Source organism: Streptomyces sp. NPDC014676 (assembly GCF_043084105.1).
Taxonomy (GTDB): Bacteria; Actinomycetota; Actinomycetes; order Streptomycetales; family Streptomycetaceae; genus Streptomyces.
On sequence record NZ_JBIBZI010000001.1, the window covers coordinates 657,794 to 756,280 of the forward strand.

Sequence of the window (98,487 nt, forward strand, 5' to 3'; positions counted from 1 at the left end):
CCCGACATCATCACGGCGCTCACCGACTTCACCACCACCAGCGGCACCCTCGCCGAGCAGGAGGCCGAACTCGCCGCCACCCTCGGCGCCACCACCCGGACGGCCGAGGATGTGACGGCCTTCCTGCGCGAGAACAAGGACAACATCATCCGGCTCGGTGCCACGGGCCGGCCCACCCTGGAACTGCTCGCCGAGTACTCCTCGGCCTTCCCCTGCACCCTGCGCACCCTCGCCGAGTTCGTCCCCGCCATGGACAAGGCGCTCGGCAGGGGCACCGACCGGCCCGGCATCCACGTCGACGTCACCACCGTCGCCTCCCGCGGCGCCTACCGCCCCGGCCGCGACACCCCGGTCTACGACTCCGGCGGCGGCCCCCGCTGCCCCTCCGTGCCCTACCTCGGCTCGCTGCCCCGGCCCACCGCGCGGACCGCCACCCCCGCGGCCGAGCAGGACCTCGGACCCGCCAACTCCCCGGCGGAGAACGACCTCGTCAACGAACTCCTCGCCCCCGCCGCCGGCGAGAGCCCCGGCGACCTGCCCGACTGGAGCAGCCTGCTCGTCGGCCCCGTCTACCGCGGTACGGAGGTGACCCTCGGATGACCACCGCCGACGACGCGCACACCCGGCGCCGCCCGCTGACCGGGCCGCTGCTCAAGTCCCTCGCCTTCGTGGTGGTCACCGCCCTCGCCACGACCGTGCTCGGCATCGGCGTCGCCGACACCGGCGTCGGCTCCGGCACCACCACCTACAAGGCCCTGTTCACCGACGTCACCGGACTCGTCGACGGCGACAGCGTACGGATCTCCGGGGTGGAGGTCGGCGAGGTCACCGACATACGCGTGGTGGAACGGCGCACCGCGCAGGTCACCTTCACCGTCCGCGAGGACCGCAGGCTGCCCCGGTCGACCACCGCCGCCGTGAAGTACCTCGACATGGTCGGCCAGCGCTACGTCTCCCTCGGCCGCGGCAGCGGCGACCTCACCGGCACCCTGGAGGAGGGCGGCACCGTCCCGCTGGAGCGCACCACGCCCGCCCTCGACCTGACCCTGCTCTTCAACGGCTTCAAACCGCTGTTCGAAGGGCTCTCCCCGAAGGACGTCAACGAACTCGCCGGATCGATCGTGCAGGTGCTCCAGGGCGAGGGCGCCACCGTCGACAGCCTGATCCGTCACATCGGCTCGCTCAGTACGACCGTCGCCGCCAAGGACGAGGTGATCGGCCAGGTCGTCGGGAACCTCACCACCGTCCTGGACACCCTCAACGACCGCGAGGACGACTTCGACGACCTCGTCGTCACCCTCCAGGAACTCGTCACCGGCTTCGACGAGGACCGTGAACCCCTCGGCAGGGCCGTCGCGGCCATGGGCGACCTGACCACCGTCACCGCCGACCTCTTCGAGGACGGACGGGAGCCCCTCAAGCAGGACATCCGCGAACTGGGCCGGCTCTCGACGAACCTCGGCGAACACACCCCGCAGATCGAGGACTTCCTCGAGAAGACCCCCGCCAAGATGACCGCCCTGGCCCGTCTGTCCTCCTACGGATCGTGGTTCAACCTCTACCTCTGCGAGGCACGCGTGAGCGGAGTGACCACCTCCGACGGCTCCGAACCGCCGACCGGCATCGCGATCACCGAATCGAGGTGCCGCGGATGAGACGCCCGCACATCAAGCCCGTGAAAGAGCGCGATCCCGTCGCCGTCGGCGTCGTAGGGCTGCTCGTCCTCACCCTGATCGCCCTCCTCGCCTACCACGTCGACCGGCTTCCGTTCGGCGGCGGCACCACCTACAGCGCCGACTTCTCCGAGGCCGCGGGCCTGGACGAGGGCGACGAGGTGCGCATCGCGGGCGTCAAGGCCGGCCGGGTCACCGGCGTCGCGCTCGACGGGGCCAAGGTGAAGGTCACCTTCGAGGTCGAGGACGCCTGGATCGGCGACCGCACGACCGCCGCCATCGCCATCAAGACCGTCCTCGGCGACAAGTACCTGGCGCTCGACCCGCTCGGCTCCGGCCGGCAGGCCCCCGGCAGCCGCATCCCGCTGACCCGCACCACCTCCCCCTACGACGTGACCCAGGCGTTCCAGGACCTCAGCGGCACCGTCGACGACATCGACACCCGGCGCCTCGCGGAGAGCTTCGAGACCCTCTCCGACACCTTCGAGGACTCCCCGCCCCACGTGCGCAAGGCCGCCACCGGCCTGTCCGACCTGTCGCGGTCCGTCTCCGAGCGCGACGCGGAACTCTCCGAACTCCTCAAGGGAAGCGCCAAGTTCACCAAGACGCTGGAGAACAGGAAGTCCAGCTTCGAGACCCTCATCGAGGACGGCGGCTCCCTGCTCGGCGAACTCCGCGACCGCCGCGCCGCCATCAGCGCCCTGCTCAAGGGCAGCAAGGACCTCGGCACCGAACTCGGCGGCCTCGTCGAGGACAACGAGAAGCAGCTCGGCCCCACCCTCAAAGCCCTCGGCCGCGTCACCACCGTCCTGGAGGAGAACAACACCCAGCTCGGCAAGACCCTCGCGCTGGTCGGCCCGTACTACCGCCTGGTCGGCAACACCCTCGGCAACGGCCGCTGGTTCGACAGCTACCTGTGCGGTGTCGTGCCCCGCGACTACCTGCCCGAGACCTCCCAGCCCGAGACCGGATGCCTGCCGCCGAAACAGCCGGCGGCGGCCCAGGGGAACGGTGAGTGATGAACCGACGCGGAAAGATCCTCACCGGCGTGCTCGCCTTCCTGGTACTCGCCGCCGGCGGCGTGGCCACCGTCCGGGCCCTCGCATCCGACGGCACCCGCATCACCGCCTACTTCGACCGCGCCACCGGCGTCTACGCCGGGTCCGACCTGCGCGTCCTCGGCGTACGGGTCGGCGAGGTGGAGTCGGTGCGGCCCGAGGGCACCACGGTCCGCGTCGACCTCCACCTGGACGAGGGGATCAAGGTCCCCGAGGGCGCGCGGGCCGTCGTCGTCGCGCCGAGCGTCGTCGCCGACCGGTATGTGCAGCTCACCCCCGCCCACAGCACGGGCCCCACCCTCGCCGACGGCGCCGTACTGCCCGTCTCGCGCAACCGCCTCCCCGTCGAGATCGACCAGATCTACGAGTCGATCACCGAACTCGGCGAGGCCCTCGGCCCGGACGGCGCCAACGCCGACGGCGCCCTGTCCGAACTGCTGCGGACCGGCGCCGCCAACCTCGACGGCAACGGCGAGGCCATCGGCGAGGGCGTCGAGGAGTTCGGCAAGGCGGCCAGGACCCTCGACGGCAGCAGCGGCGACCTGTTCAAGACGCTCAGCAGCCTCCAGACCTTCACCACCATGCTGAAGAACAAGGACACCGACGTGCGCACCGCGCAGGAACGCCTGGACGAGGTCGTCGGCTTCTTCGCCGACAACAAGGACGACCTCACCGGCGCGCTGGAGGAACTCGGCAAGGCCCTCGGCCAGGTCAAGACCTTCATCGAGGACAACCGGGGCGAGCTGAAGAAGAACGTCGACCGCCTCGTCCCCCTCACACAGACCCTGGTCGAGCAACGGGCCTCGCTGGCCGAGGCGCTGGACGTGGCGCCGCTGGCCGCCGGCAACGTCGTGGGCGCCTACAACCCCGACACCCGCACCCTCGACGGCCGCGCCAACCTCAACGAGATCAGCATCGGCGGCCCGCTGCTGCCGCTGCCCGTGGCCGGTGCGGCCGACGGGCGGAAGGGGGACGGGCAGAAGGGTGACGGCCGATGAAGCGCGGCATGCTCACCGCGGGCCGGGCCGCGGGCCTCACCGCGGGCGGACTGATCGCCCTCGGCCTCGGCTTCGCCCTCGCCCTCGGCGCGGTCGCCGTCGAACCACCGCGCTTCGACGGCATCGGGGACCTGCCGCTGCCCGGCGGCGCCGACCTCGGCGACCACCCCTACACCGTCACCGCGGAACTCCACGACGTGCTCAGCCTGGTCCCGCACGCCGCGGTGAAGGTCGACGACGTCGCCGTCGGCCGGATCACCGACATCGAACTCGGCCGCGACGACTGGTCGGCCCGCGTCACCATGGAGATCAACGGCGATGTGCGGCTGCCCGCCGACGCCACCGCACGGCTCGAACAGTCCAGCCTGCTGGGCGAGAAGTACATCCAGCTCGTCGCACCCGCCAAGGAGACCGGAGCCGGCCGGCTGACGGACGGGAACGTCATCCCGCTGGCCCGCACCAGCCGCAACACCGAGGTCGAGGAGGTGTTCGGCGCGCTGTCCCTGCTCCTCAACGGTGGCGGCGTCAACCAGCTCAAGACCATCACCCAGGAGCTCAACGCGGCCCTCGGCGGCCGCGAACCCGAGGTCCGCTCCATGCTGAAACGGGTCGACACCCTGGTGGGCGACCTCGACGACCACCGGGGAGACATCACCGACGCCCTCGACGCCGTCAACCGGCTCTCCTCGACCCTCGCCACCCGCAAGGACGACGTCGGCACCGTCCTCACCGGCCTCTCGCCCGGACTGAAGACGCTCGAGAAGCAGCGCGGCTCACTGCTGACCATGCTGCGCTCCCTCGACACCCTCTCCGGCGTGGCCGTCTCCACCGTCAACGCGAGCAAGGACGACATGATCGCCGACCTCAAGGCCCTCGCGCCGACGCTGAAGGCGCTCGCCGACGCGGGCACGGACCTGCCCGACTCGCTCCAGGTGCTGGTGACGTACCCGTTCACCGACGAGGTGCTGCGCGGGGTGAAGGGCGACTACCTCAACGCGTACCTGACCATGGCCGCCGTGCCCGGGACCCAGGTGATTCCGCCGCTGGTGACCGGGGGCACGCCTTCGCCGTCCGCCGCGGCGGACGGCGGGCCGGGCGCGGCCGGGAAGGAGCGGTCCGCCGGGGACGACGACGGAGCACCGGGAGTCGGGCCGTCGTCCGCGTCGCCGTCCGCATCGCCGTCCGGGGCGCGCTCCCCGTCGGGGGACTCCTCCTCACCGCTGCCGCTGCCCTCCGTGTCCGGGTCCGGGGGTGAGAGCAGGTGATCACCCTCGCCGTACGGCTGAAGAACCTCGCCTTCCTCATCGTCGCCGTCCTCGCCCTCTCGTTCCTCGGCATCCGCTACGCCGACCTCGGCCGGTACGTGGGCGTCGCCGACTACTACACGGTGGACGTGCGACTCCCGCACACGGGCGGCCTGTTCACCCACTCCGACGTCACCTACCGGGGCGTCTCGGTGGGCCGCGTCGGCCCGATCGGCCTCACCGACGAGGGGGTCGTCGCCGAACTCCGCATCAAGAAGTCCGCCCCCCGCATCCCCGCCGACACCAAGGCCGTGGTCGCCGGACTCTCCGCCGTGGGCGAGCAGTACATCGACCTGCGGCCCGAGAGCGACGGCTCCCCCTACCTCACCGACGGCACCCGCATCGAACAGGCCGACACCCGGGTGCCCGCACCCGTCACCGACGTCCTCACCAGCGTCGACGACCTCGTGAGGTCCGTCCCGCTGGAAGACCTGCGCACGGTCGTCGACGAGTTCGGCAAGGCCTTCGAAGGGCACGGCGACGACCTCCAGGCGCTGCTCGACAGCGGCGGCGACTTCATCGAGGCAGCCGACCGCGCCCTGCCGTCCACCACCCTGCTCATCACCGACGGCGAGACCGTCCTGCGCACCCAGGCCCAGGAGGCGAAGGCCATCCGCGACTTCGCCGGCGGGGCGGAGGAACTGGCCCGTGCCCTCAAGGACTCCGACGCCGACCTGCGCCGCCTCCTCGCGGTCACCCCCGAGGCGGCCACCCAGGTCAGCGGCCTGCTGCGGGACCTCGACCCCAGCCTCGGCGTCGTCCTCGCCAACCTCCTCACCACCTCCGAGGTCGCCGTCACCCGGCAGCGCGGCATCGAGGAACTCCTCGTGCAGTACCCGGCGGCCGTCGCCGCCGGCGCCACCGCCGTCGACGGAGGGAAGCTGAACCTCGGCATGGCCGTCACCTTCTTCACCCCCCTGCCCTGCACCGACGGATACGGCGCCACGCGCTACCGCAACGGCCTCGACCTCGGCACCGCGCCCGCCCTCAACACCGGCGCGGCCTGCACCGCCCCGGCCGCCGGCGGATCGAACGTACGCGGTTCGGCGAACGCCCCGAAGGGCGGCGCGGTGCCCGAACCGGCCAGACCCGGCTCCCTGCCCTCGGGCAGCGGCGGGACACCCGCCGGGAACGACGCCTCCCCGGTACTCCCCGGCGCCCTCGCCCTGCCCGGACGGAGCGGCGAGGCACCGGACGACCTGTCCGGCCTCCTCCACACCGGCGGTGCGCGATGAGGGGGGCCCGGATCCTCACCGGAGCGGGGCTCGTGCTGGCCCTCGGCTTCTGCGGTACCGGCGCGTGGACGTACGCGCAGGCCCGCACCGACGACTCGCTCGCGTACGGCAGGGAGCGGGACGAGGCGCTCGCCGACGGACGGGCGGGCATCGCGACGCTCACCACGCTCGACGCCTCCACCCGGCAGCGGGCGGAGCGGGGCATCCGGGCCTGGCGCGCCGCCTCCACCGGGCCGCTGCGCGAGGAGTTGGGCCGCACCGGTGCCGAGGCGGGCGCCTCGGCGCGCGGCACGGTCACCGAGGCCGCCGTCACCGCGCTCGACACGCGGTCCGGCACGGCCAAGCTCATCGCCACCGTCCGCGTCGAGGTCACGCCCGCCGGAACGAAGCGGCCGGCCACCGACCGCAAGCGCCTGGAGGCGGTCCTGGCCCGCACGGGCGAGGGGGAGTGGAAGGTGAGGGCACTGAGCGCCGTACCGGTCGAGGGCGAGAAGGAGGACGGCGACCGATGACGCTGACGCGACTGCTGCGCAGGGGCGGTACGCCGGAGCCCGGCGCGGAGACGGACTCCGCGCCCGGGGCCGGCGAGAGGGAGCGCGGGGATGCGGACACGCCCGTCGGGAAGGCGGGCGGGGCTGCGGACACGCCCGTCGGGAAGGTGGGAGGGCAGGGGCCCGGATCCGCCGCGGACGTGCCGGACGGTGCCCGCGCCCGCCGCCCGCCGGGCGGGCGGCTGCGGCGGGCCGTCCTCGTCGCAGCCGTCGTGGTGCTCGTCCTCGGTGGCTGTGGCTTCCTCTACGGTGCCCACCAGTTGAGGTCGGCCGCGTCCGCCCGGAACCACGCGCTCACCGACACCGGGGCCACCACCCGCGTCGCCGGCGACGTCGGCAACGCCCTCGCCCGGATCTTCTCCTACACACCGGACGGCACCGCGGCCGCCGAACGCTCCGCGCGCACCGCCCTCGACGGCCGCGCCGCCCGCCAGTACGCGACCCTCTTCGCGCGGGTCCGCGACGACCTCACCGAACAGCGCGTCACCCTGAGCACCCGCGCCGTCCGCACCGGGGTGGCCGAACTCGACGGCGACGAGGCCCGCCTGCTGGTCTTCCTCGACCAGACCTCCCACAAGGGCGGCGACAAGGCCGAGGTCACCACCGCGGCGGCCCAGCTCACCGTCACCGCACGGCTCGAGGATGACCGGTGGCGGATCGTCGACATCAAGGCCCGCTGAACGTGCGCGGGAGACTGGAGCACCCCATGAAACGCGCGGTCCGCGCCCTCACCGGCACCCGCTCCCGGCCGCTGCCGGCCCTGCTCCTCGCCCTCACCCTCGTCGCGGGCGGCTTCGCCGCGTGGGCCGGTCAGGACTGGTACCGCGCGGCCCACGACGACCGGGCCGCCTACGCCGGGCAACGGGACGAGGCGCTCGCCGCCGGGGAGCAGGCCGTGCAGAACCTCAACACGCTCGACCACCGCGACGTGAACCGGGGTCTCGACCTCTGGGAGTCGTCGACCACCGGTGAACTGCGTGAACAACTGACCTCCGGACGCGCTGAGTTCGCCGAACAGGTGAAGGCGGCGAAAACGGTCACCACGGCCCGGGTGCTGTCGGGCGCCGTCACCGAACTCGACGACCGGGCCGGCCGCGCCCGGGTGCTGATCGCCCTGCGCGTCACCGTCAAGGCGTCCGACGGCGCGAAGACCGACAAGGACAGCCGCATGCTCGGCGAACTCACCCGGACCGACGGCCGGTGGAAGCTGAGCGCCCTGGGCCAGGCACCCGTGGGCGGCACATCGGCCGGCTGACCCGGTCCCGTACCGCGACAGCCGGCCGCACCGAGGAGGACACCGCACCATGTCGACGACCCGCCACCACATCAACCGCCAGCGCCGCCGCCAGGCCCGCGAGACCCGCCCCGCCGCCTCCGCCGGGACCTCGGAGAGCACGGGAAGCCGGACCCGTACGCGCGGCACAGCGGTCCGGACCCCCTCCGGCGCCTCGTCCTCGTCCCCGTCCTCGGCGCGGACCGGAGAACCGGCCGCGGCCGACGACGAGAAGGCCACCCGGGCCCGGCCGCGCCGACCGGTGGGCCTCGTGGCGCTCTGCGTACTGACCGTGCTCCTCGGCGGCTTCGCCGGCTGGGCGCACGCGGAGGCCGAAGCGCTCCGGGACGACCCCGCACGGCACAACACCGCCCTGACCGACCTGGCCCGTACCGGCGAGATCAAGGGACAGACCGCCAAGGCCGTCGACGCGCTCTTCTCCTACGACCACACCGACCCCGGTGCCCTCGAGAAGGCCGCGGACGGCCTCCTCACCGGCAAGGCCGTCGACCAGCACGCCGCCCTGCTCGCCGACGTCCGCGAGCGGGCCGACGCCCAGAAGGCGGTGATCACCACGACGGTCACCGACAGCGCGGTCGAACGGATCGACGGCGACCGCGCACGGGTCCTCGTCTACGCCGACCAGAGCAGCGTCAGCACCGCCGGAAGCACGAAGAAGGCCAAGGGCGAGCAGGACGAGGGCGTGTACGCCGGGGCCATGCTCGCCGTCGACGTCGTGCGCCGCGACGGACGCTGGCTCGTCGCCGGCATCGACACCTTCGGCCGCTGAGGCCCAAAGGACCGCCCCCACTCCGACGGATCCGACAGGAGCGACAGCCATGCCCGTACGCCGCGCCCGACGCCCCTTTGCCGGCCGGACCCGCAGAGGCCTGCGGGCGACCGCCGTCGCCGTGGCCGCCATGGCGGCCCTCACCGCCTCCCAGGCGCCCGGCCTCACCGGGGACGGCCACGCCGACCCGTCCGCCGACGACGTGTTCGTACCGGCGGCGGACGACCCGTACACCGCACCCGCCTCCCCGGACGACGGCTCGTACCACACCGAACTCCCGCCCCTGGACACCGCGGAGGCGGCTCGGGCCGCGTCGGTGCCCCCGGCGCTGGTGCGGGACCTCCGTTCCCAGTCGGGCATCCCGGCCACCGTGCTGCGCGCCTACCGTGCCGCCGAGGCCTCCGTGCGCGTCACGGACCCCGGCTGCCGGCTGCCCTGGGAACTGCTCGCGGCGATCGGCAGGGTCGAGTCCGGCCAGGCGCGCGGCGGCGCGGTCGACCGGAACGGCACGACGCTGGGCCGCATCACCGGACCGCCGCTCGACGGCCGGGGTTTCGCCCTGATCCGGGACACGGACGGGGGCGCCTACGACGGTGACACGGTCTACGACCGCGCGGTGGGGCCGATGCAGTTCCTGCCGTCCACCTGGGCCCGCTGGGGCGCGGACGGCAACGGTGACGGCCGCGCCGACCCGGACAACGTCTTCGACGCGGCCCTGGCGGCCGGCCACTACCTGTGCGCCGGCGACCGGGATCTGGGCCGGGCGGCGGACCTGGACCGGGCGATCCTCAGCTACAACCACTCGTTCTCCTACCTGAGGCTGGTCAGGTACTGGCTGGAGTTCTACGGCCGGGGGGTGCACACCGTCCCCGACGGCGAGGGCGTCATCCCGAGGAGCCCCGGCGCGGGCGGCAAGACCCCGGCGACCGGACCCGTCGACGGCGGGAGCGGCGGCAAGGGGGACGGGAACGGGGGCGGCGGCATCGTCATCGGACCGGACCCGAGTACGCCGGGCAGCCCCGGGCCGTCCCCCTCCGCGCCCTCACCGTCGTCCACCCCGCGTCCGTCGGCCTCCCCGTCTCCGGAGCCCTCCTCCCCGACGGCGTCTCCGACGGGCCCGGACCCCTCGCAGCCGCCCGGCGAGTCCCCCACCGGGACCCCGTCACCCTCGCCGGACCCGACCGGACCGAGCCCCTCGCCCACCGCCCCGGACGACTGCGTCCCCGAGCCCGCGACCCCGTCCCCCGACCCCAGCGCCTCCCCGGTCCCCTCGCCCTGCCCGACCGCCCCGGCCACGTCCTCCGCGTGAGCCCGCCCGGTCCGCCGGGCTCAGCCCACCTGGTCCATTCCCGCCGGGTCCGGCCAGCTCTGCGGCCCCTGCCAGCCCGTCGCCGGGGCCATGGAGAGGCCGTCGGTGCCCCTGACCTGGGCGGCCGTCAGGCCACCGCGGGCGGGGACGCCGGGCGGGGTGGGACCGGCGGGCGGCGGCATCGGCGGCGGCACCTGAGCCGCCGCCGGGAACGCCGCGGCGGGCATCGGCGCCTGTGCCACGGGCGCGAGCGGCTGGGCGGGCGCCGGCATCGGCACGGGCTGCGGGACCGGCTGCGGGACCTGCTGCGGCACGGGCTGCGGGACCTGCTGCGGCACGGGCTGCGGGACCGGCGCGGGGACCTGCTGCGGGACCGGCTGAGGCATTCCCGGTACCCCCGTCACCACCGAGGCCGCGGCCGGCACCGGCATCCCGCCGCCCGCGTCCGCCGCGGGGGCGGACACGGCGGCGGGGAGCGGCATGCCGGTGCCGGCGGACGGAGCGGCGGCGAGCCCCGGAACGCCGGCACCGGCGGTCTGAGCGGCGAGCCCCCGCAGGCCGGCCCCGTTGGTCCGGCTCACCAGCCGGTCCACGGCCGCCGTGCCCGAGCTGTAGCCGGTCCCGGTGGCCTGCTCGGGCGCGGCGGCTCCCCTCCTGGACGTCCCGTAGAGCACCTGTTCCAGGCCGGTCACCAGGCGGCGCACGTCCACCTGGGGGCGTACCACGAGACGCAGGAAGCGGCTGGACGAGCCGATCTTGTTGCCGCACTCGCGGACCAGGATCCGGTGCTCGGTGAGCATCCGGTCCCGGACCACGGTGCCTTCGGCGCCCACGGGCAGGCGCACGAAGAGGAAGTTGCCCTGGGAGGGGTAGACCGTCAGTCCGGGCAGCGAGGAGAGCTGGCCGGACATGTCCATCCGGTCGCGGCGGACCTGGTGCAGGCTCTGGGCGTACTCGGCGCCGTGCTCCTTCAGCATGAACACCACGTGCTCGGCGAAGGAGTTGAGGTTCCACTTGGGGAGCATGGACCGCACCCGCCCCGCGAGCGCCGGGTTGGCGACCAGGTAGCCGAAGCGGATGCCGTGCAGGCCGAAGTTCTTGCCGAGGCTGCGCAGCACGATGACGTTGGGGCGCAGCATCGCCTCCTGCACCACGCTCGGTTCGTTCTCCGCGTCGGCGAACTCCAGGAACGACTCGTCGATCACCACCAGGTCCAGGTCGGCCATGGCGTCCATGAACTGCACGACCGCGTGCTTGTGCAGGAAGCCGCCGTCGGGGTTGTTGGGGTTGCAGATCACCGCCACCCGGGTGCCCCTGGCCCGTATGAACTCGGCGTACTGCGCGAGGTCGAGGGCGAAGCCGCCGGCCTCCTGGAGCGGGAACATGTCGACCCGTTTGCCGGTCTCCATGGGCTGGTCGGTCCAGCGGCCGAAGGTGGGGACGGGGACGGCGAGGGACTCACGGACCAGGAGGTGGTCGATCCAGGTGATCAGTTCGGTCGATCCGTTGCCCATCGCCACGCACTGCGGCGGCAGTCGGAGCAGGCCGCACAGTTCGGCCGTGATGGTGTCGGCGCTGCTCGGATAGTACGTGATGATGTCGCGCAGCCGGGCCGCCATGTCCTCGAACATGGCGGGGGTGGGGAAGTACGGGTTGCAGGGGATGCAGAAGTCCACCGGGCCGGCCCCGTCGCTCTCCCGTGTCAGCGCCGCCATCGACGGGCTGTGTGCCGCAGTGCTGCGGAACAACGAGGTGACGCTGTCGGCCAAGGGAACCTCCGTGTACGGCGGGCCCGTTGGGGAGGGACGGGCCCGTCATGCCTGGGTGGCCCGCGCGGGGGAGCACGGGCCACCCAGGAGTACGGAGCGGGACGCGCCGCCGTTCAGCTCGTGTGAGGAAAATGTGACGGTGGCGGTCCGCCGGGGCTCACGCCCCGAACGAGTGGACCGTCGTCGTCCGGTACGTCTGTCCGGGCCGCAGCACGGTCGACGGGAACGACGGCTGGTTCGGCGAGTCCGGGAAGTGCTGGGTCTCCAGGCACAGCCCGTCGCCCTGCCGGTAGACCCGGCCGCCGGTGCCGACGAGGGTGCCGTCGAGGAAGTTGCCGGAGTAGAACTGCAGGCCCGGCTCGTTCGTCGCGATCCTCAGTGTGCGGCCGGAGGACGGGTCGCGGAGGACGGCGGCCTGCTCGGGGCGGCGGGTGATGCCCTTGTCGAGCACCCAGTTGTGGTCGAAGCCCTGCCCGTAGAGCACCTGCTGGTGTGCGGTGCGGATGTCCCGGCCGACCGGCTTGGCCCGGCGGAAGTCGAAGGGGGTGGCCGCGACCCGCGCCAGTTCGCCCGTGGGGATCAGCCCCGAGTCGACCGGTGTGTAGCGGGAGGCGGCGATGGACAGCTCGTGGTCGTGGACGGAGCCGCTGCCCTCGCCGGCGAGGTTCCAGTAGACGTGGCTGGTGAGGTTGACGACGGTGGCCTTGTCGGTGGTGGCCTCGTAGTCGACGCGCCAGTCGCCGTCCCGGGTGAGGGTGTACGTGACCTTCGTGCGCAGCGTGCCCGGGTAGCCCATCTCGCCGTCGACGCTCGTGTAGTACAGGTACAGGCCGACGTCGGAGCCCCGGGTGAACGGCTCGACGTCCCAGACCCGCTTGTCGAAGCCCTGGGCGCCACCGTGCAGGCTGTTCTCGCCGTCGTTGACGGAGAGCTGGTACGCGGTGCCGTCGAGGGTGAAGCGGCCCTGGCCGACGCGGTTGCCGTAGCGGCCGATCAGCGCGCCGAAGTACGGGCTGGAGGCGACGTACTCCTCGAGGGTGTCGAAGCCGAGGGAGACGTTGGCGTACCGGCCGCGGCGGTCGGGGATCTCCAGGGACTGGACGATGCCGCCGTAGGAGAGGACCTTCATCCGGGTGCCGCCGTTCTCCAGCGACCAGAGGTGGACCTTGGTGCCGTCCGCGAGCCTGCCGAAGAGCGACTTCACCGGCTTCCCCCTGCCCGGCGCGGCGTGTGCCGTGCCGCCGAACGCGGTGGTGGCGGCGACCCCGGCCGCCGCGGCTCCTGCGATGACCGTGCGTCTGTTCAGTTCCATCCGTGCGGCTCCCGAGAAGGAAGGGGCCCCGCCGTCCGGCGGGGCCCGAGCTGACTTACGAACCGGACTTGCGCTTGTTCCACACGTCGAAGCCGACCGCGGCCAGCAGGGCGAGACCCTTGATGACCTGCTGCCAGTCGGTGCCGACGCTGAGGAGGTTCATGCCGTTGTTCAGCACGCCGAGGACGAGACCGCCGATGATCGCGCCGAGCACGGTGCCGACACCGCCGCTCATGGACGCGCCACCGATGAACGCCGAGGCGATCGCCTCGAGTTCGTAGTTCAGGCCCGCCTTCGGAGAGGCCGCGTTCAGACGGGCGGCGATCGCCAGACCCGCCAGGGCCGCGAGCACGCCCATGTTCAGGAAGACCAGGAAGGTGACCTTCTTGTCCTTCACGCCGGACAGCTTCGCCGCCGGCAGGTTGCCGCCGATCGCGTAGATGTGCCGGCCGAAGACCGCGTTGCGCATGAGGTAGCCGTAGCCGACCACCAGCGCGCCCAGGATCAGCAGGATGATCGGGGCGCCCTTGTAGCTGGCGAGGAGCAGGGTGACCGTGAGGAGCGCGGCGGCGATGGCGACGAGCTTCAGCAGGAAGAGGTTGAACGGCACCACGTCCAGCGCGAACTCCTGCTGGCGCTTGCGGTCGCGGAGCTCCTGGAGGACCACGAAGGCGACCATCGCGAAGCCCAGCAGCAGGGTGATGTTGTGGTAGTTGGTCTCCGGGCCGACCTCGGGGAGGAAGCCGTTGCCCATCTTCTGCAGACCGCCCGGGAACGGGCCGAGGGTCTGGCCCTCCAGGAGGATCTCCGTCACCCCGCGGAAGACCAGCATGCCGGCGAGGGTGACGATGAACGACGGTATGCCGAGATAGGCGATGAAGAAGCCCTGTGCCGCGCCCGCGACGGCGCCGGCCAGCAGGCACAGCACCACGGCGACCGGCCAGGAGAGGTCGTGCTGCACCGTCAGCACGGCCGCGAACGCGCCCACGAACGCCGTGAGCGAACCGACCGACAGGTCGATGTGGCCCGCGATGATCACCAGCATCATGCCGATCGCGAGGATCAGGATGTAGCTGTTCTGCAGGACCAGGTTGGAGACGTTGCGCGGCAGCAGCAGGTCACCGTCGGTCCACACGGCGAACAGCGCCACGATCAGGCCGAGGGCGAGCAGCATGCCGTACTGGCGCATGTTGCGGCGCAGGCCGTCCAGCACCAGGTGGAGCAGGCCTTGGCCCGCGGCCGATCCGGTGCCGCCCGGCGGTGCCGGGGCCGGGCTCTTGGCGGTCACATCCGTGCTCATCGGGTTACCTCTTTGTCCTTCGTCATCTGGCGCATCAGCGATTCCTGCGAGGCCTCGGCCCGCGAGAACTCACCCGTGAGCCGCCCGGCGGCCATGGTGTAGATGCGGTCGCACATACCGAGCAGTTCCGGCAGCTCGGAGGAGATGAAGACGACCGCCTTGCCCTCGGCGGCCAGTTTGTCGATGACCGTGTAGATCTCGTACTTGGCGCCGACGTCGATGCCGCGCGTCGGCTCGTCGAGGATCAGCACGTCCGGGCCGGCGAAGATCCACTTGCTGAGGACGACCTTCTGCTGGTTGCCGCCGGACAGCTTGCCCACCGGCTCGAACACCGTCGGGGCCTTGATGTTCATGGACGTGCGGAAGCCCTCGGCGACCTGCCGCTCCTCGTGCTCGTCCACCACACCGCGCCTGGCGACCTTCTCCAGGGCGCTGAGCGAGATGTTGCGGTTGATGGTGTCGATGAGGTTCAGGCCGTAGTGCTTGCGGTCCTCGGTGACGTACGCGATGCCGTGGCCGACCGCCTCGGGGACGGTCCTCGTACGGATCTCCCGCCCGTCCTTCAGGACGGTGCCGCCCGCGTGACGCCCGTAGGTCCGGCCGAAGACGCTCATCGCCAGCTCGGTGCGGCCGGCGCCCATCAGGCCCGCGATGCCGACGATCTCACCGCGCCGGACGCTGATCGACACGTCGTCGACGACCTTGCGCTGCTGGTCGATCGGGTGGTGCACGGTCCAGTTGCGGATCTCCAGCGCGGGGGCCGCGCCTTCCTCCGGCTGGTGCGGGGTGCGTTCGGGGAAGCGGTGGTCGAGGTCGCGGCCGACCATGCCGCTGATGATCCGGTCCTCGGTGGTCTCGGGGGCCTTCACGTCGAGCGTCTCGATCGACTGGCCGTCCCGGATGATCGTCACCGAGTCGGCGACCTTGCGGATCTCGTTCAGTTTGTGGGAGATGATGATCGAGGTGATGCCCTGCTTCTTCAACTCCAGGATGAGATCGAGGAGTTTGCCGCTGTCCTCGTCGTTCAGGGCCGCGGTCGGCTCGTCGAGGATGAGCAGCTTCACCTTCTTGGAGAGGGCCTTGGCGATCTCCACGAGCTGCTGCTTGCCCACGCCGATGTCGGCGACGCGGGTCTCCGGGTGGTCGGTGAGACCGACCCGGCGCAGCAGCTCGGTGGCGTGCCGCAGGGTCTCGTTCCAGTTGATCAGCCCGCGGGTGGCGTGCTCGTTGCCGAGGAAGATGTTCTCCGCGATGGACAGGAACGGCACCAGCGCCAGCTCCTGGTGGATGATCACGATGCCGTGCTGTTCGCTCGCCCGGATGTCCTTGAACCGGCAGGGCTCTCCCTCGAAGAGGATCTCGCCCTCGTAGCTGCCGTGCGGATGGACGCCGGAGAGCACCTTCATCAGGGTGGACTTCCCGGCGCCGTTCTCGCCGCAGATGGCGTGGACCTCGCCCTGCCGGACGGTCAGGCTGACGTCCGACAGCGCCTTGACGCCGGGAAAGGTCTTGACGATCGAGCGCATTTCCAGGACGGGTCCCGCCATGGTCGTGCCTTCCAATCAGTGGGGGACGGCGGTTACTTGAGGTCGCTTTCCTTGATGTAACCGGAGTCGACGACCGTCTTCTGGTAGTTGGCCTTGTCGACGGCGACCGGCTCCAGCAGGTACGCCGGCACGACCTTCGCGCCGTTGTCGTACGTCTTGGTGTCGTTGGTCTCGGGCTTCTTGTCGTTGAGCAGCGCGTCGACCATGTTGGTGGCCACCTTGGCGAGCTCGCGGGTGTCCTTGTAGACGGTCATCGACTGATCGCCGGCGATGATCGACTTCACCGAGGCGACCTCGGCGTCCTGGCCGGTGACGACCGGCAGCGGCTTGTCCTTGGAGCCGTAGCCGTCGGACTTCAGCGCCGAGAGGATGCCGATGGAGATGCCGTCGTACGGGGAGAGCACGGCGTTGACCTTGCCGCTCTTGTACGACTTGGTGAGGATGTCGTCCATGCGGCGCTGGGCGGTGGCGCCGTCCCAGCGGAGCGTGGTGACCTGGGTCAGCTCCGTCTGGCCGGACTTGACGACGAGCTGCTTCTTGTCGATGTACGGCTGCAGGACGTTCATCGCGCCCTGGAAGAAGTAGCGCGTGTTGTTGTCGTCGTTGGAGCCGGCGAACAGCTCGAGGTTGAAGGGGCCCTTCTCGCCGCCGTCCTTCAGGCCGAGCTTCTCGACGATGTAGGTGCCCTGGAGCTCGCCGACCTTCTCGTTGTCGAAGGAGGCGTAGTAGTCGACGTTCTCGGTGCCGAGGATGAGCCGGTCGTAGGAGATCACCGGGATGTCCGCGTCGGCGGCCTGCTGGAGGACGTTGTTCAGCGACTTGTTGTCGATGGCCGCCACGATCAGCGCGTCCACGCCCTGCGTGATCATGTTCTCGATCTGCGAGACCTGCTGGTCGGGCTCGTCCTCGCCGAAGACCAGCTTGGTCTTGAAGCCCTTGGCCTCCAGGTTCTTGACGACGTTGTCGCCGTCGGCGATCCAGCGCTCGGAGGACTTGGTCGGCATCGCGATGCCGACGGTGGCCCCCTCGGAGCCGCCCTTGTCCTCCTCGCTGCCGCCCTCGCCGCTCTGGCCGCAGGCGGACAGGGTGAGGGCGAGGGTGGCGGCCGAGGCGACGGCGGCGAGTGCGGCTCTGCGGTTACGCATGATCATCATCCTTGATGTGGGTGCGGGGTCGGTCCGGACGAGCGGGCGCTTGCCGGGGTGGAACCAGGAGACCGAGAAAGGGGTGTGTGCGATTGTGCGCGTCTGTGTCTACTTCTGTGAAGTCGAGTTTCCGGAACGTTATGACGAGATGTCGAACCGGATCAGATCGCCCGGAAGCCGGGACCCGAGCGGCGCCATGTCGCCGTCCGCGCCATGGCGGGCCAGCAGGTCCAGGGCCAGCCGGCCGCGCCGCACCCGCTCCTTCGCGGTCGCCAGGGTCAGCTCCCGCAGATGGTGCCCGTACGGGTAGATACCGGGCGCCTTGGACAGGCCGAACTTCAGGTACAGCGGGGCGCCGCGCCGGATGAGTTCGGCGACCTCGTACATCCGCACATAGCCGCCGAGGTCGTCGGGGGCCTCGATGTACATGTCCATCGGCGTGGCCGAAACCCGCCGTATCTCGGTGAGATGATCGAGCGTCAGATCGCTGGGGACGTTGATCGAGTCGGCACCGAGCCGCTCGTAGACCGCGAACGAGGCCGGATTGACCGGCCCGACGAGCGCCGACAGCTTCAGCGTGGTGTCGGCGGGCAGCAGCCCGGCCGCCCGCGCCCGGTGCAGCGTCCACAGCACGCCCTCGTCGGCGACGAGCAGGCACGTGACGCCCAGCTCCGTGGCGCGCACGGCGTCCTCGACACAGCCGGCCACCGCGTCGTGGCCCCGGGCGCGCAGTCCGGCGCCGCCCGAGTCGGTACGGGTGGAGCCGCCGATGTCCCAGGTGCCGCGCGGGCCGGTGAACAGGCAGAGCTCGATGTCGCGCTCCGCGGTGGCCTCGACCATCTCGGTGATCTCGGCGTCGGTCAGCATCCAGACGCCACTGCCCTGGCTGATCCGGTGGATCGGCACATCGAGGCGCGAGGCCTCCTTCAGGACCACGGCCAGCGCCTCGGGCCCCTCGCACGAGGGGACCTCGGTGCGCCAGCGGCCCCCGCCGGGGAAGGTGTGCGGCGAGGCGTCGACGGGGTCGAGGGCGGGTGCGCTCAAGCCGAGCGCGGTGAGGGTCTGCTCACCGGGCCTGCGGGGAGCCGTGGCGGAAGCGTCGGTCACAGGGTGTCCTTTGGTTCGGTATGTCGGACGAGGTTCGCGGCTCGGGGTACGAGTCGGGCGGGTTCGGCGCGGGGCCGGGCGTACGCCGGTACGGGGACCGTCGGGTCGCCCTCGTACCGGCGTACGGACTAGGGACGCAACAGCACCTTGCCCACCTTCGGGTCGCCGGACCCCACCAGCTCGATGGCCTCCGGGAACTCGGCGAGCGGCAGCTCATGGCTCACCAGCGGCAGCGGATCGAGCAGCCCGGCGGCGAACATCCGCACGGTGTGCGCCCAGGCGTCCGGCGGAGCACCGAAGACGGTGTGCACCTCCAGCTGCCGTACGACCAGGTCCGTGGGGTCGAGCCCGTCGGCGCCCGGCGCCGGGATGCCGGTGAGGACCAGCCGTCCGCCGCGCCGCAGCAGCGAGGCCGCCGTACGGGCCGCGTCCGCGGACCCGGCGGTCTCGATCACCACGTCGAAGTCGTCCGGGAGAGCCTGGTCCTTGGTGCGGAAGCCGGTGGCCCCGTACCGCCGGGACAGCGCCTCGCGGTCGTCCCGGGTGCCCACCACCAGCAGCTCGGCGGGGGAGCCGGCCCGCAGGAACTGCACGGCGAACATCCCCAGCGTGCCGGTGCCGACCACCGCGACCCGCTCGCCGGGCACGGCGTTCGCCTTCAGCGCGGCGGCGGCGATACAGGCGGCCGGCTCCAGGAGCGCGGCGGCGCTCAGGTCGGCGTCGTCGGGCAGGACGTGCAGCAGCCGGGCCGGGAGGGTCAGCGTGGCGGCCATGGCGCCCGGCTGGGTGAATCCGGTCTCCTCGTAGCCCGCCGAGCACAGCGTCGTCTCACCGGCGTGACAGCGGTCGCAGACCTGGCAGTTGCGGAAGCCCTCGCCGACCACCTTGCGGCCGGCCAGCGCCTGAGGCACCCCCGCGCCCACCCGCTCCACCGTCCCGGACCACTCGTGGCCCGGGGTGAGCGGGTACCGCACGTACCCCTCGGGCCGGTTGCCCTGGTACACCTCGCGGTCACTGCCGCAGATGCCGGAGGCGTGCACCCGGACCAGGGCCTCGCCGGCCCCGGGCTCGCGCGGCTCGTGCGGGACCAGACGGTGCTCGCCGGGTCCCTCGATGACGACCTGGGTGCTCATCGCGCCCCTCCCGGGCGGCCGGCGCTCACTTGGTGCCCTTGGGCTTGCGCTGCTCCCAGCCCTCGGCCCACAGGTCGAACCGGGCCTGCTGCTGCGGGAACTCGGCCGCCGCGTCGACGTCCAGCTCCACGCCGAGGCCGGGGGCGTCGGAGAGGTGGAAGCAGCCGTCCTCCGGGTTCACCCGGGGCGCGCCCTTGACGACCTTCTTGATGTCCGCGTCCGCGAAGTCGTTGAAGTGCTCCAGGATCTTGAAGTTCGGCGAGGTGAAGCCGACCTGGAGGGACGCGGCGGTCAGCACGGGGCCGCCGACGTTGTGCGGGGCGACCAGCATGTAGTGGGTCTCGGCGGTCGCGGCGAGCTTGCGGGTCTCCCAGATGCCGCCGATGTGGCCGACGTCCGGCTGCAGGATGTCCACGGCCTGGCTCTCGAACAGCTCGCGGAACTCGATCCGGTCGTGGATGCGCTCACCGGTGGCGAGGGGCATGTCGACCTTCGCGGCCACCTTCTCCAGCGCCTTGAGGTTCTCCGGCGGCACCGGCTCCTCCAGCCAGGCCGGCTTGAACGGCGCGAGCTCGTGCGCGAGGCGCACGGCGGTGGCGGGGGAGAAGCGGCCGTGCATCTCCAGCATCAGCTCGGCGTCCGGACCGATGGCGTCCCGGACCGCCTCGATCAGCGAGACCGCGTACAGCGTCTGCTGGTGGTCGAGTTCGAAGTGCCCGGTGCCGAACGGGTCGATCTTCAGCGCCCGGTACCCGCGCTCCATGACGCCCCGCGCGGCCTTGTGGTACGCCTCGGGGGTGCGCTCGGTGGTGTACCAGCCGTTGGCGTACGCCTTGACCTTGTCGGTGACCTTGCCGCCCAGGAGCTGCCAGACGGGCACGCCGAGGGCCTTGCCCTTGATGTCCCAGCAGGCCATCTCGACGACGGCGATACCGGACATCACGATCTCGCCGGCGCGGCCGTAGTCGCCGTACTTCATCCGGCGGACCAGGTCCTCGACAGCGAACGGGTCGGAGCCGAGAATGTGGTTGACCTCGGCTTCCTTCAGGTAACCCAGGAGGGCGTCGGTGTGGCCCAGCATCCGGGTCTCGCCGACTCCGGTGATGCCCTCGTCGGTGTGCACCTGGACGTACGTCAGGTTGCGCCACGGCGTCCCGACCACGTGTGTGCTGATTCCGGTGATGCGCACGGCAGTTAGCCCCTCGCTGTGGTGGTGGACCTTGTCATCGGTGTCCGCAGTTCGACGCGTTCGATATTTCGGCACACGTTCGAAATGCTGGCGTGACAGTAAGGACGGGGTGGCGGGGGTGTCAATGGGTCGCGCGCATAACGGTTTCGGCAGTTTCGAAACCATTGAGCAATGGTCCGCACCAAACCTTCACAGCAAGCTCTATGAAGCGGACCGGAACGGAACCTAACCTTCCCGCGTCATGGACTTTTGCCACCCGTGCCGACGGCACCTCAACGGCGCTCTCGCCTGCCCCGGCTGCGGCACACCCGCCGAGACGCTCCACGCCCAGCAGCGGCAGGAGCCTGCCGGGTCTTCGGGTTACGGGGGTGAGACATACGGGGCCGAGGGAGCCACCGGGACCCCGCACGTCGGGGAAGACCCCGGCGAGTACGACGACGGGCCGTGGGACGACGAGGCACGGGACGACGAGCCGCGCGGGCGCCGTGCGGACCGGCGCCGGGGCCGGGAGCCGGGCCCGGACCCCGCCACCGACCCGGACGAGTCCTCCGCGGCGGGCGAGAGCCGCCGGGACCGCAAGGCCGCGGCGCACCGCCGCCGACGCAACCGCACCCTGCTGATCGCGGCCGGTTTCGTCCTCGCGGCGGGCGGACTGAGCCTCGCGGAACTCGGCCTGGACGCATCCGGCTCGGACCCGAGGCCGGCGGCCGCCGGGGAGGAGTCCGCGGACGGCGGCGCGACGGAGATGGAGCCGACGGAGTCGGCGGAGCCGGCGGGCGACGGCGGCACGGACACGGCGGCACCCGGGAAGTCGCCCAGCGCGAAGCCCTCCGACTCACCGTCGGCTTCCGGCTCCCCGACGGGCGAGGAGTCCGAGGGGGCTGAGGACGATGCCGAGCAGGACCCCTCGTCCGCGCCCGCGGCCCCGCCCACGACCGACCCGGCGGCCCCCCCGTCGCCGGAGCCCTCACAGGACCCGGAAACCCCGGCCCCGGCCCCGACCACGAAGAAACCCGACCCGGAACCCGAACCCACGGAGACGTGCGACCGTTTCCTGTGGTGGTGCACCTGACCCGACCCCCGCCCCGACACTCCCGCGCTCAGCCCCCGCCTCCCGCCGCTTCCGCGGGCAGTCGTGCCTCCCCCAGTGCCTTGAGGGCCTGGGAGGTACCCCCAGGGCGGCACGGGTGGGCGGTGGGGGTACCTCCCGCTCGAGCGAAGTCGAGAGTGGGGGAGGCACCCCGCGAGCGCCGGGCAGCGCAACCCACCCCCGGCCCACACCAACGCAGGGCACCCGCAAAGCACCGGGCCGCGCGAGACCCCCGCCCACGCCAATGCCGGGGCACCCGCAAAGCACCGGGCCGCGCGAGACCCCCGCCCACGCCAACCTCGGGCCCCAAAAAACCGGCGCGGCCGACTACCCCAGCATCCGCCGCAACGCATCCCGCAGAGCCACCCGCTCCGCCTCCGAAAGCCCCGCCAACGGCTCACGCGCGAACCGCAGGGACTCCCGCAGACTCCGGGCCACCCGCCGCCCCTCCGCCGTCGCCGCCGCCAGCTTCACCCGCCGGTCCGCCGGGTCGGGCCGGCGCTCCGCCAGACCCCGCGCCTCCAGCCGGTCCACGATCCCCGTGACGTTCGACGGCTCGCACTTCAGCCGCTGCGCCAGCTTCCGCATCGGCAGCGGCTCCAGGGACAGCAGACTCAACAGCTTCGCCTGGGCACCCGTGAGGGCATGACCGGCGGCGGCTTCCTCGTACTCCTCGTGGTAGCGGGCCACCACCGAGCCGATGAGCTCGACGACCTCCAGGGTGAGGGCGTCGGGACGGTGCGGGGTGGCATCGGGTGTGGCCATGCACACCAGGGTACCCGGTTGCTTGACATCCTGAAATATTCAGTCGCATGGTTGTTTCAGGTAATGAACTATTCGAGGAAAGGTGCCAGGCCATGACCGCTCCCGCACTCCCCACCACCGGCCGCGAGTGGCATCTGCTCAGCCGCCCCGTCGGCTGGCCGAAGCCCGAGGACTTCGCCCTCGTCGAGACGGAGGTCCCCGCCCCGGCCGGGGGACAGGTGCTGGTACGGAACACGTACCTCTCCGTCGACCCGTACATGCGCGGCCGGATGAGTGCCGCGAAGTCCTACGTCGCCCCCTTCGAACTGGGCAAGGTCATGCAGGGCGGCGCCGTCGGCGAGGTCGTCGCCTCGAACGCCGACGGGATCGCGGCCGGCGACCACGTCCTGCACTTCTTCGGCTGGCGCGAGTACGCCGTCGTGGACGCGAGGAACGCCGTCAAGGTGGACCCGGAGGCGGCGCCCCTCTCGGCGTACCTGGGCGTGCTGGGCATGACCGGCCTCACCGCCTACGCCGGCCTGCTGCGCACCGCCTCCTTCAAGGAGGGCGACTCCGTCTTCGTGTCCGGCGCGGCGGGCGCCGTCGGCAGCCAGGTCGGGCAGCTCGCCAGGCTCAAGGGCGCCTCGCGGGTGATCGGCTCGGCCGGCTCCGACGAGAAGGTCAAGCTGCTCCTCGACGAGTACGGCTTCGACGCCGCCTTCAACTACAAGACCGCCCCCGTGAGCGAGCAGCTCCGCGCCGCCGCCCCGGACGGCGTCGACGTCTACTTCGACAACGTCGGCGGCGACCACCTGGAGGCCGCCATCGGATCCCTCAACCGGGACGGCCGTATCGCCGTCTGCGGCATGATCTCGGTCTACAACAACACCGAGCCCGCCCCCGGCCCGCGCAACCTCGCCCGGCTGATCCAGACCCGCGGCCGCATCGAGGGCTTCCTCGTCGGCGACCACTACGACCTCCAGCCGCGGTTCGTCCAGGAGGTCGGCCCCTGGGTCCGCTCGGGCGAGCTGAAGTACCGCGAGACGGTCGTCGAGGGCATCGAGAACAACCTGGAGGCGTTCCTCGGCGTCCTGCGCGGCGACAACACCGGAAAGATGATCGTCAAGCTCTGACCCGGCCGTGACGCCGCGCCGCCGGCGGTCGTTGCGTACGACGGGGGCCGCACCCTTGGACGTGGGGTGCGGCCCTTGCCCGTGCCGGGCGGACGGCGCCCCGATAGGGTCTCCCCCATGCGCGATCTTGGGGCGGGTTTCCGGTATCTCCTGAAGGGCCAGCGGTGGGTGGCCCGGCACGGCAAGCAGTTCGGGTTCGGGCTGCTGCCGGGGCTGATCACCCTCGTGCTGTACGCGGCGGCGCTGGTGGCGCTGGCGCTGTGGGGCGAGGACTTCGTCACGTGGGCGACGCCGTTCGCCGACGACTGGTCCAGCCCCTGGGCCGGACTGTTCCGCGGCTTCCTCACCGCCGTGCTGTTCGCGCTCGGCCTGCTGCTGTCCGTGCTCACCTTCACCGCGGTGACCCTGCTCATCGGGCAGCCGTTCTACGAGAACCTCTCCGAGAAGGTCGACCGGGACGTCTCGCCCGACGGCACCGCGCCCGAGTCGGGGCTGCCGCTGTGGCGGGAGCTGTGGATCTCGGCCCGCGACAGCCTCCGTATCGTCGTACGGGCCCTGGTGTGGGGCGTGCTGCTGTTCGCGCTCGGGTTCATCCCGGTGGTGGGGCAGACCGTCGTCCCGGTGATCGGGTTCTTCGTCACCGGCTTCTTCCTCACCGAGGAGCTCACCGCCGTCGCGCTCCAGCGGCGCGGGGTCGAAGTGCGCGAGCGGCTCGGGCTGCTGCGGGGGCGCAAGACCCTGGTGTGGGGCTTCGGCACCCCCCTGGCGGTGGCCTTCCTGGTCCCGTTCGTCGCCGTGTTCCTGATGCCCGGCGCGGTCGCCGGCGCCACCCTCATGGCACGCGACCTGCTCGGTGAGGAGACGGCCGGGGACGGCTCCGAGGAGTCCGAGGAGGAGGGCGCCCGGTCATGACCGAGGTGCTCGCCGTCGCCGTCATCACCGTCCTGGCCGTGATCGCGCCGGGCGCCGACTTCGCCATGGTGGTCCGCAACAGCTACCTCTACGGCCGCCGCACCGGCCTGCTCGGCGCCCTCGGCGTCGCCGCCGGTGTCCTGGTCCACGTCACCTACACGATGCTCGGCGTCGGCCTGCTGATCGCCTCCTCCACCTTCCTCTTCACGGTGATCAAGCTGGTCGGCGCGGCCTACCTCGTGTACATCGGCGTCCGCACCTTCCGCACCCGCGGCGAGGTCACCGTCGACCTGGAGAACAGGACGGGGCTGACCCCGTTCGCCGCGCTGCGCACCGGTTTCCTGACCAACGTCCTCAACCCGAAGACGACCCTGTTCGTCGTCTCGACGTTCGCGCAGGTCGTCAGCCCCGGCACCCCGGTCCTCCAGCAGGTGGGCTACGGCCTGTTCATGTCGCTGGCCCACCTGCTGTGGTTCGGCGTCGTCGCCGTGTTCTTCTCCCACGACCGGATGCGCACTCTGATGCTGCGCGGCCAGAAGGTCCTCAACAAGGTGATCGGGTCCGTCCTGGCCGGTCTCGGCGTCAGCCTCGCGTTCGCTCCGTCGCACTGACCGCCACGGTCACGATCGACCGCACCTGGTCGATGATGTCCAGCCGGTTCCGCACGAACTCGGGGTCGGTGACCTCGGTGGTGTTCCCGGCGCCGAACTGCAGCACGGGCGTGTGCACATGCCCGCCCGGCAGCCTGTCGTGCAGCCCGAGCCGGTCCCGCAGCAGCGTCGCCCGGTAGGCGATCTCGTTGGACAGGTAGTCCCCGCCGCCCCCGGCCCGCGCGGTCGACCCGGGTGTCGGCCCCTGAGGCCGTACGACGGGCTCGGTGCCTCCCGCCGGGATCTCGGTGACGCCGGTGTTGTCGTACACCGGGAACCGCCCGGTGTCCGCGGCGACGATCTCCGCGTACGGCAGGGTCGTGGACGTCCACTGGGGCTGTGAGGCCGGGTCGGTGACCGGGATCGTCTCCGTGCGGCCGATGTTCTCGTTGTCCCCGAAACCGCCCCGCCAGGCCCCGTTGGTCCGCTCGACGTCGAAGCGGCCCACCCGGCCCTGGCTCACGGTGGTGAACAGGTCGACCCCCGGCAGACGCGGCCGCAGCGCCCGCTCCACCGTCCCCTCCGTGAAGTCCCGCCAGCGCACCGGGAACACGGCCGTCTCGATGCGCGCGGGACCGTCCGCGGTCTCGATCACCGTGCCGTCGAGGGCGAGCGCGACCGCGCCGGACGGATTGGAGATACGGATGTCCCGGTCCAGGGTGAACGGGTCGAAACCGGTCAGCAGGACCCGCTTCATCCCTTTGCCGTGCCGCGGGTAGTGGAGCGCGGTCTGCCCGCGCGAGGTCCGCTCCAGCTCGTCGAGCAGCCGTGCCCGTTGCTCCTCGCCCAGCCGGAACCCCGGCTCCCAGGTGCGCAGTTCGCGGGTCATCCCGAGCCGCGCCCAGTACAGGGGCCGGTCGTCGTCCCGGCTGAGGTCACCGCCCGCCGGACCGCGCCCCTGCGCCCGGTCGACGGCCCTGCGCCACAACCGGGTCCCCTCGCGCACGACGGCACGGCGGGCCTGGGCGTAGGAGTGCGCGCGGTCGAGCGCACGGGCCAACTCCGGCGCCACGTCGTCGAATCCGGAACGGCGGAGTATCTCCTGCGGGGCGGCCCCGTCCAGGCGGCGTTCCTCGACGGTGGGGGAGGGGGCCGTCTCGGCGGCGGTCGCGGTCGTAGGGGCGGCGAAGCCGGTCAACAGGGCCAGACCGAGAACACCGATGCGAACACGTACGGATCTCAAGGGAATTGGGCCTTCCGTCGTCGTGGGGTACGGCATGCCGAGCCCGCAGTATCGCGCGCCCGCCACACCCCACGCCACGGCCCGAGGGCAGTCGTGCCGCCGTTCCCGCGGGCAGTCGTGCCTCCCCCAGTGCCTCAAGGGCCTGGGAGGTATCCCCAGGGCGGCACGGGTGGGCTGGGGGTCCCCCCTCTGGGGGAGGCGCCCCGTACGGCGCCGGGCTGCGTAGACCCATCCCCGGCCCGTACCAGCGCGGGGCACCCCGCAAGCGCCGGGCTGCGCAGACCCACCCCCCCCGGCCCACCGCATCGCGGTCGTATGTGAAGGCTTCGTACGAGATTCAAGCGGGCATGCTGATCGGGGACCGCGATCCCACCACAGCGATTAACGTCTGATCCGGGAAGCACCCACATGAGCAGCCCCGGTCCGGGACCCTGACCCCGGACCGGGGCTTGTGTGCGAACGGAGGCCGGACAGGCCCTACCGCACCCCGAACCCGTACACGGTCTCCGACCGGAACACCTCACCCGGCTTCAGGACCGTGCTCGGGAACTCCGGACGGTTCGGGGAGTCCGGGAAGTGCTGGGTCTCCAGCGCGATGCCGTCACCGGGGGTGAAGGGCTCCCCGATGTGGTCCGAGGTGTAGAGCTGCATGCCGGGCTCGGTGGTCGCCACCGTCAGCACCCGGCCCGACGCCGGGTCGTACAGCTCGGCGACCTCCTCGGCGGCCGCCGTCACCCCCTTGTCGAGCACGAAGTTGTCGTCGTACCCGGTGCCCGCCTTCCGCGCCTCGCGGAAGTCGAAACGGGTCCCGGAGACGTCGGCGAGCTCACCGCTCGGGATCAGGTCCGCGTCGGACGGGGTGTAGCGGGAGGCCGCCAGCCGCAGCTCGTGCCCGGCCGTGCTGCCGGAGCCGGCGCCGGCCAGGTTCCAGTACGAGTGGTTCGTCAGGTTCACGTGCGTCGGCGCGTCCGTCACCGCCTCGTACGCGATCCCCAGCGCGCCCCGCTCGTCCAGCGTGTACGTCACGGAGACCTCCAGACGGCCCGGGAAGCCCTCCTCGCCGTCCTCGCTGACCAGGGACAGCCGCAGGCCGTGCTCGACCGGGCTCACGTCCCACACCCGCTTGTCGAAGCCCCGCTCACCGCCGTGCAGCGAGTTCGGCCCGTTGTTCGCGGCGAGCGTGTGGTCGCGCCCCGCCAGGGAGAAGCGGGCGCCCGCGATCCGGTTGGCGTACCGGCCGATCAGAGCGCCCAGGAAGGGTTCCGGGTGCCGGAGGTAGCCGTCCAGGTCGGAGAACCCCAGCACCACGTTCCCGGTCCGCCCGTCCCGGTCCGGCACCTCGACGTCCTGCACGATCCCGCCGTAGGACAGGACCCGTACCCGTACGCCCGCCCGCTCCAGGGTCCAGCGGTGCACCGGCGTGCCGTCGGAAAGTGTGCCGAAGAGTTCGTTCATGTGCGAAACAATAAGTCACGGCCGCTTCGCCGTGACCGTCCGGTACGCGATCCCGGCCAGCTCGGCCTGCCCCTCGATGCTGGGATGGAACCAGTCCCAGCGGCTCAGCTCGTCGGTGCCGAAACGGTACTCGTACACCGCGCCGCCGTCGAAGCGGCAGCGGCGGTCCTTCGCGCAGACCTCCTCCAGCACCTCGTTGTAGTCCTCCACCCGGTCCTGCACCGTCTCGCGCCGCAGCGTCGCCGCCGCGTCCATCGCGTCCGCGTCGCCCAGCATCGACGGGCAGATGCCCAGTTTCCACACCTGCTTGCCCAGCGGATTGGTCCGCCCCTGCGACCAGAGCCGCTTCAGGTTCGGCACGCTCGCCACGTACACCTGCGCCTTGGGCAGCGCCTCGCGCAGCGTGCGCATGGCCTCCTGGAAGTCGGCCCGGAAGTCGTCCACCGGCGTCATCGCCGACGTCGTCTCCCGGCAGGCGTCGTTCGCCCCGGCCATCACCGCCACCAGCTCCGGCCCCCGCCCCACCGCCCGCGCCATCTGCCCCGGCAGATCCGCCATCCGGGCCCCGGTCACCGAGTAGTTCCAGCTCCGCTCGGCCGCCCCCGCCCGCCCCAGCAGCCGTACGGCGAGACTGTCGACCTCCTCGCTGCCGCCCGTCGCCCACGACACGTCGGGGCAGTCCGTCAGCACCGCGCACGCGTCGAAGCCGCGTGTGATCGAGTCCCCCACTGCGGCGACCGACTCAGGGCTGGTGTCCCACACGGGCGTGGGCTTCGGGGACGGCCGCTCCTTCTCCGCCGCCGTGCCCGACGGGGCGGGGGAGCCGCCGCCCACGGCATCACAGCCGGCCGCGCCCAGCGCGACGGCCGCCACCACGGCGAGCACGGCCGCCCGTGAACGACGGGCCGGCCTCCGCACCGCCTGCTCCATTCGTCGCCTCCCCGTGTGTCGTGGTGTGTTCATTGCACACCCGTACAGGCGTCCTGCCGGGTGAATGCTGGAGGTTTCCCGGCACCGGGACCGACGGTACGTCACACTCCTTGCGCCGTCGCACGGTAGCCTCGCCATCAACGCGGTCCACCCGGATCGCGCCTGTTCCGTCCGGAGGTTCCGGTGACGACTCGTGGAGTTCTGTACGTGCACTCCGCGCCGCGCGCGTTGTGCCCGCACGTCGAGTGGGCCATCGCCGGGGTGCTCGGCACGCGCGTCAGCCTGGACTGGATCCGCCAGCCCGCCGCCCCCGGCACCTGGCGCTCGGAGTTCTCCTGGCAGGGCCAGGCCGGCACCGCCTCCAAACTCGCCTCCGCGCTGCGCGGCTGGCAGATGCTGCGCTTCGAGGTCACCTCGGAACCCTGCCCCACCGCCGAGGGCGAGCGCTACAGCTGCACCCCCGACCTGGGCATCTTCCACGCCGTCACCGGCATCCACGGCGACATCCTCATCCCCGAGGACCGCCTCCGGGCCGCCCTGACCCGCTCCCGGACCGAACAGACCGACCTGGAATCGGAAATCGCCAAACTCCTGGGCAAACCCTGGGACGACGAACTGGAACCCTTCCGCTACGCAGGCGAAGGCGCCCCGGTCCGCTGGCTCCACCAGGTGGTCTGACAAGCTCCCAGAAGCTGAACGCCCCGAAAGGGGCGCGAGGAACTGCGCGACAAGCCCCGACGGACCCGCACCCGACCGCGCCCCCCTGGGGTCAAAGGGGCGAAGCCCTTTGAGGACGGGACGGGTAGGGGCGGCGGGGGCGAAAAACTCCCGGTACACCCCCCACAGCGCCGCACGGCAAAGGGCCCCCACCCCGACAGGGGTGAAGGCCCTTCAGGCAGACGCCGGTCACACGGACCGGAACGCCAGCACCACGTTGTGCCCACCGAACCCGAACGAGTCGTTCAACGCGGCGATCCGCCCGTCCACGGGCAGCTTCCGCGCCTCACCACGGACGACATCCGCAGCCGCCTCGGCCTCGGGATCGAGGTTCTCGACGTTGATCGTCGGCGGAGCCACCCGGTGGTACAGCGCGAGCACGGTGGCCACGGACTCCACCCCACCCGCCCCGCCCAGCAGATGCCCCGTCATCGACTTCGTCGCGGAGACCGCGAAGTGGTCCGCGTCGTCCCCGAACACCTTCCGCAGCGCCTTCAGCTCCGCGACGTCACCGGCCGGCGTGGACGTCGCGTGCGCGTTGACGTGCACGATCTCCGCCGGATCCAGATCCGTCCGCTCCAGCAGGTTCTGCAGGGCGTGCGAGATGCCCCGCCCCTCCGGCTCCGGCTGCACGATGTCGTGCGCGTCGGCCGAGATCCCCTGCCCGACCGCCTCGGCGTAGACCCGCGCACCGCGCGCGGCCGCGTGCTCGGCGGACTCCAGGACGATCACGCCCGCGCCCTCACCCATGACGAACCCGTCCCGGGCGACGTCGTAGGGACGCGACGCGCCCTCGGGGTCGTCGTTGTTCTTGGACATCGCCATCATGTTGCCGAACGCGGCGATCGGCAGCGGGTGGATCGCCGCCTCCGTGCCGCCCGCGACGACGACGTCGGCACGGCCGGTGCGGATCATCTCGATGCCGTAGCCGATGGCCTCCGCACCCGACGCGCACGCGGAGACCGGGGTGTGCACACCGGCGCGGGCGCCCACCGCGAGACCCACGTTCGCGGCCGGGCCGTTCGGCATCAGCATGGGGACGGTGTGCGGGGAGACACGGCGTACGCCCTTCTCCTTCAGCACGTCGTGCTGGTCCAGCAGGGTCGTCACACCGCCGATGCCGGAGGCGATGACCGCGCCCAGCCGGTCCGGGTCGATGCTCGGGTCCTCACCGGCCTTGGCCACGAAACCGGCGTCGGCCCACGCCTCCTTGGCCGCGATCAGCGCGAACTGCGCCGAGCGGTCCAGACGGCGGGCCTGCGGCCTGGGGATGATCTCGGTGGGCTCCACGGCCACCCGGGCCGCGATACGGACCGCCTGCTCGGCGGCCCACTCCTCCGTGAGGGCCCTGACGCCGGAACGTCCGGCGACCAGTCCCTCCCAGGTCGATGCCGCGTCGCCACCCAGCGGTGTGGTTGCGCCGATACCGGTGACGACCACGGTGCGATTGGTCGGGCTCATCGGAATTCTCTCTCCAACGGATCTACGAGGATTCGTGCGGCGCCACCGCCGGGTGGCGGGGCCGGGGTTCCCGGCCCCCGGGCCTCCCGTACCGACGGAAGACGGACGGAAGGCCCGGCAGGGCTCAGGCCTGGTGCTCGAGGATGTACTTGACCGCGTCGCCGACCGTCTTGAGGTTCTTGACGTCGTCGTCCGGGATCTTGACGTCGAAGCGCTCTTCGGCGGCGACGACGACCTCGACCATGGACAGCGAGTCGACGTCCAGGTCGTCGGTGAAGGACTTGTCCAGCTGGACGTCCTCGACCGGGATGCCGGCGATCTCGTTCACGATCTCCGCGAGACCGGCGAGGATCTCTTCCTGAGTGGCGGCCATGGTGGCGCTCCTTCGTTGTGGTTCCAGAGGATGTGGCGGTGCTTCTTCACGTACCGGACGCATGGCCCGGCACGCAGTGCCTAGGGGAGAGTAACGACCGTAGCGGCGTAGACGAGACCCGCCCCGAAGCCGATGACGAGCGCGGTGTCGCCGCTCTTCGCCTCGCCGGTCGCCAGGAGCCGCTCCATCGCGAGCGGGATCGAGGCGGCCGAGGTGTTGCCGGTGGTGCGGATGTCACGGGCGACCGTGACGTGTTCCGGCAGTTTCAGGGTCTTCACCATCGAGTCGATGATCCGCACATTGGCCTGGTGCGGGATGAAGACGTCCAGTTCGTCCGCGGTGATCCCGGCCGCGTCCAGCGCCTGCTGGGCGACCTTCGCCATCTCGAACACGGCCCAGCGGAACACCGCCTGGCCTTCCTGCGTGATCGCGGGGAACTTCGCGACGGTCCCGTCGCGGTAGTCCGTCCACGGCACGGTCTGCTTGATGGTCTCGGACTTGTCGCCCTCCGAGCCCCACACGGTCGGGCCGATCGCGGGCTCCTGGGAGGGGCCGACGATCACCGCGCCCGCGCCGTCACCGAACAGGAAGGCCGTGGCCCGGTCCTCCAGGTCGGTCAGGTCGCTCAGCCGCTCCACGCCGATGACGAGCACGTACTCGGCGGATCCCTCGACGACCATGCCCTTGGCCAGGGTCAGCCCGTAGCCGAAGCCCGCGCAGCCGGCCGAGATGTCGAAGGCGGCGGCCTTGTCCGTGCCCAGCTTGTGGGCGATCTCGGTCGCGACGGCCGGGGTCTGGCTGAAGTGCGAGACGGTCGAGACGACGACGGCGCCGATCCGCGAGGCGTCGATCCCGGCGTCCGCGATGGCCTTGCCGGACGCCTCGATGGACATCGCGGCGACGGTCTCCTCGTCGGACGCCCAGTGCCGGGTCTCGATCCCGGAGCGGGAGCGGATCCACTCGTCGGACGAGTCGATCGTCTCCAGGATCACCTCGTTCGGCACGACCCGGGTGGGCCGGTAGCCGCCCACGCCGAGGATGCGCGCGTACGGGGCGCCCTTGCTGGGCTTGATCTTCGCCATGCGGGTCGGCTCCTTAAAGGGCGTCAGGCGTGCTCGGCGACGAGCTCGCGGGCCGCGTCGAGGTCGGCGGGGGTCTTCAGGGCCAGCGTCTTCACACCGGGCAGGGCGCGCTTGGCGAGGCCGGTCAGCGTGCCGCCGGGGCAGACCTCCAGGAGGGCGGTGACGCCGAGCTCCTTGAAGGTCTCCATGCACAGGTCCCAGCGGACCGGGTTGGCGACCTGGCCGACCAGGCGCTCGAGCACCTCGGTGCCGGTCGCGACCGCCTCGCCGTCCTTGTTCGACACGTAGGTGACCTTCGGGTCGCCCGGCGTCAGGGCCTCGGCGGCCTTCGCCAGCGTGTCGACCGCGGGGCCCATGTGGTGGGTGTGGAAGGCGCCGGCCACCTTGAGCGCGACGACCTTGCGCACACCCTCGGGCTTGTCCGCCTCCAGCGCGGCGAGCTGCTCCTTGGTGCCGGCCGCGACGATCTGGCCCGCGCCGTTGATGTTCGCCGGGGTCAGGCCCAGTTTCTCCAGGTGCGCCACGGTCGTGCCGGGGTCGCCGCCGAGCAGCGCCGCCATGCCGGTCTCGGTGATCGCGGCGGCGTCGGCCATGGCCAGACCCCGCTTGCGGACCAGGGAGAGCGCGGCGGTGTCGTCGAGGACGCCCGCGAAGGCGGCGGCGGTGATCTCCCCGACGCTGTGACCGGCGACGGCACCGGGTGCCACGTCTCCGAGCGCGGAGGCGGACAGCAGCCCGGCCGCGACCAGCAGCGGCTGGGCGACGGCCGTGTCACGGATCGCGTCCGCGTCGGCCTTCGTGCCGTAGTGGACGAGGTCGAGTCCGATGGCGTCGGACCACGCGGCGACGCGCTCCCCGGCACCGGGGAGGTCGAGCCATTCAGTCAGAAAGCCGGGAGTCTGGGCACCCTGGCCGGGAGCGACGAGTACGAGCACTCTCACACTCTCTCTTGGGGACGGTCACGGCCGCCCGTGGGGACAAGGACGAAGAACAGGAGGCGGTTTTGTGGGGCCCCGACAAAAGGCTAGGGATGAGGATCGCCGTCGGCCAGACGCCCCAGGATCAGCGCGATCCGCAGCGTGAACGCAGAGCGTACATCGGAGGGTGACCATCCGGTGACGTCAGTCACACGTCGAAGCCGGTAGCGGACGGTGTTGGGGTGAACGAACAGCATTCGCGCCGCGCCTTCGAGACTGCTCGCCTGCTCCAGATAGACACTGAGCGTCTCCAGCAGCGCGGCTCCGGCCTGCTCCAGCGGTCTGTAGATCTCCTCCACCAACTGCTCGCGCGCGGAGGGGTCCGAGGCGATCGCCCGCTCCGGCAGCAGATCGTCCGCCAGTACCGGGCGCGGGGCGTCCTGCCAGGCGGAACACGCCTTGAGTCCCGCCGCGGCGGCCTGCGCGGACCGGGTCGCGGCCAGCAGGTCGGGAACCACCGGACCGGCGACGACCGGCCCCGCCGCATACGGCCCGATCAGCGACTTCGCGACGGCCAGCGGATTGTCGCTGCCGCCCGCGATCACGACCAGCCGGTTGCCGAGCACCCCGGTCAGCACCTGGAGCTTGGCGTGCCGGGCGGCCCGCCGGATGGCCTCCACGGTCAGCTCGGAGTCCCCGTCGGGCGCGGTGCCCAGCACCACGCACACATGCTCGGGCGAGTTCCATCCCAGGGCGGCGGCCCGCGACACGGCCCCCTCGTCCGCCTCACCGCTGAGTACCGCGTTCACCACCAGCGACTCCAGCCGCGCGTCCCAGGCACCCCGTGCCTCGGCGGCCTGCGCGTACACCTGGGCGGTGGCGAAGGCGATCTCACGGGCGTACACGAGCAGCGCCTCACGCAGCACGCTCTCGTCGCCGGGCGCCGCCACCTCGTCGATGGCGGACTCCATGACCTCGATGGTGGTGCGCACCATCTCCACGGTCTGCCGCAGTGTGATCGCCCGGGTCAGCTCGCGCGGCGCGGTGCCGAACACATCGGTGGAGATGGCCTGCGGGGCGTCCGGGCGCCGGAACCACTCGGTGAACGCGGCGATGCCCGCCTGCGCGACCAGGCCGATCCAGGAACGGTTCTCCGGGGGCATGGCCCGGTACCAGGACAGCGTCTCGTCCATCCGCGCGATCGCCTGCGCGGCGAGACTGCCGGACGACCTCTCCAGCCGCTTCAGCGTCGCGGCATGCGGATGGGCGGGGCGTGCGGCGGCTTTGTTGGTGCTGGTTTCGGGTTCGGGCACGGGGACAAGACTGCCTTATCGGTACGGCCGCGCGTGTCGCCGGGTCTACGGTGGACCCTGTGATGGACGTACGGCGTGCGCGTGAGCGCTACCAGGGCGGCGATCCGGCGGCCGGGATCGAGACGTGGCACGCCTTCTCCTTCGGCCCCCACTACGACCCGGACAACCTGCGCTTCGGCGCGGTGATCGCCTGCAACGAGGAGCGCCTCGCCCCCGGCGCCGGCTTCGACGAGCATCCGCACAGCCACACCGAGATCGTGACGTGGGTGGTGGAGGGCGAGCTGACCCACCGCGACTCCACGGGCGAGGAGACGGTGATCCGTCCCGGCGACGTCCAGCGCCTGAGCGCCGCGTCGGGCGTCCGCCACGTGGAACGCAACGCGGGCGACCGCCCCCTCACCTTCCTCCAGATGTGGCTGGCGCCCCTGGAACCGGGCGGCGACCCCTCCTACGAGGTCGTCCGGGGCATAGCGGACTCCACCCCGTACGCCCTCCCGGAGGCGGGCGCGATGCTCCACGTACGCCGGCTGAGGGCGGGGGAGCGGACGGCGGTGCCGGACGCCGCGTACGTGTACGTCCACGTGGTGCGCGGTGAGGTGACGCTGGACGGCGGCGAAATCCTGACCCCGGGCGACGCGGCCCGCCTCACGGACGCCAAGGACGTCGAGGCGGTCGCCGGGAACGCACCGACGGAACTCCTGCTGTGGGAGATGCGCGCCGTGTGAGTCCGGCTCCGTTCGGAGTGCTCCGCCGACGCGCCCCTCTCACGGTGTCTTCTCGAAAAGCGTGAACAACTCGACCCTCTGTGTTCACGTGCCGCTCATTTGAGCGCGCGAGTTACATGTGTCCGCTGAGTGCTCACGCTTTTTCAGAGGACGAGTGTCACCGGCCCTAGCGCAGACCGTCGACGAACGCCTGCCAGGCCCCGGCGCCGACGGTGACGACCGGTCCGGAGGGATTCTTGCTGTCGCGCACGGGGACGGCACCGGTGGGGCAGGCGGGGGCGACCTCGACGCATTCGCCGCCGGTGTTGCCGCTGTACGAGGACGTGCGCCAGGCGGCGCCGCCAGCGACGGTGCACTCGACGCATTCGCCGCCTGTGCTTCCGCTGTAACTGGACTTACGCCACTGCGGGTTCCTCGGACTGGGACCGGTCTCCATAGCGCTCCTCCATCACTCGCGCGATCAGTGCGCCGAGTCCTCCACAACCAGTTGGGCAGTTGGCTGCGCAGGGCCAGGCCGATCAGACGGGAGAAGACGCCGTCCGTGCCGAGGGCCGCGTCGACGCGTTCGGAGAAGTCGCGGGTCGGGACCTTCTTCGTGGTCTCGATCTGGCCGATCAGCGAACCCGTGCAGAAGATGATCTCGCCGAGCTGGCCCTGTTTGAGGCCGTGCGCCTCGCGCTGGCGGCGCAACTCCCAGCCGTAGTAGTCGAGCGGGGAAGCGGTGGGGTCGAGCGACTGGATGTTGACCACGGCGGCACCTCACTTCAACGCCTCACGGCGTTCATTTCGTTCCGTAGTCGAGCGTAAGCGCAGCGTTGCACTATTGTGGCGTGAATCACGTAACTGGTCCGCAGGTGACGGACATCCGCAGCGAGTACCACGCCGAGTTCGCCATGGGGGAGCACTCGGCCCGGCATCTGCGGCGCATCCTGCGGCTGTACCTCGTCGGTGCGGGGCTGGCCGAGGCGACGGACGCCGCCGAGCTGGCACTCACCGAACTGGTCGCCAACGTCGTACGGCACGTCCCCGGCCGCCGCTGCCGCATCTGCTTCCTGCTCCGGCCCGGCGGAGCGCGGGTGGAAGTCGCGGACGACTGTCCAAAGTTGCCCGCGCCGGCCGTCGGCGGCGGGCTCGGTGAAAGTGGGCGCGGGCTGGTGATCGTGGACGCGGTCACCGACCGGTGGGGTGTCACCGTCCGCCCTGACGGGCGGGGCAAGACGGTGTGGTTCGAGTGCCTGGGCCGACGTCGGACGGTGCCCGTGGAAACCGAGGCCGGACCCTGGGGTGTGCGCGGGCAGGTGCCGGACCGTCCTTGTTCACCGAATTCCTGCGCGCCTTGAACCACCGCCGTGGCTCCGCCGTTGTATCTCCTGTTCAGCCGCGCAGAGTGCCGATGTCCTGCGTCGCAGGGTTCGGCTCCGTCCGTAAGGAGAGATGTATGAAGTCGTGGCGTTCCCGTATCGCCGCCGTCGCGGTCGGCACCGCGATGATCGTCATTCCGCTGACCGCGGGCTCGGCGACCGCTGCCACCAACCCCTGGGGCTACCGGGAGGTCGGCGGGACGAGAGACAAGCTCGAGTGCGTGGAGGCCGGGCAGGAGCTCCTCGCCCAGGGATGGGTGAACTTCTACTGCGACTGGGACGACCCGTACTGGGTCCTGTGGGCCCTTCCCGCGTAGGACCAGCCGCCGACAGGCGGCTGACCGGCACGGGAAGCCGGGGCCGGCCGGTGGTCGTGGGGGCCGCCGGCCGGCGCGCGGGGCTCAGCCGCGCAGCTCCGCCAGCACCGCGTCGGTGAACGGCGGCCACGCCTCGATCGCCCAGGGACCGAAGGCACGGTCCGTCAGGGCCACACACGCCACGCCCGCGTCCGGGTCGGTCCACAGGAACGTGCCCGACTGGCCGAAGTGGCCGAAGGTGCGCGATGAGGACGAGGCGCCCGTCCAGTGCGGGGACTTGGAATTCCGGATCTCGAAGCCGAGGCCCCAGTCGTTGGGGTTCTGGTGGCCGTAGCCCGGCAGGACGCCCTTGGTGCCGGGGTACTGGACCGTCATCGCCGCGGCGACCGTGCGGGGGTCCAGCAGGCGCGGGGCCTGCACCTCGGCCGCGAACCGCAGCAGGTCGTCCACCGTGGAGACGGCGTCCTTCGCCGGGGAGCCCGCCAACGAGGTCGACGTCATGCCGAGCGGCTCCAGCACCGCCTGCCGCAGGTACTCCGCGAACGGGATCTCCGTCGCCTTCGCGACATGGTCGCCGAGCTGCTCGAACCCGGCGTTCGAGTACAGGCGCCGCTCACCCGGGGCCGAGGTCACCTTGTGCTCGTCGAAGGCCAGCCCCGAGGTGTGCGCGAGCAGGTGCCGGACCGTCGAGCCCTCCGGACCCGCCGGTTCGTCCAGCTCGATCGCGCCCTCCTCGTACGCCACGAGCACCGCGTACGCCGCGAGCGGCTTGGTGACCGAGGCCAGCGGGAAGCGGTGCCCGGCGGGGCCGTGGGTGCCGAGGACGGTGCCGTCCGCCCGTACGACACCCGCCGCGGCGGTGGGAACCGGCCAGTTCTCGATCAACGCGAGGCTCTTCAGCGACATGCCGTCGAGCCTAAGCGCTCACAGGGTCAGCTCCAGCAAGGGGTCCGGCCTGGGCCTGAAGCCCAGCGCGACGTACAGCGGCTCCGCCTGCGCGGACGCGGTGAGGCGGACCCGGCGGGCGCCGTGCTCACGGAACCACTCCAGCAGCGCCTCCATGCAGGCGCGCGCGTAGCCGCGGCGGCGCGCGTCCGGGTCGGTGGCGACACTGAAGACGTAGCCGTCGGTGCCGTGCGGATCGCGTGCGCCGCCGATGCGGTACTCCAGCGAGCCGGCCACCAGCGCCGCCAGTGCGCCCGGCCGCTCCGGGTGGTCCACGACGAACGCCACGAAGGTGCCGTCCGGCTCGGACAGCCGGCCGCGCAGCACGGGCAGCGACTCGGCGTGCCAGGCCGTGGACGGGTCGGACAGGGGCATCGAGTCGATCATCACCTGGCGCAGACGCAGTACTTCCTCCGCGTCCCCCGGCGTCGCACGGCGTACAGAGGTCATGGCCGTACGCTAATCAGCCGCGGGCCTCCCCGTCCTGCCCATTTCTCACCTTCGTCGCTTGCTTGGAGTGCACTCCAGCGTTCTAGCGTGGGGACCATGACGGTGACGGAGACGGAGACCACCACGGGGCCCGGTGCGGACACCTGCGCCGGGCCGCCGCAGGGGGATCGGCGGCCGGACGGCGCGGACAGGTACACGATCAGCGAGGTCGTCGCCCTCACCGGGCTGACGGCGCACACCCTGCGCTGGTACGAGCGCATCGGGCTGATGCCGCACATCGACCGGTCCCACACCGGCCAGCGCCGCTACAGCAACCGCGACCTCGACTGGCTCGCCCTCGTCGGCAAGCTCCGCCTGACCGGGATGCCGGTCGCGGACATGGTGCGCTACGCGGAACTGGTCCGCGCGGGCGATCACACGTACACCGAGCGTTTCGAACTGCTGAAGCAGACCCGCGAGGACGTACTGTCCCGGATCGCCGAACTCCAGGGCACGCTCGCCGTGCTCGACCGGAAGATCGATTTCTATGCGGACGCCGGGCGGGCCCTGGCGTCGGAGAGGGCACGATGACCAACGGCAGGATCGGCACGGCGGCACTGGGCGAGGGCGGCCCCGAGGTGGGCGTGCAGGGCCTCGGCTGCATGGGCATGAGCTTCGCGTACGGGCCCACGGACGCGGACGCCTCCCGGGCGACCCTGGAGCGGGCCCTGGAACTCGGCGTCACGCTCTACGACACGGCGGACGCGTACGGCGCGGGCGACAACGAGCGGTTCCTCGCCCCCTTCCTCAAGGCGCACCGGGACGAGGTGGTCATCGCCACCAAGTTCGCCCTGTCGATCCCGCCGGAGGACCCGACCCGGCGGATCATCCGCAACGACGCGCCGTACATCCGCGAAGCCGTCGAGGCGAGCCTGAGGCGCCTGGGCGTCGACGTGATCGACCTCTACTACATGCACCGGCGCGATGTGAACGTGCCGATCGAGGAGACCGTCGGCGTCATGGCCGAGCTGGTGCGCGAGGGCAAGGTCAAGCAGCTCGGCCTGAGCGAGGTCACGGCCGGCGAACTGCGCGCCGCGCACGGGGTGCACCCGATCGCCGCCGTGCAGTCGGAGTGGTCGCTGTTCAGCCGGGACATCGAGGCGAAGGTCGTCCCCGCCGCGCGTGAACTGGGCGTGACCCTGGTCCCGTACTCCCCGCTGGGGCGGGGCTTCCTCACGGGTTCCTTCGTCAACGCCGACCAGGACCTCACGGCCGACGACTTCCGCCGCCAACAGCCCCGCTTCACGGGCGCCAACGCGGCGGCCAACGCGGCGCTGCTGGAACCGGTTCGCACTGTCGCCGAGGCCCACGACGCCACCCCGGGCCAGATCGCCCTGGCCTGGGTCCACCAGCAGTCGGAGGTCCACCGCCTCCCGGTCGTCCCCATCCCGGGCACCCGCAAGCCCGCCCGGGTGGAGGAGAACACGGCGGCGACCCGCATCGAACTGACGGTGGAGGAACTGGCCCTCCTGGAGCCCATCGCGTCCGAGGTGTCCGGCACCCGCTACGCGGACATGACGTTCACCTCCGCAGGCAGGGAGTAACCGCAGGCCCGCTGCCGCGGGCAGTCGTGCCTTCCAGTGCCTCAAAGGCCTGGGAGGCACCCCCAGGGCGATGGGGTCCCCCCGTTCGAGCGGAGTCGAGAGGGGGGAGGGCGGGCTGGGGGTCCCCCTCTGGGGGAGGCACCGCGAAAGCGCCGGGACGCGCGACCCACCCCCGCGAACCCGCACCCCAGGAGCCTCACAACTCCGCGAGCAACTCCGCCTTCTTGGAGGAGAACTCCTCATCGGTCACCAGGCCGGCCTGGTGAAGTTCCCCCAAGTGCCGGATCCGCTCGGCGATGTCCGCGGGGTCACGGCGCGCCCGCGCCGTGGACACCGCCGGCACCGGCGCACAGTTGCGCACCGCCGCCAGCACGGCCGCCGCGAACGGCAACGACTCGTGCACGGGCCCGTACCCCAGCCCGAACACCACGGCGGCCGGATCCTGATCGGCCTGCGCCGGCGGAGCCCCCGCGTCCCGCCGCAGCAACCGCAGATGCCCCTCGAACACCTCCGGCGACCGCCACTCCACCCCGCTCAGCTCACCCACCGGGAACCGCTGGTCCCCGGCCTTCCACTTCGCCGACGACGCCCCCGTCCAGAACCACCGGAACGCCACCGCCGTACCGTCGAAGGACGCCTTCCCGTCGTACGCCTTGAACTGCAGCGGCACCTCGGGAGCGGCCACCAGATGACGTTCGGCGGGCCCGGACTCGGTGAGCTGCGCGCGCAGTTCGTCGGCGTAGTACTCGGCGAGCGTCTCGCGTTCGGCGGGCAGCACCAGCCGGTAGGGGTCGCTGCTCTCCTTCAACTGCCCGGAGGCGGCCTCCATCAGCGGATCGGCACCGGGCCGGAGCTCGATCCGCAGGACCACCGTCCCGCGCTTGCCGGGCGCGAGGGTCACCCCCTCGATCGCCTCCAGCGGAACACGCCGCTCCCCAAGCGCCTGGAACAGCTTGGGCGTTCGAATCCCCCGTTCGTAACGGATGAGTACGGAGTCGGACTCGAACTCCCAGGCGGCATGAAAACCGGCCAGTACGTCACCCATGCGGCTCATCGTATGCGGCACGAGCTTCTCCGTCCCTTCCCCACGCATACCGCAGTATCTCCGCCTCTACGCGCGTCCGGTAGTGGTCGTACCGGACGAACCCGTCCGGCAGAGGTCGTCCCCGCCCGCGCAGGACACCGCGCGGTATGCGCCAACACCGATCTCGGCGAAGTTCCGCAGACTGTCCGTGCCCGGCGCGAAGTACCCGGCGTGGCCCTCGGCCTCCCGTGCCGACAGCACGCGCGCGCCGAATTCCGCCGTCACCGGGTCGGCCCCGTGGCCCAGACCGCCGAGCTCCAGGTACGGCACGTCCTGGATCCAGTCGTCGGCGTCCCGCATCGCCCACACCCGGGCGGTGGTGTGCAGTTGGGCGGTGTTCTCGACCCGCATGCCGGGGCTGCCGGCCACCGCGATGTCGGACACCCGCTCCGGCAGGGTGTGCGCGGCGATCCCGCACACCACGGAGCCGTAGCTGTGGCAGAACAGCGAGACCGGGCCGATCCCGGGCAGTCCGCGCACCAGCGCGTCCAGCCGCACCGCGCCGTCCTCGGCGCGCATCGCCGTGGCCGCGTCCATGCCGAGCCCGCGGGGAGCCGTGTAGTCGGCCCAGGCGATCACGGCCGTACGGGTCGTGGGATCGGCGGCGCGCTCCGCCGCGTACAGGGACTTCGCCATGCCGACGGGGGCCGCGTGCGCGCGGTTCGTGCGCTGGAAGGTGAGCAGGTCGGTGTCGACACCGGGGACGACGACCGAGACCCGCTCGGCCCTGCGCAGGTCGCCGAAGACCTCGGCGATCCGGCCGGAGCCCGAGGGGTCGAAGGCGAGGATGTGCCGGCCGGGACGCGCCAGCGCCTCGAAGCGGTTCATCCGGCGTGCCGCCTGCCGCTGACCCGAGTCGGTGAGGCGACTGTCGTGCACGCGTTCGAGTTCGAGTTCGCGGGCCTGCTCAAGCGCGATGCGGTTGGCCTGGTAGCGCAGGTGGACCGGTGCGCCGTTCATGTTGCCGACCGCGAGCGGATAGCGGCGGGCGAGACTCGCGCGCTGCCCCACGGTGAGGGAGGCGAAGAACCGGGTCAGCCGCGCGGGCTCCGCATCCGGGTCCGGCAGCCGGTGGCCCGCTATCCGGCCGTGCTCCCACGCGTCGAGCGATGCCTGGAGCGGAGCGGGGTGGCGCTGATGGCGCAGCGCCGTCCAGCCCGTGGTCGCCAGCATCACGAAAACGACGGCGAGCGCGAGCAGCATGCGCCAGACGTTCAGTTGCGGGGAGGTGTCGAAGGAAGTCACTGAAAGGACACACTAGGAGAACGGGAGGGTCTCGCGTGAACCAAGTGACCGGGATCACGTTTCGGTGTGCCGATTCGGGGCCCCCTCCGTACGCCAGTTCCCCACGAGGGCCGGCCCCACGTGGTCCAGGCAGGTCGTCATCAGGTCCCGCATGGCCGCCGCGCTGAAGTCGTCCCCGACGGACCAGCGCCGCTCCGCCACGCGGATCACCCCGCCGAACGCGGCCACCAGGATCCGCGGCCGGGGATCGGCGTCCACGTCGAGTCCCTCGCGCTCGGCGATGATGCGTGCCAGCTCCTCCTCCAGCTCCTCGGCGCGCCGCAGATGGGCGGCGAGCAGGGCGGGCGTCGACTCGATCACCCGGTAGACGCGCATGTGCAGTTCCAGGGGGACGAGCTGTTCGACGGCCTCGTTGATGCCGTCCCAGCTGTCCAGCACGGCCCGGCGCAGCACCTCCAGCGGCGCCTCGCCCGGCGGGCGTTCGCGTACGGCCCCGATGACGTGCGACTCCGCGAGCCGGGGGACGAAGAACGCCACCTCCTCCTTGCTCGCGAAGTAGCGGAAGAAGGTGCGCTGCGAGACGTCGACGGCCGCGGCGATGTCGTCGACGGTCGTCCCCTCGTACCCGCGCGTGGCGATCAGCTCCAGCGCGGCCCGGACCAGCGCGTCCCGGGTGCGCCGCTTCTTGCGCTCCCTCAGACCCGGCCGCGGTAGCGCGTCCACGGCGGTCCCGACCGTCCCCATGACTCCTCCTCGAACTGTTTCCCCAGTTCAGGCTATACACGGATGTCCTGTCAGTGACCGACTGGTGAATTGGTTTGTCAACTGTCAGCGGCTGACATTAGTGTCGAACGTATGACTAGTCAGACCACCATCGACAAGGCGGGGCCGGGGGACGGTACGCCGGCCGCCCCGTCGGACGGGACCCCGGGCAAGGGGTTGCGCGGGCACCCCTGGTTCACCCTCATCACCGTCGCCGTGGGCGTCATGATGGTGGCCCTCGACGGCACCATCGTGGCGATCGCGAACCCGGCCATCGGTGACGACCTGGGCGCCTCGCTGTCGGAGCTCCAGTGGATCACCAACGCCTACTTCCTCGCCCTCGCGGTCTGCCTGATCACCGCGGGCAAGCTCGGTGACCGCTTCGGCCACCGCCAGACCTTCCTCATCGGTGTCGTCGGCTTCGCCGCCGCGTCGGGGGCCATCGGTCTGTCCGACAGCATCGCGATGGTCGTCACCTTCCGTGCCCTCCAGGGCCTGTTCGGCGCCCTGCTGATGCCGGCCGCGCTCGGCCTGCTGCGGGCCACCTTCCCGGCCGAGAAGCTCAACATGGCGATCGGCATCTGGGGCATGGTCATCGGCGCCTCCACCGCGGGCGGCCCGATCCTCGGCGGTGTCCTCGTCGAGCACGTCAACTGGCAGTCGGTGTTCTTCATCAACGTGCCGGTCGGCGTCCTCGCCCTCGCGCTCGGCGTGTGGATCCTGCTCGACCACCGCGCGGAGAACGCCCCGCGCTCCTTCGACCTGCTCGGCATAGCCCTGCTGTCCGGTGCGATGTTCTGCCTCGTGTGGGCCCTGATCAAGGCGCCCGAGTGGGGCTGGGGCGACGTCCAGACCTGGTCGTTCATCATCGGCTCGTTCGCCGGCTTCGGGGCCTTCGCCTTCTGGGAGACGAAGGTGAGGGAGCCGCTGATCCCGCTGGCGCTGTTCCGCTCCGTCCCGCTGTCCGCGGGTGTCGTGCTGATGGTCCTGATGGCCATCGCCTTCATGGGCGGCCTGTTCTTCGTCACCTTCTACCTGCAGAACGTGCACGGCATGAGCCCGATCGACGCCGGTCTGCACCTGCTGCCGCTCACCGGCATGATGATCGTCGGATCGCCGCTGGCCGGAGTGATGATCACCAAGGTCGGCCCGCGCATCCCGCTCGCCGGCGGCATGGCGTTCACCGCGCTCGCCATGTACGGCATGTCCACGCTGGAGACGGACACCGGCAGCGCCGTGATGTCGCTCTGGTTCGCCCTGCTGGGCCTCGGCCTCGCGCCGGTCATGGTCGGCGCCACCGAGGTCATCGTCGGCAACGCGCCGCTCGAACTGTCCGGTGTCGCCGGTGGCCTCCAGCAGGCCGCCATGCAGATCGGCGGCAGCCTCGGTACGGCCGTGCTCGGCGCCGTGATGGCCTCCAAGGTGGACAGCGACCTCGAGGGCAACTGGGCGGAGGCGGGACTCCCGCCGCTCACCCCCGAACAGGCCGATCAGGCTTCCCAGGCCGTCCAGGTCGGCGCGGCTCCGGTGGCCGAGGGCACCCCGGCACAGATCGCCGCGAAGATCACCGACGTCGCCCACGACACCTTCATCTCCGGTATGAGCCTGGCGTCCCTGGTCGCCGCCGGAGTCGCCGCCGCGGCGGTGCTGGTCGCCTTCCTCACCAAGCGCGGTGAGAACGCGGAGGCGGGCGCGGGCGTCGGCCACATCTGACGGACCGTACGGCAGGGTTCGCCCCTCGGGGCGAACCGGTCCGGAAGGCGCCCGCTGCGGCGCGCCGCTGGAGAAGGCGGCGCGCCGCAGCGGGCCTTCCGGCGCCGGCCCGCGTGAATTCGCCGCCGAAGCGGGGGTACCCGCCATGTCAACCAACCCTTACAGGGAGTTGACGATGGCGAGCTTCGGACACGGAACGCGCAGGCACCCCCGCTCACGTGGCCGGACGTGGTCACGGACCGGGCCGGATCGCGCGACCCTCGGGATCATCGGAGCCATCTGCGCGGTCGCCGGGTTCTTCGTGCTGGGGATCATCCTCGGTCCGGTGGCGGTCGTCTGCGGCTGGCTCGCGATGGGCCGCAGCTGGGCGGGTTCCCGCTCGGTGCCGGCCCTGATCGCCCTGATCCTGGGCGCCATCGACACGCTCCTGGCCGTCATCTGGCTGGCCGGAGCGACCACTTCGGGTTACGGCCTGTTCTGACCCGGAGCACGAGGGACGGGCCCCCGGCGCGGAGCCGGGGGCCCACCCGTGTCACCGTCGCTCCCCGGCCGGCGCCGCCCTCAGGGCCGCCACCTCGGCACGCAGCGCCTGCACCTCCCGGATGAGCGTCTCGATGGCCTCCGTCTGCCGCCGCTCCTCCACGTCGTCCTTCTCGAAGCGGGCGATGAACCACGCGGCGATGTTCGCGGTCACCACACCGAGCAGCGCGATCCCGGACAGCATCAGGCCCACGGCCAGCACGCGTCCCAGTCCGGTGGTCGGCGCGTGGTCCCCGTACCCCACGGTCGTCATCGTCGTGAAGGACCACCACACCGCGTCGCCCAGCGTCCGGATGTTGCCGTCCGGCGAGTCCCGTTCCACCGAGAGCACCGCGAGCGAGCCGAACATCAGCAGCCCGACCACCGCCCCGGCGACATACGTCGTCAGCCTGATCTGCGAGGCCAGCCGGGCGCGCTGCCCGACCAGCAGCAGCGTCGACACCAGCCGCAGCAGCCGCAGCGGCTGGAGCAGGGGAAGCAGTACGGCGCACAGGTCCAGCCAGTGCGTCCGCAGGAACACCAGGCGCTGTTCGGCGAGCGCCAGCCGGACGGCGTAGTCGACCGCGAACGCCCCCCACACCGCCCACTCCACGGCCGTGCACAGGGCGACCACGTCCCGGCTCGCGCCGGGCCGGACGATCGGCACGGCATAGGCGACGGCGAAGGCCACGGCCAGGCCGAGGAGCGGCCGCTGGGTGCGGTGTTCCCAGCGGACCTGGGCCGACTGCTGCTTCATGGCCCGTATCGTAAGGAAACGGGACGGGGTGGTGGACCCTCGGGTCCACCACCCCGTCGTCACGCCACGGGCGTCACGCGTCGCCGCCCGCCACGCCCGGGTCGGCCGCGGCGACGTCCAGCAACTGGTACCGGTCGATGGCCTGCTTCAGCACCGACCGGTCGACGTGGCCCTCGCGGGCCAGTTCCGTCAGCACCGCCACCACGATCGACTGCGCGTCGATGTGGAAGAACCGCCGCGCCGCCCCCCGCGTGTCCGCGAACCCGAACCCGTCCGCGCCCAGCGACTGGTACGTCCCCGGCACCCACCGCGCGATCTGGTCCGGCACCGACCGCATCCAGTCGGACACCGCCACCACCGGCCCCCGCGCCGCCGCGAGCTTCCGCGTCACGTACGGGGTGCGCTGCTCCTCCTCCGGGTGCAGCAGGTTGTGCCGCTCGCAGTCCACCGCCTCGCGCCGCAGCTCGTTCCAGGAGGTCGCCGACCAGACGTCCGCCTTGACGTTCCACTCCTCGGCGAGGATCCTCTGCGCCTCGATCGCCCACGGCAGCGCGACCCCGGACGCCAGGATCTGCGCCGGGAGCGAGCCCGCCGTGCCCTCGCTGAAGCGGTAGAGGCCCTTGACGATGCCCTCCGCGTCGACGTTCTCGGGCTCGGCGGGGTGCTGGATCGGCTCGTTGTACACCGTCAGGTAGTAGAAGACGTCCTCGCCGTGCGGGTGCTCCTCGTCGGAGCCGTACATCCGGCGCAGCCCGTCCCGCACGATGTGCGCGATCTCGAACCCGAACGCCGGGTCGTACGCGACGCACGCCGGGTTCGTGGAGGCCAGCAGCTGCGAGTGGCCGTCCGCGTGCTGGAGACCCTCACCGGTCAGCGTCGTACGCCCCGCGGTCGCGCCCAGGACGAAACCGCGCGCCATCTGGTCGGCCATCTGCCAGAACTGGTCACCGGTGCGCTGGAAACCGAACATCGAGTAGAAGACGTACACCGGGATGAGCGGCTCGCCGTGCGTGGCGTACGCCGATCCCGCCGCGATCAGCGAGGCCGTGCAGCCGGCCTCGGAGATGCCGTCGTGCAGCATCTGCCCGTTCGGCGCCTCCTTGTAGGCGAGCAGCAGCTCCCGGTCCACCGACTCGTACTGCTGGCCGAGCGGGTTGTAGATCTTCGCGCTCGGGAAGAACGAGTCCATGCCGAACGTGCGGTACTCGTCCGGCGCGATCAGCACGAACCGCTTGCCGATCTCCTTGTCCCGCATGAGGTCCTTGAGGAGACGGACGAAGGCCATGGTCGTCGCGATGGACTGCTGGCCCGAGCCCTTCTTCACGGTCGCGTACGTCTTCTCCTCGGGCAGCCGCAGTGGCTTCGACCGCACCACCCGCGTCGGCACGTACCCGCCGAGCGACTTGCGGCGGTCGTGCATGTACTGCATCTCCTCCGTGTCCGGCCCCGGGTGGTAGTAGGGCGGCGGACCGGACTCGAGGTCCTTGTCGGAGATCGGCAGGTGCAGCCGGTCCCGGAAGTGCTTGAGGTCGTCGACCGTCAGCTTCTTCATCTGGTGCGTGGCGTTGCGGCCCTCGAAGTTCGGGCCCAGCGTCCAGCCCTTGACCGTCTTCGCGAGGATCACCGTCGGCTGGCCCTTGTGCTCGGCCGCCGCCTTGTACGCCGCGTAGATCTTGCGGTGGTCGTGACCGCCGCGCCCCAGGTGCAGGATCTGGTCGTCGGTCATGCCCTCGACCATCGCGCGCAGCCGGTGGTCGTCGCCGAAGAAGTGGTCGCGGATGTACGCGCCCGACTCGGTGGCGTACGTCTGGAACTGGCCGTCCGGCGTGGTGTTCATCTTGTTGACCAGCACGCCGTCGCGGTCCTGCGCGAGCAGCGGGTCCCAGGTGCGGTCCCAGATCAGCTTGATCACGTTCCAGCCGGCGCCCCGGAAGACCGACTCCAGCTCCTGGATGATCTTCCCGTTGCCGCGCACCGGTCCGTCGAGCCGCTGCAGGTTGCAGTTGACGACGAAGGTCAGGTTGTCCAGGCCCTCCCGCGCGGCGAGGGTGAGCTGGCCCAGCGACTCCGGCTCGTCCATCTCGCCGTCGCCGAGGAACGCCCACACGCGCGAGCGCGAGGTGTCCGCGATGCCGCGCGCGTGCATGTAGCGGTTCATCCGCGCCTGGTAGATCGCGCCGATCGGGCCGAGCCCCATCGACACGGTCGGGAACTCCCAGAAGTCCGGCATCAGCCGCGGGTGCGGATACGACGACAGGGTGTACGGGGCCTTCGACTTCTCCTGGCGGAAGCCGTCCAGGTGCCGCTCGCTCAGCCGGTCCAGCAGGTACGCGCGGGCATAGATGCCGGGGGAGGCGTGCCCCTGGAAGAAGACCTGGTCGCCGCCGTCGCCCTCGTCCTTGCCGCGGAAGAAGTGGTTGAAGCCCACGTCGTACAGCGACGCGGAGGAGGCGAAGGTGGCGATGTGGCCGCCGACCCCGATGCCCGGCCGCTGCGCGCGGGAGACCATCACCGCGGCGTTCCAGCGGGTGGCGTTGAGGATCTTGCGCTCGATCTCCTCGTTGCCCGGGAAGAACGGCTCGGCCCGGGTCGGGATCGTGTTGACGTAGTCCGTGCTGCGCATCTCGGGCACGGCCACGCGCTTGGCGCGGGCACGTTCGATGAGCCGCAGCATCAGGTAGCGGGCCCGCTCCCGGCCGCGCTCGTCGACCGCGGCGTCGAGGGAGTCGAGCCACTCCTGGGTTTCCTCGGGATCGAAGTCAGGAACCTGACTCGGAAGGCCGCCAATGATGATCGGGTTGCGATCGGATGCGGAAGCCACGCTGTTCCTTACCTGTCAGAGGGCCGGGAGACGGGCCGCTGTTTTTCGCCGGTACGGCCCGGATTGCGCCGCTCCCCATGGTCCACCTCGGGGCCGTCGGCGTCATCTCTACCGGGAGGTAATCCGGGGTCGGTACCAGTACGGTGTCCATGGGGCTCGTCCATTCGAGTCTTCGTACACGTAGACGGTTCCCAAAGGGCCAAACGGGGCACAAAGGTGTGGTGTGCGTCACTTCAGGCCATGATGGTGTGCCTGGAGTTGCGGTGACCCGGCCAGGATCGTCACCGTTTCGGCGGTCTGCACGGCCGGGTACTTGCGCGATCCGTCCCGCCCGTGTGGACTACGGCCAATGCTTCGCGCACGCGCGTGGCTGAGTTATTTCCAAGACATGATCAGGAGGCAACCCGTGAGCGCGACCGCGGACCACGCGGAGGAGCGGACGAACCCTGCCGCCAGGCTGGGGTTCCAGCCCGGGCAGGTGGTCCAGGAGATCGGCTACGACGACGACGTCGACCAGGAGCTCCGCGAGGCCATCGAGGGCGTCATCGAGAGCGACCTTGTCGATGAGGACTACGACGACGTGGCTGACGCCGTTGTGCTGTGGTTCCGCGACGACGACGGCGACCTGACGGATGCGCTGGTGGATGCCACCACGTACATCGAAGAGGGCGGCGCGATTCTGCTCCTCACGCCGAAGACGGGCCGTTCGGGCTATGTGGAGCCGAGCGACATCTCGGAGGCCGCCACCACGGCGGGCCTGACGGCGGCCAAGAGCGTCAGTGTGGGCAAGGACTGGAGCGGCAGCCGGCTGGCGACGCCGAAGGCGGCCAAGTCCAAGCGGTGAACCACCCCGGACGGGCCGGTCGCGTCACGCGTCGGCCCGTCCGTCGGCCTGTCGTGCTCCCTGCGTAGGGTGGTCGGAGCGAACCACCCCAGAGGGACGGACACGACGATGGCGATCCAGGCCGGCGACAAGGCCCCCGACTTCGAACTCAGGGACAACCACGGGGCGACCGTGAGGCTGTCCGACTTCCGCGGCCGGAAGAACGTAGTCGTGCTCTTCTATCCGTTCGCCTTCACCAGCGTGTGCGCCGGCGAGCTGCGCGAGGTCCGCGACCGGTTGCCGCAGTTCTCCGACCGCGACACCCAGGTGCTCGCCGTCTCCAACGACTCCATCCACACCCTGCGCGTCTTCGCCGAGCAGGAGGGCCTGGAGTACCCCCTGCTCAGCGACTTCTGGCCGCACGGCGACGTCTCGCGCGCGTACGGCGTCCTCGACGAGGACAAGGGGTGCGCGGTGCGCGGGACGTTCATCATCGACAAGGAGGGCGTCGTGCGCTGGACCGTCGTCAACGCCCTGCCGGACGCCCGTGACCTGAACGAGTACGTCAAGGCGCTCGACGCCCTGTAGTCACGTCAAGGCGCTCGACACCCGCGGATCCGGGCCGACACCCTGTGATTCTTCGTCCGCCGGGCCTGCGGCGGCCGGGAACCCGTCACTAGGATCGACTCGTTGATCCGACATCCGACGCACTACGGGGCACCCCGCCCCAGGACACCAATGGAGGACTCGTGGGAGTCAGCCTCAGCAAGGGCGGCAACGTATCGCTGACCAAGGAGGCGCCGGGCCTGACCGCGGTCATCGTCGGTCTGGGGTGGGACATCCGCACCACGACCGGTACCGACTTCGACCTCGACGCCAGCGCCCTGCTGCTGAACAGCAGCGGCAAGGTCGCCAGTGACGCGCACTTCATCTTCTTCAACAACCTCAAGAGCCCGGACGGCTCGGTGGAGCACACCGGTGACAACCTGACCGGTGAGGGCGAGGGCGACGACGAGCAGATCAAGATCAACCTCGCCGGGGTCCCCGCCGACATCGAGAAGATCGTCTTCCCGGTCTCCATCTACGACGCCGAGAACCGCCAGCAGTCCTTCGGCCAGGTGCGCAACGCGTTCATCCGCGTCGTCAACCAGGCCGGCGAGGCCGAGATCGCCCGCTACGACCTGAGCGAGGACGCCTCCACCGAGACCGCCATGGTCTTCGGTGAGCTGTACCGGCACGGCGCGGAGTGGAAGTTCCGCGCCATCGGCCAGGGCTACGCCTCGGGCCTGCGCGGCATCGCGCAGGACTTCGGCGTGAACGTCTGAGAGGCACCGCGGGGCGGCCACGCCCGAGCCCGGCCGCCTTCCGCGGCCGCACCGCCCGGCGCCGCACGGTTTACGTGCGGCGCCGGACGCGCAGGACCACCTGAGAAACATCACCACCCGGGGAGGGACCAGCATCATGGGCGTCACGCTTGCCAAAGGGGGCAACGTCTCCCTGTCCAAGGCCGCACCCAACCTCACACAGGTCATGATCGGACTCGGCTGGGACGCGCGCTCCACCACCGGAGCCGACTTCGACCTCGACGCCAGCGCGCTGATGTGCAGCGGCGGCCGGGTCATGGGGGACGAGTGGTTCGTCTTCTACAACCAGCTCAAGAGCCCGGACGGCTCGGTGGAGCACACCGGTGACAACCTCACCGGTGAGGGCGACGGGGACGACGAGTCCCTGCTGGTCGACCTCCCCAAGGTGCCGGCTCAGTGCGACAAGATCGTCTTTCCGGTCTCCATCCACCTGGCCGACGAGCGCGGCCAGACCTTCGGCCAGGTCAGCAATGCCTTCATCCGCGTGGTGAACCAGGCGGACGGCCAGGAACTCGCCCGTTACGACCTGAGCGAGGACGCGTCCACCGAAACCGCGATGATCTTCGGTGAGCTCTACCGCTATCAGGGCGAGTGGAAGTTCCGTGCGGTGGGACAGGGGTACGCGTCGGGGTTGCGGGGCATCGCTCTAGACTTCGGAGTCAACGTTTCGTAAAGCCGATCACGGCAGCGGGGGAGACCCGTTAACACACCTGGGGTAGCCAGTGGTTCTGAAAACCTTCGGCTGGTCGTTCGCGGTCACCGCGCTCGGCCTGGTCGCAGCGATCCTCTTCGGGGGGTGGACCGCCTTCGGAATCGTGGCGATCCTCTCGATCCTCGAGATCTCGCTGTCCTTCGACAACGCGGTGGTCAACGCCGGCATCCTGAAGAAGATGAATGCCTTCTGGCAGAAGATCTTCCTCACCGTCGGCATTCTGATCGCCGTCTTCGGCATGCGGCTGGTCTTCCCCGTCGTGATCGTCGCCGTCAGCGCCCAGCTCGGCCCGATCGAGGCGGTCGATCTCGCGCTCAGCGACAAGGACCGTTACCAGGAACTCGTCACCGACGCCCACCCGGCGATCGCCGCGTTCGGTGGCATGTTCCTGCTGATGATCTTCCTGGACTTCATCTTCGAGGACCGGGACATCAAGTGGCTGGGCTGGCTGGAGCGCCCGCTGGCCAAGCTCGGCAAGATCGACATGCTGTCGGTCTGCATCGCCCTGGTCATCCTGCTGATCTCCGCGGTCACCTTCGCCACCCACGCCCACCAGCACGGCGGCGCGCACGTGGACAAGGCGGAGACGGTCCTGCTCGCCGGTATCGCGGGCCTGATCACCTACATGATCGTGGGCGGTCTCTCCGGCTACTTCGAGGACAAGCTCGAAGAGGAGGAGGAGCACGAGCACGAGGAGGAGGAGAAGGCCGCGCGGGAGGGCAAGCCCCGCACGGTGGTGGCCATGGCAGGCAAGGCCGCGTTCTTCATGTTCCTCTACCTGGAGGTCCTGGACGCCTCCTTCTCCTTCGACGGCGTCATCGGCGCGTTCGCCATCACCAACGACATCGTCCTGATGGCCCTCGGCCTGGGCATCGGCGCCATGTACGTGCGGTCCCTGACCGTCTACCTGGTCCGCCAGGGCACCCTGGACGAGTACGTCTACCTGGAGCACGGCGCGCACTACGCCATCGGCGCCCTGGCGCTGATCCTGCTCGTCACCATCCAGTACGAGATCCCCGAGCTCATCACCGGCTCCATCGGCGTCATCCTGATCGGCGCCTCCTTCTGGTCCTCCGTACGCCGCAACAAGCGGCTCGCGGAAGCCGAGGGAAACGCCGGCGACAAGACTGAGGTCACCTCCGGGGTGTGACAGCCCTTCGGGTGAGGAACGCTCTCGACGGGGCGGCCACCGAGGACCACTCCTCGGAGCCGCCCCGTCGGCCGTCCGGGAGTTCCGGCGGCCCGAGCGGGGCTCGGCGACTGGACTTGGGGCGGGAATGGGTTTCCTGGACGGACTGTGGCGCGGACGTGAGAGCGCCTTCGACTCGGGCAGCGCGGCCAGCAACGCCATCGAGCTGACCAAACGGCACGGTCAGGTGTCCCTGACCAAACAGGGCGCGGCCACCGGCCATCTGCGGATCAACCTGAGCTGGCGGATGCGGACCTCCGACTTCGGCGGCTCCCAGCGGGAGAGCCTGCTGCGCCACCCCCTCAAGGCGCTCAAACCGCCGGAGGTCGTCGGCCACAGCCAGTCCATGGTCAACGTCGACCTCGACCTGGGGTGTCTGTACGAGCTCCAGGACGGCACCAAGGGCGTGGTCCAGCCCCTCGGCGGCCTCCTCGGCGACGTCAACGCCGCGCCGTACGTCAAGCTCAGCGGCGACGACCGGTTCGGGTCCGGCTCGGGCGAGACCATGTACGTCAACCTCGACCATCGCGAGAACATCAAGCGCCTGCTGGTCTTCGCCTACATCTACGACCAGACGCCCGCGTTCGACCGCACGCACGCCATGGTCACGCTCTACCCCAGCAGCGGCCCGCGGATCGAGATCGGCCTCGACGAACGCCACCCCCAGGCCCGCTCCTGCGCGGTGGTGATGATCGAGAACGTCAAGGACGAGATCCTGGTCCGCCGCGAGGTGAAGTTCGTGTACGGATTCCAGGCGGAGCTGGACCGGCTGTACGGGTGGGGGCTCCAGTGGGGGAGGGGCTTCAAGACGAAGACCGGTCACTGAGGAGCCCCTGATCGCGCGGGTACCGGCCCGTCAGCGCCCGATGAACTGCGGCCCCTGCGGCGGAAGCCGGAAGTCCGGGTCGGGGGAGGCGGCGGCCGGCGGCGGGAAACCGTACCCGCCCGGCGCCCCCGCGGCGGCCGTGGCGGGCGCCGGCGGATATCCGTAGGCGGGCTGGCTGGTCGGCTGGGGATATCCGTAGGCCGGCTGCGTGGCCGCGGGCTGCTGCGGCGGATAGCCGTACGCGGGCTGCGCGGGCACCCCCGCCGGCTGCTCGGGCGGCAGCGGCCGGGACACCTCGGGCGCCGGCGGGACGAGCGGGGCCTGGGGCTGCGTCAGCGCCTCGGAGGAGGTCCGGTCGGAGGCCGGTACGTGCGCCGTCGGGGGCGGAAGCTGGGTGACGTCGGAGGAATCGGGCTCCTGCGCGGCCTCCGACTCGTCGACCGAGATGCCGAAGTCGGTCGCCAGCCCCTTCAGGCCGTTCGAATAGCCCTCGCCGAGCGCCCGGAACTTCCAGCCCTCACCGCGCCGGTACAGCTCACCGCAGATCAGCGCGGTCTCCTCGCCGGTCTCCGGCTTGACGTCGAAATACGCCAGCGCGTCCCCGTCGGCGGCCTGCGCGTCGTACAGCAGGATGCGCAGGTCCCGTACGCGGTCGAAGGCGACGCCGTCCGCCGACGCGACGAGCAGAATCCGGCCGACACCGGACTCGACACCGGCGAGATCCGTCTGGATCGTGTCGGTCAGGCCCTCGGCGACGCGCTTCTTGCCGAGCCGCCACACCTGCCCGGCAGGGTGCCGTGGCTGGTTGTAGAAGACGAAGTCCTCGTCGGAGCGCACACGACCGTCGGGGCCGAGGAGCAGCGCGGAGGCGTCGATGTCCGGCACCCCCTGTCCGGGCGACCAGCGCAGCACGGCACGTACTGTGGTGGCCTCGAGAGGGACGTTCGACCCCTTGAGCATCGCGTGCGTCATGCGGTCATCCTGCCTTCTCCGTCCTGGTCACGACAACGCGGGGGTTGGGGCCGACATGGCGGGGATACCTGAAGTTCATGCCCCGGGGGAACCGCCGACATGGATCCCTACGTACTATTACCGGCCACCTTCCGACATTCCATAGATTCCATAGATTCCAGAGAGGCCACGGGGGAGTTCAATGCGTCATTTCGGGCATCTTGCCCCTGCGGTGCGGAAACGTCTCTTCTACCGGGAGCCCGGCGAGTTCACGCCGGATTCCCCGGCCCGGCTGCTCTCCGCGGCCCTCGGCGCCACGCTCTACAGCCCCGCGGTCCGGCCCCGGCTCGCCGACGACATCGTCAAGCAGGGCGGAAACGGTGTGGTCTCCATGGTGCTGTGCCTGGAGGACTCCATCAGCGACGCCGACGTGCCGGCCGGTGAGGAGAACCTCGTACGGCAGTTCGCCGACCTGGCCGGGCGGCCCGGGGCGGACCTGCCGTTGCTGTTCATCCGGGTCCGCACCCCCCAGCAGATTCCCGACCTCGTCCACCGCCTCGGCCCCGCCGTCGCGCTGCTGTCCGGATTCGTCCTGCCGAAGTTCACCGCGGAACGCGGCCTGCCGTTCCTGGAGGCGCTGGCCACCGCCGAGGCCGAAAGCGGCCACCGGCTCTTCGCCATGCCCGTGCTGGAGTCGCCCGAGCTGCTCTACCGCGAATCCCGCGTCGAGACCCTCGAAGGCATCTTCCGCGCCGTCGACAAGTACCGCGACCGCGTCCTCGCACTGCGCCTCGGCGTGACCGACTTCTGCTCCTCCTACGGGCTGCGCAGAGGCCCCGACATGACGGCGTACGACATCCAGGTCGTCGCCTCCGTGATCTCCGACGTGGTGAACATGCTGGCCCGGGCCGACGGCACCGGATTCACCGTGACCGGACCTGTCTGGGAGTACTTCCGGGTCCAGGAACGCATGTTCAAGCCACTCCTGCGGCAGAGCCCCTTCCACGAGGTGCAGGCCGTGGCACTGCGCGAGAAGCTGATCGAACACGCCATGGACGGCCTGCTGCGCGAGATCTCCCTCGACCGGGCCAACGGCCTGCTGGGCAAGACCTGCATCCACCCCTCCCACGTCCTCCCCGTGCACGCGCTGTCCGTCGTCAGTCACGAGGAGTTCAGCGACGCCCAGGACATCCTCCGGCCGGAACGCGGCGGCGGGGGTGTACTCAGGTCGGCCTACACCAACAAGATGAACGAGGTGAAACCCCACCGCGCCTGGGCCGAGCGGACCCTGCTGCGCGCCGAGGTCTTCGGCGTCACCAACGAGGACATCGGTTTCGTGGAACTGCTCGCGGCGGGCCTGGCCGAGTGAACGGGACGGAGAAGACCGTGAACGAGGGGATGCGCCGACCGGTGCGTCACGGAACCCGGGCCGGCGAGGACATATGGTCCGGCAGCTGGGTCACGGAACGGCTCGGCGTCGAACTGGCCGGGGACGAGAGCCTGCCCGGCCTGCTGGGGCTGGCACTGCGCCGCAACCCCAAGCGGGCCCACCTGCTGGTCTCCAACGTCCTCGGCAAGCACGTCCCCCAGTCCCCGTCCGTCGTGTACGGCCACGGCGTCGCGCTCGGCCGCCGGGTGCGGGAGCTGCTGGGCGACTCGGCGGAGGACGCGGTCGTCCTGGGATACGCGGAGACCGCGACCGGCCTCGGCCACTCCGTCGCCGACGGCCTGGGCGTCGCCCCCTACCTGCACTCCACCCGCCGCCCGGTCACGGGGACCGCCACGGCCGGCGGCTTCGAGGAATCCCACTCCCACGCCACGTCCCACCTGCTGCTCCCGGAGGACCCGTCCTTGCTGGCCGGGGACGGCCCGCTGGTCCTGGTCGACGACGAGTTCTCCACGGGGAACACGGTGCTGAACACCGTCCGGGATCTTCATGCGCGGTATCCGCGGGGACGGTATGTCGTGGTCGCCCTCGTCGACATGCGGTCGCCCGCCGACACCGGCCGCCTGGACGAGTTCGCCCGCGAGATCGGGGCACGCATCGACCTGGTGACGACCGCGTCGGGCACGGTGCGGTTGCCTGACGGCGTCCTGGAGAGGGGCCAGTCCCTGGTGGCGCGGTACGAGAGTGCCGCGGGGGGCGATCGGGCGTCTGCGGGCCCGTCGGGGCCGGTCGCGCGGTTCCCCGCGCCCCTTGAGGGTGCTGATGGTCCCGCGAGCTTCGAAGCCGACGCTCGGACAAACCCCCCGGGGGCGCGGGACGCGGTCGAATCCGCGGCCACCGCCGCGGGGGCGCGACCGGCCACCTCCGGCCCGCACCCGGCCGACGGGCCCGGCCGCACCACGCGAGTGGACCTGCGCTGGCCGGACGGTCTCCCCGACGGCGGTCGCCACGGCTTCACCCCCGCACACCGGGCCCGCCTCGAACACGCACTCCCCGGCATGGGCGCCCGCCTCGCGGAGGCACTCCCCGACGACACGCGCCGCGTCCTCGTCCTCGGCTTCGAGGAACTGATGTACACCCCGCTGCGCCTGGCAGGCGAGCTGGAGCGGACCACCGGCGCCGACGTACGCTTCTCCACCACCACCCGCTCGCCCGTCCTCGCCGTCGACGACCCCGGCTACGCGATACGCACCCGCCTGGTCTTCCCCGCCCACGACGATCCCGCCGACGGCCCCGGCGAGCGCTATGCCTACAACGTCGCCGGCGGCGGCTTCGACGCCGTCGTCGCCGTCGTCGACTCGGCCGCCGACACCCCCGCACTGCACGCGCCCGACGGCCTGCTCGCCCGGCTCGCCGCGCACACCCCGCAGGTCCTCCTCGCGGTCGTACCGTCCTACGTACCCGCACCTCAGGACGCCCCCAAGGACGCCCGACCGGACGCCCCCGAAAGGCCCGCCACCATGCTGCCCGAGCCCCTCAGAGGCCCCGCCTTCTCCTCGTACGCGTCCGAGGAGGTCGGCTGGCTGCTCCAGGACCTCTCGGACGTGACGCTGGAGGCGCCGACCGAGGAGCGCGAGGAGGCCATCCAGAGCGGCGGCGCCCACTACGCGGAGTCGCTGCCCGTGGAGTACCAGCCGAGCGAGCAGTATCAGGAACTGTTCCACGCGGCCCTGAACGAGTCGGCGGCCCGCCTGGCCCACGCGGTGGGCGTGGTCACCGAGACCGTGCTCGCCGAACGGTCCCCCCGCCCGGTGCTCGTCTCCCTGGCCCGCGCGGGCACCCCCGTGGGCATCCTGATGCGCCGCTGGGCGCAGTACCACCACCGACTCGACCTCCCTCACTACGCTGTCTCGATCGTCCGCGGCCGGGGCATCGACGCCAACGCGCTGCGCTGGCTGGCCGCCCACCACGACCCCCGGGACGTGGTCTTCGTCGACGGCTGGACCGGCAAGGGCGCCATCACCCGCGAACTCGCCCAGGCGATCGAGGAGTTCGAGAAGGCCGAGGGTGTCACCGGCTTCGACCCGGAGATCGCGGTCCTGGCCGACCCCGGCTCCTGCGTCCGCACCTACGGCACCCGCGAGGACTATCTGATCCCCTCCGCCTGCCTCAACTCCACGGTGTCCGGCCTGATCTCACGCACCGTGCTCCGCGCCGACCTGGTCGGCCCGCACGACTTCCACGGCGCCAAGTTCTACCGCGAACTCGCCGGCGCGGACCTCTCGGTGGCCTTCCTGGACGCCGTGGCCGCCCGCTTCCCGGAGGTCACCGACGCCGCCCGCGCCCAGGCCAAGGAACTGCTCTCCACCGACCGCACCCCCACCTGGGAGGGCTGGGCGGCGGTCGAACGCATCAGCGAGGAGTACGGCATCCACGACGTGAACCTCGTCAAGCCCGGAGTCGGCGAGACCACCCGGGTGCTGTTGCGCCGGGTGCCCTGGAAGGTGCTCGCCCGGGCCGGAGCCGGCAGCGACCTCGACCACGTACGCCTCCTCGCTCAGCAGCGGGGCGTCCCCGTCGAAGAGGTCGACGGACTCCCCTACACCTGCGTCGGACTGATCCACCCCCGCTACACCCGTGGCGCCACCGGCGCCGACGGCAAGGCGGTGACCCGCTGATGCCCGTCATCGTCGCCAGCGACCTCGACCGCACGCTCATCTACTCCGCCGCCGCCCTCGCCCTGACCATGCCGGACGCACGGGCACCCCGGCTGCTGTGCGTGGAGGTCCACGAGAGCAAGCCCCTGTCCTACATGACGGAGACGGCGGCCCGGCTCCTCACCGACCTCGGCGACGAGGCCGTGTTCGTCCCCACGACGACCCGCACCCGCAAGCAGTACCAGCGCATCAACCTCCCCGGCCCGCCGCCGACCTACGCGATCTGCGCCAACGGCGGACACCTCCTCGTCGACGGCGTGTCCGACCAGGACTGGCACGCCCGGGTGCTCGCCCGGCTGGCCGACGAGTGCGCCCCGCTGTCCGAGGTCCAGGAACACCTGCTGCGGACCGCCGACCCGGTCTGGGTGCGCAAGCACCGGGTTGCCGAGGACCTCTTCGCCTACCTCGTCGTCGAGCGGGAGCTGCTGCGCGAGGAGTGGGTGAAGGAACTCGGGGAGTGGGCGGAGAACCGCGGCTGGACGGTGTCCCTCCAGGGGCGCAAGATCTACGCTGTGCCCAAGCCCCTCACCAAGAGCGCGGCCATGCACGAGGTCGCCCGCCGTACCGGAGCCGACCTCACCCTCGCCGCCGGCGACTCCCTCCTCGACGCCGACCTGCTGCTCGCCGCCGACCAGGGCTGGCGCCCCGGCCACGGCGAACTCGCCGACGCCGACTGGACCGCCCCCGCGCTCAGGGCCCTCCCCGAGCGGGGCGTCCTGGCCGGCGAGCGCATCCTGCGCGAGTTCCTGCAGACGGTGCGCTCACCCAGGTGAGGCCGTACCGGCCGAGAGGCCGTACGTCCGTGCGGCCGGGGCGTCAGCGGTGGCGTCGCAGACTCATCGTGTCGGCGGAGCCGGACCCGTGGGCGGGTGCGCCCCCGTCGGCGTGCTCGGCACCGGCGGCCGGGTGCGACGGGCGTATGTGATCCGTGCCCGCTCGCCCGTCCCGCCGGCGGCGGCCGTCGCCCGAGCGCAGCAGCCGCAGGACCACGAACGCCACCAGGGCCAGCGCGGCCACGCCGAGGACCACCTTCGAGTACGCCGACACGATGGTCGACACCTGCTCCCAGTTGTCCCCCAGCGCGTACCCCGCGAGCACGAACGCGGTGTTCCAGATCGCGCTGCCCAGCGTGGTCAGACCGAGGAACAGCGGCAGCCGCATGCGCTCCACGCCGGCCGGCACCGATATGAAACTGCGGAAGAGCGGAATCATCCGGCCGAGGAACACCGCCTTCGGCCCGTGCCGCAGGAACCAGGCCTCCGTCCTCTCGATGTCCGCGACCTTCACCAACGGCAGCCGCTCCGCTATCGCCACCGTCCGGTCCCGGCCGAGCAGCGCGCCCACCCCGTACAGCGCGAGCGCGCCGATCACCGAGCCGGCGGTCGTCCACAGCAGCACGGCGAGCAGACCCATCCGCCCACTGCTCGCGGCGAAGCCCGCCAGCGGCAGGATCACCTCGCTGGGGATGGGAGGGAAGAGGTTCTCCAGCGCGATGGCGAGGCCGGCCCCGGGGGCGCCCATGGCGTCCATGAGGTCGTTGACCCACTGTGGTCCGGCGCTCCCGTCCGCGGCCGCTGTGATCGTGTGCGCTGCGATGGCTGTCATGCCTGCCACGCTAAAGAACCGGAGCTGAAGGAACGCTGAGGAAAACCGCACGATGCCCTGCGGTACTCCGCAGCAGCGATTGCGGTTTTCCGCAGTGTGTCCCCGTGCCGCGTCCGACTAGCCTCGCGATCATGCGAGACATGGCGCGACGCGTGACGCGGTGCGCGGTGGGGCTGATCTGGGGCGCCGCCGCGGCCGTCGTCGAGCTGCTCTACACCGTCCTGGCCGGCCTGCCCCTCCTGCTCGTCGTGGCCTGGCCGCGCGGCCGTCGCGCCGTGCTCCGCCTGGTCCTCGCGGGTGCGCGAGGACTGACGGAACTGAACCGCACCCGACTGCGGACCTGGTTGGGAGCACACACCTCACCCGCGTACGAGGACACTCAGGCCCTGGCATACCTGGCCTGCCGCTGGACCCTGGGTGTCCTGGGCGCGGTGGTGATGCTCTCGGTGGCGATCGGCCTCGGGTACGGCACGTCGTGGCTGTACCTCTGGCTGCTGGTCGACGAGATACGCACCCCCGGAGCGGTCACCCTCACCTCCCTCGGAGGGCTCTTCCTGCTCTTCCTCGCCGTCCAGGGGATAGTCGGCGTGGCCGAACTGGAGGGGAAGCTGGCCCGCCGCCTGCTGGGCCCCCGCCACCAGGACGCGCTGGAGCGGCGCATCGCCGAACTGTCCGCGAGCCGCGCGGCCGTGGTCGACGCGGTGAACGACGAGCGGCGGCGCATCGAGCGGGACCTGCACGACGGAGTGCAGCAGCGTCTGGTCGCGCTCGGCATGCTGCTCGGCCGCGCCTTGCGCAGCGAGGACCCGGCCCGCACGGACCGGCTGCTGCGCCAGGCCCACGGGGAGAGCCGGAACGCCCTGGACGACCTGCGCGAGGTGGCATGGCGGATCTACCCCACCACACTGGACGGGGCAGGGCTGCGGGCGGCGCTGGAGACGGTCGCCGAGCGGGCCTCCGTCCCGGTACGGGTGGAGTACAGGCTCAACCGGGAGCCCGAGCGGGCGGTGGGGACGGTCGTCTACTTCGTCGTCTGCGAGGCCGTCACCAACGCGGTGAAGCACGCGACACCGACCCGGATAGTGGTCGAGGTCGGATCGAAGGAAGGAGCGTTGTACGTGAGTGTCGAGGACGACGGCAAGGGCGGCGCGAACGCGATGGGCAGCGGACTGTTCGGCCTCGCCCGGCGGGTCGCCGCACTCGACGGCCGCCTGGAGGTGCGCAGTCCGCCGGGCGGACCGACCCTGGTGACCGCGGAGCTGCCGTGCGCCTGATCCTGGCCGAGGACTCCACCCTGCTCAGAGAGGGCCTGGTGCGGCTGCTGGCGGAGGAGGGGCATCAGGTGCTGGCCGCGGTCGGCAACGCGGAACTGCTGTTGCGGGCGGTCGCCGAGGACCCGCCGGACGTGGTGGTCGCCGATGTGCGGATGCCGCCCACGCACACCGACGAAGGGCTGCGCGCGGCCCTGGAGATCCGCCGGCGCTGGCCGTCCGTGGGAGTGCTGGTGCTCTCGCAGTACGTGGAGAAGCGGTATGCGACCGAGCTGCTGACCGGCGAGTCGGAAGGAGTCGGCTATCTGCTCAAGGACCGTGTCGTCCAGGTCGACGAGTTCCTGGACGCCCTGGAGCGGGTGGCGCAGGGACGCGCCGCCTTCGACCCGGAGGTCGTACGGCAACTGCTCGGCCGTACGACCCACACCGACCCGCTCGCCCGCCTCACCGCACGGGAGCGGGCGGTGCTGGCCGAGATGGCGCAGGGACACACCAACGCCGCCATCGCGCGGCGGCTGCACATCTCGCAGAGCGCGGTGGAGAAACACACCAACGCGATCTTCGACAAGCTCGGACTGACAGGAGGTGAGGGATATTCGCGCAGGGTGCTCGCGGTGTTGCGCTACCTCGGCGGCTGACGTGCGGCCGGCGGCCGGGGCCCCGGCGGGGGTCAGCCGCAGCAGCCGCCACCGCAGCAGCCGCCGCCACCGCCACCACCGCCCGCGCGGGGAGCCGGGGCCGCGGCGGTACCGGCCACCGCGACCGTGGAGAGGAGCTTGACCGTGTCGTCGTGACCCGCGGGGCAGGCCGCGGGCGCGGAGGACTCCGCCATGGGGCGGCTCAGTTCGAAGGTGTCGCCGCAGGTCCGGCAGCGGTACTCGTAGCGAGGCATGGGCACAGGTTAACCGGCTCGGCCGGCCTGGTGACGGTCAGTGGGCGGCGCCGCCGCGTTCCTCCCGGATCCGGGCCACCACACGGCTCACCGTCGCCCGTACCTCCTCCGTCTCCGTCAGGAAGTGCCAGTAGTCGGGATGGCGGCCCCCCAGTCCGGCGACGGCCCGCTCCAGGCGGGCCACGGAGTCGTCCAGGGGGCGGGCGTGGCGAGGGTCGGGAGTGTTGCGGCCGGCCATGGCCAGACGCTGGGCGTCCCGGATGGCGAACCGGGTGCGTTCGATCTCCTGCCCGGGGTCCTTCTGCACCGCGTTCAGCCGCCGCAGCCGGTCGCCGGCGGCCGACACCGCCTCGTCGGTCGCGTTCAGCAGCGCCCGCGCGGTCGACAGCAGAGCGGTCGCGTCCGCCCAGCGCTGCTCCTGGCGGGCCGCTTGGGCCTCGGCGAGTCTCGCTTCCGCCTGGCCCACGTTCTCCGACGCGACGTCGGGGACGTGCTGCAGGTCCTGCCAGCAGGCGGCGGTGAAGCGTCGGCGCAGTTCGCTGAGGACCGGTTCGACCTGTCCGGAGCGGGTGGTGAGGGCCTGGGCGCGGGTGCGCAGGGAGACCAGCCGGTGGTCGATCTCGGCGGCCCGCTCCGGCAGCCGGTCGGCCTCGGCGCGGACCGCCTCGGCCTCGCGCGTGACCCGCTCGGCCCGCTCCAGGGTTCCCGGCACGCCGTGCTGCCCCGCGCCCTGGTTCAGCTTGGTCAGTTCCGGGGAGAGCGCGGCGAGCCGGGCGGCGAGATCGTCGGCCCTCAGGCCCGATCCGCGTGCGGTGTCGAGGGCGTTCGAGGCGGCGAGCAGCGCCTGCCGGGCGCGTTCGACGGCGGGCGCGAGCCGGGCGAGCTGGGTCTCGGCCTTGCCGAGGAGGGAGTCGAGCCCGGCGGTGAACCGGTCCAGCTCCTGCTTGACCCGGCCGAGCTCGTCCTTGGCGGCGGTCAGCCGGTCGCGGGCCTGGGAGGCGGCCGAGGCCTCCAGGTCGTCGCGGTCCAGGTCATGGGCATCGACGGCGCTGATGTACCGGTGACTGGCCTCGTCGATGCGCCGGCCCAGCGCCTCGAAGTCGGCGACGGCGCGGCGGGCGGCGGGGGAGTCGTCGACCGCGGTGATCGTCTCGATGGAGATCCGCAGGTCGCGCTGGGCGGTGTCGAGTTCGTAGAAGGCGGCGGCCGCCGCGTCCTTGGCGGCCTGTGCCTCGGCCCGCTGGTTCTCGGCCCGCCCGCCGAACCAGCGCCGTGTCCCGCCCCCGGCGAACGCGGCGGGCAGCACCAGCGCCGCGACCAGCGGCATCCCCACGAGGGCGAGCACGTCCCGCAGCGCGCCGCGGGCCCGGCGGGCACCTGGCCGCGGAGGAAGCGGAGGAAGAGGAGGCACGGCACGACGCACGCGAGGCACGCGCGGCTCCGACGGCGAGTACGGCTGCGCTGGTGTCGCCGTCACATCCCTCTCCCGTACTGTCGTTCGCCCTGCCCGATGTCATTCTCCCACCGGTAGAGGACGAAGACACGGGTCGGTCAGTTCGCCGTGCGGACGGTGAGTTCGCCGTCGCCGGTGCGCGCGGTCACCACGTGGGAGCTGGAGTCGTCGCGGGGCACGGACACGTCCTCGGCGCCGTCACCGGTCCCGGTGTCCACGCGGTAGGAGGCCCGCGGCAGGTCGATCGTCAGGGAACCGTCGCCGCTGCGGGAGTCCACCAGGTCGGGCACGGCGGCCAGTTCGAGGTGGACCGAGCCGTCACCGCTGTGGGTGCGCACCGTACGGGAGGAGACCTCCGCGCGCACGGACCCGTCACCGGTGCGCAGTTCCAGCGGTCCGGTGGAGTCCGTGACACGGACCGAACCGTCCGTCGTGCGGATGCTCAGCGCGTCGCGGAAGCCCCGCGCCCATACGCTGCCGTCCTTCTCCTCGACCTTGACGGAGACGCCGCGGGGCACCTCGACGCGGTGCTTGGCGGAGCAGTCGGCGACGAGCCCGGAGCACTTCTCCCGCAGCACCAGCCGGTCGCCGTCCATGGACCAGGTGACCTCCGGGTCCATGCCGATGGCGACGGTGCCCTGGAACCAGCGGGTGACCCCGACCTTGCCCGACGGGTTCTCGTCCGAGGCGACGATCTCCAGGGCGGAGTCGTCGGAGTCGATGGTGAGGGTCCTGCCGGGCAGATCGAAGGACCGGCGGTCGGGATCGTCGTCGTCGGCGGCCGACGCCCCGCAGGCGCTCACACCCGCGACGATCACCATGGCGGACCCGGCGAGGGCGAAGGCGCGTGTCCACGCGGCACGGCGGCCGGAGGCGGGGCCGGCTATCCGGGCGGTACGGGTGGTGGTGCGGGTCATGACGGTCTCCCCCTGGGACGGACGGTGGCGCTCACCGGTGGTGTCCGGACGCTCCTCGACCGTACGGACGGGGAACCCGCGGGGGGATCCGGGCGGCTGGCGGATCCGGGGTGGGGATATCCCCCGGTGACCGCCGGTGGGGGTGTGCCGGTCCGTGTCCCCGGGCATGTAGGCTGTCGACTCGACCTGGGCGTACGGCCCGGGTCCCGGGTGCGTAGCTCAGGGGTAGAGCGCCTGCCTTACAAGCAGGATGTCGGCGGTTCGAAACCGTCCGCGCCCACCGGGACACAGGGCCTCCGGAGTTGCTCCGGGGGCCCTTGGCGTTGTGCCTCCCCGGTCCTTCCGCCCGTCCTACGAGGACTCCTCCGTCTCCTCGCGGATGTGCTTGAGCCGGGAGCGGGCGTGCACGCGGTCGGCGCCGGTGAGTCCGGTCCAGTAGCGGTGGGTGCTGACGAACACCGCGAGCTCGTGCTCCCGCTGCCGGAGCTTCTCCACCTCGGCCTGTTCGTCGGCGGTCCAGCCGGGTGAGGCGGGGCGCTCGATCCTGCGCCAGCCATGGTCGTCGCTGAAGCCGTCGAGGGGCTCGACCGACCAGGGGAGCCGCTTCAGCAGGGCGGACAACTCGCCCCGGACCTGTCGCAGTTCCTCCTGACCGGCGAGGAGGTCACTCGGAAAATCGTAGGTCGCAGCCACGATCCAATGATACGCCTGTTCGATTTTGGGTGGCGAGTCACCGAAGGGGCGCGTCAGACTGAGGGCATGTGCCGGAGTATCAAGACCCTGCGTCCGCCCGTGCAGCCCGAAGAGGCCACGGAAGAAGAGATCCGGGCCGCCGCCCTGCAGTACGTGAGGAAGGTGTCCGGGTTCCGGGCACCGGCCGCCCACAATCGGGAGGTGTTCGAACGGGCGGTGGAGGCGGTTGCGTCGGCGACGGCCGAGTTGCTGGACGGGTTGGAGGTGCGCGGGGGCGCTGCGCGGCGGGCGGCGGGGTAGGGCCGTTGGTGCCGGTGCCGGTGCCGGTGCCGGTGCCGGTGCCGGTGCTGTGGCTGGGGGGTGTCGCGCAGCCCGGCGTTGTGGGGTGCCTCCCCCGGAGGGGGTACCCCCAGCCCACCCTCCCCCCGCTCTCGGTTCCTCCCCCACTCTCGACTTCGCTCGAGCGGGGGGAACCCCCATGAGCGGGGGACCCCCATCGCCCTGGGGGTACCTCCCAGGCCTTCAAGGCACTGGGGGAGGCACGACTGCCCGCAGCCGGGGTGGGTCACGAAGGACGTGGGTGGCGGCGCATCAGGTAGCCCGCGCCCGCGCCCGCCGCGAAGAGCGCACCCACCGATACCGCCGTGGCCAGCCAGGTCGCGCCCAGCCAGTGGGCGCCGAAGTAGCCGAGGGCCACGCTGTACGCGGCCCAGGACAGCCCCGCCAGAGCGGACCAGGGGAGGAAGTCGCGGGCGCGGTGGCGTGCGGCGCCCGCGCCGAGGGAGACCACCGAGCGTCCGGCCGGGGCGAAGCGGGCGAGGACGACCAGCGCGCCGCCGCCCCGGGCGAGCGCCGCGCCGAGACGTTCCTGCGCGCTCTTCAGCCGCCGCGAACGGGCGATCGCCCTGTCCAGCCGGGCGCCGCCGCGCCAGGCGAGGCGGTAGGCCACCAGGTCGCCCAGGACGGAGGCGGTGGCGGCGCACAGCGTCAGCACCAGGATGTCGGGCACGTCGGTCGCGGTGCCCGCGGCCGCAGCCGTGGCCGCGGTGATCACCAGTACTCCGCTCGGCAGGACCGGGAGGAACACGTCGAGCAGGACCGAGAGGGCCACCACCGCATAGATCCACGGGCTGCCGACCAGCGACCCCAGACTCTCCACCCGAACTCCCCCGTGGCTCCCCCGCAGGGCCGCGCCGTGCCGCGCTGACGCGGGGCGCGGCAGGAGTGGCAGGAGTGGCCGATGACAGCCATACAGCGTACGCCCGGTGAGTGACGGAAAGGTCACGGGGGGTTCGCGTGCGCGGTGCCTGGCGTTCCCCCTCTCTTTCCCCGCGTAAAGAGGAAGGGTGCCCTCCCCCTTTGCCCGGGGGAGGGCACCCGTGCAGCCCCATGGGTCCGTGCGGCCTCGTGAGTCCGTGCCGGTCTCGTGGGCCCGTGCCGGTCTCGGTGGGCCCGTGCCGGCCCCGTGGGCCCGGCGGCCCCGTGGGGAGGACGGTCAGGCCGCCACCGGGGCCCGCTCCGCCTCCCGTCCGCTGTTCGCCGACGAGCGCTTGGTGACCAGGCGGTCCAGGCCGAGGGCTCCGGAGCCGGTGAACACCAGCAGGAACATGGCCCAGCAGTACAGGGCCGCGCCCTCGCCGCTGTTCTCTATCGGCCACAGGGCCTCGGGCTGGTGGACCTTGAAGTACGCGTAGGCCATCGCGCCGGACGAGATGAACGCGGCGGCGCGGGTGCCGAGGCCGAGCAGGACCAGGGTGCCGCCGACGAGTTCGATCAGGGCCGCGTACCAGCCGGGCCAGGTGCCGGTCTCGACGGCGCCGCCGCTGCCGTCCGCGCCGCCGAACAGGCCGAGCAGGTCCCTGGCGCCGTGGCAGGCGAAGAGCAGCCCGACGACGATGCGGAACGCGCCCAGGGCATAGGGCTGGGCGCTGTTGAGGCGTTCGGTCATGTGGGGGGTCTCCTTCGGTCAGGCCGGCCCCCGGGCGGGACCGGTCCGGGGGACGGAACCGAGTCGGCTCCCCACGTTAGGTGTCCCTAACTCATACTTGCAAGTTCAACATTTAGCCCTTGAGTTTGCCCTGATTCGGCTGTTCACGCACCCGCTCCCGCCGGTCAATACGGCGTCCGCCCCGCCGTCATGACCATCGGCGTGACCGGATCCGCACCACGGTTCACAGGCGACCCACAGGTTCCGGAACTCACCGGCTCAGCCGGGTCTCCGTCACACTCCTGAGACGCGCCCCGGTCTCCTTCTGCTCCGCGTGCTCGAGGCGCAGCACCGCCGAACGCCCCTCGGCCGTCAGCGTCATGAGCTGGTTGCCGAACCAGGGCCCGCCCGTCTTGCGCCAGGCGACCGGCGGCGGGGCGAGGCGGCCGTGCCGCGCGAACAGGCGGCCGAGGAGCCGGGCGGCCCCGCCCCAGCCCACGCGGAAGCCGAGCCGCATCGACAGCGGAATGGAGTTGTGGACCGGCGAGCAGGTCAGCTGCACCACCCGGGAGTCCGGCCCGGTGCCGTCCGGCCAGCTCGGCTCGGCCACATAGGCGTGGTGGACGTCCCCGGAGAGCACGCACACCGTCGCCGGCGCCTGTGGCCCCGTACCGGCCTCGGCGATCAGCTCCGCCAGCTCGCCGAACGACTCGGGGAAGGCCGCCCAGTGCTCCAGGTCCGCCCCGCGCCGCAGCTTCTCCCCGAACCGCGCCCAGCGGGCGCCCTTGTCGCCCCGGCACAGCACGGAACTCCACGCCTCGACGTCGTGCACCAGGTGGGGCAGCAGCCAGGGCAGGGACGTACCGATGAGCAGATGGTCGTAGGAATCGCGCTCGTCCAGGGCCTGTTCGCGCAGCCAGTCGGCCTCGGTGCGGTCGAGCATGGAGCGCCGGCCCTCCTCCAGGACGCGGGCCGCACGGCTGTCGACCATCAGCAGGCGCACCCGGCCGAAGTCGCGCCGGTAGCTCCAGCGCACGCCGGCCGCGTCCGCCTCGGCCCGGGAGGCGAAGGCGCGCAGCGCGTCGGTGCCGTCGTCGGCCGCCCGGACGGACGCGTACAGCGGGTCGGCCTCCAGCTCGGCGGGGGAGAGGTTGCCCAGGTGCTGGTGGACCCAGTACGACATCAGGCCGCTGAGGATCCGCTCCCGCCACCACGACGTGTCCCGCATGTCGGCGACCCAGGAGGCGGAGGTGTTCCAGTCGTCGATCACGTCGTGGTCGTCGAAGATCATGCAGGTGGGCACGGTGGACAGCAGCCAGCGCACCTGCGGGTCGAGCCAGGACTCGTAGTAGAGGTGGGTGTACTCCTCGTAGTCCGCCACCTGGCCGCCCGGCGGCTCGTCCAGGTCGCGGCGGGTGGCGAGCCAGGCGCGCGTGGCGTCGGAGGTCTCGTCGGCGTACACCTGGTCGCCGAGGAGCAGCAGGACGTCGGGGCGTTCGCCGTCCGGGTCGGCGGCGATGCGGTGCGCCAGGGCGTCCAGGGCGTCCGGCCCGACCGGGTCGGGCTCCCCGGTGGGCGGGGAGGCCCAGCGGCAGGAGCCGAACGCGATGCGCACGCGGTCGTCCGGGCCCGGGGTGGGGATGACGGACGGCGGGAGCGACGGGAAGGGGTCCTCGGCCGGCGGCCACACCCGGGCGTCGTCCAGGAAGACCTCGTACGGGGTGGCCGTTCCCGGCGTGAGACCGGTGACGTGGACGAGCGCGTAGTGGTGACCGGCGACCCGGAAGGTGCCGGCCGTCCCGCCGGTCCCGTCCGCGCAGCGCACCTCGACGGTGCCCGGACGGCCGGTCTCGACCCAGATGGTGGCGGACGAGCCGTCGATGTACCTCAGCAGTGGTCCGAGCCGCAGTCCGGCCATGGTGACCCCTTCCTCCGTCGCCCCGTACGGTACGCAGCGACGGAGGCCACCGGGGAGATTTACGCACCCGGCAATTCGTCCCAGCGGCTCGTGAGGTTGTCTCAGCAGCTCGCGAGGTGGTTCGTCAGGGCGGACTTCTCGGCCGAGTCGACCGACAGGTCGTAGTAGTACTTCACCTGGACCCAGGCGCGGACGTAGGTGCAGCGGTAGGCGGTGCGGGACGGCATCCAGGTGGCCGGGTCCTGGTCGCCCTTGGCCTGGTTGACGTTGTCCGTGACGGCGAGGAGCTGCGGGCGGGTCAGGTCGTTGGCGAAGGACTGGCGCCGGGAGGTGGTCCAGGCGCTCGCGCCGGAGTCCCAGGCCTCGGCGAGCGGGACGAGGTGGTCGATGTCGACGTCGGAGGCGGCGGACCAGGTGGCGCCGTCGTAGGGGGAGTACCAGCTTCCGCTGGTGGCGGCGCAGGAGGAGTCGGTGACGACGCCCGAGCCGTCGCGCTTGAGGACGGTCTCGCGGGTGTTGCAGGCGCCGGACTGGGTGATCCAGTGCGGGAAGAGGTCGCGGTCGTAACCGGTGCGGTTCTCGGTGCGGACGTCGAGGGCGGCGAGGTAGCCGCGGGCGGTGGCGGCGCTGACCGGGGTGGGGAGGGCGGCGGAGGCGTTCGGCCCGTTGAACAGGCCGACGGAGGCTATGAGTCCGGTGAGCGCCGCGACTATGCTGAGCGACCGTCGACGCGCGTAGAACTTCGGCATGCGAACTCCCTTGTCGGGTGGGGCCGTTGACGTGCGGGCAGGGGAATGCTCGCGACGCCGGATGGCCGGGAGGGGTGGATCCGGTAAGAAGCTAATGACGTGTGCATGACACGTCTATGGTTCAGGTGTGAAATTTCCGCGTACGAGGTCCGGCGCGGGCTTCGCGTACCATGGACGGCGCAGAAGGGGAGTAGCTCTTCGCCGGACCGTCGACACACTGCTCAGCTCGCCTGAGCCGGCGCCCGGAGGCGGGCCTCGTGACGCGAGGCCGGCCAGCGAGACCTTCGGCAAGCAGTGCACGCCCGTGCCGTACGGCACGGGTGCCGCGTGTGCTGCCGTGCCGAGGTGTCCCGTGGAATCGCACAGCACTCTCGGCGGGGCAGTCCCGACCGATTGAGGAACCGTTGATCAGCCTGACCGTGACGGCCGTCGTCTTCGGCGTCGTCTTCCTCGCCGAACTGCCGGACAAGACCGCGCTCGCCGGTCTCGTCCTCGGCACCCGCTACCGCGCCTCCTACGTCTTCGCCGGTGTCGCCGCCGCCTTCGCGCTGCACGTCGCGCTCGCGGTGGCGGCCGGCAGCGTGCTCACACTGCTGCCGCAGCAGATCGTGCACGCGATCACGGGTGTGCTCTTCCTGGGCGGCGCGGCGGTGCTGCTGATGAAGAAGGACGAGGACGAGGAGGAGGTCCGCAAGCCGGAGAACCAGTCCTTCTGGAAGGTCTCCGGGGCCGGGTTCATGCTGATCCTGGTCGCCGAGTTCGGTGATCTGACGCAGATCATGACGGCCAACCTCGCCGCCCGCTACGACGACCCGCTCTCCGTCGGCCTGGGCGCGGTGCTCGCGCTGTGGTCGGTGGCCGGGCTCGGCATCGTCGGCGGGAAGGCGCTGATGAAGAGGGTTCCGCTCAAGCTGATCACGCAGATCGCGGCGCTGCTGATGCTGGGTCTGGGCGTGTGGAGCCTGTGGGAGGCGATCGCCTGACGCCCCGCCGCGCGGGCCCTGCGCGGTGACGGCGGGCCGAAGTGTCGGTGAACGGTCGGCGAAGGCGGTGGCGGGATGCCGGGTTTGTTTTGTACCGTGGATGAACAAAGTGGCTCCCGCCCGTTTTCCCTGACCGGCGGGCGGGGTCACTCTGTCCCTCCTCCGGGCCACCCCGCCCGACGCCCTCTCCTCCGCGCCTTGGAGCTGCCGATGACGGCCACCGCCGTACTCACCGCCCGCGCCCTCCTGCTGGACATGGACGGCACCCTCGTCAACTCCGACGCCTCCGTCGAACGCGTCTGGCGGCGCTGGGCCGACCGGAACGGGCTCGACGGCGACGAGGTCATGAAGGTCGTGCACGGGCGCCAGGGGTACGCCTCGATGGCCCTGCTGCTGCCCGGCCGCCCGATGGAGCAGAACCACGCCGACAACGCCCGCATGCTCGCCGAGGAGACGGCGGACACCGAGGGCGTCGTCGAGGTACCGGGCGCCCGCGCGTTCCTCGCCTCCCTGAAGGGGCTGCCGCACGCGCTCGTGACCTCCGCCGACGTCGCCCTGTCGACGGCGCGGATGGCCGCCGCCGGCCTTGAGCAGCCCGGCGTACGGGTGACGGCGGAGTCCGTCGGCGCGAGCAAGCCCGACCCCGAGGGCTTCCTGAAGGGCGCGGCGGAACTGGGCGTCGACCCGGCCGACTGCGTGGTCTTCGAGGACTCCGGCGCGGGTATCGCCGCGGGCCGCGCGGCCGGGATGCGGGTCGTGGGCATCGGCCCCCGGGCCGGCCTGCACGCCCCGGACGCGCTCGTACGCGACCTGACCCAGGTGCGGGTGGAGGCGGCGGCCGACGGCACGATCCGGTTGCACATCACGGAGTAGCCCCCCCGGGGGGCCACGCCCTTACGGCTCGGGCTTCCGGCCCGCCCGGCGGCTGCCGGTGCATGCCGCGCGGACGATGACGGGAGCGATTCTCCAGGCAAAACGGCGCATATGTGATGCGTTGCCCGGAGAATCGCTCCCATCGGTGTTCGGTGGCGGGATTCGCCCACAGCATCCGTGAGTGGCTTTCGAGGCCTCGTGGGGCGGCGGGCCGGATGCTCTCCCGGCTGCCTTGGATGCCGTGCGGTCCGGTTGCGGCCCCGCGCGGGCCCTGTCCGCGGCGGCTTCCGGGGCTTCGCGGAGCGGCGGGCCGGGTGTCCTCCCGCTCGGCGCCGGGCCGGTCGCGGCCCCGGGGGCGTTACGGTCCCTGGGTTTCCGCCTCCAGGCGGGCCCGCGTCTGCGGACCGTACACACCCAGTTCGGCCTGGAGTCCCTGAGACCACTGGTAGTTGCGCAGGGCTTCCTCCACACGGTGGTTGAACTGGCCGTTGATCTCGTCGTTGTAGAGCCACTTCTCCCTCAGGCGGAGCTGGAGTTCGGCGACCTCCGGGCCGCGGTCGCCGCGGCGCAGCACCGGGCCGGTGTCACCGCCCTCGTCCTCCTCCGTGTCCTCGGCGGAGTCGGTCGGCGCCGTGGTCGTCGGGGTCGAGGACGGTTCGGCGGACTTCGACGGGCTCGCCGACGTGGTGGGCGCCGACGGCGACGGCGAGGCCGACGTGCTCGCGCTCGCCGAGGGGGAGGCCGACGGGGAGGCGGACGACGACGGCGCGGCGGAGGACGCACCGGCCGACGGCTCCGCGGAGGGCGAGGCGGACGACGACGGGTCCGGGATGCTCGCCCTGACCTCCTCCGGCGCCGCGCCGTCCCGGGACGGCGTCTCGTAGGAGAACACTCCGCTCGCCCATCCCGCCGCCCCCACCACGGCGACCACGGCCCCGGCGACCGCGAACAGCGTCCCGCGCCGGCGCCGGCGCGGCGGTTCCCCGTCGGCGTGCGTCGGGCCGGGCGCGGCGGGGACGGCCGTAAGGGGCCGCGTGGTGTCGAACAGATGCAGATCGGTGGCGTTCGGCCGGGCCGTCCCGGGCGCCAGCGGCGTCGGAAGGACGGACGTCGAGTCCGCCGCGCCGGGCGCCGCCTCCGGCGGGACGGCGCGCAGGGTCATGGTCTCGTCGGCCGCCCCCGGTGCGCCGGGCCCCTCCGCGGACGGAGCGGGCGTCCCCGCCGCGCCGGCGGCCTCCGCCGGCCCGTCCGGCGTACTCCGCCCGGCCCCGCCGTCCAGCTCGACGTACGGCCGTATGCGCAGCGGATCGAAGTCCTCCGCGGCGGCCGCCTCCGCCGTACGGGCGTCGCGCAGGGCGTCGGACGCACGGATGGTGCAGGCGCACGACGGCGTGTTGTCGCTGTTCCTGGGCGCACCGCACTCCGGGCACGGGTTTCCGTTCGGCTGTTCCACGTGTTCGTCCCTCCCCTCGCGAACTCCAGAGATTATGCAGATCTTCTTCACAGCCCCGTCCGCGCGCCCCCGGAATCCGGACTTCCGGGAGGACTCAACAGGCCATAACGAGACACACCGATCACGATGGACGGTGGAACCAGTTCTCTGTGGAGGTCTTCATGGCCGGGGACGCGCGCCGTACGACGCCGAAGGGGAGCACCGCGGGACCCGCACCCGGCGCCGGACCACCGGGCCGTGACACCGGCGGTCGTGGCACCGGCGGCCGGGAGCACGTGTCCGGGAACGTCGTGGTCTCGATCGGCGCCCTGCTGCTCGGCCTGCTGCTCGCCGCCCTCGACCAGACCATCGTCGCCACCGCGCTGCCCACCATCGTCAGCGAACTGGGCGGCCTGGAGCACCTGTCCTGGGTGGTCACCGCGTACCTGCTGGCCTCCACCGCCGCGACCCCGCTGTGGGGCAAGCTCGGCGACCAGTACGGGCGCAAGAAGCTCTTCCAGACCGCCATCGTGATCTTTCTGGTGGGCTCCGCGCTGTGCGGCGCGGCGCAGGACATGCCCCAGCTGATCGCGTTCCGCGCGCTCCAGGGCCTGGGCGGCGGCGGGCTGATCGTGCTGTCGATGGCGATCGTCGGCGACCTCGTCCCACCGCGCGAACGCGGCCGCTACCAGGGTCTGTTCGGGGCGGTGTTCGGCACGACGAGCGTCCTCGGACCCCTGCTCGGCGGACTGTTCACCCAGCACCTGAGCTGGCGCTGGGTGTTCTACGTCAACCTGCCCGTCGGGATCGTCGCCCTCGCCGTGATCGCGGCGGTGCTGCACATCCCGCGCCGGCGGACCAAGCACGTCATCGACTACCTCGGTACCTTCCTCATCGCCTCCGTCGCCACCTGCCTGGTGCTGGTCGCCTCCCTCGGCGGCACCACCTGGGAGTGGGCCTCGCCGCAGATCATCGGGCTCGCGACGCTCGGCGCGCTGCTCGCCGTGGCCTTCGTGGCCGTGGAGCGGCGGGCCGCCGAGCCGGTGCTGCCGCTGAAACTGTTCCGGGTGCGCACCTTCACGCTCTCCGCCGTGATCAGCTTCATCATCGGCTTCGCCATGTTCGGCGCGATGACCTACCTGCCGACCTTCCTCCAGGTGGTCCACGGCATCACCCCGACCATGTCCGGCGTGCACATGCTGCCGATGGTGGCCGGCATGCTGCTGTCCTCCACCGGTTCCGGGCAGATCGTCAGCCGCACCGGCCGCTGGAAGGTGTTCCCGATCGCCGGCACCGCCGTCACCACCCTCGGACTGCTGCTGCTCCACCAGCTCGACACGGACAGCTCCACCGCCGAGATGAGCGCGTACTTCTTCGTCTTCGGCCTCGGACTCGGCCTGGTGATGCAGGTCCTGGTGCTGATCGTGCAGAACGCCGTCCCCTACGAGGACCTCGGCGTCGCCACCTCCGGCGCGACCTTCTTCCGCTCCATCGGCGCCTCGTTCGGCGTCGCCATCTTCGGCACGATCTTCGCGAGCCGCCTCGGCAGCGAGCTCACCGACGCCTTCCGGGGAGCGCGGCTCCCGCCCGGCGTCTCCCCCGACTCCCTGGAGGCCGACCCGCGCGGCATCGCCGCCCTGCCGCCCGCCCTGCGCCCGCCGGCGCTCGACGCGTACGCCACCGCCATCACCGACGTCTTCCTGTACGCCGTGCCCATCGCCCTCCTCGGATTCGCGCTGGCCTGGCTCCTCAAGGAGGACCGGCTGCGCGCCTCGGTCACCGCGCCCGACGTCACCGAGACGCTCGCCAGCAACCCCGTGGAGCGGTCCTCGTACGACGAGGTGTGCCGCGCGCTGTCGGTGCTCGGCACCCGCGAGGGACGCCGCGAGATCTACCGGAAGATCACCGACCGCGCGGGCTACGACCTGCTGCCCGCGACGAGCTGGATGCTCCTGCGCATCAGGAAGCACGGCTCGGTGGAACCGGCCCGCCTCGCCGAACGCAGCCCCGTCCCGCTGAACGTCGTCCTGGAGGCCGCCCGCCAGGCCGAGATACGGCACCTCGCCGTGCGCCGGGGCCTCGACATGGTGCTCACCGACGAGGGGCGCGAGGTGACGGAGCGGCTGGCGCGGGCCCGCGAGGAGTCGCTGGCCGAGCTGCTCGGCGACTGGTGGGGGCCGGACCGCCCGACCGACCTGGTGCGGCTGGTGCACGAACTGAACGACGAGCTGTGCGGTTCGCGCGGTGAACGCCCGCACGACGAGCGCGCCGTGACCCGGACCGGGTGACGCGCGCTCAGCCCAGCTCCTTGGCGAACCAGTGCTCGGCGTACGGGTCGGTGTTGTGCGGCTCGGTCTCCGGGTACCCGAGCCGGGCGTACAGCGCCCGCGCCTCGACGAGGTCCCCGCGCGTGTCCAGGACCATCCGGGTGGCGCCCGAGGCACGGGCCGCGTCCTCGGCGGCCCGCACCAGCAGCGCCGCCCCGCCCCTGCCCCGCATCCCCGCGTACAGGAACACCCGGGTCAACTCGGCGGTCGTGCCGCCCAGCAGCCGGAAGCCCGCGTTGCCGGCCGGCTCACCCGCGTAGCGCGCCACCAGCAGCCCGCCTCCCGGCGGCGCGAGGTCGGCCCCCGACACGGCGGCGATCCCCCGTTCCAGCTCCTCGGGATCGGTGCGCCGCCCCTCGCGCAGCAGGTACCAGCGGTCGCTGATCTCCGTGTAGTACGCCCGCCACAGCGCGGCGGCGACGGGGGAGTCGTACGGTTCAGGGGCGACGGTCCAGGCCATGCCCGCATTCTCGGGGAACCCTCCGGCCGGTACGCAAGCGGATGATCCCGCCGCGGACGGTGACGGCCGGGAACTGTTTGTGCGCGAACCTCCGGGCAACCCGGTAGGCGAACCGGCTCGCCAGGAGTGCCGGTTGGGCCCGAGAACCCGGAAGGCATTCATGTCCACTGGCCTGATCATTGCGTTGATCGTGATTGTCGCGGTCGTAGTCGCCGTCGCGGCCGTGCTGACCCTGCGCGCCCGCGGCCCGCGGCACGGCACCGGCCTGAAGCGGCGCTTCGGCCCCGAGTACGACCGTGCCGTCGCCCGGCACGACGGGGACACCAAGGCCGCCGAGCGGGAGCTCGCCGAGCGCGTGGAGCGCCACGGCGACCTGCGCGTACGGCCGTTGGAGCCCACCGAGCGGGAGAGGTACGAGGTGCGCTGGACGGCCGTCCAGGAGCGGTTCGTCGACGCGCCGCGGGACGCGGTCACCGAGGCGGACCGGCTGATCGCCGAACTCGCCGCCACCCGCGGCTTCCCCGCCGACGGGCACTACGAGGAACAGCTCGCCGCGCTGTCCGTGCACCACGCCCACCATGTCGAGGGCTACCGGCGCGTGCACCGGGTGGCGCAGGCCCGCGCGCACGACGGCGGCGCGGGCACCGAGGAGATGCGCGAGGCCCTCGTCGAGGCCCGCGCGCTGTTCGAGGAACTGGTGCGGCCGGCCCGGCACGAGGCCGGACACCGGCGCGCCGGCGCGGACGGCGACCGCACGTCCCCGGCCGCCGGCCGCGGCCACCGCACACCGTCGTTGTTCCACCGGCACCAGGCGAAGGAGAGCTGACCGATGACCGACGCGACCCGCCGCCCCGGCGACACCCCGCCTGTCGAGGGGCACCGCACCGCACCCGGCGTCCGGGGCGACGCCTCAGCCCCCGACGTCCGGAGCGGCGCCCCGGACCCGGGCGCCCCCGGCTTCGGCACCGGTGAGAAAGCCGGCCGCACCGCCCCCGACGGCGCGAACCCGCCACCCACCGCACACCCGAAGCACGACCCCACCACCCCTGCTGACACCGGTACGCACCACGACGGCGACCGGATCTCCACGGGCGCCGGTACGGGTACGCACCATGACACCGACCGGATCTCCACGGGCGCCGGTACGGGTACGCACCACGACGGCGACCGGGCCCCCACGGGCATCGGCACCGGTGCGCACCACGACGCCGACCGGGGCTCCGTCACCCGTCTCCTCCGGCTGGACGACACCGACAAGCTCACGGCGCGGTTGCAGCACGCCGTGGCCGGCTTCGTCGACGCGCCGCGGGACGCCGTGCAGGAGGCCGATCGCGCGCTGGAGGAACTCACCGCGCGCTTCACGGACGCGGTGACCGAGCGGCGCCGTACCCTGCGGCGGTCCTGGCAGACCGACGGCGACGGGACGAGCGGCAGCGCGGCCGCGACCGACACCGAACAACTGCGGCTCGCCCTGCGGGACTACCGCGAGCTGGCGGAACGGCTGCTACACGCCTGAGCCGTCCGGCCCGCCCGCCGCCGCCCGGCGCTCCCGCCACTGCCGTACGACGTCCTCGACGTCGTACGGCTTCTTGCCCAGCGGGGGGCCGGGCGGCGGCTTGAACATCATGTCGCTGATCTTCGCGTTGATCTCCGTGAGGATCTTCCGCACGATCCGCTCCGAGGGCGCCGCGAGGGCCGCCTCCAGCGCGTCCTCGGCCTCCTTGCGCAGGGCCAGCGTCGGCGGCAGCACCGAGAAGCCCTCGCGGGCCATCTTCCGCTTGACCCACCACAGTTCGTCGTAGGTGGTCTCGACCTCGCGGGGGAGCGGCTTGCCCGCCCCCGCCAGCCGTTCGAACTCGCCGCGGGCCTCGGCATCACGGATCTGCTTGTCGACCCAGGACTCGAAGTCGACGCCGGGTGGCTTTCGCTCGGTCATGAGGCCATTGTGCCGGACGCCGTGCAGCCGGGCGTTTTATCATTCGGCGGCAGCGGGGCCGGGCCTCTCCGGTCCGCCAGGACGTCTCAGGAGGAGCCCACGTGCTCGAACTCACCATGGCCGCGGTGTCCGCGGCGGAAGCGGGCGCCACGGCCGGCATGCTCATGGCCGACGCGCCCAGCGAGCCGGGCACCGTGCTGCGGGTGGGCCGGGACAAGTCCCTGTGCCGGCTCTCCACGCCGGACGACTGGCTGTTCGTCTCGCGGGTCCACCTGGAGTTCCAGTGCGCGCCGGACGGGACCTGGCGGCTGACCTGGCTGCGCGGCTCCCTGCCCGAGCCGTCCTCCGAGGTGCGGCTGACCATCGGCGAGTACGCCCACCCCGTCGCCTACGGCGGCAGTGTGGCGCTGCCCCGGGGCGGCAGCGGCGAGGTCGTCGTCCAGGACCGCACCGCCCCGCGCAGCGTCAACGTGGGCTTCTACCACGAGGTCTGAGACACGCGGCCCGGGAGTACGGGCTCAGGCCAGCACCCGGGCCAGCGCGAAGCCGTCGTAGTCCTTGGCGCCGACCGTCTGGACCGCCGTACCGCTCAGCCGGGGATGGCTGCCGATCAGGTCGAGGGCGGCGCGGGTGCCCAGCACGTCCGGGTCGGTGTTGTCCGGGTCGGCCACCCGGCCGCCGCGCACCACGTTGTCGAGGACGATCAGGCTGCCCGTGCTGGTCAGCCTGAGCGCCCACTCCAGGTAGTGCGGGTTGTTCACCTTGTCGGCGTCGATGAAGACCACGTCGAACGGCGGCGGGTTCTCGTCGGCCAGCCGGGGCAGCGACTCCAGCGCCGCGCCCACCCGCACCTCGACCTGCTTGTCGAGTCCCGCGCGGGCGATGTTGCGGACGGCGACCTCGGCGTGGCCGGGGTCGTACTCCAGGGAGATCAGCCGCCCGTCGGCGGGGAGGGCGCGGCCCAGCCAGATGGTGCTGTAGCCGCCGAGCGTGCCGATCTCCAGGATGTTCCTGGCCCCCTGGAGCTGGGCGAGGAGCAGGAGGAGCTTGCCCTGCAGGGGCGAGACGGCGATCGGCGGGAGCCCGGCGGCGTCGCTGTCGCGCAGGGCCGCCGCCAGGGCGTCGTCGCCGGGGGCGTCGGGCAGGAGGCGGTCGGTGAAGTAGTCGTCCACCTTCTGCCAGAGCTGCGACTCGCTCATGCACCTGTACCTTCCGTACGGCTGGTTAGTCTGTCTAACTAGTGCCGCTGACGAAGATACGCCGCGCCTTCGCCGCCCGTCAGGCGTTCTCCCGGTGTGTTCCGGCCGCCCCGGCCTCCAGTGACGGCGCCGACCCCGGCAGCGGGCGGCCCGCCGACTCGGCCATGCGCCACACCGCGAAACCGCCGATCACGGCCGCCGCCATCATGTAGTAGGCGGGCATCATCATGTCGCCGGTCGCGCCGATCAGGGCCGTGACCACCAGCGGGGTGGTGCCGCCGAACAGGGACACCGAGACGTTGAAGCCGATCGACAGCGAGCCGTAGCGCACCCGGGTCGGGAACAGCGCGGGCAGCGCGGACGGCATGGCGGCGGTGAAGCACACCAGCAGCAGGCCGAGCGCGCCCATGCCGGCGGCGACCGCGAGCAGGCCGCCGTCGCGGATCAGCAGCAGCGCCGGCACGGACAGCACCAGGAACCCGGCGCAGCCGGCCGCGATCACCGGACGGCGGCCGACCCGGTCGGTCAGCGCGCCGGCGAACGGCTGGACGATCATCATCAACACCATCACGCCGAGCACGACGACCAGGCCGTGCGTGGCGTCGTACCCCAGCTCACTGGTGAGATAGCTCGGCATGTACGACAGCAGCATGTAGTCGGTGACGTTGAAGACCAGCACCAGGCCCACGCACAGCAGCAGCGCGCGCCACTGGCCGGTCACCATTTCGCGCAGCGGCACCTTGGGGCGCTCGCTCTCGGCCTTGGCGACCTCGGCCGCGAACGCCGGGGTCTCCTCCAGACGCATCCGCAGGTACAGGCCGACGATGCCCATCGGGCCCGCGATCAGGAACGGGATCCGCCAGCCCCAGGACAGCAGGTCGTCCGACGACAGCAGCGCCGTCATCAGGGTGACCAGGCCCGCGCCGCCGATGTACCCGGCGAGGGTGCCGAACTCCAGCCAGCTGCCGAGGAAGCCGCGCCGCTTGTCGGGGGCGTACTCGGCGATGAAGGTGGACGCGCCGGCGTACTCGCCGCCGGTGGAGAAGCCCTGCACCAGACGGGCCGCCAGCAGCAGGACGGGGGCGCCGACGCCGATCGCGGCGTAGGACGGGATGAGGCCGATGGCGAAGGTGCCCGCCGCCATCATGATCATGGTGAGGGCGAGGACCTTCTGCCGCCCCACGCGGTCGCCGAGCGGACCGAAGACCATGCCGCCGAGGGGGCGGACCAGGAAGGCCGCGGCGAAGGCGCCGAACGTGGACAGCAGCTGGGCGGTGGGGTTGCCCGAGGGGAAGAAGACCTTGCCCAGCGTGACCGCGATGTAGCTGTAGACACCGAAGTCGAACCATTCCATCGCGTTGCCGAGCGCCGCCGCCTTCACGGCGCGCCGGACGAGCGCGGGGTCGGTGACGGTGGGGGCGGAGGTGTGCGCGGCGCCGGCCTTCTGCGAGGCCTTCCGCGCGGACGGGGGAGTGGCGACCGTGGCAGTCGTCAAAACGTCGCTCGCCTACCTTTCGACGGGGACAGGGGCGGGTCCGCGCGGCGGCGCTGTCGGGCGGTCCGAAGGGAACGACGGTAGGCGCACTTGACCCCTTTACGGGGGGTATGCGAATAGCTGCATACTGCACATAAATGGGGTGTGCGCAGGGGCGCAGCCCCGCGCGGAGGCGCGCCGCCCGGCGGCTCGCTGTGACCCTTCTCGCGTCAATCCCAGGCAAAGCGGCCCCCCGCGGACTATCGTCATACGGACAAAAGTGACAATTCCGTCAGGCGGGACCGCGGTTCTCCGCGCCCCCGTCCAGGGGTGGCGCGAGCCTCACCGGGTTCGCGGAGCGGATCCCTACGCACGGGACGCGCGGAGCGAAACGGGGCGGGAGGCCGACGAGGCGTGGCGAACGCGGGGCGCGGTGGGCGACCGGTGGAGGCTCTCGGGGCGACAGCCGCCGACAGCACCCGGACACGGCTGCGCGCCGCGCGCCTGGCCCTGTGGCTGCTGGCCGCCGTCCTCGCCGCACGCCAGGTCGCCGTCGTCCTCACCACACCGAGCGGGGAACGGCTGACCGCCCTGGAGACCTGGGTGGGCCCCGAGGGCGTCCTGCACGTCAGCGGCTCCCTCTACGACTCCACCCGGTTCACCGGCACCCCCTTCGGCGGGCTCGTCCTCAAACCCCTCACCCGCACCGCCGAACAGGCCCTCGGCTGGGGCTGGACCTTCGGCACCCTGCTCCCGGTCGTCGCCCTCGGACTGATCACCGCCCGCGCGCTGCCCCAGCCGGCCGGCCGCCGCACCGCGATCCTCGCCGGGCCCGTCGCCATCAGCCTGCTCATGCTGTCCCTGCCGGTGCGCAACACCCTCTGGCTCGGCCAGACCAGCGTCATCCCGGTCCTGCTCGTCCTGCTGGGCTGCTTCGTCGCGCGGGGACAACGCGTCAGCGGCGCACTGACCGGCGTCGCCGCCGCCCTCCAGCCCGCCCTCCTCCTCTTCACCCCGCTGCTGTGGCTCACCGGCCGCCGCCGGGCCGCCGCCGCCACCGGCGTCACCTTCGCCGCGGCCACCGCGCTCGCCTGGGCCGCGCTGCCGCACGACTCCCACACCTACTGGGTGCACCACCTGGCGGGCACCGGCCTCGGCGGCCCCGCCGACGACCTCGCCAGCCAGTCCCTGCACGGCGCCCTGCTCCGCCTCGGTCTCCGGGGCCCGCTGGAGACCGGCCTCTTCCTGCTGCTCGGCGCCGCGGTCGTGACCCTCGCCCTGCGCCGCGCGGTGCGCTACGCCCACGACGGCCAGCTCCTGCTCGCGGTCGCCGTCACCGGCTGCGCCGCCATCACCGTCTCCCCCACCGCATGGCAGCACCAGCTCCTTTGGGTGCTGCTCACCGTGGCCGGCCGGATCGGCGTACGCGCCCGTGACCGGCTGGTGTGGCCCGTCGCCGTCGTCCTGGTGATGACGCTGCCGGCGAGAACGATGCTGCCGAACATGGCGCTCCTGCACCCGCTGCGCGACAACACCGTCCTCCTGGCGGCCCTGACCGCCGCCACCGCGGCCCCCTTCCTCTCCCGCGGCTCGCCGTACTTCCGCACCCCGGTCCCCACCCCGTACGCCCCGCCCGTCCCGGCCCGCTTCGCGTGCGTCCCGCTGCTGCCGTTCCTGCGCCGGGTGCTCATCCGCCCGAACCTCCTGCTCGAGCTCCTGCTGATCCGCGTCACCTACGCCGCGTACGCCCAGGTCCGCCTCGCCGCGACCGGCGGCAGCAACTCGGCCGGCCGCGCCCGCGCCGAGGCGCACGGGCAGCAGATCCTCGGCCTCGAACGCCTGCTCCACATGGACGTCGAGCATGCCGTCAACCACGCCGTGGTGAGGATCGGCTGGCTGCGGGAGTCCTTCGACTTCTACTACACGTCGTTCCACTTCGTCGTCCCGCTGGCCGTCCTCGGCCTGCTGTACGGGCGCCGCCCCGTCGACTACCGCTGGGCCCGCGCGAGCCTGGGCTTCACCACCCTCCTCGCCCTGGCCGGCTTCTGGCTCTACCCGCTCGCCCCGCCCCGCCTGATGCCCGGCCTCGGCATCATCGACACGGTCCACGGCGTCCAGGACTTCACCCGGCCCGACTACGGCACCCTCACCCACCTCACCAACCAGTACGCGGCGATGCCGTCGCTGCACTTCGGCTGGTCCCTGTGGTGCGGACTGGTGATCGCGGTCATCGCGCCGAGGACGTGGATGAAGGCCCTCGGCCTCCTCCACCCCCTGTTCACGGCCGCCGCGATCGTCACCACCGGCAACCACTGGATCCTGGACGCGGTGGGCGGCGCGCTCGTCGTCGGCGCCGGCTTCGGACTGACGTACCTGCTCCAGGGCCCGCGCGCCCGTACGACGGTGGCCGCCGCCGAGCTCGGCAGGGAGCCGTCGGTGTCGGTGAAGGACCGTACGCCGAGCTGATCGGGTACCAGGCCGGCGACGGCGGTCCGGACGACGGTGCCGGGGCGGAGAGGGTGGTTCCGCTCGGGGGCGTTCACTGCCGGGCGTACGGGGTTGCAGTGATCGTTGGTTTCAAGTGGCCCGACGGCCACCTCACTCACGGGCGTCCACTGCGACACACTCGAACCACACGGTCTTCCCGCCGCAGGGTCCGGGATCGACGCCCCACTTGTCGGTCACCGCAGCCAGCAGCACGAGCCCTCGTCCGTTCTCCGCGTCCAGCGTCAACCCGACCGGAACACGCGGGAGCTCGTCACTTCCGTCGGCCACTTCCACCCGCACCCCGCCCGGCTGCCGCAGCAACAGCAGGGCGCAGCGCCGGCCGGGGACGTGGCGTACGACGTTGGCGAGCAGCTCGGTCACGCCGAGTTCCACGGCGTCGGACAGTCCGGCCATCTCCCACTCGCGCAGGAACGACCGCACGATGCGCCGGACGTGCCCCGCCGAGTGCTCACCGACGGTGAGCCGCATCGCGTACCGGTCGCTGCGCGGGGCGAGGAGGGTGGGGAGAGCGGGGGGAATGTATTGGTTCACGCCACAAGGGTGACCTCGGATGACTACGCTCGGCTATGGAACGAATACAACCGGTCCCGTCGTGGACCGAGTTGCGCGAGAGGGGCTCTCCGTGACCCACATCAACGTCCTCGACCCGGGCGCGTCACCGCTGGACTACTACGGCTTCGAACTCCGCCGCCACCGAGAGGCCGCCGGTCTCACGCAGCGGCAACTCGGCGACATCGTCAACTACACGGGCTCGCTGATCGGCCAGATCGAGACAGCGCGGAAGCTGCCGACACAGGAGTTCAGCGAGCGGATCGATGCGGCGCTGGGGACGGGAGGGTTGCTGTCCCGACTGGTCACCCTGGTGATGAGAAGCCAACTCCCGGCCTGGTTCCAGCAGGTCGCCGAGCTGCAAGCCAGGGCCACCGGCATGTACTGCTTCGAGATGGGCATGGTGCCAGGTCTGCTCCAGACCAGGGCGTATGCGAGCGCCGTGCTCGGTGCGCTGGACGCGACCGATCTCGATGACCGAACTGCCGTACGGCTGGATCGTCAACGAATCCTCGAGAGGGACAAGCCTCCGCTCTACTGGGTCATCCTCTTCGAGGCGGCCCTGTACCTGGAGATCGACGGTCCGGAGACCATGCGCGAGCAACTGGGTCACCTGTTGTCGTTCGAGCACCACCCCTCGATCAACATTCAGGTGCTGCCGTTCAAGTCCGGGGCGCACGCCGGGATGACAGGCTCGTTCGACATCTACCGGTTCGCGCACGATCCGGCCATCGTCTATACCGAGGGCTACGGCAGCGCGCACCCGACCGCGAATCCGGACACCGTGGATGACTGCTCGCTCCGTTACGATCATCTGCAGGCCGCCGCACTCTCGCTCAGAGACTCGGCGGAGCTGATCCGGCACGTGATGGAGGAACGCTATGGAGATCAACTGGCGTAAGTCCAGCTACAGCAGTGACCAGGGCGGCAACTGCGTTGAGATCGCCGAAGTTCCCAGCTCCACCGTCGCCGTCCGGGACTCCAAGAACCCGACGGGCCCGATCCTCACCCTCCGCCCCGCCACCTTCACCGCCTTCCTGACCTGGACGACCACCGATCGGCCGCGATGACCCCCTTCTCGCGCTCCTGGACCGCCCTGCTCACCGCAGTCGCCGACCTCCCGGGCGAGGACTTCGAGCGCCCGTCCGGCTGTAAGGGCTGGCTCGTACGCGACCTGGTCTGCCACTTGGTCATCGACGCACAGGACGTCCTGATCACGCTGGTCACACCCGCCGACACCGAACCGACGGCGGACGCGACCACCTACTGGAACCTGGTCGACCCCCCGACCGGCGACGACCCGCTGGACGCGCTGATCCCGCGTCTGGCAGCCGCGTACGGCGACCCGGCCCTGCTGAAGTTCCACCTGGACGACGTAGGTTCCGCAGCCGCCCGCGCCGCCGAACTGGCCGACCCGGCAGCCCGCGTCAGCACTCAGGACAAGGTCCTGACCGTCACCGACTACCTCTCCGCATACGTCCTGGAATGGACCCTGCACCACCTGGACCTGATCGCCCACCTGCCCTCGGCCCCCCAGCCCCCCACGGAAACCCTCGCGGCGGCCCGCGCGGCCCTGGAGAAGATCGCCGGCACCGCGTTCCCCGGCGAACTCCCCGACACGGACGTGCTCCTGCTCGGTACGGGACGTCGCACGGCGACCGCCGAGGAGAGGATCGCGCTGGGCGGCGGCCTCGCCGAGAGGATTCCGTTCGTCCTCGGTTGAGCGCGAACCGGGCCTCATACGGCCACGGCTGCGGTGTCAGTCGGCTGAAGTATCCTTCCCGCCACCGTGCACCGACTGTGAGGATCAAGAGAATTGACCGGCCTGTCCGCTTTCCCGCTGCCCTTCCACGCTTCCCGTTCCATAGCGTTCGCGACCCCCCGAACGCTGCGGGAACTTGAGATGATGCAGTGCAGCTCGCACATTCGGGCGAAGCCGGAGTGGTTCGACAAGATGAACGACGCCGGCATCGTCGCCAGGTGGACGCAGGAAGCGCTCGACCAGGGCCTCACCGAGGCGCAGGTTCGCTATGTGCTCGACGAACTCCGGCACTACGCCGCGCTGCGGGACGGACGGACCGGCGCCGAGGTGTCCGCCGTCGACGGGGTGTGGCAGTCGGACACGCTGGTCGACGACAAGCTCAGATCCCGGTTGCGCGAGGCGGTCCGGGTGCTGGAGCAGGTCCCCGAAGCGGAGCGGGACTGGCATCCCGGATCCGACGGCCAGGTGCTCGATCTGGTCCATCCCTCACTGTTCTGCCTGGTGAGAGAGGTGAGCGGGGCGCCCGAGCGGGCTTGGCTCAACCCGACGAACAGTTACTCGAAGCACGAGTTCTCGGAGAGGTTCCAGTGGCTGCCCACGGACGTCGACGTCAGTGAGGACGGCGATGTCGCCTTCCGGTCGTACGTCAACAACGTCCACCCCGAGCACCATCGCGAACTGGCCTCCGTCCTGCCGGAGGTGTTCGCGCGCTTCCGCCCGCTGTGGGAGAACGTGCTCACCGATCTGCGCCGTCCGAGGCCCCTGCGGATCGAGGCCGACCCTTACGGTTGGTACGAATCGGAGCCGGAGTACCCGGACAAGTCCTCCTTCAGCGACGACGAGGCCTACGAACAGGCCCTCGAAGCATGGGAGGAGGCCCATGAGAACTGGTGGGAGAACCGCCGCCCGGTCGTCCCGGACGCCCCGGTCTTCACCCCGCCCGAGCCGCCCGACGACTCCGACCGGGTCGACCTGCGCGGTCGCCGTCTCCAGGTCATCGTCAAGCTCGCCACCATTCACCTCACCCCGGACAAGCCCGAGTACCAAGGCGGTTCCTGGCATGTCGAGGGGATGCTGAACGAGCGGATCGTCTCGACCGGCATCTACTACTGGGACAGCGAGAACATCACCGAGAGCCGGCTGAGTTTCCGGGCGGCGCTCGACGACCCGGACTACGAACAGAACGACGACAACGGCCTGCGTGAGGTCTACGGCCTGGAGAACGAGGACGCGCTGAACCAGGTGCTGGGATCGGCGTCGACGCCGGCGGGCCGCTGTCTGGCGTTCCCGAACATCCTGCAGCACCGCGTCGGCTCGTTCCGCCTCGCTGACCCCACCCGCCCGGGACATCGCAAGCTTCTCGCGTTCTTCCTGGTCGACCCGTCGGAAAAGATCGTCTCGACCTCCGATGTGCCACCGCAGCAACCGTGGTCCGACACCTCGACCATGACGCTCGAACAGGCCAGGGAGTACCGCGAAGAACTCATGCGGGAACGCAAGTTCTTCGTCGACGAACACAACGAGCAGCTCTACGAACGGGAATTCTCCCTCTGCGAGCACTGAGGACCGATACGGGAGGACGAAGGCGGCGGCCCCGGGGATCGTGGGGCCGCCGCCTTCGGTATGGGGGTGCGGTGCTGTCAGTACCAGTGGTTGGTCTGCCAGAAGGACCAGGCGCCGCAGGCGCTGCCGTAGCGGTCCTTCATGTAGTCCAGGCCCCACTTGATCTGGGTGGCGGGGTTGGTCCTCCAGTCGGAGCCGGCCGAGGCCATCTTGGAGGCGGGAAGGGCCTGGACCAGGCCGTAGGCGCCGCTGGAGGCGTTGGTGGCGGTGGGGTTCCAGCTGCTCTCGTGCTGGACGATCTTCGAGAAGCACTGGAACTCGGCCGAGTCGCCGATCATCTTCTTCGCGGTCGCCTGGGCCGAGGAGGCGCTCGTCGTCGCGGCCTGGGCGGGCGCGGCGGCGATCAGGGTGCCGCAGGCGGCAGCCGCGAGGGCGGCGCCGGCGAGGGCCTTCTTCGGGGCGGTGACGGTGCGGAGGAGGGAAGCGGCGGACACAGGCGGCCTTTCGGTCGGTAACAGGGAGGTCGCCGTACGCCCGGTGCCGTACGGATGCCGTGCGGCGGGGGCATGTGTCGGCGCCGCGACCCGTGGGGGACGTCGGCGCCTGGCGACCGCTCCACAGAAACAAATCCCGGGATTGTCCGCAAAGGTCCCTTTTACTAAGCGCGGTCGCAGTGAGGGACGAGGGGCGGGGGTGTTCGCGGCGGCATTCGCGGGGAGCCCGGCTACGGCCCTGCTTCGTATGTGACCCGGGTCATGTGGGGTCCTTCACCCACTTGTTCACCAGGTGCGAGCGGCCGCTCACCGAGGGGTCTCCTCGAATGTGACCGGCGCCTCGAAGGCCGCACGGCGGGTGGCGCGGCGCAGGGCCTTCAGGACCGGGGTACCGAGGGTGAGGGTCAGGGCGACCGTGACCAGGGCCCTGCCCAGGTCCCAGCCGAGGGACGTGGCCAGGCAGTACGCCAGGAAACGGGCCAGGTTGGCGGGGAGCGGCGCGTCCGGGTCGAAGGAGATGTTCGAGGCCAGGGCGGACATGAAGGGCCAGCCCGCCATGTTCATCACCGTGCCGTAGGCGAAGGCCGCCAGGAAGCCGTACACCGCGAGCAGGCAGAGCTCCGCGCGCCCGCGCAGCCGGTCGGCGCCCGGCAGCAGGGCCGCGCCCATCGTGAACCAGCCCATCGACAGCATCTGGAACGGCAGCCAGGGGCCGACCCCGCCGGTGAGCAGGGCGGACGCGAACATCGTCACCGAGCCGAGGACGAAGCCGAAGCCGGGGCCGAGGACCCGGCCGCTGAGGACCATGAGGAAGAACATGGGCTCCAGGCCGGCCGTGCCCGCGCCGATGGGGCGCAGGGCCGCGCCCGTCGCCGCGAGGACGCCGAGCATCGCCACCGACTTCGGGCCCAGGCCCGATTCCGAGATCGTCGCCGCCACGACCGCCACCAGCAGGACGAGGAGGCCCGCGAAGAGCCACGGCGCGTCCTGGGCGTGGGCGTTCACGGAGGAGTCGGGCGGGGCGAGGAAGGGCCAGCCGACGCCCGCCACGCCCACCGCACTCACCAGGGCGAGGGCCGCCCAGGAGCGGGGGCCCAGGCGGACGGCCCGGGTCTGGCGCTGGGTGGGCGTGCTTCCGGCGGCGGTCATCGCAGCGCCTCCCGGACCTGGGAGACCGTGAGCCAGTGCTGCGGGGCGAGGATCTTCGCCACCTGCGGGGCGAAGGACGGGGACGTCACGACCACCTCCGCCGCCGGGCCGTCCGCGATCACCTCGCCCTCCGCGAGCAGGACCACCCGGTGGGCGAGTTCCGCCGCCAGTTCCACGTCGTGCGTGGCCATGACGATCGCGTGACCCTCGGCGGCCAGTCCGCGCAGGATCGTCACCAGGCGGGCCTTCGCCGCGTAGTCCAGGCCGCGGGTCGGCTCGTCGAGGAGGAGCAGGGGCGGGCGCGCGGTCAGGACGACCGCCAGGGCGAGGGTCAGGCGCTGGCCCTCGGACAGGTCGCGGGGGTGGGTGTCGTCGGCCACCGAGGGGAGCAGCTCGGTCAGCAGGGCGCGGCAGGTGCCCGGCTCGGCGCCCGCGTCCTCGTCGGCGGCCGCGCACTCCGCCGCGACCGTGTCGGCGTACAGGAGGTCGCGGGGTTCCTGCGGGACCAGGGCGACGCGGCGGACCAGGTCGCGGGGGCGGGTGCGGTGGGGGACCGCGTCGCCGGTGCGGACCGAGCCCGAGGAGGGGGCGACCAGGCCCACGAGCGCGCTGAGCAGCGTCGACTTCCCGGCGCCGTTGCGGCCCATGAGGGCGATCGTCTCGCCGGGGGCGACGGTCAGGTCGACCCCGCGCAGAGCCTGGACACGGTCGCGGCGGACCGCGAGGGAGCGGACCTCGGCCACGGGGGCGGGGCCCGGGGTGCCGGGCTTCCTGCGCGGGAACAGGCGCCTGGGGGCGGGTGTGGGCTTCGGCGCGGGTTCCTGGGCGGGCGGTCGCCTGTCGGCGAGGCGGTCGCGCAACGGGCCCGCCCTGCGCCGGGCGTCGCGGACCGTCAGGGGGAGGGGGGACCAGCCGGCGAGGCGGCCCAGGCCGACCACCGGGGGGTGGACGGGGGAGACCGCCATCACCTCCGGCGGGGTGCCGAGCCACGGCCGCTCGCCGGGGCCCGGCAGCAGGGCCACCTGGTCGGCGTACTGGATGACGCGTTCCAGGCGGTGCTCGGCCATGAGGACGGTGGTGCCGAGGTCGTGGACCAGGCGCTGGAGGACCGCGAGGACCTCCTCGGCCGCGGCCGGGTCGAGTGCGGAGGTCGGCTCGTCGAGGACCAGGACCCGGGGGTGCGGGGTGAGGACCGAGCCGATCGCCACGCGCTGCCGCTGGCCGCCGGAGAGGGTGGCGATGGGGCGGTCGCGGAGGCCGGCGAGACCGAGGAGGTCCAGGGTCTCCTCCACCCTGCGGCGCATCACGGCCGGAGGGAGGCCCAGCGACTCCATGCCGTAGGCGAGTTCGTCCTCCACCGTGTCCGTCACGAAGTGGGAGAGCGGGTCCTGGCCCACCGTCCCCACGACGTCGGCGAGTTCGCGCGGCTTGTGGGTACGGGTGTCACGGCCGGCGACCGTGACCCTGCCGTGCAGGGTGCCGCCGGTGAAGTGCGGGACCAGGCCGCTCACCGCGCCAAGCACCGTCGACTTGCCGGCGCCGGACGGGCCGACGAGGAGGACCAGTTCGCCCTCGGGGACCTCGAAGTCGACGCCGTGGACGGCGGGTTCGGCCGCTCCGTCGTACGTCACCGACACGTTCTCGAAGCGGATCACGTCGTCGGCTCCTTGCGGGTGTCCGTGGCCGCCTCGGGGGCGGGGGTGATGAAGGCGGGGAGCAGGCCGATCAGGACGGCCGCCGCCGGCCACAGGGGCAGCGTGGGCGCGACGAGCGGGACCACGCCGGGGTGCAGGGCCGCCGGGTCGCGGGAGGCGGCGAGGGCCAGGAGGGCCGCTACGGCGACTCCGGACGCCGTGACCAGCCAGGCCCTGGTACCCCAGGGGTCCGGGCGGTAGCGGGTGCGCAGGGTGCGCCGGCCGCCGAGCCACAGGCCCGCGAGGGCGGCGGCGACACCGGCGAGGAGGACGGGCAGGCCGTAGGTGCCGCCCTCGGCGGTGAGCAGCCCGTACGTTCCGGCGCAGACGCCGAGCAGACCGCCGAGGGTGAGGGCGGCGGTGGTACGGCGGACGGCGGGAGGTACCCGGGCGGTACGGCCGTATCCGCGGGCGTCCATCGCGGCGGCGAGGGCGACCGAACGCTCCAACGCGCCCTCCAGGACCGGTAGTCCGACCTGGAGCAGGCCGCGGATGCCGTTGTCGGGCCGGCCCCGCAGCCGGCGGGCGGCGCGCAGCCGCCGGACGTCGGCGATGAGGTGGGGCGCGAAGGTGAGGGCGACGACGACGGCCACGCCGAGTTCGTACAGGGCGCCGGGGAGGGACTTGAGGAGGCGGGAGGGGTTGGCGAGGGCGTTCGCGGCGCCCACGCAGATGAGGAGGGTGGCCAGGCGGAGGGCGTCGTACAGGGCGAAGGTGAGGGCTTCGGCGGTGACCTTGCCGCCGAGACGGATGCCCTGGGCCCAGTGGGGGAGGGGGACTTCGGGGAGGTGGACGAGTGTGTGGGTGCCGGGGATGGGGGAGCCGAGGATCATGGCGAAGGCGAGGCGGATGAGGACGACGGCGAGGGCGAGTTTGAGGAAGGCGCCGTAGGAGCGGGACCAGGGGGTGTGGGGGCGGCGGGTCGCCACGACGTAGGCGGAGACGGTGATGAGGAGGGTGAGGAGGAGGGGGTTGGTGGTACGGGTGGCGGCGGTGCCGAGAGAGAGGGACCAGAGCCACCAGGCGCCGGGGTGGAGTCGGGGGCGGTGTTGGTGGGGGGCGGGGGTGGGTTCTGCTTGCCCGCGCTTGCGGGGTGCAGCTGCGCCCACCCTCCCCCACTCCCGGCTTCGCTCGAGCGGGGGGACCCCCATCGCTCCAGCGGCACGACTGCCCGCAGCTGCGTACGACTGCCCGCAGTTACGACGCACGGCGGCGGGCCTGCCAGATGGCCGCTGCTCCGAGGAGGGCCACCACGGCGATTCCGGCCATCAGGCCGATCGACGGGCCGCCCGAGTCGTCCGGCTCGGGCTTCTCCTCGGCGGGAGCGGGGGTCTTCTCCGCCGAGACCTGTTCTCCGCAGCCCTTCTCCGGGTAGCCCGCTATCGCGCACAGCAGTGCGTTGGTGTCGTAGCGGAGGGGTTCGGCCACCGAGGCCAGGGCCTCGGCCGTGGTGGCGTCCTCGGGGACCTGGGCGCAGGCCGTGCGGCCGGCCGGCGGGGTCTCGCCGGACGGGGCGTCGGCGGGGGTGCCGAAGTCGATGACCAGGGCCACGCGTTTCCTGCCGTCGGCCGCCGGGGTCTTCGCGCAGATGGTGTCGAAGCCGGCGGTGCCGCGCGGCTTCGTCGCGTCGGCGGAGTCCTCGCTGACGGAGAAGCGGAAGCCGTGGACGTCGCCGTCGGAGGGACGGGCGAGGGACGGGCCCTGGGTGGCGTACGTCCATGCCGTGCCGTCCTGCTCCCAGAACGACCAGTAGCGGTAGCCGGCGGCCCCCGCCTGGCCCGCTCCCGCCAGCAGGGGCAGGAGCGCGGCCAGGAACAGGACGGTGGCCCGGCGGATCACGGCTGCCGCTTCCTGCGGCCGCTGATCAGGAAGCCGATGCCGATGCCGGCGACCAGGCAGACGCCGACGAACCACCAGACACCGAGGCCGGAGTCGGACTCCTCCTTCTCCTTCTTCTCGTCCGCCTTGGCCTTCAGGGTCTTCTCGGCGGCCGGGCCCGTCGCGCCCAGCCGCTTCACCAGGTCCGTGCCGCCGAAGTCGCGCGGGTCGGCGCCGGTCGCGTGGGCGGCGAAGATGAGCTGGGCGTAGGCGGCGGGGCCGCTCTGGGCCGCCCAGCCGGCGGCGTTCTTCTCCAGCCAGGTCAGGGACTTCGCGGCCTGCTCGCCGGCACCCTGCGCGGCGAGCGCGACCACGGCGTCGGCGGTGTTGCCGTAGTCGGGCTGGTCCTCGGCACCGGCGAGGGCGGAGGTGAGGTGGCCGTTCTCGGCGAGGGCGTCGGTGAGGTAGGCGGCACCGTTGGCGGCGGCCTGCTCCGGGTCGCCGGCCTTCTCGCACGCCGCTTCCCCGGAACCGCCCTTGCCGGGCCCGGCGGCCAGGCCCGCGCCGAGCGAGCCGATGACCCCCGCCGCCGTCGCGTCCGCGTTGGCGACCAGCTCACCCTTCTTGTCCGGCTGGAAGGCGAAGGCACCCGCGCCGTCGCCCTCGCAGGGCAGCGCCAGCGTCAGCAGGGCGTCGTAGGGGGACTTGCCGTCCTTCTTCACCTCGGCCGGCTTCTCACCGGCGGCCGCGAGCGCGCCGACGACGACGGAGGTGGAGTTGGTGTCGCTGGCGCCGCCCGCCGTGTAGCCCCAGCCGCCGTCCTTGTTCTGTACGGACTTCAGCCAGCCGACGGCCTTCTCGGTGACGTCGTCGTGGCCGCCGAGCGCGGCGAGGGCCTGGACGGCGGCGGCGGTCTGGTTGGTGTCGACCATCGTCTTCGCGTCGCACGCCGTGGCGGTGTCGGCGCGGTACGGGGCGAAGGAGCCGTCGGCGCACTGCTGGCCGGTGAGCCAGTCGACGGCCGCCTTCGGCGGCTCGACGCCCACCGTGTGCTGGGCGAGCAGGGCGAGCGACTGGCGCCAGACGCCGTCGTACTGCGGGTCGCCGTCGCCGTACAGGGCGGAGGGGAGCGCCTGGGACGGAGACGGGGTGGTGTCGGCGGCGGCCGGGGTGGCGGCGCCGATCACGGCGACGGCGGCCAGGACCGCTGCGCTGCGGCGAACATTCATGATCGGCGGGTGCCTTCTTCCCTGCGGGGAGCCGGGCAGCGCGGGACACCCCGGCGGCTCGGCTCCGTATACCTCGACGGTGCCGGTGCGCCGGCGGGTCCGCCGGGCACGTGAGCCGGTCATGAACCGTGCGGGGAAGTCCGGCTCACCGCCTCGGGGCGGCTTACGGTTGCGGGTCAGCGCCGGAATTGCACCGGCTTCCCCCCGTACGGTGTGATGACGACGCCGACACTCTACCCGCCCGTAGGGAAGGGGCCAGGGGTGGCTTCGGTGAGCGGGGTCACGTCAACCGTGGGACGCACACCGCACCCGCACCCCCGCGGGAAGGGGAGTGGCCACGACGGCTCAGCGGGCGTCCGCCGCCTCCGGGGCCGTCAGGTCCATCAGGTGGCACACCGTCTCTATGTCTGTCTTGACCTGGGAGATGGAGGCGCGGCCCGAGAGCCAGGTGATCAGGGCCGAGTGCCAGGTGTGCTCGATGACCCGGACGGCCGAGAGCTGCTCGGGCGTGGGATCGGTGAGCTCCATGGCGTCCAGGATGATCATCGTGGTCTGCCGGGAGACCTGGTCGACCTCCGGACTCACACTGCGGTCCGCGAACGTCAGGGCGCGCACCATCGCGTCGGCCAGGTGCGGCTCCCGCTGGAGCGCACGGAAGGCCCGCATCAGGGTCTCCGCGACCCGCTCGGCCGGGGTCTCGCCGGCCGGCGGCTTCTTCCGCAGCGTGCCGTGCAGGGTCTCCAGCTGGTCCTGCATGGTGGCGACCAGGAGGTGGATCTTGGACGGGAAGTAGCGGTACAGCGTCCCGAGCGCCACCTGGGAGGACTCCGCGACCTCACGCATCTGCACCGCGTCGAATCCGCCCCGGCCGGCCAGTTGCGCGCACGCCCGCAGGATGCGGCGCCGACGCGCCTCCTGGCGCTCGGTGAGCGGTGAGGCCGGGGCGGGCCGTGCGGTGCCGGCTTCCGTCGCCGCCGCCTTGCCCGCCTTGTCCGCCGTGGCTGCCCTGGCCGCCTTGTCCCTGTTGGCTTCCGTAGGCATGGGTCCCGTCCGTGACAGTCGGTGAGGGTGGATGATCAGACAGCATGGCATGCCGTCCGTCGTGGCGTGAATCACCTGATCCACCGCTCCCGGTGCCCCTACCTGCCGGTAGATTCAGATCCTCCGAACGATCAACTCTGAAACTTGTTCTAGATCAGCGTCCCGTCGTAATCTCGCGGGACAGTGCAGGGAGAAGGGGGCCCAGAGTGACCGCTGAGGCCAGTCAGGCCGGGTCCTCGCGGGGGCCCGCATCCGACGGCTTGCGACCGCTCCGCATCGCACTCCTCACCTACAAGGGGAACCCGTTCTGCGGCGGGCAGGGCGTCTACGTACGCCACCTCTCCCGCGAACTCGCCCGCCTCGGGCACCGCGTCGAGGTCATCGGCGCCCAGCCGTACCCGGTCCTCGACGAGATCCACGACGAGGCCTGCGACGGACCCGTCCTCACCGAACTGCCCAGCCTCGACCTCTACCGCCAGCCGGACCCCTTCCGCACCCCGAAGCGCGACGAGTACCGGGACTGGATCGACGCGCTCGAGGTCGGCACGATGTGGACCGGCGGCTTCCCCGAGCCGCTGACGTTCTCCCTGCGCGCCCGCCGCCATCTGCGCGCCCGGCGCGGCGACTTCGACGTCGTCCACGACAACCAGACCCTCGGCTACGGCCTGCTCGGCGACCTCGGCGCCCCCCTGGTGACCACCATCCACCACCCCATCACCGTCGACCGGCGCCTCGAGCTGGACGCCGCCGAGAACTGGCAGCGGCGCTACTCGGTGCGCCGCTGGTACGCCTTCACGCGCATGCAGAAGAGGGTGGCGCGCCGCCTGCCGTCCGTGCTCACCGTCTCCGGAAGCTCCCGCCAGGAGATCGTCGACGATCTCGGTGTACGGCGGGACAGGGTCCACGTCGTCCACATCGGCGCCGACACCGACCTGTTCGCGCCCGATCCGTCGGTGCCGGTCGTACCGGGCCGGATCGTGACCACCTCCAGCGCGGACGTGCCGCTGAAGGGGCTGGTCTTCCTCGTCGAGGCGCTGGCGAAGGTGCGGGCCGAGCAGCCCGACGCCCACCTCGTCGTGGTCGGCAAGCGGCCCGTGGAGGGGCCCGTCGCGCAGGCGATGGAGCGGTACGGCCTCGAAGGCGCCGTCGAGTTCGTCAAGGGCATCTCGGACGCCGAACTCGTCGACCTGGTGCGGTCGGCGCAGGTCGCGTGCGTGCCGTCGCTGTACGAGGGGTTCTCGCTGCCGGCCGCCGAGGCCATGGCCACGGGCACCCCGCTGGTCGCCACCACCGGCGGGGCGATTCCCGAGGTGGCCGGCCGTGACGGGGAGACGTGTCTCGCCGTACCGCCCGGCGACGCGGGGGCGCTGGCCGCCGCGCTGACCCGGCTGCTCGGCGACCCGGAACTGCGCGCCCGGCTCGGGGCGGCCGGACGGGAGCGGGTGTTGCGGCACTTCACCTGGGCGCGTGCGGCCCAGGGCACGGTGGCCCGCTACCGCGAGGCGATGGCGGGTGCGGGCCGGGACACGGGCGCCGCCCGCCCCGGTACCCGGACCGCCGACCGCTCCGGTGCCCGGACCGCGGACCGTGCCGCGACCGGGGCCGTCGACCGCCCCGAGCCCGCGGCCCCCGACGCCCCGGTCGCCGGGGACGCCGCTCCCGACACCCCCGCGGACACGGCCGCCGCCGTGTCCGTGCCCGCAGCCGACACCTCCGACCGCGAAAGCAGGGCCACGTGCTGACCGTCGACTTCTCCCGGTTCCCGCTCGCCCCGGGCGACCGCGTCCTGGACCTCGGATGCGGGGCCGGCCGGCACGCCTTCGAGTGCTACCGGCGCGGCGCCCAGGTCGTGGCGCTGGACCAGAACGGCGAGGAGATCCGCGAGGTCGCCAAGTGGTTCGCGGCGATGAAGGAGGCCGGGGAGGCACCCGCCGGGGCCACCGCCACCGCCATGGAGGGCGACGCCCTCGCCCTGCCCTTCCCCGACGAGTCCTTCGACGTCGTCATCATCTCCGAGGTGATGGAGCACATCCCCGACGACAAGGGCGTCCTCGCCGAGATGGTGCGCGTGCTCAGGCCCGGCGGCCGGATCGCCATCACCGTGCCGCGCTACGGCCCGGAGAAGGTGTGCTGGACGCTGTCCGACGCCTACCACGAGGTCGAGGGCGGCCACATCCGCATCTACAAGGCGGACGAACTGCTCGCGAAGATCCGCGGGGCGGGCCTGCGCCCGTACGGCACCCATCACGCGCACGCGCTGCACTCGCCGTACTGGTGGCTGAAGTGCGCGTTCGGCGTGGACAACGACAAGGCCCTGCCGGTACGGGCGTACCACAAGCTGCTGGTCTGGGACATCATGAAGAAGCCGCTGGCCACCCGGGTCGCGGAGCAGGCGCTGAACCCGCTGATCGGCAAGAGCTTCGTGGCGTACGCGACCAAGCCGCACCTGCCGCGCGCCGCGGCCGGGGCCGAGGCGGACGCCACGTGACGACCCCCCGGACCGAACACCTGGTCCTGCCCGGGGTCCTCACGGCCGGCCAGGCCGCCGAGACCGTCGCCGGCATCCTCGCGGTGCAGCGGGAGGACGGGGCGATCCCCTGGTTCCGGGGGCACCACCTCGACCCGTGGGACCACGTCGAGGCCGCGATGGCCCTGGACACGGCGGGCGAGCACGAAGCCGCCGAACGGGCCTATCTGTGGCTGGCCCGGCACCAGGTGGCGGACGGCTCCTGGTACGCGGCCTACGCCGACGGCGACCCGCTCGACGTCACCGACCGGGGCCGGGAGACCAACTTCGTCGCCTACGTCGCGGTCGGGGTGTGGCACCACTACCTCTCCACCGGCGACGACACGTTCCTGGACCGCATGTGGCCCGTGGTGTGCGCGGCCGTGGAGTTCGTGCTGCGGCTGCAGCAGCCCGGCGGACAGATCGGCTGGCGGCGCGACGACGACGGCACGCCCACCGCGGACGCGCTGCTCACCGGCTCCTCCTCCGTCCACCACGCGCTGCGCTGCGCGCTGGCCATCGCCGAGCAGCGCGAAGAGCCGCAGCCGGACTGGGAGTTGGCGGCGGGCGCGCTGCGGCACGCGATCCGGCACCACCCGGAGCGGTTCCTCGACAAGGACCGCTACTCCATGGACTGGTACTACCCGGTGCTCGGCGGCGCGCTCACCGGCGCGGAGGCCAAGGCCCGTATCGAGGAGGGCTGGGAGCGTTTCGTCGTCCCCGGACTCGGGGTGCGCTGCGTGGTGCCCAACCCGTGGGTGACCGGCGGCGAGTCGGCCGAACTCGCCCTGGCCCTCTGGGCGATGGGCGAGTCCGACCGTGCGCTGGAGGTGCTCCAGTCGATCCAGCACCTGCGCGATCCGGAGACCGGCCTGTACTGGACGGGCTACGTCTTCGACGACGACGCGATCTGGCCGCGCGAACTGACCACCTGGACCGCCGGTTCACTGCTGCTGGCGGTCGCCGCCCTCGGCGGCCACGAGGCCACCTGCGCGGTGTTCGGCGGCGACCACCTGCCCAGGGGCCTGGACCCGGACTGCTGTCCGCTCACCTGAGCCGGCCGCCTCAGTAGCGGCGGAGGCGGCCGGCGATGGCGTGGCCGATGAAGAGGTGGACGACGGCGGCGAGTCCGTAGCCGGCGACCACACGGGCCCACGCCTC

97 protein-coding genes, 1 tRNA gene, 1 pseudogene and 1 riboswitch (1 of these 100 running past the window's edge) are annotated in these 98,487 nt (G+C 71.8%); of the genes and pseudogenes, 50 read left to right on the forward strand and 49 right to left on the reverse strand.

The window, feature by feature from the left end; genetic code table 11:
- The 11 genes in view from ACF1DX_RS02985 to ACF1DX_RS03035 are tightly spaced (at most 49 nt apart) and all read left to right on the forward strand, a layout consistent with a single transcriptional unit that may run on beyond the window.
- Window positions 1-600, forward strand: the 3' portion of a protein-coding gene (locus tag ACF1DX_RS02985; protein ID WP_391789472.1) for an MCE family protein. The gene continues 657 nt to the left of window position 1, outside the view; the window shows 600 of its 1,257 coding nt (coding positions 658-1,257); its start codon lies beyond the left edge, outside the window; the stop codon is at window positions 598-600.
- A complete protein-coding gene (locus tag ACF1DX_RS02990; protein ID WP_391789473.1) occupies window positions 597-1,655 on the forward strand; it encodes an MCE family protein in 1,059 nt (352 codons plus the stop codon). Before ACF1DX_RS02985 ends, ACF1DX_RS02990 begins: the two co-directional genes overlap by 4 nt.
- On the forward strand, window positions 1,652-2,692 hold the full coding sequence (locus ACF1DX_RS02995; protein WP_391789474.1) for an MCE family protein: 1,041 nt from the start codon (window positions 1,652-1,654) through the stop codon (window positions 2,690-2,692). The genes ACF1DX_RS02990 and ACF1DX_RS02995 overlap by 4 nt, the downstream gene beginning before the upstream one ends.
- A complete protein-coding gene (locus ACF1DX_RS03000) occupies window positions 2,692-3,729 on the forward strand; it encodes an MCE family protein (protein WP_391789475.1) in 1,038 nt (345 codons plus the stop codon). Before ACF1DX_RS02995 ends, ACF1DX_RS03000 begins: the two co-directional genes overlap by 1 nt.
- A complete protein-coding gene (locus tag ACF1DX_RS03005; RefSeq protein WP_391789476.1) occupies window positions 3,726-4,994 on the forward strand; it encodes an MCE family protein in 1,269 nt (422 codons plus the stop codon). Before ACF1DX_RS03000 ends, ACF1DX_RS03005 begins: the two co-directional genes overlap by 4 nt.
- Window positions 4,991-6,268, forward strand: coding sequence for an MCE family protein (locus ACF1DX_RS03010; protein ID WP_391789477.1), 1,278 nt, complete (start codon window positions 4,991-4,993; stop codon window positions 6,266-6,268). The genes ACF1DX_RS03005 and ACF1DX_RS03010 overlap by 4 nt, the downstream gene beginning before the upstream one ends.
- A complete protein-coding gene (locus tag ACF1DX_RS03015) occupies window positions 6,265-6,780 on the forward strand; it encodes a hypothetical protein (protein ID WP_391789478.1) in 516 nt (171 codons plus the stop codon). Before ACF1DX_RS03010 ends, ACF1DX_RS03015 begins: the two co-directional genes overlap by 4 nt.
- Entirely contained in the window at window positions 6,777-7,499 is a 723-nt protein-coding gene (locus ACF1DX_RS03020) for a hypothetical protein (RefSeq protein ID WP_391789479.1), read from the forward strand. The genes ACF1DX_RS03015 and ACF1DX_RS03020 overlap by 4 nt, the downstream gene beginning before the upstream one ends.
- A 26-nt stretch (window positions 7,500-7,525) precedes the next feature.
- On the forward strand, window positions 7,526-8,074 hold the full coding sequence (locus ACF1DX_RS03025) for a nuclear transport factor 2 family protein (RefSeq protein ID WP_391789480.1): 549 nt from the start codon (window positions 7,526-7,528) through the stop codon (window positions 8,072-8,074).
- 49 nt (window positions 8,075-8,123) lie between these two features.
- Window positions 8,124-8,882 (forward strand): hypothetical protein, encoded by a 759-nt coding sequence (locus ACF1DX_RS03030; RefSeq protein WP_391789481.1) that lies wholly within the window; start codon window positions 8,124-8,126, stop codon window positions 8,880-8,882.
- Window positions 8,883-8,931: 49 nt separating this feature from the next.
- Window positions 8,932-10,191 carry a lytic murein transglycosylase gene (locus ACF1DX_RS03035; protein WP_391789482.1) on the forward strand — a complete coding sequence of 420 codons (1,260 nt, stop codon included), beginning with the start codon at window positions 8,932-8,934 and terminating at the stop codon, window positions 10,189-10,191.
- Between the two features lie 20 nt (window positions 10,192-10,211).
- Here ACF1DX_RS03035 and ACF1DX_RS03040 read toward each other — a convergent pair whose 3' ends face one another.
- The 8 genes from ACF1DX_RS03040 to ACF1DX_RS03075 form a co-directional block, all read right to left on the reverse strand.
- Window positions 10,212-11,960, reverse strand: coding sequence for a pyridoxal phosphate-dependent aminotransferase (locus ACF1DX_RS03040; RefSeq protein ID WP_391789483.1), 1,749 nt, complete (start codon window positions 11,958-11,960; stop codon window positions 10,212-10,214).
- 157 nt (window positions 11,961-12,117) lie between these two features.
- The gene (locus ACF1DX_RS03045; RefSeq protein WP_391789484.1) at window positions 12,118-13,272 is read right to left on the reverse strand and encodes an aldose epimerase family protein; all 1,155 of its coding nucleotides are present in this window, start codon (window positions 13,270-13,272) and stop codon (window positions 12,118-12,120) included.
- A 55-nt stretch (window positions 13,273-13,327) separates the two neighbouring features.
- Window positions 13,328-14,572, reverse strand: coding sequence for a multiple monosaccharide ABC transporter permease (mmsB, locus tag ACF1DX_RS03050; RefSeq protein ID WP_391789485.1), 1,245 nt, complete (start codon window positions 14,570-14,572; stop codon window positions 13,328-13,330).
- A complete protein-coding gene (gene mmsA, locus ACF1DX_RS03055; protein WP_391789486.1) occupies window positions 14,569-16,119 on the reverse strand; it encodes a multiple monosaccharide ABC transporter ATP-binding protein in 1,551 nt (516 codons plus the stop codon). Before mmsA ends, mmsB begins: the two co-directional genes overlap by 4 nt.
- Window positions 16,120-16,151: 32 nt before the next feature.
- Entirely contained in the window at window positions 16,152-17,264 is a 1,113-nt protein-coding gene (chvE, locus tag ACF1DX_RS03060) for a multiple monosaccharide ABC transporter substrate-binding protein (protein WP_391789487.1), read from the reverse strand.
- 138 nt (window positions 17,265-17,402) lie between these two features.
- Window positions 17,403-18,371, reverse strand: coding sequence for a hypothetical protein (locus ACF1DX_RS03065; RefSeq protein ID WP_391789488.1), 969 nt, complete (start codon window positions 18,369-18,371; stop codon window positions 17,403-17,405).
- Window positions 18,372-18,499: 128 nt separating this feature from the next.
- Complete coding sequence (locus ACF1DX_RS03070) at window positions 18,500-19,504, reverse strand: zinc-binding dehydrogenase (protein WP_391789489.1); 1,005 nt, start codon at window positions 19,502-19,504, stop codon at window positions 18,500-18,502.
- Window positions 19,505-19,529: 25 nt separating this feature from the next.
- On the reverse strand, window positions 19,530-20,693 hold the full coding sequence (locus ACF1DX_RS03075; protein ID WP_391789490.1) for a mandelate racemase/muconate lactonizing enzyme family protein: 1,164 nt from the start codon (window positions 20,691-20,693) through the stop codon (window positions 19,530-19,532).
- Window positions 20,694-20,934: 241 nt separating this feature from the next.
- Between ACF1DX_RS03075 and ACF1DX_RS03080 the strand changes: the two genes are divergently transcribed.
- Window positions 20,935-21,765 (forward strand): hypothetical protein, encoded by an 831-nt coding sequence (locus ACF1DX_RS03080; RefSeq protein ID WP_391789491.1) that lies wholly within the window; start codon window positions 20,935-20,937, stop codon window positions 21,763-21,765.
- A 345-nt stretch (window positions 21,766-22,110) separates the two neighbouring features.
- Here ACF1DX_RS03080 and ACF1DX_RS03085 read toward each other — a convergent pair whose 3' ends face one another.
- Complete coding sequence (locus ACF1DX_RS03085) at window positions 22,111-22,548, reverse strand: MarR family winged helix-turn-helix transcriptional regulator (protein ID WP_391789492.1); 438 nt, start codon at window positions 22,546-22,548, stop codon at window positions 22,111-22,113.
- 92 nt (window positions 22,549-22,640) lie between these two features.
- Here ACF1DX_RS03085 and ACF1DX_RS03090 point away from each other — a divergent pair, with 92 nt between their 5' ends.
- From ACF1DX_RS03090 to ACF1DX_RS03100, 3 genes are all read left to right on the forward strand, one after another.
- Entirely contained in the window at window positions 22,641-23,660 is a 1,020-nt protein-coding gene (locus tag ACF1DX_RS03090; RefSeq protein WP_391789493.1) for an NADP-dependent oxidoreductase, read from the forward strand.
- A gap of 117 nt (window positions 23,661-23,777) precedes the next feature.
- Complete coding sequence (locus ACF1DX_RS03095; RefSeq protein ID WP_391789494.1) at window positions 23,778-24,572, forward strand: EI24 domain-containing protein; 795 nt, start codon at window positions 23,778-23,780, stop codon at window positions 24,570-24,572.
- Window positions 24,569-25,183, forward strand: a complete 615-nt coding sequence (locus tag ACF1DX_RS03100) for a LysE family translocator (RefSeq protein WP_391789495.1) — start codon at window positions 24,569-24,571, stop codon at window positions 25,181-25,183. Before ACF1DX_RS03095 ends, ACF1DX_RS03100 begins: the two co-directional genes overlap by 4 nt.
- Here ACF1DX_RS03100 and ACF1DX_RS03105 read toward each other — a convergent pair.
- The 3 genes from ACF1DX_RS03105 to ACF1DX_RS03115 all read right to left on the reverse strand — a co-directional run bounded on the left by ACF1DX_RS03105 (window position 25,155) and on the right by ACF1DX_RS03115 (window position 28,790).
- Window positions 25,155-26,405, reverse strand: coding sequence for a pyroglutamyl peptidase (locus tag ACF1DX_RS03105; protein WP_391789496.1), 1,251 nt, complete (start codon window positions 26,403-26,405; stop codon window positions 25,155-25,157). The genes ACF1DX_RS03100 and ACF1DX_RS03105 overlap by 29 nt on opposite strands.
- A gap of 477 nt (window positions 26,406-26,882) precedes the next feature.
- Window positions 26,883-27,860: an aldose epimerase family protein gene (locus tag ACF1DX_RS03110; RefSeq protein ID WP_391789497.1), complete on the reverse strand. Its 978-nt coding sequence runs from the start codon at window positions 27,858-27,860 to the stop codon at window positions 26,883-26,885.
- Window positions 27,861-27,875: 15 nt separating this feature from the next.
- The gene (locus ACF1DX_RS03115; RefSeq protein WP_391789498.1) at window positions 27,876-28,790 is read right to left on the reverse strand and encodes an SGNH/GDSL hydrolase family protein; all 915 of its coding nucleotides are present in this window, start codon (window positions 28,788-28,790) and stop codon (window positions 27,876-27,878) included.
- Window positions 28,791-28,973: 183 nt separating this feature from the next.
- Here ACF1DX_RS03115 and ACF1DX_RS03120 point away from each other — a divergent pair, with 183 nt between their 5' ends.
- On the forward strand, window positions 28,974-29,468 hold the full coding sequence (locus tag ACF1DX_RS03120; RefSeq protein ID WP_391789499.1) for a DUF3145 domain-containing protein: 495 nt from the start codon (window positions 28,974-28,976) through the stop codon (window positions 29,466-29,468).
- A gap of 228 nt (window positions 29,469-29,696) precedes the next feature.
- Here the strand turns inward: ACF1DX_RS03120 and fabF are convergent, their stop codons facing one another.
- The 5 genes from fabF to fasR form a co-directional block, all read right to left on the reverse strand.
- The gene (gene fabF, locus ACF1DX_RS03125; protein ID WP_391789500.1) at window positions 29,697-30,968 is read right to left on the reverse strand and encodes a beta-ketoacyl-ACP synthase II; all 1,272 of its coding nucleotides are present in this window, start codon (window positions 30,966-30,968) and stop codon (window positions 29,697-29,699) included.
- A 124-nt stretch (window positions 30,969-31,092) separates the two neighbouring features.
- On the reverse strand, window positions 31,093-31,341 hold the full coding sequence (locus ACF1DX_RS03130) for an acyl carrier protein (protein WP_391789501.1): 249 nt from the start codon (window positions 31,339-31,341) through the stop codon (window positions 31,093-31,095).
- 80 nt (window positions 31,342-31,421) lie between these two features.
- Window positions 31,422-32,423, reverse strand: a complete 1,002-nt coding sequence (locus ACF1DX_RS03135) for a ketoacyl-ACP synthase III (RefSeq protein ID WP_391789502.1) — start codon at window positions 32,421-32,423, stop codon at window positions 31,422-31,424.
- A 23-nt stretch (window positions 32,424-32,446) separates the two neighbouring features.
- Window positions 32,447-33,358 (reverse strand): ACP S-malonyltransferase, encoded by a 912-nt coding sequence (locus ACF1DX_RS03140; RefSeq protein WP_391789503.1) that lies wholly within the window; start codon window positions 33,356-33,358, stop codon window positions 32,447-32,449.
- Between the two features lie 89 nt (window positions 33,359-33,447).
- Window positions 33,448-34,653, reverse strand: coding sequence for a fatty acid biosynthesis transcriptional regulator FasR (gene fasR, locus ACF1DX_RS03145; protein ID WP_391789504.1), 1,206 nt, complete (start codon window positions 34,651-34,653; stop codon window positions 33,448-33,450).
- Window positions 34,654-34,715: 62 nt separating this feature from the next.
- Between fasR and ACF1DX_RS03150 the strand changes: the two genes are divergently transcribed.
- A complete protein-coding gene (locus tag ACF1DX_RS03150; RefSeq protein WP_391789505.1) occupies window positions 34,716-35,378 on the forward strand; it encodes a pirin family protein in 663 nt (220 codons plus the stop codon).
- A 166-nt stretch (window positions 35,379-35,544) separates the two neighbouring features.
- On the opposite strand, the gene ACF1DX_RS03155 is transcribed toward ACF1DX_RS03150, so the two are convergent.
- Window positions 35,545-35,814, reverse strand: a complete 270-nt coding sequence (locus ACF1DX_RS03155; RefSeq protein WP_391789506.1) for a DUF397 domain-containing protein — start codon at window positions 35,812-35,814, stop codon at window positions 35,545-35,547.
- A gap of 47 nt (window positions 35,815-35,861) precedes the next feature.
- A pseudogene (locus ACF1DX_RS03160) lies at window positions 35,862-36,128 on the reverse strand (helix-turn-helix domain-containing protein); the annotation flags it as partial.
- Window positions 36,129-36,208: 80 nt separating this feature from the next.
- Between ACF1DX_RS03160 and ACF1DX_RS03165 the strand changes: the two are divergent.
- Both ACF1DX_RS03165 and ACF1DX_RS03170 read left to right on the forward strand, forming a co-directional pair.
- Window positions 36,209-36,718 carry an ATP-binding protein gene (locus ACF1DX_RS03165; protein ID WP_391789507.1) on the forward strand — a complete coding sequence of 170 codons (510 nt, stop codon included), beginning with the start codon at window positions 36,209-36,211 and terminating at the stop codon, window positions 36,716-36,718.
- Between the two features lie 98 nt (window positions 36,719-36,816).
- Window positions 36,817-37,056, forward strand: a complete 240-nt coding sequence (locus tag ACF1DX_RS03170) for a hypothetical protein (protein WP_391789508.1) — start codon at window positions 36,817-36,819, stop codon at window positions 37,054-37,056.
- Between the two features lie 84 nt (window positions 37,057-37,140).
- Here the strand turns inward: ACF1DX_RS03170 and ACF1DX_RS03175 are convergent, their stop codons facing one another.
- Window positions 37,141-37,962, reverse strand: a complete 822-nt coding sequence (locus ACF1DX_RS03175) for a serine hydrolase domain-containing protein (RefSeq protein WP_391789509.1) — start codon at window positions 37,960-37,962, stop codon at window positions 37,141-37,143.
- 18 nt (window positions 37,963-37,980) lie between these two features.
- Complete coding sequence (locus ACF1DX_RS03180) at window positions 37,981-38,451, reverse strand: GNAT family N-acetyltransferase (RefSeq protein WP_391789510.1); 471 nt, start codon at window positions 38,449-38,451, stop codon at window positions 37,981-37,983.
- A 96-nt stretch (window positions 38,452-38,547) separates the two neighbouring features.
- On the opposite strand from ACF1DX_RS03180, the gene ACF1DX_RS03185 reads away from it, so the two are divergent.
- Window positions 38,548-39,021 carry a MerR family transcriptional regulator gene (locus tag ACF1DX_RS03185; protein ID WP_391789511.1) on the forward strand — a complete coding sequence of 158 codons (474 nt, stop codon included), beginning with the start codon at window positions 38,548-38,550 and terminating at the stop codon, window positions 39,019-39,021.
- Window positions 39,018-40,034: an aldo/keto reductase gene (locus ACF1DX_RS03190; protein ID WP_391789512.1), complete on the forward strand. Its 1,017-nt coding sequence runs from the start codon at window positions 39,018-39,020 to the stop codon at window positions 40,032-40,034. The genes ACF1DX_RS03185 and ACF1DX_RS03190 overlap by 4 nt, the downstream gene beginning before the upstream one ends.
- Before the next feature lie 196 nt (window positions 40,035-40,230).
- On the opposite strand, the gene ACF1DX_RS03195 is transcribed toward ACF1DX_RS03190, so the two are convergent.
- The 3 genes from ACF1DX_RS03195 to ACF1DX_RS03205 form a co-directional block, all read right to left on the reverse strand.
- On the reverse strand, window positions 40,231-41,079 hold the full coding sequence (locus ACF1DX_RS03195) for a DUF4429 domain-containing protein (RefSeq protein WP_391789513.1): 849 nt from the start codon (window positions 41,077-41,079) through the stop codon (window positions 40,231-40,233).
- Between the two features lie 66 nt (window positions 41,080-41,145).
- Complete coding sequence (locus tag ACF1DX_RS03200) at window positions 41,146-42,363, reverse strand: alpha/beta hydrolase (RefSeq protein WP_391789514.1); 1,218 nt, start codon at window positions 42,361-42,363, stop codon at window positions 41,146-41,148.
- A gap of 54 nt (window positions 42,364-42,417) precedes the next feature.
- The gene (locus ACF1DX_RS03205) at window positions 42,418-43,107 is read right to left on the reverse strand and encodes a TetR/AcrR family transcriptional regulator (protein WP_391789515.1); all 690 of its coding nucleotides are present in this window, start codon (window positions 43,105-43,107) and stop codon (window positions 42,418-42,420) included.
- A gap of 111 nt (window positions 43,108-43,218) precedes the next feature.
- On the opposite strand from ACF1DX_RS03205, the gene ACF1DX_RS03210 reads away from it, so the two are divergent.
- Both ACF1DX_RS03210 and ACF1DX_RS03215 read left to right on the forward strand, forming a co-directional pair.
- Window positions 43,219-44,838, forward strand: a complete 1,620-nt coding sequence (locus ACF1DX_RS03210) for an MFS transporter (RefSeq protein WP_391789516.1) — start codon at window positions 43,219-43,221, stop codon at window positions 44,836-44,838.
- 175 nt (window positions 44,839-45,013) lie between these two features.
- A complete protein-coding gene (locus tag ACF1DX_RS03215; protein WP_391789517.1) occupies window positions 45,014-45,319 on the forward strand; it encodes a small hydrophobic protein in 306 nt (101 codons plus the stop codon).
- A 51-nt stretch (window positions 45,320-45,370) separates the two neighbouring features.
- Here ACF1DX_RS03215 and ACF1DX_RS03220 read toward each other — a convergent pair whose 3' ends face one another.
- Entirely contained in the window at window positions 45,371-46,114 is a 744-nt protein-coding gene (locus ACF1DX_RS03220; RefSeq protein WP_391789518.1) for a potassium channel family protein, read from the reverse strand.
- Between the two features lie 73 nt (window positions 46,115-46,187).
- Window positions 46,188-48,935: a pyruvate dehydrogenase (acetyl-transferring), homodimeric type gene (gene aceE, locus ACF1DX_RS03225; protein WP_391789519.1), complete on the reverse strand. Its 2,748-nt coding sequence runs from the start codon at window positions 48,933-48,935 to the stop codon at window positions 46,188-46,190.
- A gap of 406 nt (window positions 48,936-49,341) precedes the next feature.
- Here aceE and ACF1DX_RS03230 point away from each other — a divergent pair, with 406 nt between their 5' ends.
- The 6 genes from ACF1DX_RS03230 to ACF1DX_RS03255 all read left to right on the forward strand — a co-directional run bounded on the left by ACF1DX_RS03230 (window position 49,342) and on the right by ACF1DX_RS03255 (window position 53,849).
- Window positions 49,342-49,779 carry a DUF3052 domain-containing protein gene (locus ACF1DX_RS03230; RefSeq protein WP_030218400.1) on the forward strand — a complete coding sequence of 146 codons (438 nt, stop codon included), beginning with the start codon at window positions 49,342-49,344 and terminating at the stop codon, window positions 49,777-49,779.
- A 108-nt stretch (window positions 49,780-49,887) separates the two neighbouring features.
- Window positions 49,888-50,346, forward strand: coding sequence for a peroxiredoxin (locus tag ACF1DX_RS03235; RefSeq protein ID WP_391789520.1), 459 nt, complete (start codon window positions 49,888-49,890; stop codon window positions 50,344-50,346).
- Window positions 50,347-50,507: 161 nt separating this feature from the next.
- The gene (locus ACF1DX_RS03240; RefSeq protein ID WP_030859518.1) at window positions 50,508-51,083 is read left to right on the forward strand and encodes a calcium homeostasis/redox stress adaptation protein; all 576 of its coding nucleotides are present in this window, start codon (window positions 50,508-50,510) and stop codon (window positions 51,081-51,083) included.
- Between the two features lie 136 nt (window positions 51,084-51,219).
- A complete protein-coding gene (locus ACF1DX_RS03245; protein ID WP_391789521.1) occupies window positions 51,220-51,795 on the forward strand; it encodes a TerD family protein in 576 nt (191 codons plus the stop codon).
- 49 nt (window positions 51,796-51,844) lie between these two features.
- Entirely contained in the window at window positions 51,845-52,984 is a 1,140-nt protein-coding gene (locus tag ACF1DX_RS03250) for a DUF475 domain-containing protein (protein WP_391789522.1), read from the forward strand.
- 127 nt (window positions 52,985-53,111) lie between these two features.
- Window positions 53,112-53,849 (forward strand): Tellurium resistance, encoded by a 738-nt coding sequence (locus tag ACF1DX_RS03255; protein WP_391789523.1) that lies wholly within the window; start codon window positions 53,112-53,114, stop codon window positions 53,847-53,849.
- A gap of 30 nt (window positions 53,850-53,879) precedes the next feature.
- On the opposite strand, the gene ACF1DX_RS03260 is transcribed toward ACF1DX_RS03255, so the two are convergent.
- Window positions 53,880-54,821 carry a TerD family protein gene (locus ACF1DX_RS03260; RefSeq protein WP_391789524.1) on the reverse strand — a complete coding sequence of 314 codons (942 nt, stop codon included), beginning with the start codon at window positions 54,819-54,821 and terminating at the stop codon, window positions 53,880-53,882.
- Window positions 54,822-55,002: 181 nt separating this feature from the next.
- Here ACF1DX_RS03260 and ACF1DX_RS03265 point away from each other — a divergent pair, with 181 nt between their 5' ends.
- From ACF1DX_RS03265 to ACF1DX_RS03275, 3 genes are read left to right on the forward strand one after another with little or no spacing between them, the layout of a single operon-like run.
- Window positions 55,003-56,169: an HpcH/HpaI aldolase/citrate lyase family protein gene (locus ACF1DX_RS03265; RefSeq protein ID WP_391789525.1), complete on the forward strand. Its 1,167-nt coding sequence runs from the start codon at window positions 55,003-55,005 to the stop codon at window positions 56,167-56,169.
- Between the two features lie 29 nt (window positions 56,170-56,198).
- Window positions 56,199-58,865 (forward strand): phosphoribosyltransferase, encoded by a 2,667-nt coding sequence (locus ACF1DX_RS03270; RefSeq protein WP_391789729.1) that lies wholly within the window; start codon window positions 56,199-56,201, stop codon window positions 58,863-58,865.
- A complete protein-coding gene (locus ACF1DX_RS03275) occupies window positions 58,865-59,677 on the forward strand; it encodes an HAD family hydrolase (RefSeq protein WP_391789526.1) in 813 nt (270 codons plus the stop codon). The genes ACF1DX_RS03270 and ACF1DX_RS03275 overlap by 1 nt, the downstream gene beginning before the upstream one ends.
- 43 nt (window positions 59,678-59,720) lie before the next feature.
- On the opposite strand, the gene ACF1DX_RS03280 is transcribed toward ACF1DX_RS03275, so the two are convergent.
- Complete coding sequence (locus ACF1DX_RS03280; protein ID WP_391789527.1) at window positions 59,721-60,509, reverse strand: DedA family protein; 789 nt, start codon at window positions 60,507-60,509, stop codon at window positions 59,721-59,723.
- A gap of 131 nt (window positions 60,510-60,640) precedes the next feature.
- Here ACF1DX_RS03280 and ACF1DX_RS03285 point away from each other — a divergent pair, with 131 nt between their 5' ends.
- Together ACF1DX_RS03285 and ACF1DX_RS03290 are read left to right on the forward strand one after the other, a co-directional pair.
- Window positions 60,641-61,783, forward strand: coding sequence for a sensor histidine kinase (locus ACF1DX_RS03285; protein WP_391789528.1), 1,143 nt, complete (start codon window positions 60,641-60,643; stop codon window positions 61,781-61,783).
- Window positions 61,774-62,418 carry a response regulator gene (locus tag ACF1DX_RS03290; RefSeq protein ID WP_391789529.1) on the forward strand — a complete coding sequence of 215 codons (645 nt, stop codon included), beginning with the start codon at window positions 61,774-61,776 and terminating at the stop codon, window positions 62,416-62,418. Before ACF1DX_RS03285 ends, ACF1DX_RS03290 begins: the two co-directional genes overlap by 10 nt.
- A gap of 32 nt (window positions 62,419-62,450) precedes the next feature.
- On the opposite strand, the gene ACF1DX_RS03295 is transcribed toward ACF1DX_RS03290, so the two are convergent.
- The 3 genes from ACF1DX_RS03295 to ACF1DX_RS03305 all read right to left on the reverse strand — a co-directional run bounded on the left by ACF1DX_RS03295 (window position 62,451) and on the right by ACF1DX_RS03305 (window position 64,946).
- Window positions 62,451-62,672, reverse strand: coding sequence for a zinc ribbon domain-containing protein (locus tag ACF1DX_RS03295; RefSeq protein WP_085574165.1), 222 nt, complete (start codon window positions 62,670-62,672; stop codon window positions 62,451-62,453).
- A gap of 37 nt (window positions 62,673-62,709) precedes the next feature.
- On the reverse strand, window positions 62,710-64,149 hold the full coding sequence (locus ACF1DX_RS03300) for a hypothetical protein (RefSeq protein WP_391789530.1): 1,440 nt from the start codon (window positions 64,147-64,149) through the stop codon (window positions 62,710-62,712).
- 74 nt (window positions 64,150-64,223) lie between these two features.
- Window positions 64,224-64,946, reverse strand: a complete 723-nt coding sequence (locus ACF1DX_RS03305; protein ID WP_391789730.1) for a DUF4097 family beta strand repeat-containing protein — start codon at window positions 64,944-64,946, stop codon at window positions 64,224-64,226.
- Between the two features lie 304 nt (window positions 64,947-65,250).
- Here ACF1DX_RS03305 and ACF1DX_RS03310 point away from each other — a divergent pair.
- Window positions 65,251-65,322: transfer RNA gene (locus tag ACF1DX_RS03310), tRNA-Val, on the forward strand.
- Between the two features lie 71 nt (window positions 65,323-65,393).
- Here ACF1DX_RS03310 and ACF1DX_RS03315 read toward each other — a convergent pair.
- Window positions 65,394-65,735, reverse strand: a complete 342-nt coding sequence (locus ACF1DX_RS03315) for a hypothetical protein (protein WP_391789531.1) — start codon at window positions 65,733-65,735, stop codon at window positions 65,394-65,396.
- Between the two features lie 66 nt (window positions 65,736-65,801).
- Between ACF1DX_RS03315 and ACF1DX_RS03320 the strand changes: the two genes are divergently transcribed.
- On the forward strand, window positions 65,802-66,035 hold the full coding sequence (locus ACF1DX_RS03320) for a DUF2277 domain-containing protein (protein ID WP_030859483.1): 234 nt from the start codon (window positions 65,802-65,804) through the stop codon (window positions 66,033-66,035).
- Between the two features lie 265 nt (window positions 66,036-66,300).
- On the opposite strand, the gene ACF1DX_RS03325 is transcribed toward ACF1DX_RS03320, so the two are convergent.
- The 4 genes from ACF1DX_RS03325 to ACF1DX_RS03340 all read right to left on the reverse strand — a co-directional run bounded on the left by ACF1DX_RS03325 (window position 66,301) and on the right by ACF1DX_RS03340 (window position 70,329).
- Window positions 66,301-66,894 (reverse strand): VTT domain-containing protein, encoded by a 594-nt coding sequence (locus ACF1DX_RS03325; protein ID WP_352384731.1) that lies wholly within the window; start codon window positions 66,892-66,894, stop codon window positions 66,301-66,303.
- A gap of 336 nt (window positions 66,895-67,230) precedes the next feature.
- Window positions 67,231-67,683 carry a DoxX family protein gene (locus tag ACF1DX_RS03330; protein WP_391789532.1) on the reverse strand — a complete coding sequence of 151 codons (453 nt, stop codon included), beginning with the start codon at window positions 67,681-67,683 and terminating at the stop codon, window positions 67,231-67,233.
- A 250-nt stretch (window positions 67,684-67,933) separates the two neighbouring features.
- Window positions 67,934-69,580, reverse strand: a complete 1,647-nt coding sequence (locus ACF1DX_RS03335; protein WP_391789533.1) for an alkaline phosphatase D family protein — start codon at window positions 69,578-69,580, stop codon at window positions 67,934-67,936.
- Between the two features lie 101 nt (window positions 69,581-69,681).
- On the reverse strand, window positions 69,682-70,329 hold the full coding sequence (locus ACF1DX_RS03340) for an HNH endonuclease family protein (RefSeq protein WP_391789534.1): 648 nt from the start codon (window positions 70,327-70,329) through the stop codon (window positions 69,682-69,684).
- 404 nt (window positions 70,330-70,733) lie between these two features.
- Here ACF1DX_RS03340 and ACF1DX_RS03345 point away from each other — a divergent pair, with 404 nt between their 5' ends.
- Both ACF1DX_RS03345 and ACF1DX_RS03350 read left to right on the forward strand, forming a co-directional pair.
- Window positions 70,734-71,312, forward strand: a complete 579-nt coding sequence (locus ACF1DX_RS03345) for a TMEM165/GDT1 family protein (protein WP_030859477.1) — start codon at window positions 70,734-70,736, stop codon at window positions 71,310-71,312.
- Window positions 71,313-71,522: 210 nt separating this feature from the next.
- Window positions 71,523-72,185, forward strand: a complete 663-nt coding sequence (locus ACF1DX_RS03350) for an HAD-IA family hydrolase (protein ID WP_383348071.1) — start codon at window positions 71,523-71,525, stop codon at window positions 72,183-72,185.
- 358 nt (window positions 72,186-72,543) lie between these two features.
- Here the strand turns inward: ACF1DX_RS03350 and ACF1DX_RS03355 are convergent, their stop codons facing one another.
- Window positions 72,544-73,638: a peptidoglycan-binding protein gene (locus ACF1DX_RS03355; protein WP_391789535.1), complete on the reverse strand. Its 1,095-nt coding sequence runs from the start codon at window positions 73,636-73,638 to the stop codon at window positions 72,544-72,546.
- 161 nt (window positions 73,639-73,799) lie between these two features.
- On the opposite strand from ACF1DX_RS03355, the gene ACF1DX_RS03360 reads away from it, so the two are divergent.
- A complete protein-coding gene (locus ACF1DX_RS03360) occupies window positions 73,800-75,905 on the forward strand; it encodes a DHA2 family efflux MFS transporter permease subunit (protein ID WP_391789536.1) in 2,106 nt (701 codons plus the stop codon).
- 7 nt (window positions 75,906-75,912) lie between these two features.
- Here the strand turns inward: ACF1DX_RS03360 and ACF1DX_RS03365 are convergent, their stop codons facing one another.
- Window positions 75,913-76,404 carry a GNAT family N-acetyltransferase gene (locus tag ACF1DX_RS03365; RefSeq protein WP_391789537.1) on the reverse strand — a complete coding sequence of 164 codons (492 nt, stop codon included), beginning with the start codon at window positions 76,402-76,404 and terminating at the stop codon, window positions 75,913-75,915.
- A 160-nt stretch (window positions 76,405-76,564) separates the two neighbouring features.
- Between ACF1DX_RS03365 and ACF1DX_RS03370 the strand changes: the two genes are divergently transcribed.
- Together ACF1DX_RS03370 and ACF1DX_RS03375 are read left to right on the forward strand one after the other, a co-directional pair.
- Entirely contained in the window at window positions 76,565-77,230 is a 666-nt protein-coding gene (locus ACF1DX_RS03370; RefSeq protein WP_391789538.1) for a hypothetical protein, read from the forward strand.
- Between the two features lie 3 nt (window positions 77,231-77,233).
- Entirely contained in the window at window positions 77,234-77,920 is a 687-nt protein-coding gene (locus ACF1DX_RS03375) for a hypothetical protein (protein ID WP_391789539.1), read from the forward strand.
- On the opposite strand, the gene ACF1DX_RS03380 is transcribed toward ACF1DX_RS03375, so the two are convergent.
- Entirely contained in the window at window positions 77,909-78,340 is a 432-nt protein-coding gene (locus ACF1DX_RS03380; protein WP_391789540.1) for a DUF1992 domain-containing protein, read from the reverse strand. The genes ACF1DX_RS03375 and ACF1DX_RS03380 overlap by 12 nt on opposite strands.
- 101 nt (window positions 78,341-78,441) lie before the next feature.
- Here ACF1DX_RS03380 and ACF1DX_RS03385 point away from each other — a divergent pair, with 101 nt between their 5' ends.
- Entirely contained in the window at window positions 78,442-78,834 is a 393-nt protein-coding gene (locus ACF1DX_RS03385; protein ID WP_391789541.1) for a hypothetical protein, read from the forward strand.
- 24 nt (window positions 78,835-78,858) lie between these two features.
- Here the strand turns inward: ACF1DX_RS03385 and ACF1DX_RS03390 are convergent, their stop codons facing one another.
- Both ACF1DX_RS03390 and proP read right to left on the reverse strand, forming a co-directional pair.
- Complete coding sequence (locus ACF1DX_RS03390) at window positions 78,859-79,539, reverse strand: O-methyltransferase (RefSeq protein WP_030859463.1); 681 nt, start codon at window positions 79,537-79,539, stop codon at window positions 78,859-78,861.
- Window positions 79,540-79,618: 79 nt separating this feature from the next.
- Entirely contained in the window at window positions 79,619-81,034 is a 1,416-nt protein-coding gene (gene proP / locus ACF1DX_RS03395) for a glycine betaine/L-proline transporter ProP (protein ID WP_391789542.1), read from the reverse strand.
- Between the two features lie 393 nt (window positions 81,035-81,427).
- Between proP and ACF1DX_RS03400 the strand changes: the two genes are divergently transcribed.
- Complete coding sequence (locus tag ACF1DX_RS03400) at window positions 81,428-83,479, forward strand: phosphatase PAP2 family protein (protein WP_391789543.1); 2,052 nt, start codon at window positions 81,428-81,430, stop codon at window positions 83,477-83,479.
- A 132-nt stretch (window positions 83,480-83,611) separates the two neighbouring features.
- Here the strand turns inward: ACF1DX_RS03400 and ACF1DX_RS03405 are convergent, their stop codons facing one another.
- Window positions 83,612-84,052 (reverse strand): ATP-binding protein, encoded by a 441-nt coding sequence (locus tag ACF1DX_RS03405; RefSeq protein ID WP_391789544.1) that lies wholly within the window; start codon window positions 84,050-84,052, stop codon window positions 83,612-83,614.
- A 91-nt stretch (window positions 84,053-84,143) separates the two neighbouring features.
- Between ACF1DX_RS03405 and ACF1DX_RS03410 the strand changes: the two genes are divergently transcribed.
- The 4 genes from ACF1DX_RS03410 (at window position 84,144) to ACF1DX_RS03425 (ending at window position 87,395) form a co-directional block, all read left to right on the forward strand.
- The gene (locus ACF1DX_RS03410; RefSeq protein ID WP_391789545.1) at window positions 84,144-84,971 is read left to right on the forward strand and encodes a helix-turn-helix domain-containing protein; all 828 of its coding nucleotides are present in this window, start codon (window positions 84,144-84,146) and stop codon (window positions 84,969-84,971) included.
- The gene (locus ACF1DX_RS03415) at window positions 84,952-85,140 is read left to right on the forward strand and encodes a DUF397 domain-containing protein (RefSeq protein ID WP_391789546.1); all 189 of its coding nucleotides are present in this window, start codon (window positions 84,952-84,954) and stop codon (window positions 85,138-85,140) included. The genes ACF1DX_RS03410 and ACF1DX_RS03415 overlap by 20 nt, the downstream gene beginning before the upstream one ends.
- Window positions 85,137-85,793: a maleylpyruvate isomerase N-terminal domain-containing protein gene (locus ACF1DX_RS03420; protein WP_391789547.1), complete on the forward strand. Its 657-nt coding sequence runs from the start codon at window positions 85,137-85,139 to the stop codon at window positions 85,791-85,793. The genes ACF1DX_RS03415 and ACF1DX_RS03420 overlap by 4 nt, the downstream gene beginning before the upstream one ends.
- A 93-nt stretch (window positions 85,794-85,886) precedes the next feature.
- Entirely contained in the window at window positions 85,887-87,395 is a 1,509-nt protein-coding gene (locus tag ACF1DX_RS03425; protein WP_391789548.1) for a DUF4246 domain-containing protein, read from the forward strand.
- A 77-nt stretch (window positions 87,396-87,472) separates the two neighbouring features.
- On the opposite strand, the gene ACF1DX_RS03430 is transcribed toward ACF1DX_RS03425, so the two are convergent.
- The 7 genes from ACF1DX_RS03430 to ACF1DX_RS03460 form a co-directional block, all read right to left on the reverse strand.
- Entirely contained in the window at window positions 87,473-87,889 is a 417-nt protein-coding gene (locus tag ACF1DX_RS03430) for a transglycosylase SLT domain-containing protein (protein ID WP_391789549.1), read from the reverse strand.
- Between the two features lie 306 nt (window positions 87,890-88,195).
- On the reverse strand, window positions 88,196-89,038 hold the full coding sequence (locus ACF1DX_RS03435; protein WP_391789550.1) for an ECF transporter S component: 843 nt from the start codon (window positions 89,036-89,038) through the stop codon (window positions 88,196-88,198).
- A complete protein-coding gene (locus ACF1DX_RS03440) occupies window positions 89,035-90,693 on the reverse strand; it encodes an ABC transporter ATP-binding protein (RefSeq protein WP_391789551.1) in 1,659 nt (552 codons plus the stop codon). The genes ACF1DX_RS03435 and ACF1DX_RS03440 overlap by 4 nt, the downstream gene beginning before the upstream one ends.
- Complete coding sequence (locus ACF1DX_RS03445) at window positions 90,690-91,883, reverse strand: energy-coupling factor transporter transmembrane component T (RefSeq protein WP_391789552.1); 1,194 nt, start codon at window positions 91,881-91,883, stop codon at window positions 90,690-90,692. The genes ACF1DX_RS03440 and ACF1DX_RS03445 overlap by 4 nt, the downstream gene beginning before the upstream one ends.
- A 46-nt stretch (window positions 91,884-91,929) precedes the next feature.
- The gene (locus tag ACF1DX_RS03450) at window positions 91,930-92,571 is read right to left on the reverse strand and encodes an SCO2322 family protein (RefSeq protein ID WP_391789553.1); all 642 of its coding nucleotides are present in this window, start codon (window positions 92,569-92,571) and stop codon (window positions 91,930-91,932) included.
- Window positions 92,568-93,779 (reverse strand): prenyltransferase/squalene oxidase repeat-containing protein, encoded by a 1,212-nt coding sequence (locus ACF1DX_RS03455; RefSeq protein ID WP_391789554.1) that lies wholly within the window; start codon window positions 93,777-93,779, stop codon window positions 92,568-92,570. Before ACF1DX_RS03455 ends, ACF1DX_RS03450 begins: the two co-directional genes overlap by 4 nt.
- Window positions 93,780-93,891: 112 nt before the next feature.
- Window positions 93,892-94,029: riboswitch (cobalamin riboswitch) on the reverse strand.
- A 95-nt stretch (window positions 94,030-94,124) separates the two neighbouring features.
- Window positions 94,125-94,820: a TetR family transcriptional regulator gene (locus ACF1DX_RS03460; protein ID WP_391789555.1), complete on the reverse strand. Its 696-nt coding sequence runs from the start codon at window positions 94,818-94,820 to the stop codon at window positions 94,125-94,127.
- A gap of 206 nt (window positions 94,821-95,026) precedes the next feature.
- Here ACF1DX_RS03460 and ACF1DX_RS03465 point away from each other — a divergent pair, with 206 nt between their 5' ends.
- The 3 genes from ACF1DX_RS03465 to ACF1DX_RS03475 are packed head-to-tail and all read left to right on the forward strand — an operon-like array spanning window position 95,027 to window position 98,381.
- Window positions 95,027-96,562: a glycosyltransferase gene (locus ACF1DX_RS03465; protein ID WP_391789556.1), complete on the forward strand. Its 1,536-nt coding sequence runs from the start codon at window positions 95,027-95,029 to the stop codon at window positions 96,560-96,562.
- Entirely contained in the window at window positions 96,556-97,308 is a 753-nt protein-coding gene (locus ACF1DX_RS03470) for a class I SAM-dependent methyltransferase (RefSeq protein ID WP_391789557.1), read from the forward strand. Before ACF1DX_RS03465 ends, ACF1DX_RS03470 begins: the two co-directional genes overlap by 7 nt.
- Window positions 97,305-98,381, forward strand: a complete 1,077-nt coding sequence (locus ACF1DX_RS03475) for a prenyltransferase (RefSeq protein WP_391789558.1) — start codon at window positions 97,305-97,307, stop codon at window positions 98,379-98,381. The genes ACF1DX_RS03470 and ACF1DX_RS03475 overlap by 4 nt, the downstream gene beginning before the upstream one ends.
- Window positions 98,382-98,487 lie beyond the last annotated feature (106 nt).

Coding starts and splice junctions, on each gene's coding strand:
- ACF1DX_RS03260 (WP_391789524.1), bottom strand. CDS start 54,821: ATGACGCACGCGATGCTCAAGGGGTCGAACGTCCCTCTCGAGGCCACC.
- ACF1DX_RS03205 (WP_391789515.1), bottom strand. CDS start 43,107: ATGGGGACGGTCGGGACCGCCGTGGACGCGCTACCGCGGCCGGGTCTG.
- ACF1DX_RS03095 (WP_391789494.1), top strand. CDS start 23,778: ATGCGCGATCTTGGGGCGGGTTTCCGGTATCTCCTGAAGGGCCAGCGG.
- ACF1DX_RS03275 (WP_391789526.1), top strand. CDS start 58,865: ATGCCCGTCATCGTCGCCAGCGACCTCGACCGCACGCTCATCTACTCC.
- ACF1DX_RS03130 (WP_391789501.1), bottom strand. CDS start 31,341: ATGGCCGCCACTCAGGAAGAGATCCTCGCCGGTCTCGCGGAGATCGTG.
- ACF1DX_RS03365 (WP_391789537.1), bottom strand. CDS start 76,404: ATGGCCTGGACCGTCGCCCCTGAACCGTACGACTCCCCCGTCGCCGCC.
- ACF1DX_RS03335 (WP_391789533.1), bottom strand. CDS start 69,580: ATGGCCGGACTGCGGCTCGGACCACTGCTGAGGTACATCGACGGCTCG.
- ACF1DX_RS03005 (WP_391789476.1), top strand. CDS start 3,726: ATGAAGCGCGGCATGCTCACCGCGGGCCGGGCCGCGGGCCTCACCGCG.
- ACF1DX_RS03090 (WP_391789493.1), top strand. CDS start 22,641: ATGACCGCTCCCGCACTCCCCACCACCGGCCGCGAGTGGCATCTGCTC.
- ACF1DX_RS03100 (WP_391789495.1), top strand. CDS start 24,569: ATGACCGAGGTGCTCGCCGTCGCCGTCATCACCGTCCTGGCCGTGATC.
- ACF1DX_RS03270 (WP_391789729.1), top strand. CDS start 56,199: ATGCGCCGACCGGTGCGTCACGGAACCCGGGCCGGCGAGGACATATGG.
- ACF1DX_RS03390 (WP_030859463.1), bottom strand. CDS start 79,539: ATGAGCGAGTCGCAGCTCTGGCAGAAGGTGGACGACTACTTCACCGAC.
- ACF1DX_RS02990 (WP_391789473.1), top strand. CDS start 597: ATGACCACCGCCGACGACGCGCACACCCGGCGCCGCCCGCTGACCGGG.
- ACF1DX_RS03370 (WP_391789538.1), top strand. CDS start 76,565: ATGTCCACTGGCCTGATCATTGCGTTGATCGTGATTGTCGCGGTCGTA.
- ACF1DX_RS03415 (WP_391789546.1), top strand. CDS start 84,952: ATGGAGATCAACTGGCGTAAGTCCAGCTACAGCAGTGACCAGGGCGGC.
- ACF1DX_RS03265 (WP_391789525.1), top strand. CDS start 55,003: ATGCGTCATTTCGGGCATCTTGCCCCTGCGGTGCGGAAACGTCTCTTC.
- ACF1DX_RS03180 (WP_391789510.1), bottom strand. CDS start 38,451: ATGACCTCTGTACGCCGTGCGACGCCGGGGGACGCGGAGGAAGTACTG.
- ACF1DX_RS02995 (WP_391789474.1), top strand. CDS start 1,652: ATGAGACGCCCGCACATCAAGCCCGTGAAAGAGCGCGATCCCGTCGCC.
- ACF1DX_RS03375 (WP_391789539.1), top strand. CDS start 77,234: ATGACCGACGCGACCCGCCGCCCCGGCGACACCCCGCCTGTCGAGGGG.
- ACF1DX_RS03155 (WP_391789506.1), bottom strand. CDS start 35,814: ATGGAGACCGGTCCCAGTCCGAGGAACCCGCAGTGGCGTAAGTCCAGT.
- ACF1DX_RS03170 (WP_391789508.1), top strand. CDS start 36,817: ATGAAGTCGTGGCGTTCCCGTATCGCCGCCGTCGCGGTCGGCACCGCG.
- ACF1DX_RS03070 (WP_391789489.1), bottom strand. CDS start 19,504: ATGAGCACCCAGGTCGTCATCGAGGGACCCGGCGAGCACCGTCTGGTC.
- ACF1DX_RS03320 (WP_030859483.1), top strand. CDS start 65,802: ATGTGCCGGAGTATCAAGACCCTGCGTCCGCCCGTGCAGCCCGAAGAG.
- ACF1DX_RS03080 (WP_391789491.1), top strand. CDS start 20,935: ATGGACTTTTGCCACCCGTGCCGACGGCACCTCAACGGCGCTCTCGCC.
- ACF1DX_RS03000 (WP_391789475.1), top strand. CDS start 2,692: ATGAACCGACGCGGAAAGATCCTCACCGGCGTGCTCGCCTTCCTGGTA.
- ACF1DX_RS03195 (WP_391789513.1), bottom strand. CDS start 41,079: ATGGGTGACGTACTGGCCGGTTTTCATGCCGCCTGGGAGTTCGAGTCC.
- ACF1DX_RS03350 (WP_383348071.1), top strand. CDS start 71,523: ATGACGGCCACCGCCGTACTCACCGCCCGCGCCCTCCTGCTGGACATG.
- ACF1DX_RS03030 (WP_391789481.1), top strand. CDS start 8,124: ATGTCGACGACCCGCCACCACATCAACCGCCAGCGCCGCCGCCAGGCC.
- chvE (WP_391789487.1), bottom strand. CDS start 17,264: ATGCGTAACCGCAGAGCCGCACTCGCCGCCGTCGCCTCGGCCGCCACC.
- ACF1DX_RS03190 (WP_391789512.1), top strand. CDS start 39,018: ATGACCAACGGCAGGATCGGCACGGCGGCACTGGGCGAGGGCGGCCCC.
- ACF1DX_RS03215 (WP_391789517.1), top strand. CDS start 45,014: ATGGCGAGCTTCGGACACGGAACGCGCAGGCACCCCCGCTCACGTGGC.
- mmsB (WP_391789485.1), bottom strand. CDS start 14,572: ATGAGCACGGATGTGACCGCCAAGAGCCCGGCCCCGGCACCGCCGGGC.
- ACF1DX_RS03035 (WP_391789482.1), top strand. CDS start 8,932: ATGCCCGTACGCCGCGCCCGACGCCCCTTTGCCGGCCGGACCCGCAGA.
- ACF1DX_RS03185 (WP_391789511.1), top strand. CDS start 38,548: ATGACGGTGACGGAGACGGAGACCACCACGGGGCCCGGTGCGGACACC.
- ACF1DX_RS03330 (WP_391789532.1), bottom strand. CDS start 67,683: ATGACCGAACGCCTCAACAGCGCCCAGCCCTATGCCCTGGGCGCGTTC.
- ACF1DX_RS03175 (WP_391789509.1), bottom strand. CDS start 37,962: ATGTCGCTGAAGAGCCTCGCGTTGATCGAGAACTGGCCGGTTCCCACC.
- ACF1DX_RS03025 (WP_391789480.1), top strand. CDS start 7,526: ATGAAACGCGCGGTCCGCGCCCTCACCGGCACCCGCTCCCGGCCGCTG.
- fabF (WP_391789500.1), bottom strand. CDS start 30,968: ATGAGCCCGACCAATCGCACCGTGGTCGTCACCGGTATCGGCGCAACC.
- ACF1DX_RS03110 (WP_391789497.1), bottom strand. CDS start 27,860: ATGAACGAACTCTTCGGCACACTTTCCGACGGCACGCCGGTGCACCGC.
- ACF1DX_RS03210 (WP_391789516.1), top strand. CDS start 43,219: ATGACTAGTCAGACCACCATCGACAAGGCGGGGCCGGGGGACGGTACG.
- ACF1DX_RS03295 (WP_085574165.1), bottom strand. CDS start 62,672: ATGCCTCGCTACGAGTACCGCTGCCGGACCTGCGGCGACACCTTCGAA.
- ACF1DX_RS03360 (WP_391789536.1), top strand. CDS start 73,800: ATGGCCGGGGACGCGCGCCGTACGACGCCGAAGGGGAGCACCGCGGGA.
- ACF1DX_RS03305 (WP_391789730.1), bottom strand. CDS start 64,946: ATGGTGATCGTCGCGGGTGTGAGCGCCTGCGGGGCGTCGGCCGCCGAC.
- ACF1DX_RS03135 (WP_391789502.1), bottom strand. CDS start 32,423: ATGGCGAAGATCAAGCCCAGCAAGGGCGCCCCGTACGCGCGCATCCTC.
- ACF1DX_RS03380 (WP_391789540.1), bottom strand. CDS start 78,340: ATGACCGAGCGAAAGCCACCCGGCGTCGACTTCGAGTCCTGGGTCGAC.
- ACF1DX_RS03460 (WP_391789555.1), bottom strand. CDS start 94,820: ATGCCTACGGAAGCCAACAGGGACAAGGCGGCCAGGGCAGCCACGGCG.
- ACF1DX_RS03045 (WP_391789484.1), bottom strand. CDS start 13,272: ATGGAACTGAACAGACGCACGGTCATCGCAGGAGCCGCGGCGGCCGGG.
- ACF1DX_RS03455 (WP_391789554.1), bottom strand. CDS start 93,779: ATGAATGTTCGCCGCAGCGCAGCGGTCCTGGCCGCCGTCGCCGTGATC.
- ACF1DX_RS03245 (WP_391789521.1), top strand. CDS start 51,220: ATGGGCGTCACGCTTGCCAAAGGGGGCAACGTCTCCCTGTCCAAGGCC.
- ACF1DX_RS03420 (WP_391789547.1), top strand. CDS start 85,137: ATGACCCCCTTCTCGCGCTCCTGGACCGCCCTGCTCACCGCAGTCGCC.
- ACF1DX_RS03020 (WP_391789479.1), top strand. CDS start 6,777: ATGACGCTGACGCGACTGCTGCGCAGGGGCGGTACGCCGGAGCCCGGC.
- ACF1DX_RS03280 (WP_391789527.1), bottom strand. CDS start 60,509: ATGACAGCCATCGCAGCGCACACGATCACAGCGGCCGCGGACGGGAGC.
- ACF1DX_RS03015 (WP_391789478.1), top strand. CDS start 6,265: ATGAGGGGGGCCCGGATCCTCACCGGAGCGGGGCTCGTGCTGGCCCTC.
- ACF1DX_RS03340 (WP_391789534.1), bottom strand. CDS start 70,329: ATGCCGAAGTTCTACGCGCGTCGACGGTCGCTCAGCATAGTCGCGGCG.
- ACF1DX_RS03285 (WP_391789528.1), top strand. CDS start 60,641: ATGCGAGACATGGCGCGACGCGTGACGCGGTGCGCGGTGGGGCTGATC.
- ACF1DX_RS03150 (WP_391789505.1), top strand. CDS start 34,716: ATGGACGTACGGCGTGCGCGTGAGCGCTACCAGGGCGGCGATCCGGCG.
- ACF1DX_RS03115 (WP_391789498.1), bottom strand. CDS start 28,790: ATGGAGCAGGCGGTGCGGAGGCCGGCCCGTCGTTCACGGGCGGCCGTG.
- ACF1DX_RS03435 (WP_391789550.1), bottom strand. CDS start 89,038: ATGACCGCCGCCGGAAGCACGCCCACCCAGCGCCAGACCCGGGCCGTC.
- ACF1DX_RS03255 (WP_391789523.1), top strand. CDS start 53,112: ATGGGTTTCCTGGACGGACTGTGGCGCGGACGTGAGAGCGCCTTCGAC.
- ACF1DX_RS03445 (WP_391789552.1), bottom strand. CDS start 91,883: ATGGGGGTCCCCCCGCTCGAGCGAAGCCGGGAGTGGGGGAGGGTGGGC.
- ACF1DX_RS03085 (WP_391789492.1), bottom strand. CDS start 22,548: ATGGCCACACCCGATGCCACCCCGCACCGTCCCGACGCCCTCACCCTG.
- ACF1DX_RS03220 (WP_391789518.1), bottom strand. CDS start 46,114: ATGAAGCAGCAGTCGGCCCAGGTCCGCTGGGAACACCGCACCCAGCGG.
- mmsA (WP_391789486.1), bottom strand. CDS start 16,119: ATGGCGGGACCCGTCCTGGAAATGCGCTCGATCGTCAAGACCTTTCCC.
- ACF1DX_RS03235 (WP_391789520.1), top strand. CDS start 49,888: ATGGCGATCCAGGCCGGCGACAAGGCCCCCGACTTCGAACTCAGGGAC.